The sequence below is a fragment of the Serratia sp. TSA_198.1 genome (genome assembly GCF_052686505.1).
The window spans coordinates 285340-400682 of the sequence record NZ_JBQZFP010000003.1 but is presented as its reverse complement, the minus strand read 5'-3'; the positions used below and the strand labels follow the sequence as shown (position 1 = coordinate 400682).

99 protein-coding genes, 1 tRNA gene and 1 pseudogene (1 of these 101 running past the window's edge) are annotated in these 115343 nt (G+C 56.6%); 51 read left to right on the top strand and 50 right to left on the bottom strand.

The window, feature by feature from the left end:
• The first annotated feature begins 503 nt into the window (after positions 1-503).
• The gene (locus ACUTSW_RS16455) at positions 504-917 is read left to right on the top strand and encodes an Exc2 family lipoprotein (RefSeq protein ID WP_073439998.1); all 414 of its coding nucleotides are present in this window, start codon (positions 504-506) and stop codon (positions 915-917) included.
• 109 nt (positions 918-1026) lie between these two features.
• Here the strand turns inward: ACUTSW_RS16455 and ACUTSW_RS16450 are convergent, their stop codons facing one another.
• The 8 genes from ACUTSW_RS16450 to treR all read right to left on the bottom strand — a co-directional run bounded on the left by ACUTSW_RS16450 (position 1027) and on the right by treR (position 7823).
• On the bottom strand, positions 1027-1299 hold the full coding sequence (locus ACUTSW_RS16450; protein WP_062869393.1) for a hypothetical protein: 273 nt from the start codon (positions 1297-1299) through the stop codon (positions 1027-1029).
• Positions 1296-1931: an S-type pyocin domain-containing protein gene (locus ACUTSW_RS16445; protein ID WP_445584897.1), complete on the bottom strand. Its 636-nt coding sequence runs from the start codon at positions 1929-1931 to the stop codon at positions 1296-1298. Before ACUTSW_RS16445 ends, ACUTSW_RS16450 begins: the two co-directional genes overlap by 4 nt.
• Before the next feature lie 145 nt (positions 1932-2076).
• Entirely contained in the window at positions 2077-2349 is a 273-nt protein-coding gene (locus tag ACUTSW_RS16440) for a hypothetical protein (protein ID WP_041416712.1), read from the bottom strand.
• 15 nt (positions 2350-2364) lie between these two features.
• Positions 2365-2847 carry an S-type pyocin domain-containing protein gene (locus tag ACUTSW_RS16435; protein ID WP_445584896.1) on the bottom strand — a complete coding sequence of 161 codons (483 nt, stop codon included), beginning with the start codon at positions 2845-2847 and terminating at the stop codon, positions 2365-2367.
• A gap of 182 nt (positions 2848-3029) precedes the next feature.
• Complete coding sequence (locus ACUTSW_RS16430) at positions 3030-3293, bottom strand: immunity protein (RefSeq protein WP_445584895.1); 264 nt, start codon at positions 3291-3293, stop codon at positions 3030-3032.
• Positions 3293-5338: an S-type pyocin domain-containing protein gene (locus ACUTSW_RS16425; protein ID WP_445584894.1), complete on the bottom strand. Its 2046-nt coding sequence runs from the start codon at positions 5336-5338 to the stop codon at positions 3293-3295. The genes ACUTSW_RS16430 and ACUTSW_RS16425 overlap by 1 nt, the downstream gene beginning before the upstream one ends.
• A gap of 103 nt (positions 5339-5441) precedes the next feature.
• Positions 5442-6575 (bottom strand): tail fiber domain-containing protein, encoded by a 1134-nt coding sequence (locus tag ACUTSW_RS16420; protein WP_445584893.1) that lies wholly within the window; start codon positions 6573-6575, stop codon positions 5442-5444.
• Between the two features lie 300 nt (positions 6576-6875).
• Positions 6876-7823, bottom strand: coding sequence for a trehalose operon repressor TreR (gene treR / locus ACUTSW_RS16415; protein WP_037432101.1), 948 nt, complete (start codon positions 7821-7823; stop codon positions 6876-6878).
• Between the two features lie 418 nt (positions 7824-8241).
• Here treR and mgtA point away from each other — a divergent pair, with 418 nt between their 5' ends.
• Both mgtA and ACUTSW_RS16405 read left to right on the top strand, forming a co-directional pair.
• Positions 8242-10950, top strand: coding sequence for a magnesium-translocating P-type ATPase (gene mgtA / locus ACUTSW_RS16410; protein ID WP_445584892.1), 2709 nt, complete (start codon positions 8242-8244; stop codon positions 10948-10950).
• 146 nt (positions 10951-11096) lie between these two features.
• A complete protein-coding gene (locus ACUTSW_RS16405) occupies positions 11097-13490 on the top strand; it encodes a beta-N-acetylhexosaminidase (protein WP_445584891.1) in 2394 nt (797 codons plus the stop codon).
• A gap of 37 nt (positions 13491-13527) precedes the next feature.
• On the opposite strand, the gene ACUTSW_RS16400 is transcribed toward ACUTSW_RS16405, so the two are convergent.
• From ACUTSW_RS16400 to argF, 9 genes are all read right to left on the bottom strand, one after another.
• Positions 13528-14256: a proteasome-type protease gene (locus tag ACUTSW_RS16400; RefSeq protein WP_004953000.1), complete on the bottom strand. Its 729-nt coding sequence runs from the start codon at positions 14254-14256 to the stop codon at positions 13528-13530.
• Between the two features lie 96 nt (positions 14257-14352).
• Positions 14353-15159 (bottom strand): transglutaminase family protein, encoded by an 807-nt coding sequence (locus ACUTSW_RS16395; protein ID WP_063202332.1) that lies wholly within the window; start codon positions 15157-15159, stop codon positions 14353-14355.
• The gene (locus tag ACUTSW_RS16390; RefSeq protein ID WP_006323351.1) at positions 15156-16085 is read right to left on the bottom strand and encodes an alpha-E domain-containing protein; all 930 of its coding nucleotides are present in this window, start codon (positions 16083-16085) and stop codon (positions 15156-15158) included. Before ACUTSW_RS16390 ends, ACUTSW_RS16395 begins: the two co-directional genes overlap by 4 nt.
• A complete protein-coding gene (locus tag ACUTSW_RS16385; protein ID WP_006323352.1) occupies positions 16079-17515 on the bottom strand; it encodes a circularly permuted type 2 ATP-grasp protein in 1437 nt (478 codons plus the stop codon). Before ACUTSW_RS16385 ends, ACUTSW_RS16390 begins: the two co-directional genes overlap by 7 nt.
• A 275-nt stretch (positions 17516-17790) precedes the next feature.
• Entirely contained in the window at positions 17791-18177 is a 387-nt protein-coding gene (ridA, locus tag ACUTSW_RS16380) for a 2-iminobutanoate/2-iminopropanoate deaminase (protein WP_006323354.1), read from the bottom strand.
• 222 nt (positions 18178-18399) lie between these two features.
• The gene (pyrI, locus tag ACUTSW_RS16375) at positions 18400-18864 is read right to left on the bottom strand and encodes an aspartate carbamoyltransferase regulatory subunit (protein WP_004953014.1); all 465 of its coding nucleotides are present in this window, start codon (positions 18862-18864) and stop codon (positions 18400-18402) included.
• 12 nt (positions 18865-18876) lie between these two features.
• Positions 18877-19812: an aspartate carbamoyltransferase gene (gene pyrB / locus ACUTSW_RS16370; protein ID WP_004953017.1), complete on the bottom strand. Its 936-nt coding sequence runs from the start codon at positions 19810-19812 to the stop codon at positions 18877-18879.
• A 288-nt stretch (positions 19813-20100) separates the two neighbouring features.
• A complete protein-coding gene (locus tag ACUTSW_RS16365) occupies positions 20101-21669 on the bottom strand; it encodes an ABC transporter substrate-binding protein (RefSeq protein ID WP_445584890.1) in 1569 nt (522 codons plus the stop codon).
• Positions 21670-21914: 245 nt separating this feature from the next.
• Positions 21915-22934, bottom strand: coding sequence for an ornithine carbamoyltransferase (gene argF / locus ACUTSW_RS16360; protein ID WP_062869406.1), 1020 nt, complete (start codon positions 22932-22934; stop codon positions 21915-21917).
• 163 nt (positions 22935-23097) lie between these two features.
• Between argF and rraB the strand changes: the two genes are divergently transcribed.
• On the top strand, positions 23098-23529 hold the full coding sequence (rraB, locus tag ACUTSW_RS16355) for a ribonuclease E inhibitor RraB (RefSeq protein ID WP_445584889.1): 432 nt from the start codon (positions 23098-23100) through the stop codon (positions 23527-23529).
• Positions 23530-23691: 162 nt separating this feature from the next.
• Positions 23692-24456, top strand: a complete 765-nt coding sequence (gene miaE, locus ACUTSW_RS16350) for a tRNA isopentenyl-2-thiomethyl-A-37 hydroxylase MiaE (protein ID WP_445584888.1) — start codon at positions 23692-23694, stop codon at positions 24454-24456.
• Positions 24457-24474: 18 nt separating this feature from the next.
• Here miaE and ACUTSW_RS16345 read toward each other — a convergent pair whose 3' ends face one another.
• A complete protein-coding gene (locus ACUTSW_RS16345) occupies positions 24475-26082 on the bottom strand; it encodes a GMC family oxidoreductase (protein WP_445584887.1) in 1608 nt (535 codons plus the stop codon).
• A gap of 402 nt (positions 26083-26484) precedes the next feature.
• Here ACUTSW_RS16345 and ACUTSW_RS16340 point away from each other — a divergent pair, with 402 nt between their 5' ends.
• Positions 26485-27495, top strand: a complete 1011-nt coding sequence (locus tag ACUTSW_RS16340; RefSeq protein WP_445584886.1) for an acyltransferase family protein — start codon at positions 26485-26487, stop codon at positions 27493-27495.
• Between the two features lie 66 nt (positions 27496-27561).
• On the opposite strand, the gene ACUTSW_RS16335 is transcribed toward ACUTSW_RS16340, so the two are convergent.
• The 4 genes from ACUTSW_RS16335 to pepA form a co-directional block, all read right to left on the bottom strand.
• Entirely contained in the window at positions 27562-28065 is a 504-nt protein-coding gene (locus ACUTSW_RS16335; RefSeq protein ID WP_445584885.1) for a GNAT family N-acetyltransferase, read from the bottom strand.
• Positions 28066-28268: 203 nt separating this feature from the next.
• A complete protein-coding gene (locus tag ACUTSW_RS16330; RefSeq protein ID WP_445584884.1) occupies positions 28269-31145 on the bottom strand; it encodes a valine--tRNA ligase in 2877 nt (958 codons plus the stop codon).
• A 13-nt stretch (positions 31146-31158) separates the two neighbouring features.
• Complete coding sequence (locus ACUTSW_RS16325) at positions 31159-31608, bottom strand: DNA polymerase III subunit chi (protein ID WP_012005017.1); 450 nt, start codon at positions 31606-31608, stop codon at positions 31159-31161.
• A gap of 85 nt (positions 31609-31693) precedes the next feature.
• On the bottom strand, positions 31694-33205 hold the full coding sequence (pepA, locus tag ACUTSW_RS16320) for a leucyl aminopeptidase (RefSeq protein WP_062869416.1): 1512 nt from the start codon (positions 33203-33205) through the stop codon (positions 31694-31696).
• A gap of 281 nt (positions 33206-33486) precedes the next feature.
• Here pepA and lptF point away from each other — a divergent pair, with 281 nt between their 5' ends.
• From lptF to ACUTSW_RS16305, 3 genes are all read left to right on the top strand, one after another.
• On the top strand, positions 33487-34581 hold the full coding sequence (gene lptF / locus ACUTSW_RS16315; protein ID WP_006323363.1) for an LPS export ABC transporter permease LptF: 1095 nt from the start codon (positions 33487-33489) through the stop codon (positions 34579-34581).
• Entirely contained in the window at positions 34581-35651 is a 1071-nt protein-coding gene (gene lptG / locus ACUTSW_RS16310) for an LPS export ABC transporter permease LptG (RefSeq protein WP_020438362.1), read from the top strand. The genes lptF and lptG overlap by 1 nt, the downstream gene beginning before the upstream one ends.
• Positions 35652-35867: 216 nt before the next feature.
• Complete coding sequence (locus tag ACUTSW_RS16305) at positions 35868-36584, top strand: LuxR family transcriptional regulator (protein WP_445584883.1); 717 nt, start codon at positions 35868-35870, stop codon at positions 36582-36584.
• Here the strand turns inward: ACUTSW_RS16305 and ACUTSW_RS16300 are convergent, their stop codons facing one another.
• Positions 36585-37229: an acyl-homoserine-lactone synthase gene (locus ACUTSW_RS16300; protein ID WP_445584882.1), complete on the bottom strand. Its 645-nt coding sequence runs from the start codon at positions 37227-37229 to the stop codon at positions 36585-36587.
• Positions 37230-38358: 1129 nt separating this feature from the next.
• Between ACUTSW_RS16300 and ACUTSW_RS16295 the strand changes: the two genes are divergently transcribed.
• The 4 genes and pseudogenes from ACUTSW_RS16295 (at position 38359) to ACUTSW_RS16280 (ending at position 40607) form a co-directional block, all read left to right on the top strand.
• A tRNA-Leu gene (locus ACUTSW_RS16295) sits at positions 38359-38443 on the top strand.
• Positions 38444-38677: 234 nt separating this feature from the next.
• Positions 38678-39313: a carbonic anhydrase gene (locus tag ACUTSW_RS16290; RefSeq protein ID WP_445584881.1), complete on the top strand. Its 636-nt coding sequence runs from the start codon at positions 38678-38680 to the stop codon at positions 39311-39313.
• A 97-nt stretch (positions 39314-39410) separates the two neighbouring features.
• Positions 39411-39566: pseudogene (locus tag ACUTSW_RS16285) on the top strand (integrase core domain-containing protein); the annotation flags it as partial.
• Between the two features lie 273 nt (positions 39567-39839).
• Positions 39840-40607, top strand: coding sequence for a hypothetical protein (locus ACUTSW_RS16280; RefSeq protein WP_445584880.1), 768 nt, complete (start codon positions 39840-39842; stop codon positions 40605-40607).
• A gap of 41 nt (positions 40608-40648) precedes the next feature.
• Here ACUTSW_RS16280 and ACUTSW_RS16275 read toward each other — a convergent pair whose 3' ends face one another.
• A complete protein-coding gene (locus ACUTSW_RS16275; RefSeq protein WP_445584879.1) occupies positions 40649-41350 on the bottom strand; it encodes a hypothetical protein in 702 nt (233 codons plus the stop codon).
• Positions 41351-41621: 271 nt separating this feature from the next.
• Here ACUTSW_RS16275 and ACUTSW_RS16270 point away from each other — a divergent pair, with 271 nt between their 5' ends.
• Positions 41622-41870: a helix-turn-helix domain-containing protein gene (locus ACUTSW_RS16270; RefSeq protein ID WP_445584878.1), complete on the top strand. Its 249-nt coding sequence runs from the start codon at positions 41622-41624 to the stop codon at positions 41868-41870.
• 2 nt (positions 41871-41872) lie between these two features.
• Positions 41873-43171 carry a type II toxin-antitoxin system HipA family toxin gene (locus ACUTSW_RS16265; protein WP_445584877.1) on the top strand — a complete coding sequence of 433 codons (1299 nt, stop codon included), beginning with the start codon at positions 41873-41875 and terminating at the stop codon, positions 43169-43171.
• Positions 43172-43291: 120 nt separating this feature from the next.
• Here ACUTSW_RS16265 and ACUTSW_RS16260 read toward each other — a convergent pair whose 3' ends face one another.
• Entirely contained in the window at positions 43292-44533 is a 1242-nt protein-coding gene (locus tag ACUTSW_RS16260) for a hypothetical protein (protein WP_445584876.1), read from the bottom strand.
• Between the two features lie 317 nt (positions 44534-44850).
• On the opposite strand from ACUTSW_RS16260, the gene ACUTSW_RS16255 reads away from it, so the two are divergent.
• From ACUTSW_RS16255 to ACUTSW_RS16235, 5 genes are all read left to right on the top strand, one after another.
• Complete coding sequence (locus ACUTSW_RS16255; protein WP_445584875.1) at positions 44851-47214, top strand: type I restriction-modification system subunit M; 2364 nt, start codon at positions 44851-44853, stop codon at positions 47212-47214.
• The gene (locus ACUTSW_RS16250; RefSeq protein WP_445584874.1) at positions 47214-48572 is read left to right on the top strand and encodes a restriction endonuclease subunit S; all 1359 of its coding nucleotides are present in this window, start codon (positions 47214-47216) and stop codon (positions 48570-48572) included. Before ACUTSW_RS16255 ends, ACUTSW_RS16250 begins: the two co-directional genes overlap by 1 nt.
• Positions 48569-51817: a type I restriction endonuclease subunit R gene (locus tag ACUTSW_RS16245; RefSeq protein WP_445584873.1), complete on the top strand. Its 3249-nt coding sequence runs from the start codon at positions 48569-48571 to the stop codon at positions 51815-51817. The genes ACUTSW_RS16250 and ACUTSW_RS16245 overlap by 4 nt, the downstream gene beginning before the upstream one ends.
• A gap of 115 nt (positions 51818-51932) precedes the next feature.
• Positions 51933-54008, top strand: a complete 2076-nt coding sequence (locus ACUTSW_RS16240; protein WP_445584954.1) for an McrB family protein — start codon at positions 51933-51935, stop codon at positions 54006-54008.
• Complete coding sequence (locus ACUTSW_RS16235; protein WP_445584872.1) at positions 54001-55287, top strand: McrC family protein; 1287 nt, start codon at positions 54001-54003, stop codon at positions 55285-55287. Before ACUTSW_RS16240 ends, ACUTSW_RS16235 begins: the two co-directional genes overlap by 8 nt.
• 59 nt (positions 55288-55346) lie before the next feature.
• On the opposite strand, the gene ACUTSW_RS16230 is transcribed toward ACUTSW_RS16235, so the two are convergent.
• The 4 genes from ACUTSW_RS16230 to ascF all read right to left on the bottom strand — a co-directional run bounded on the left by ACUTSW_RS16230 (position 55347) and on the right by ascF (position 60432).
• Positions 55347-56462 (bottom strand): HNH endonuclease, encoded by a 1116-nt coding sequence (locus ACUTSW_RS16230; RefSeq protein WP_445584871.1) that lies wholly within the window; start codon positions 56460-56462, stop codon positions 55347-55349.
• 257 nt (positions 56463-56719) lie between these two features.
• On the bottom strand, positions 56720-57046 hold the full coding sequence (locus ACUTSW_RS16225; protein ID WP_445584870.1) for a hypothetical protein: 327 nt from the start codon (positions 57044-57046) through the stop codon (positions 56720-56722).
• A 359-nt stretch (positions 57047-57405) separates the two neighbouring features.
• On the bottom strand, positions 57406-58836 hold the full coding sequence (locus ACUTSW_RS16220) for a 6-phospho-beta-glucosidase (protein WP_445584869.1): 1431 nt from the start codon (positions 58834-58836) through the stop codon (positions 57406-57408).
• A gap of 150 nt (positions 58837-58986) precedes the next feature.
• Positions 58987-60432 (bottom strand): PTS cellobiose/arbutin/salicin transporter subunit IIBC, encoded by a 1446-nt coding sequence (gene ascF, locus ACUTSW_RS16215; protein ID WP_445584868.1) that lies wholly within the window; start codon positions 60430-60432, stop codon positions 58987-58989.
• A 285-nt stretch (positions 60433-60717) separates the two neighbouring features.
• Between ascF and ACUTSW_RS16210 the strand changes: the two genes are divergently transcribed.
• Positions 60718-61752, top strand: coding sequence for a LacI family DNA-binding transcriptional regulator (locus tag ACUTSW_RS16210; RefSeq protein WP_445584867.1), 1035 nt, complete (start codon positions 60718-60720; stop codon positions 61750-61752).
• On the opposite strand, the gene ACUTSW_RS16205 is transcribed toward ACUTSW_RS16210, so the two are convergent.
• Positions 61749-62516 (bottom strand): AraC family transcriptional regulator, encoded by a 768-nt coding sequence (locus tag ACUTSW_RS16205; RefSeq protein WP_445584866.1) that lies wholly within the window; start codon positions 62514-62516, stop codon positions 61749-61751. The genes ACUTSW_RS16210 and ACUTSW_RS16205 overlap by 4 nt on opposite strands.
• Before the next feature lie 104 nt (positions 62517-62620).
• Here ACUTSW_RS16205 and ACUTSW_RS16200 point away from each other — a divergent pair, with 104 nt between their 5' ends.
• Positions 62621-63826 carry an MFS transporter gene (locus tag ACUTSW_RS16200; protein WP_445584865.1) on the top strand — a complete coding sequence of 402 codons (1206 nt, stop codon included), beginning with the start codon at positions 62621-62623 and terminating at the stop codon, positions 63824-63826.
• Here ACUTSW_RS16200 and yjiA read toward each other — a convergent pair.
• From yjiA to ACUTSW_RS16180, 4 genes are all read right to left on the bottom strand, one after another.
• Positions 63768-64730, bottom strand: a complete 963-nt coding sequence (yjiA, locus tag ACUTSW_RS16195; RefSeq protein WP_126527443.1) for a GTPase — start codon at positions 64728-64730, stop codon at positions 63768-63770. The two genes, ACUTSW_RS16200 and yjiA, sit on opposite strands and share 59 nt — an antisense overlap.
• A gap of 22 nt (positions 64731-64752) precedes the next feature.
• Positions 64753-64956 carry a YbdD/YjiX family protein gene (locus ACUTSW_RS16190; protein ID WP_004953088.1) on the bottom strand — a complete coding sequence of 68 codons (204 nt, stop codon included), beginning with the start codon at positions 64954-64956 and terminating at the stop codon, positions 64753-64755.
• A 190-nt stretch (positions 64957-65146) separates the two neighbouring features.
• On the bottom strand, positions 65147-67327 hold the full coding sequence (locus ACUTSW_RS16185) for a carbon starvation CstA family protein (protein WP_445584864.1): 2181 nt from the start codon (positions 67325-67327) through the stop codon (positions 65147-65149).
• 278 nt (positions 67328-67605) lie between these two features.
• Positions 67606-68805 (bottom strand): serine hydrolase domain-containing protein, encoded by a 1200-nt coding sequence (locus tag ACUTSW_RS16180; RefSeq protein WP_445584863.1) that lies wholly within the window; start codon positions 68803-68805, stop codon positions 67606-67608.
• A gap of 313 nt (positions 68806-69118) precedes the next feature.
• On the opposite strand from ACUTSW_RS16180, the gene sfnG reads away from it, so the two are divergent.
• Positions 69119-70210 (top strand): dimethylsulfone monooxygenase SfnG, encoded by a 1092-nt coding sequence (gene sfnG / locus ACUTSW_RS16175; RefSeq protein ID WP_004949798.1) that lies wholly within the window; start codon positions 69119-69121, stop codon positions 70208-70210.
• Position 70211: 1 nt separating this feature from the next.
• Here the strand turns inward: sfnG and ACUTSW_RS16170 are convergent, their stop codons facing one another.
• Genes ACUTSW_RS16170 through ACUTSW_RS16160 form a run of 3 tightly spaced genes read right to left on the bottom strand, consistent with a single transcriptional unit; the run spans position 70212 to position 72904 of the window.
• The gene (locus ACUTSW_RS16170) at positions 70212-70913 is read right to left on the bottom strand and encodes a trehalose-6-phosphate synthase (protein ID WP_445584862.1); all 702 of its coding nucleotides are present in this window, start codon (positions 70911-70913) and stop codon (positions 70212-70214) included.
• A 14-nt stretch (positions 70914-70927) separates the two neighbouring features.
• Positions 70928-71467 carry a GNAT family N-acetyltransferase gene (locus ACUTSW_RS16165; RefSeq protein WP_445584861.1) on the bottom strand — a complete coding sequence of 180 codons (540 nt, stop codon included), beginning with the start codon at positions 71465-71467 and terminating at the stop codon, positions 70928-70930.
• A gap of 57 nt (positions 71468-71524) precedes the next feature.
• Positions 71525-72904, bottom strand: coding sequence for a glutamine synthetase family protein (locus ACUTSW_RS16160; RefSeq protein WP_445584860.1), 1380 nt, complete (start codon positions 72902-72904; stop codon positions 71525-71527).
• 255 nt (positions 72905-73159) lie between these two features.
• Between ACUTSW_RS16160 and ACUTSW_RS16155 the strand changes: the two genes are divergently transcribed.
• On the top strand, positions 73160-73474 hold the full coding sequence (locus ACUTSW_RS16155; protein ID WP_445584859.1) for a hypothetical protein: 315 nt from the start codon (positions 73160-73162) through the stop codon (positions 73472-73474).
• 31 nt (positions 73475-73505) lie between these two features.
• Here ACUTSW_RS16155 and yncE read toward each other — a convergent pair whose 3' ends face one another.
• Both yncE and ACUTSW_RS16145 read right to left on the bottom strand, forming a co-directional pair.
• On the bottom strand, positions 73506-74582 hold the full coding sequence (gene yncE, locus ACUTSW_RS16150; RefSeq protein ID WP_445584858.1) for a 7-bladed beta-propeller protein YncE: 1077 nt from the start codon (positions 74580-74582) through the stop codon (positions 73506-73508).
• A gap of 203 nt (positions 74583-74785) precedes the next feature.
• Positions 74786-75688, bottom strand: a complete 903-nt coding sequence (locus ACUTSW_RS16145; protein WP_311994137.1) for a LysR family transcriptional regulator — start codon at positions 75686-75688, stop codon at positions 74786-74788.
• Positions 75689-75856: 168 nt separating this feature from the next.
• On the opposite strand from ACUTSW_RS16145, the gene ACUTSW_RS16140 reads away from it, so the two are divergent.
• The 7 genes from ACUTSW_RS16140 (at position 75857) to ACUTSW_RS16110 (ending at position 83085) form a co-directional block, all read left to right on the top strand.
• Positions 75857-76555 carry a CoA transferase subunit A gene (locus tag ACUTSW_RS16140; RefSeq protein ID WP_311994136.1) on the top strand — a complete coding sequence of 233 codons (699 nt, stop codon included), beginning with the start codon at positions 75857-75859 and terminating at the stop codon, positions 76553-76555.
• Positions 76556-76566: 11 nt separating this feature from the next.
• Positions 76567-77220, top strand: coding sequence for a CoA transferase subunit B (locus tag ACUTSW_RS16135; RefSeq protein WP_311994135.1), 654 nt, complete (start codon positions 76567-76569; stop codon positions 77218-77220).
• 14 nt (positions 77221-77234) lie between these two features.
• Complete coding sequence (locus ACUTSW_RS16130) at positions 77235-78425, top strand: acetyl-CoA C-acetyltransferase (protein WP_445584857.1); 1191 nt, start codon at positions 77235-77237, stop codon at positions 78423-78425.
• Between the two features lie 15 nt (positions 78426-78440).
• The gene (locus ACUTSW_RS16125) at positions 78441-79364 is read left to right on the top strand and encodes a 3-hydroxyacyl-CoA dehydrogenase family protein (protein WP_445584953.1); all 924 of its coding nucleotides are present in this window, start codon (positions 78441-78443) and stop codon (positions 79362-79364) included.
• Positions 79365-79408: 44 nt separating this feature from the next.
• Positions 79409-80803: a GntP family permease gene (locus ACUTSW_RS16120; protein WP_445584856.1), complete on the top strand. Its 1395-nt coding sequence runs from the start codon at positions 79409-79411 to the stop codon at positions 80801-80803.
• A 12-nt stretch (positions 80804-80815) separates the two neighbouring features.
• Positions 80816-81586, top strand: coding sequence for a 3-hydroxybutyrate dehydrogenase (locus tag ACUTSW_RS16115; protein WP_445584855.1), 771 nt, complete (start codon positions 80816-80818; stop codon positions 81584-81586).
• A gap of 362 nt (positions 81587-81948) precedes the next feature.
• Entirely contained in the window at positions 81949-83085 is a 1137-nt protein-coding gene (locus ACUTSW_RS16110; RefSeq protein ID WP_311994131.1) for a porin, read from the top strand.
• A 32-nt stretch (positions 83086-83117) separates the two neighbouring features.
• Here the strand turns inward: ACUTSW_RS16110 and ACUTSW_RS16105 are convergent, their stop codons facing one another.
• Positions 83118-83939 (bottom strand): AraC family transcriptional regulator, encoded by an 822-nt coding sequence (locus ACUTSW_RS16105; RefSeq protein ID WP_445584854.1) that lies wholly within the window; start codon positions 83937-83939, stop codon positions 83118-83120.
• A 117-nt stretch (positions 83940-84056) separates the two neighbouring features.
• Between ACUTSW_RS16105 and ACUTSW_RS16100 the strand changes: the two genes are divergently transcribed.
• The 8 genes from ACUTSW_RS16100 (at position 84057) to ACUTSW_RS16065 (ending at position 92139) form a co-directional block, all read left to right on the top strand.
• On the top strand, positions 84057-84437 hold the full coding sequence (locus tag ACUTSW_RS16100) for a hypothetical protein (RefSeq protein WP_311994129.1): 381 nt from the start codon (positions 84057-84059) through the stop codon (positions 84435-84437).
• 10 nt (positions 84438-84447) lie between these two features.
• Positions 84448-85326, top strand: coding sequence for a helix-turn-helix domain-containing protein (locus ACUTSW_RS16095; protein ID WP_445584853.1), 879 nt, complete (start codon positions 84448-84450; stop codon positions 85324-85326).
• A gap of 174 nt (positions 85327-85500) precedes the next feature.
• Positions 85501-86421: a L,D-transpeptidase family protein gene (locus tag ACUTSW_RS16090; protein ID WP_445584852.1), complete on the top strand. Its 921-nt coding sequence runs from the start codon at positions 85501-85503 to the stop codon at positions 86419-86421.
• Between the two features lie 358 nt (positions 86422-86779).
• The gene (locus tag ACUTSW_RS16085) at positions 86780-87187 is read left to right on the top strand and encodes an ExbD/TolR family protein (RefSeq protein WP_004949818.1); all 408 of its coding nucleotides are present in this window, start codon (positions 86780-86782) and stop codon (positions 87185-87187) included.
• A 1-nt stretch (position 87188) separates the two neighbouring features.
• Positions 87189-87941 (top strand): energy transducer TonB, encoded by a 753-nt coding sequence (locus ACUTSW_RS16080; protein WP_445584851.1) that lies wholly within the window; start codon positions 87189-87191, stop codon positions 87939-87941.
• Between the two features lie 41 nt (positions 87942-87982).
• The gene (locus ACUTSW_RS16075; RefSeq protein ID WP_006323436.1) at positions 87983-90226 is read left to right on the top strand and encodes a TonB-dependent receptor family protein; all 2244 of its coding nucleotides are present in this window, start codon (positions 87983-87985) and stop codon (positions 90224-90226) included.
• Between the two features lie 19 nt (positions 90227-90245).
• Complete coding sequence (locus ACUTSW_RS16070) at positions 90246-90896, top strand: MotA/TolQ/ExbB proton channel family protein (protein WP_004949824.1); 651 nt, start codon at positions 90246-90248, stop codon at positions 90894-90896.
• Positions 90889-92139: a phospholipase D-like domain-containing protein gene (locus ACUTSW_RS16065; RefSeq protein ID WP_445584850.1), complete on the top strand. Its 1251-nt coding sequence runs from the start codon at positions 90889-90891 to the stop codon at positions 92137-92139. The genes ACUTSW_RS16070 and ACUTSW_RS16065 overlap by 8 nt, the downstream gene beginning before the upstream one ends.
• A 40-nt stretch (positions 92140-92179) precedes the next feature.
• On the opposite strand, the gene ACUTSW_RS16060 is transcribed toward ACUTSW_RS16065, so the two are convergent.
• The 4 genes from ACUTSW_RS16060 to ACUTSW_RS16045 form a co-directional block, all read right to left on the bottom strand.
• A complete protein-coding gene (locus tag ACUTSW_RS16060) occupies positions 92180-93289 on the bottom strand; it encodes a DmpA family aminopeptidase (RefSeq protein WP_445584849.1) in 1110 nt (369 codons plus the stop codon).
• A gap of 2 nt (positions 93290-93291) precedes the next feature.
• Entirely contained in the window at positions 93292-94668 is a 1377-nt protein-coding gene (locus ACUTSW_RS16055; RefSeq protein ID WP_445584848.1) for an APC family permease, read from the bottom strand.
• Positions 94669-94831: 163 nt separating this feature from the next.
• On the bottom strand, positions 94832-96340 hold the full coding sequence (locus ACUTSW_RS16050; protein WP_445584847.1) for a CoA-acylating methylmalonate-semialdehyde dehydrogenase: 1509 nt from the start codon (positions 96338-96340) through the stop codon (positions 94832-94834).
• A gap of 12 nt (positions 96341-96352) precedes the next feature.
• Positions 96353-97693 carry an aspartate aminotransferase family protein gene (locus ACUTSW_RS16045; protein WP_445584846.1) on the bottom strand — a complete coding sequence of 447 codons (1341 nt, stop codon included), beginning with the start codon at positions 97691-97693 and terminating at the stop codon, positions 96353-96355.
• 259 nt (positions 97694-97952) lie between these two features.
• Here ACUTSW_RS16045 and ACUTSW_RS16040 point away from each other — a divergent pair, with 259 nt between their 5' ends.
• On the top strand, positions 97953-98882 hold the full coding sequence (locus ACUTSW_RS16040) for a LysR family transcriptional regulator (RefSeq protein ID WP_062869501.1): 930 nt from the start codon (positions 97953-97955) through the stop codon (positions 98880-98882).
• A gap of 258 nt (positions 98883-99140) precedes the next feature.
• Here ACUTSW_RS16040 and ACUTSW_RS16035 read toward each other — a convergent pair whose 3' ends face one another.
• Positions 99141-100268 (bottom strand): iron-containing alcohol dehydrogenase, encoded by a 1128-nt coding sequence (locus ACUTSW_RS16035; RefSeq protein ID WP_445584845.1) that lies wholly within the window; start codon positions 100266-100268, stop codon positions 99141-99143.
• A gap of 276 nt (positions 100269-100544) precedes the next feature.
• On the opposite strand from ACUTSW_RS16035, the gene ACUTSW_RS16030 reads away from it, so the two are divergent.
• From ACUTSW_RS16030 to ACUTSW_RS16020, 3 genes are all read left to right on the top strand, one after another.
• Complete coding sequence (locus ACUTSW_RS16030) at positions 100545-101303, top strand: response regulator transcription factor (protein WP_063202188.1); 759 nt, start codon at positions 100545-100547, stop codon at positions 101301-101303.
• 100 nt (positions 101304-101403) lie between these two features.
• The gene (locus ACUTSW_RS16025; RefSeq protein WP_445584844.1) at positions 101404-102705 is read left to right on the top strand and encodes an NAD(P)/FAD-dependent oxidoreductase; all 1302 of its coding nucleotides are present in this window, start codon (positions 101404-101406) and stop codon (positions 102703-102705) included.
• 21 nt (positions 102706-102726) lie between these two features.
• Positions 102727-103092, top strand: coding sequence for a cupin domain-containing protein (locus ACUTSW_RS16020; RefSeq protein WP_445584843.1), 366 nt, complete (start codon positions 102727-102729; stop codon positions 103090-103092).
• Positions 103093-103133: 41 nt separating this feature from the next.
• On the opposite strand, the gene ACUTSW_RS16015 is transcribed toward ACUTSW_RS16020, so the two are convergent.
• The 4 genes from ACUTSW_RS16015 to ACUTSW_RS16000 form a co-directional block, all read right to left on the bottom strand.
• On the bottom strand, positions 103134-103940 hold the full coding sequence (locus tag ACUTSW_RS16015) for an alpha/beta hydrolase (RefSeq protein WP_445584842.1): 807 nt from the start codon (positions 103938-103940) through the stop codon (positions 103134-103136).
• Positions 103941-104028: 88 nt separating this feature from the next.
• Positions 104029-105141 (bottom strand): class II histone deacetylase, encoded by a 1113-nt coding sequence (locus tag ACUTSW_RS16010; RefSeq protein WP_445584841.1) that lies wholly within the window; start codon positions 105139-105141, stop codon positions 104029-104031.
• Between the two features lie 14 nt (positions 105142-105155).
• The gene (locus ACUTSW_RS16005; RefSeq protein ID WP_445584840.1) at positions 105156-106085 is read right to left on the bottom strand and encodes an MFS transporter; all 930 of its coding nucleotides are present in this window, start codon (positions 106083-106085) and stop codon (positions 105156-105158) included.
• Positions 106086-106226: 141 nt separating this feature from the next.
• Complete coding sequence (locus ACUTSW_RS16000) at positions 106227-106874, bottom strand: response regulator transcription factor (protein ID WP_006323452.1); 648 nt, start codon at positions 106872-106874, stop codon at positions 106227-106229.
• Positions 106875-107437: 563 nt separating this feature from the next.
• Between ACUTSW_RS16000 and ACUTSW_RS15995 the strand changes: the two genes are divergently transcribed.
• The 5 genes from ACUTSW_RS15995 to ACUTSW_RS15975 are packed head-to-tail and all read left to right on the top strand — an operon-like array spanning position 107438 to position 111868.
• Entirely contained in the window at positions 107438-108931 is a 1494-nt protein-coding gene (locus ACUTSW_RS15995; RefSeq protein WP_062869510.1) for an APC family permease, read from the top strand.
• Positions 108906-109493: a DUF3156 family protein gene (locus tag ACUTSW_RS15990; protein WP_062869512.1), complete on the top strand. Its 588-nt coding sequence runs from the start codon at positions 108906-108908 to the stop codon at positions 109491-109493. The genes ACUTSW_RS15995 and ACUTSW_RS15990 overlap by 26 nt, the downstream gene beginning before the upstream one ends.
• Entirely contained in the window at positions 109486-110268 is a 783-nt protein-coding gene (locus ACUTSW_RS15985) for an SDR family NAD(P)-dependent oxidoreductase (protein ID WP_445584839.1), read from the top strand. The genes ACUTSW_RS15990 and ACUTSW_RS15985 overlap by 8 nt, the downstream gene beginning before the upstream one ends.
• Before the next feature lie 10 nt (positions 110269-110278).
• Positions 110279-111076: a MoaF C-terminal domain-containing protein gene (locus tag ACUTSW_RS15980; RefSeq protein WP_202291498.1), complete on the top strand. Its 798-nt coding sequence runs from the start codon at positions 110279-110281 to the stop codon at positions 111074-111076.
• A gap of 3 nt (positions 111077-111079) precedes the next feature.
• Entirely contained in the window at positions 111080-111868 is a 789-nt protein-coding gene (locus ACUTSW_RS15975; protein WP_445584838.1) for an SDR family oxidoreductase, read from the top strand.
• A 239-nt stretch (positions 111869-112107) separates the two neighbouring features.
• Here ACUTSW_RS15975 and hpaR read toward each other — a convergent pair whose 3' ends face one another.
• Positions 112108-112560: a homoprotocatechuate degradation operon regulator HpaR gene (gene hpaR / locus ACUTSW_RS15970; protein ID WP_062869519.1), complete on the bottom strand. Its 453-nt coding sequence runs from the start codon at positions 112558-112560 to the stop codon at positions 112108-112110.
• Between the two features lie 357 nt (positions 112561-112917).
• On the opposite strand from hpaR, the gene ACUTSW_RS15965 reads away from it, so the two are divergent.
• The 3 genes in view from ACUTSW_RS15965 to hpaE are tightly spaced (each overlapping or abutting the next) and all read left to right on the top strand, a layout consistent with a single transcriptional unit that may run on beyond the window.
• Positions 112918-113550, top strand: coding sequence for a fumarylacetoacetate hydrolase family protein (locus ACUTSW_RS15965; protein WP_062790955.1), 633 nt, complete (start codon positions 112918-112920; stop codon positions 113548-113550).
• Positions 113547-114311, top strand: coding sequence for a fumarylacetoacetate hydrolase family protein (locus ACUTSW_RS15960; protein ID WP_445584837.1), 765 nt, complete (start codon positions 113547-113549; stop codon positions 114309-114311). Before ACUTSW_RS15965 ends, ACUTSW_RS15960 begins: the two co-directional genes overlap by 4 nt.
• Positions 114308-115343, top strand: partial view of a 5-carboxymethyl-2-hydroxymuconate semialdehyde dehydrogenase gene (gene hpaE, locus ACUTSW_RS15955; RefSeq protein WP_062869523.1) — the 5' portion only. It continues 419 nt past the right edge of the window; the window shows 1036 of its 1455 coding nt (coding positions 1-1036); its start codon is at positions 114308-114310; its stop codon lies off the right edge, out of view. The genes ACUTSW_RS15960 and hpaE overlap by 4 nt, the downstream gene beginning before the upstream one ends.

The following is a 115343-nucleotide window of genomic DNA, read 5'->3' as shown; positions in this document are numbered from 1 at the left end:
TAAGGCGCAGAGGTGTTGGCTGAGTAATGATCAAAGCTTAGTCATTCCCCTTTTTTTATGGAATGGGAACGTTCCCGGTTTGGGGCGACGATCACAAAACGATAAAAAATGACCGCATTATGCATTCTGCCGGGGGGCAACAATCTCGGATCGAGAGGGGCGCCCGCAAAGCCGCAAAAACATCCTGCAGACTCCGGCCGGTTGTATTATCCTGAACCGGAATAACAAAGAGTTACCTCTCTTTTATTGGGCAAGAGGTCGGTTGCAGACTGCTGACAAAGCCTGTTATTAGGGAGAGCGTGCCGAAGGGGTCGTAGCGGCTTGCCGCCGGAGCGCCCCTCGGTGCGCTAGGCCCGGGTATCTCGGGTTCAAAGACAACTTTGTCATTAAACTCAGTTACCTTTCCCTTATCGGGCAAGAGGTCGGTTGAATACATCAATACTCACTGCTTTTTCAACGTGATGCCGGTAGCGGCATCGCAATACACTTTTCAAGGAAGAATAATGAATCTGATAGCCCGCCGTACCCTTATCTTGTGTTCCGCGCTGTTCCTGAGTGCTTGCGCCAGCCAGCAAACCAGCCCTGAACGTCACGCCCGGCATGCCATTCATCAACTGGCCCAGGCGCACTTTGATCCCAATACCCGTACGCAGATTTCGGACTCGATAAAATCGTCCATTCCGTTTTTTGACCAGTTCTACCAGATAGGGAAAACCGATCGGGCTAATGGCATGACGCGCCAGCAGGCACAGCAGAGGGAGGCCGAGTTCCGCAGCCCTGAATTCCTTAGTGACGTAGGGCAAAAAGGGATATTTATCAATCGCAAATATTCGACGGATAACCCGCAAAAACAACGGCAGATCCTGCTGGATTCTGCCGTTGCCACCTACTGGGATGGTTACGAAGGGCGGCCTTGAAGGGCATAGATAAATTGATAGCATAGTAAGAGGCTATTAATGAAAAGGCCCAACAAACGAGAATTTGTTGGGTGTTGTTTTAATTAAATTTACCGGAAGAGTCTGGAGGTTATTCGATACCGTATTTTTTCTCGGCTACAAATTTTGGCTCTTTCCAGTTGGGGCCTTTTTTAACAAGCATTTTATCCCCCCATACCACAATGCCATTCTGGCGTAACTGCTCGAATACTCGCATAAACTCACCATTTCCAATTACTGAGAAATTGTGACGACTAAAGAATCTGTCCATTTGGGGATAACCAAATCCACCTTCGCCTCTTACTAAAAAGGCAATGACATCAGAAATATTTTCTTCTTTCGCTAAGCGATCTAGATCAATCATTTTAACATCCTCAACTCTTGTTCTTCAGCAGCCTTTAAAGCTTCTTTCGTATATAGCAGAACTTCGTCATTACCTAATTGATAATCTTCTAAAGTTGCCGTATGAGTATTATTCCAGACCTCCCCAGAATTATAGGGAAGTTTGCCATCCTCAACATCTAGATTACGGTATCTTTCAAGCTCTCTAATCTCATGTGTATAAAAACGCCTGTCGGTATCAGTGGCCTGCAGTTCTCCTTTCAGGATATTTTCCAAGCGGTTAATCATCACTTTGTTGGCATCTGACTCTGTAAACCGTCCTGTATGCAGTTTTACCTTGTCTACACCTGCACGGTCAATTTTAGCGGTTTTCCAGTCCAGATTCTGGATAGGCCCGCCGGCTTTCTCCGTATGGAAGTCGCGCCCTCTGTACTTGCCTTTGGCATTGCTTTCCCCATAAGGCTTGCTGACCATCACATAGATAGCTTCAACACCGACTTCCGCTGCATCCGGCTGCCACAAGATAAAATCTTGCAGCTCCTGGACGACATCCGCAGGGAAGGTCGTGACCACGATACTATCAGCCTGCCTGACATTGGTGCCGGTATGTACCGGCGTCCTGGGTACCGGCGAACCGTTGCCGGGAGAGTTCACTCGGTATTACATAGATAGTTTCAACGTCAGTTTTCGGTATGACGATAAATCATATGCACGATACAGATGCCATCAACGAAAACACCCAACAAACGAGAATTTGTTGAGTGTTGTTTTAATTAAATTTACCGGAAGAGTCTGCAGGTTATTCGATACCGTATTTTTTCTCGGCTACAAATTTTGGCTCTTTCCAGTTGGGGCCTTTTTTATATCCAGAAACGATCGCACCTTGGCTGATAAGAACTTTGGTGTCTGAGATTAATTTTGTATTGTATGACTCATATTTTTTATCTGCCTTATGCAAATTAAAAAATCTATCTAACGATGGATGAGACATGCCTTGTTCTCTGCGTCCAATCAAGAACAAGATAACGTCTTTCATCTCCTCGTGTATTACCATTTCATCGAAATTTACCATGTCCAAGTACCTCGATTATTTATTCACTGAATCTAACGCATCTGGCGTATATAAAAGTGCGTCATCAGAGCTTAATTTATAGTCTTCCAAAGTGGCAGTATGGGTATTATTCCAGACTTCACCTTCATTTTCAGGAAGTTGACCGTCTTTTACGCCTAAATTCCTATACCGTTCCAATTCCCTTACTTCATGCGTATAAAAACGCTTGTCGGTATCGGTTGCAGCAAGCTCACCCTTCAGGATTTTCTCCAGACGATCAATCATCACTTGATTCTCTAGCGCCCCCTCAAACCGCCCAGCATGCAGTTTTACCTTGTCTACACCTGCACGGTCAATTTTAGCGGTTTTCCAGTCCAGATTCTGGATAGGCCCGCCGGCTTTCTCCGTATGGAAGTCGCGCCCGCTGTACTTGCCTTTGGCATTGCTTTCCCCATAAGGCTTGCTGACCATCACATAGATAGCTTCAACACCGATTTCCGTTGCATCCGGCTGCCACAATATGAAGTATTATAGTTATTTGAGTTCATCCGCTGGGAGGCTGGTTGTGGCTAACCCAACTATTTATTTTAAGGGAAATGCGATGAATGGATAGAGTAAGACGATAACGTTAATAAAAAAGCCCAACAAAATAGAGTTTGTTGGGCTTTGGTTGAAATTAGATTCCAATCAGTATTGGTAAACTATTTGATACCGTATTTTTTCTCGGTCACGAATTTGGGGGCTTTCCAGTTGGGGCCTTTTTCCGGTAATGGTTTTCCGGTTTTTTTCAATTTTCCTTCTTTAAACAATCGTTGGTGTGTTTTTAATAACTCACCATTTGCAATAACGTCAAATTTGTAACGAACATACATCCGATCAATACTAGGATATGGTGTTCGTGGGGCAAAATGCAAAAGAACATCTTCTACACTTTCATTTTTGTAAATACCTTCAAGATCTAACATTATTTACCCTCCTCTGATTTTCGATACGCCTCTTCGGCTTCAGGCGTATACAAAGGCTCATTTATCTCATTAACCTTATAGTCTTCCAGAGTTGCAGTATGAGTGTTATTCCAAACTTCATCATAATTTTCTGGTATATCCCCATCTTTAATCCCCAGATTCCGATAACGCTCAAGTTCTCTGACTTCATGCGTATAGAAGCGTTTATCGGTATCAGTGGCGACAAGCTCTCCTTTCAAAATTTTCTCCAGACGGTCAACCATCACCTTATTATCGGCTTGCTCTCCAAACCGTCCTGTATGCAGTTTTACCTTGTCTACACCTGCACGGTCAATTTTAGCGGTTTTCCAGTCCAGATTCTGGATAGGCCCGCCGGCTTTCTCCGTATGGAAGTCGCGCCCGCTGTACTTGCCTTTGGCATTGCTTTCCCCATAAGGCTTGCTGACCATCACATAGATAGGTTCTACACCCGACCCCGTGGCATCCGGTTGCCAGTAGATGAAGTCCTGCAGCTCTTTAATATCATCCGCCGGGAAGCTGGTGGTAACTATACTATCAGCCTGTTTTACTGTCGTGCCAGTATGCACTGGCGTGACGGGGGCAGGCGAACTGTTTCCGGTATGAGGAGGTGCTGTCGGCCCGACCGGAGCTGGGTTAACCAGGATGGTTCGCGACGGTGCACCTCCCACCGCAGGAAGCGTAATCCTATCCAACCCGGTTTTTTCATCACGTACCGCCTTTAGAATAGACACGCTCGCGGGTACGCCACCTATACCCGTTTTAACCAGTCTGACCTGTTGCTGACCATTCTCCATAACTAAAGAGCCACGGACCGGTAAGTCGACAGAGTGCATTTCCGGCGAAATGCTGACTTTGCCGGCAGCGATTAGATTGGCCTGAAAGCCAAACATGACAATGTCGCGTCCGTAAAGCTTGTCGCTGCCTTCCCCTGCTTTTGTGGGCCAGAAGCCCATAACTAAAGCGCTAACAGTTGCCCCTGCGGTGCTGACGGTTGCGGCTTCAGCTAACGCAATAGCTCCTCGCCACACAGCCCCGGCTATCGAGCCCGCCAACTCGCTGGTGGTGGTCAAAACACCTTCGGCGGCGGTTGATAGCTGTAACATCCCTGGGGCACGATTTAGCACCATCGCTCCCACAGCTGCAAGGGACGCTTGAGCCGATTTAACCATTTCTGGTGTGTAAACCGGAGTAGGTTTTACTCCAGCTTTGGTCATTAACTCCGCTGTTTTCGCTCTAGCCTCCGCCTCGGCTCTTGCCTTGGCTTCTGCGTTGGCTTTTGCCCTGGCCTCTGCTACCTTCTCATTTTCCGGACGATATCTTTCCAGTACCTCTCCGCGGTTTATCCTTTCAATATCCTTTTTAGTATTTTCAATATTGGCAATAGATATCGCAAGATTATTTTTATCTTCGGATATCAGTTGGTTCGTTTTCCCCTTATCTACCTCCCTTTTCTTTATATAATTCTTGGCATCATTTGCATCGCTTTCATTAACAGGCCACCATATTCTCCCATTATTTAGTATAATATCGTACTCGATGTATTTAACTGCGTTTTCCTCTGCGGATATTCTCGCATTTATTTCACCTTTAATCGCATTCTGTAATGCCAGTAGTAACTTAGCCCTTTCTTGTGCCGGAGAGTTCTTGCTGTTATTAAGTGCTATCTCAGCATCTATCCTCTTATTCTGAAAGCCACTCAGACTTTCATCAAGGGTCAGTTGCTTCTGATGAATTTCATCAACGGCTATGGTGAGCTCATATTGGTGTATTTTAGCCACGTTTCTGGCCATATCTAAAGCATTCACCGTCTGAGAGACCGAGTCTGGCCTGAATACCAGCGACATCCCTAATCCGTTATTGATGGTGTTTAAATTTCCACTGATTGTTCCACCTTCATAAGCCTCAACGCCCATGGCCGGCTCTGTCGCACCTGAATTGTCTCCTGGTATAAAACCTCGCTGCCAGCTACCGTATGCATTAAGGTAATAACCTGCAGCAGTTAGCTTTCCTACGTCAATAGCCATAAAAACTCCTTGTAGATAATTCTCTTTATTTATCCATACGCGGTAATGCTATTCGTTCAGTGCATTTCGCTCTGAGAAATTCGGTAGTGATCTGTTCACTGTTTTATTTGTTTGGCAGCATGGTTTTCTTCAATGCATGAAGTTGGGACTCCAGCTCAAGACGGGCATCACGTTCTTCCTTAAGCGCTTCGATAAGAAGGGCGACTACGCCGTTAATATTAATTCCACGGGCATCTTTCAGAACGCTGCCGTCATTCAGTTTTAATTCGGTTGTGGTCACTGTCTGGGGTAATACGTTCTCCACTTCCTGGGCTATTACGCCGGCCTCCGGAACGCCTTGTTTCAGGTAGGTATAGCCACTGATTTTCCCCAGCTTCTCCAGCGCGCCCTCAATTTTCACGATCTCCGTTTTCATGCGGGCATCGGAGCTGCTGAGCCAGGCGCCGTTGGTGTAGGCGTTGCCGCCATTGCGGAATTCGTACCAGCCTTGTGCGCCGCCGTTGGCGACGTTCAATACCAGTGAATGGTGAGAGCCGACAAATTCATGGTGATAGAAATTGGCATACAGGTCCCCACGACCTTGCAAATGCAACCCATTGGTAATACGTTCTTTATCATTTTCGACGCTACGGTTTCCCGCCGCCCAAATCCATCCATCGGGGTTGCGTTTGGTCAGTTGCCCAACTGAAAGCTCGCTGTTGGCTCTTACCTGAAGTTCGTTCCAGCGCCCCTGCCAATCCCGGTAGGAGAGCATGCCGTAATCTTCTTTACCGGGGACGACTCGTGACCCCATCATCATCGTGGTGGTGACGTTGCCGCTGGTAAAATCGGTATGCACAGGCGGTGCGCCGTACGTCTGCCCGTTGATAAGAGAAGCGGGGCCAGTGGTGACCGCGCCAATGCCTGCGTTATGCGATACCAGCGCGCCGCCCGAGACATCCACGCCGTTACGCAACGCCACGCGGCCGGTAGAGAGGTTGAAGGAGAAGGGGCGCAGCGTGTTCCACTGCCCGTTCTGCGCCTGGCCGTCAGGGGTAACCAGGGCGGAGAAGTTTAGCCCGTCACTGCGCAGGAGCACGCCGGTATTGCCCTTTGCCAGGCGAAAACCGATTTCGGAGCGGGAAACAATCTCACCGTCGCTGACAACGCGTTTGCGCAATGTGGACAGTGATTTCAGTTCAGTGATGTCTTCATTAATACCGTTAAGCACTTGAGCATTTTTCTTTTCTTCAGCCATGATGAATCTTCCTTTTTGACACTCTGTTATTTGATGGCTAACAGCATCCGGTATCCTTCCGCCCATTCTGGCTAATGGCTATCGGTGTTCACGTTCCGTGTGCTGCCAAACCGCTGGAACACACAATAAATCACTGTATGTTTAACCAGCATATTGTTGCTATGGGCGACAGAGGTCAATCAGGAAAGGCTATTCGTTGTTGTGTGGTGGCTGATACAAAATGGCGATGAGTTTATGCCCACCGAATGTGGGCAAGAACCGAGGATGCGGATAGGGGAATTATGCGGGTAAACCCCGCCGTCAGGCGAGTTTGCTGGGTACGATGATTTGGCGGATGCCCTGTTCGCCGCTGAGCTGGCCCAGCAGCTGTTGGGCGGCCTGCAACCCGGCGCTGCCGTAGCCCAGTTCTACCGAAAACGTCTCGGGGAACAGGAAGTTAAGCAGCGGCGTATTGCCGATGCCGCAGACCTGTAGCGGGGCGATGTGCTGCTGTTGCAGGTATTTGATGGCGCCGAGGGCGATGGTGTCGGAGGCGCACACCAGCGCGGTGGTCTGTGGGCCAATCACTTCGGAGGCCAGTTGAAAACCGCTCTGATAGCTCAGTTCGCCCAGGGCGACGCTGGGGGTGATCCGCTGCTGGCGGCAGGCGTCGAGATAGGCCTGATGGCGGCGCATGCCGGTAGTGGCATCGGCAAGTTGCACCCCAAGATAGCTGATATGCCGATGGCCCTGCTGTTGCAGGCGTTCCATCAGCAGCCGAACTGCGCCATCGTCGTCGTAGCAAACCGAGGAAAAACCTTCGTATTCGCGCGCCAGCACCACCATTTTCTCCTGCCAGGGGCTGAGCATGGCCGCCGTCAGGCCGGTGAAACCGAACAGGATCACCCCGTCGACATTGCGCTGTTGCAGCACGTGCAGATGCTCTTCCACCAGGCGGGTTTCAAACTGGCTTTCCATCACGATCGGGTCATAACCCTGCTGATACAGCAGCGGCAGCATGGTGCGCACCGCCTGGTTTTCCGACGGCGAATCGAGGCGGGAAACGATAATCCCCACCACTTTGTCGCTCTGCCCGCGCATGGCGCGCGCCGATTTGGACGGCGTAAACCCCTGCTGGCGGATCACCGCTTCTACCCGTTCACGGGTTTGCGGGCTCACGCTGCCTTCGTTGTTCAATACGCGCGATACGGTGGATTTCCCCACGCCGCTCAGGCGGGCGATGTCCTTGATGGTCAGCCGGTTTTGCATGGTTTACTTATCGTTTAGGTTAAAAGGCGTAATCTGGCGGCCTACGATGAATGCCCGTCAGCATAGCCTATTTTCCAGTACGGATCTTGGCGCAATGCGGGGATCTTCGTACTGCGCTGAACGGCCGCTCTTGTCGTTCGATCTTTTTATTTACCGGAGGTTATTACCCGTATGGATCCCGATCCGACCCCAATAGACACCCATTCGGCTCACCGGTAAAACCTCTCCGCTTTGCGCTGCTGTTTTACCGGTGAAATAAACGGTAACCGGTCGCGCGCGCTCTGTCGTTCGCTCCTGCTGCTTTTAAAAATACAAGAATCTGCCCCGGCAGAGGCTTTTTGGCGTGTCCGAAAGCTTCGCTCGGGCGAATTGTGCGTTTACCCGCCGCCGTGAGGCTGCGGGTGACGAGGTGCGAATAATGAAACTTAAAAATATCCCCCGTCAGCTGCTGGGCCTGCTCAGCCGCAATTTGCCGCGTCGCCTGATTCGGCGCGATCCCCTGCTGGAAGGCGTCAGCGGCGCAGCGCATGAACTGCCCGCAGGCCTGGCCCAGCAGCGGCTGGAATGCGCCGTCGCCGATGCGACCCAGCTTTACGAACGTTTCCACAGCCACCCGGAAGGCATTACCGCCCATGAGGCGGAGCAACTGCGTCAGCGCTTTGGCGCCAACGTGATTGAGAACCAGCAGGCGGAGTCCTGGTGGCGCCATTTGTGGCACTGTTATCGCAACCCGTTCAATCTGCTGTTGACGGTGCTGGGGCTTATCTCTTACGCCACCGAAGACCTGACCGGCGCGCTGGTGATCGGCCTGATGGTGCTGATCTCCACGCTGCTGCATTTCGTTCAGGAAGCGCGTTCCAACAAGGCGGCGGACGCGCTGAAAGCGATGGTCAGCAATACCGCCACGGTCATACGCAGCGACGCGTTGACCGGTAAAAGCGAACACCTTGAACTGCCGATTGCCCAGTTGGTGCCGGGAGATATCATCAAGCTGGCTGCGGGGGACATGATCCCGGCAGATCTGCGCGTGCTGTCGGCCAAGGATCTGTTTATCAGCCAGGCGGCGCTGACCGGCGAATCTCTGCCGGTGGAAAAGATCGCCGAACCGCACGGGGTGGCGGAGGATCCGCTGGAATGCCAGAACCTGTGCTTTATGGGCACCAACGTGGTGAGCGGCACCGCGCTGGCGATGGTGATCGGCACCGGCGGCGACACCTACTTCGGCCAGTTGGCGCAGCGCGTCACCAGCCAGGATGAACAACCGAACGCCTTCCAGAGCGGTATCAGCAAGGTCAGCTGGCTGCTGATCCGCTTTATGCTGGTGATGACGCCGATCGTGCTGCTGATCAACGGCTACACCAAGGGTGACTGGTGGGAAGCAGCGCTGTTCGCGCTGTCGGTGGCGGTGGGGCTGACGCCGGAAATGCTGCCGATGATCGTGACCACCACCCTGGCCAGAGGGGCGGTGAAACTGTCGCAACAGAAAGTGATCGTCAAACGCCTAGACGCGATCCAGAACTTTGGCGCCATGGACATTCTGTGCACCGACAAAACCGGTACCCTGACCCAGGATAAAATCGTACTGGAACGTCACACCGACGTGTTCGGTGCCAACAGCGACCGGGTGCTGCGTTACGCCTGGCTGAACAGCTTCTACCAGACCGGGCTGAAAAACCTGCTCGACGTGGCGGTGCTGAGCTGCGCGGAACAGAACCAGCAGCCGGATGCGCTACAGCATTACCGCAAGGTGGATGAGATCCCGTTTGATTTTGAACGCCGCCGCATGTCGGTGGTGGTCGCCAAAGACGCGGAATATCACGAGCTGATCTGCAAGGGTGCGCTGGAGGAAATGCTGGCGATTTGCAGCCACGTGCGTCAGGAAGATGACGTTCACCCGCTCAGCGATGCGCTGCTGGCGCGCATTCGGCGCATCACCGACGATCTTAACCAGCAGGGGCTGCGGGTGGTGGCGGTGGCCAACAAGATCCTGCCGGCGCAGGCGCATGAATACGGCGTGGCCGACGAATCCGATCTGATCCTCGAAGGCTATGTGGCCTTCCTCGATCCGCCAAAGGAGAGCACCGCACCGGCGCTGGCGGCACTGAAGAAAAACGGCGTGACGGTGAAGATCCTCACCGGCGATAACGAGCTGGTGGCGGCCAAGGTCTGTAAAGACGTCGGGCTGGCGGCAGATCACGTGCTGTGCGGCAGTGAAATCGAACACATGACGGACGAGCAACTGGCGCAGGCGGCCGCGCGCACCACGGTGTTCGCCAAACTGACGCCGATGCACAAGGAGCGCATCGTCAAGCTGTTGCGTCAGCAAGGGCACGTGGTCGGCTTTATGGGCGACGGCATCAACGACGCCCCGGCGCTACGGGCGGCGGATATCGGCATTTCCGTCGATTCGGCGGTGGATATCGCCAAGGAAGCGGCAGACATCATCCTGTTGGAAAAAAGCCTGATGGTGCTGGAGCAGGGGGTGATCGAGGGGCGCCGCACCTTTGCCAACATGCTGAAGTACATCAAGATGACCGCTAGCTCCAACTTCGGCAACGTGTTCAGCGTGCTGATTGCCAGCGCTTTCTTGCCGTTCCTGCCGATGCTGCCGTTGCATCTGCTGATCCAGAACCTGATGTATGACATTTCTCAGATCGCCATTCCGTTCGACAACGTCGACGACGATCAAATTACCCAACCACAGCGCTGGAACTCCAGCGATCTGGGGCGGTTTATGGTGTTCTTTGGGCCGATAAGCTCGATCTTTGACGTGCTGACCTTCTGCCTGATGTGGTGGGTATTCAAGGCCAATACGCCGGAAATGCAGACGCTGTTCCAGTCCGGCTGGTTCGTGGAAGGGCTGCTGTCGCAAACGCTGATTGTGCATATGATCCGCACGCGCAAAATTCCGTTTATCCAGAGCCGCCCTTCATGGCCGCTGTGCATCATGACGCTGGCGGTGATCGCCACCGGCATCGGCCTGACCTTCTCGCCGTTGGCAGGTTTCCTGCAATTGCAGGCGTTGCCGCTCGGTTACTTCCCGTGGCTGGTGCTGATCCTGGCCGGTTACATGGTGCTGACCCAGTGCGTGAAAGGCTGGTTCGTGCGCCGCTACGGCTGGCAGTAATCTCTCAAGCCCTCTCCGCAGTGCGGGAGAGGGCATTCGTGATCCACCCCGGCTTTTCATCTTTGCGGTTGGACATCTGAACTATGCTCAGTCTTTATTGACAGCTTCGCTGTTTTTATTGATTTTTTTCCTTTGAGGAATTTCTGATGCATAGACCGCTCCGTTATACGCTACTGGCTTCATCGTTATTGCTTTCCCTCGGCGCGTTGGCCCAACCGGCCGGCTCGCTGCCGCTGATGCCCTGGCCACAGCAGGTCGAACTGACGCAGCCGGCGGGCAGGCTGGTGCTGGATCACCGCCTCACGCTTAAGGTGCAGGGCGACGATCTGGCACAGGCGGAACTGCGCTGGCGGCAACGCATTGAACTGCAGACCGGTTGGACGTTGGCGCCGCAAACCGCAAAAGCCGAGGGTGCGGCGATTCAGGTGAATATCAAAGACAAAGTGGCCGCTCAGCCGCTGCCCGGCAGCGATGAAAGCTACAAGCTGGCGGTGACGCCGCAGGGCGCCACACTGACCGCCAATACCCGCTTCGGCGCGCTGCGCGGCATGGAAACCCTGTTGCAACTGATGCAGACCGACGGCCAAAACACCTTCTTGCCGCTGGTGACGATTGCCGATGTGCCGCGTTTCCCGTGGCGCGGCGTGCTGCTGGATTCGGCGCGCCATTTCTTGCCGCTGCCTGATATCCTGCGCCAGCTCGACGGCATGGCGGCGGCCAAACTCAATGTCTTCCATTGGCATCTGACCGATGACCAAGGCTGGCGCTTTGCCTCTGAGCGCTACCCCAAACTGCAACAGCTGGCCAGCGACGGCCAGTTCTATACCCGCGAACAGATGCAGCAGGTGGTGGCTTACGCCACGGTGCGCGGCATCCGGGTGGTGCCGGAAATCGATCTGCCGGGCCATGCCTCCAGCATCGCCGTGGCTTACCCGGAATTCATGGGCGCGCCGGGGCCGTACTCGATGGAGCGCGAGTGGGGCGTGCACAAGCCGACGCTCGATCCGACCCGCGACGAGGTTTATCGGTTCGTTGACGCGATCATCGGCGAATTGGCGGCGATTTTCCCCGATCCCTACCTGCATATCGGCGGTGACGAGGTCGACGCCAGCCAGTGGAAGGCATCGGCCTCGATTCAGGCGTTTATGCAAAAAAATCAGCTGGCGGATACTCATGCGCTGCAAGCCTACTTCAACCAGAAGCTGGAGAAAATCCTCGAACAGCACCAGCGGCGCATGGTCGGCTGGGATGAGATTTATCACCCGTCGCTGCCGCGTACCATTGTCATCCAGTCCTGGCAGGGGCCGGATTCGCATGGCGCCAGTGCGCAGGACGGTTACCAGGGCATTCTGTCCACCGGTTTCTACCTCGACCAACCGCAGAGCACCGCCTATCACTATCGCAACGAAGTTTTGCCCCAGCCGCTGGGGGTAGATACCGAGGTGCAGCCCGCTGAGCAGGCGCAAAGCTGGCAGTTCAGCATGCCGCGCCTGAAGGGCAGCGCAGTAGAAGGCAGTTTTACGTTGATCGAAGGCAAGCAGGGCTGGCGTGGTTTTATCGACTTCAACGGCAAATCCCGCCGCGCGTTGCACGATATCGTCTGGCGTTCGCCGCAGCAGGTGACCTTCCGCCTCGACAGCTGGATGGGCGAGACGCGCCCGGTATTCAGGCTGCAACAGGACCAACTGAGCGGCTATACGCTGATCGGCAACGTGCGCTACCCGACCAGCGGCAGCAGGCTGGCGGCGATCCCGGCGGGCAAAATGCCGGTGGTGCCGGAGGCGAAGCAACAGGCTAATATTCTCGGCGGCGAGGCGGCGCTGTGGGCTGAAAACGTCCGTGCGCCGATCCTCGATCTCAAGCTGTGGCCGCGGGCCTTCGCGGTGGCGGAGCGGCTGTGGTCGGCGCAGGATGTGACCGATGAAAACAACATGTACCAACGGTTGGCGGCGGTGGATGCCTGGTCAGTGGTGTCGGTGGGCTTGCAGCAGCATGCCGAAACCGCCCGCGAATTCACCCGGCTGGCGAACAGCGTGGAGATCTTGCCGCTGCAAATTCTTGCCGAGGCGGTGGAGCCGGGGCAGTACTACACTCGCCAGCATCTGAAATTCAAGGCCGGTAATTATCATCAGTTCGAGCCTTTGAACCGTTTTGCCGACGCGCTGCCGCCGGAAAGCAACGCGGTGCGCGAGATGGGGCGACAGGTTGAGGCGCTGCTGAAGGACAAAAACGATCGCGCAGCGGCGCAGGCGATCCGCGAGCGTTTGCAGCGTTGGCAATTGAACACCGCAGCGGTGAAAACGACAGTCGCCGGTAACCGGGTATTGCAGGATTTGGCACCGGTGGCGCAGGATGTCGGTGCGCTGTCCACGCTGGGGTTGATGCTGCTGGAGCGCTATCAGCAGGGTAAGCCGTTGAGTAAAACCGAAGCCGGGCAGATACAGCAGCAATTGGATGCCGCGGCACAGGTGCGTGACGAAGTGGTGATTGCGGCGGTCTATCCGCTGGAGGCGCTGCTGCGTGCCTGCGCGATCGAATAAGGGGGGATTTAGGGCTCGGCATGCTGAGCCCTAAAACTTACAACTGCAACGGCGGCAGCTGTTTGAAAATGCTGACCAGCCCTTCGCCCCAGCCTTTGCGAATGGCGCTGAAGTGCGGGTGATCTTCGGTAATGCGGTACTGCTGTTGGCTGCTGAAACTGTCGCGCGGGTAGATCATCACGTCGAGCGGCAGGCCGACCGACAGGTTGCTGCGCAACGTGGAGTCGAGAGAAATCAGCGCGCACTGCATCGCCTGCTCCAGCGGGGTATCGTAATTCAGCACCCGATCGATAATCGGTTTGCCGTATTTGCTTTCGCCAATCTGGAAATAGGGCGTATCCCGGGTGGCTTCGATAAAGTTGCCCTGCGGATAGATATGGAACAGCCGCATCTCTTCGCCGTCAATCTGGCCGCCGAGCAGCAGGCTGCAGCTGAAATCGGTGGTGCTGCCGCTCTGTTGGGCTTCGCTGTCGCGCAGGATCACTTCGCGCACCGTTTCGCCCACCAGCGTGGCGGCTTCATACAGGTTGGGCACGTTGAGCAGGTTGGGGCGATCGGCATCCTTGCTGCGGCGCAGCAGCAGGCTGATGATGCTCTGGGTGGTCGCCAGGTTGCCGGCGCTTTGCAGCACCAGCGTGCGCTCACCGTCCTGCTGGAACACGTGCAGCTTGCGGAAGGTGGAGATATGGTCCACCCCGGCATTGGTGCGGGAGTCGGAAGCAAACACCAGCCCGGATGACAAGCGCATGGCCACACAATAGGTCATACCAAAATCCTTCAAACGCGAATTAACACCGTGCTCGATGACGGCACGCCGGAAAAACCCAGCGTGCCGCAAACCGCTGCATTCGGCAAGGGGATGTTATTGCCCCTGAGCCTGGCTGGCCGGCATCATCTGCACTGCCGCCATGGTCTGCATATCCTCGCTGCCGCCGCCGAGCCTGATACCGCGCACCGGGCAGGCATCCAGATAATCGATCCCCACCGCCAGCTTAAGGTGCTGATTCGGCAGGCGGGTGTTGTTGGTAACGTCGAAACTGTGCCAGCGTTCGTCCACCCAGGCTTCCGCCCAGGCGTGGGTGGCGACGTGGGCGGAATCTTCGCTGTAAAGGTAGCCGCTGACGTAGCGCGCCGGAATATTCAGGCTGCGGCAGCAGGCCAGAAAGACGTGGGTATGATCCTGGCAGACGCCGTTGCCGGAAGCGAACGCCTGGGCGGCGCTGTCGGTCACCTCGGTGGCACCCGGCGTGTAAGGCATTTTCAGCAACAGATCGCCCATCAGTTTTTCCAGCCCGGCAAGCAGCGTTTCCGGTTGGTAATAACGCAGCGCGAAGGCCTGGATGGCGCTGTCGGGTTGGGTCAGCGGGCTGTGGCGCAGGAACACCAGCGGCGAGAGATGCCCCATCGTCGGGTCTTCTACACCGTCTTCAATCTCCACCACGCCGTGAGCCTGAATGGTGATCGCCTGATGCGGGTGATCCAGCGTCAGCACATGCAGCACATTGCCGAAGGCATCGGTGGTGCACACCGCATCTTCCGGCAGCGTTAACTGCCAGGAGATGATGCGCTGGTGCTGCGAATCCTGCGGCGTCAAACGCAGATACTGGGTGCTGCGCTTCACCTGCTGGGCGTAGGTGTAATGGGTATTGTGCTCAATATTCAGTTTCATTGCGCCTCCAGGTAAGTGTGATGGATGCTTTCCGCGATGCCGTTGATCTGCCCGAGGAATAAGCCCAGCCAGTCGCTCAGCCCCACCTTGTTCAGATCCTTCATGCTGCTGAAACGCAGTTCGGCGTGCAGCGTGTGCGCCAGCCGGCGCGGTTCATTGGCACTGTTGCCGCCAATCTGCTCCAACTGTTGCACCATATCGCCGACGCAAGCCAGCAGGGAGCGTGGGATTTCGTTACGCAGGATCATCAGTTCGGCAATGGTTTCCCGGCTGAGCTGCTGCTTGTAGATGCTGTGATAGGCTTCGCGTGCGCTGACCGCCCGCAGCAGCGTGTCCATACGGTAATACTCGCGCACCGGATCGTTGTCGTTATCCAGCAACTCGTTTTTGACGCCGAGTAGGCGTGCGGTGCTGTCTGCCCGCTCCAGCAGGGTGCCTAGGCGGATAAAGCACATCGCGTCGCTGCGCAGCAGGGTGCCGAACATCGCGCCACGAAACAGGTGCGAGCGCTCCTTGACCCAGTCGAAGAAGCCGTCGGCGCCCACCGACCCTATGCCCTGGCGGCGGATCAGCTTCATTTCGATCCAGGTGGCGTTAATGCATTCCCAGACCTCGGAAGACAGGCTGCCGCGCACCGCATGGGCGTTGTTCCAGCCCATTTGCAGGCAGCTGTAGATGCTGCTGTGGTTACGGCTGTCGAGCGCAAAAAAGCTCACCAGATTGGCCATCGTCAAATCGGGATAGGCGGCGGCGTACAGTTGCCCGGTGCCGGTCAGGTTGAGCGGCACCTGCAGATCATGATCTTCGCTGTCGCGGATCGGCATCATCGACAGTTTGTTGGTCACGTCGAGCACCCGGGCGATGCTTTCCGCCCGCTCCAGATAGCGGGCCATCCAATAGAGTTCACTGGCAGTTCGGCTCAGCATGCGTCATCCTCCAACACCCAGGTATCCTTGGTTCCCCCGCCCTGTGACGAGTTGACCACCAGTGAGCCTTGCGCCAGCGCTACGCGCGTCAGGCCGCCGGGCACCAGGCGAATTTCCGCACCGCTCAGGGCGAACGGCCGCAGATCGATATGACGCGGCGCCAGGCCATCGTTGACAAAGGTCGGGCAGGTCGACAGCGCCAGCGTGTTCTGCGCAATGTAGTTATGCGGTTTGGCCAGCAGCAGCGCGCGGAAGTGGGCGATTTCGTCTTTGGTCGCCGCCGGCCCAATCAGCATGCCGTAACCGCCGGCGCCGTGAACCTCCTTCACCACCATCTGCTCCAGGTTCGCCAGCACGTACGACAGCTCATTCTTGTGGCGGCACTGCCAGGTGGGCACGTTGTTGAGGATCGGCTCTTCCTGCAGATAGAAGCGCACCATGTCCGGCACGTACGGGTAGATCGACTTGTCGTCGGCCACGCCGGTACCGATGGCGTTCGCCAGCACCACGTTGCCGGCGCGGTAGACGGAAAGCAGCCCCGGCACGCCGAGCATCGAGTCCGGGCGGAACGCCAGCGGATCGAGGAAGGCGTCGTCCACCCGGCGGTAGATCACATCCACCTTGCACGGCCCGGCGGTGGTGCGCATAAACACCGCGCCGTCCTTGACGAACAGGTCGGCGCTTTCAACCAGCTCCACGCCCATCTGCTGAGCCAGGAAGCTGTGCTCGAAATAGGCGCTGTTGAAACGGCCCGGCGTCAGCACCACCACGGTAGGATCGTTAATCGGCGAGCTTTCGCGCAGGGTTTGCAGCAGGTGCGACGGGTAACGCTCTACCGGGGCGATGCGTTGCTGGGCGAACAGTTCCGGGTACAGGCGCATCATCATCTTGCGGTTTTCCAGCATGTAGGACACGCCGGACGGGGTGCGAAGATTGTCCTCCAGCACGTAATACTGGCCGTCGCCGCCGCGCACCATATCCACGCCGACGATGTGCGCGTAAATATTGCGGTGCAGATCGACCCCCTGCATGCAGGGCTGATACTGATCGTTAGCCAGCACCTGTTCGGCCGGAATAATCCCGGCTTTCAGAATATGCTGTTGATGGTAGATATCGTGCAGAAAGGCGTTGAGCGCCTGTACGCGCTGGCGAATGCCGCGATCGAGCATCGCCCATTCGCTGGCGGGGATGATGCGCGGCACGCTGTCGAACGGGATCAGCCGTTCGGCGCCGTCATCCTCACCGTAAACATTAAAGGTAATGCCCACCCGGTGAAACAGCAGTGCAGCCTCTTCTCTTTTACGCTGAATAGCCTTTTGGTCGGCCTGTTGCAGCCAATGCCAGTAAGCTTCGTAATGGCCCCGGTGTTTACCCTCAGCCAGAAGCATCTCATCAAAAAACGGTGAAGCGGACAGGTCGATATTTAGCATCGTCACCTCGTTGACATTGCAGGCTGTAACAAGATCGAGCATAAAATGTGCCAAAATGTGAAAGAGGCGAAAACCGGCGTAAAAAGCAGGAAAAAGGCAGGGGAAAGCGCGATTTGGGTGCAGGCGCGGCGGGCGTTGCCTTAAAATGGGGCGAAATTGTGGTGCGTTGGGTTAACTATGATCCCTGATAGCGCACCCTAACGGATCGTTGCTTCAGGCGGGACAAATAAAAACGGCCAGCCGATGGCTGACCGTTGGGCGCGGTAGTCGTGGAATTAACGACGAACGGCGATGGCTTCGATCTCGATTTTCACGTCTTTCGGCAGACGGGCCACTTCGACGCAGGAACGGGCCGGGAACGGCGCGTTGTGCTCGGTGAAGAAGCTTTCGTAAGCGGCGTTTACGGTGGCGAAATCGTTCAGATCTTTCACGAACACCGTGGTTTTCACGATGTCGGCGACTTTCAGGCCGGCGGCTTCAACGATCGCTTTAACGTTTTCCAGCGACTGGCGTGCCTGTGCGGAAACGTCGTCGGCTACTTCGCCGGTTTTCGGATCCACAGGGATCTGGCCGGAAGTGATGATCATGCTGCCCAGATCAACGCCCTGCACGTAAGGACCAATGGCTGCCGGGGCGAGTTCAGTGCTGATGTTACGTGACATTTTTTCTCCTGATATACCCTTCGTCTTTCAAACCGCAGCGTTGTTGGCTGCGTGCGCTCACCCCAGTCACTGACTTGAGTCAGCTCCTGGGGACTCTCGCACTTGCCGCCTAGCTGCGGCTCGAAATCCATTGGGTAGCAACGTGGGTAGATTATCTTCAGGGACTCATTATAGGGAGTGACGAGCGGATTAACAGCGTCGTTCCCGGCAAATGGGTATATTTCAATCCGCCTGCAGCACCACCTGATGGTCGAACTCTTTCTCGCAGTAGCGGCATTTCAGATGCACTTCGCCGTCGCGGGATTTCACGCCGAAACTGGACGCTACCGGCTCGCTGCGGCTGATGCAGTTGCCGTTCGGGCAGGTCAGCACGCCGTCGATATGGTCCGGCAGGCTGAGGGTCAGCTTGCGCACCACTTCGTAGTTGTCGATGCGGTTCACCGTGGCTTTCGGCGCGTACATCGCCAGCTGGTTGGCCTGCTGCTCGGTCAGGAAGGTGTTCTCGATTTTAATCAGGTCTTTGCGGCCCAGCTCGTTGGAGGGCAGGTTCAGGCCAATGGTGATGCGCTGGTCGGTGGCGGTCAATTTGAACAGCGTCAGCAGCTTAAAGCCCACCTGCGCCGGAATATGGTCAATCACCGTACCGCACTTGATCGCTTCAACCTGCAGTTTGTTATCGTGAGTCATGACGGTTCCCCCTTAAAGAGCCAAATCTGCGTTTAATACCAGCGCCAGCAGCGCCTGGCGGGCGAAGATGCCGTTGCCTGCCTGCTGGAAGTAGTAGGCGTACGGCGTGGTATCCACGTCGGTGGTGATCTCGTCGATGCGCGGCAGCGGGTGCAGCACTTTGAGATTGGCGCGCGCGCCGGCCAGATCCGCCGCGCGCAGCACGAACTGCGCCTTCACGTTGGCGTATTCCGAAGGATCCAGGCGCTCTTTCTGCACCCGAGTCATGTAGAGAATATCCAGCTCCGGCACCACTTCTTCAATGCTGCTGTGCAGGCTGTATTCGATGCCTTTTTCTTCGAGCATTTTCAGGATGTAAGCCGGCATTGCCAGCGCATCCGGGGCGATAAAGTAGAAGCGGTTGCCTTCGAACTTGGCCAGCGCCTGCGCCAGCGAGTGTACGGTGCGGCCGTATTTCAGGTCGCCGACCATGGCGATATTGATGTTGTTCAGGCGGCCCTGGGTTTCCTGGATGGTGAACAGGTCGAGCAGCGTTTGGGTCGGGTGCTGGTTGGCGCCGTCGCCGGCGTTGAGCACCGGGACACCGCCGGAAAATTCCGTCGCCAGCCGCGCGGCGCCTTCCTGCGGGTGACGCATCACGATGGCGTCTACGTAGGTGCCGATGACCGAGATGGTGTCGGCCAACGTTTCGCCTTTCTTGCCCAGCGACGTATTGCTGCCGTCGGCAAAACCGACCACCGAGGCACCGAGGCGATGCATAGAGGTTTCGAACGACAGGCGGGTGCGGGTCGAGGCTTCGAAGAAGCAGCTGGCGATCACCTTGTGCTTGAGCAACTCGGGCTGCGGGGTGGCTTTCAGGCTGGCGGCGGTGCGCAGCACCAGCTCCAGATCCTCGCGGCTGAGATCGTTAATAGAGATGATATGTTTGTGATACAGCGGGTTGGCCATTTTTCACTCTCCTCGACTCGTGCCCGTGGCGCGGGGCTTTTTAAGGCAAAAAAAAGCCCCTCAACGAGGGGCTTGAAACGATCGGTTTAGCAACAGGAGAAACAACGGCAGTTGGCCGCCGATTGGCGGTCGGTTTTGTCGGTTGCGGCTAACAAAACACATGGCGTTTTTCATGCTTTCTCCTGGCAAATTGTCGCGCATTATACTCGCGCTTTTCGCCACTGCAAGCGCTAAAACGCCGATTTTTGCCGCTTCGCAATCGATTGGCCGGCGATGGCCGCTTGCCGGTTATTTGCTGACGCGATCGTAGTAGACCATGTCGGCGTTCAGGCCCTGCTGGTAGCCTTTGACGTTATCGCGCAGCACCACTTCGGTTTTGGCCTGATCGATAAACACATACGGCGAACTGCGTTGCAACTCCTGTTGCATGGCAGTGTACAGTGCGGTGCGTTTGGCCGGATCGGCTTCGGCTACCGCCGCCAGCGTCTGCTTGCTCAACTGCGGGATCTGCCAACCGTTGAGGCCCGCGACCGTACTGGTTTTGCCGTCGTTATAGGCGAAGGCGCTGGCGTTGGAATGCGCATCAAAATAATCCGGGATCCACAGGCGGATCGCCGCCTGGTGCTGTTTGGCGCGTACCCGCGAATACACCTGGCTGCCGGCGGCCGGCAACAGATCCAGCTTCACGCCACCCTGGGCAAAACTGGCCTGCAACGCTTGGGCGATGGTGATAAACGGCGGCTTGTTCTCCACGTCCAGCGTCAGGGTGGCGTTGGTGATGCCGGCCTTGGCCAGGATCGCCTTGGCCTTGGTCGGATCGAAGCTGAACGGGTTGTCTTCCAGCGCGCCCGGCAGCCCGACCGGCAGGAAGCTCTGATGCACAAAATACTGGCCTTTCAGCAGATCCTTGGTGATGCCCTGATAATCGATCAGATAGCGCGCCGCCTCCCAGAAGGCCGGGTTTTTCAGCAGCGGATTGGCGGCGTTGCCGGTGTTGAACACTAAATAGTTCTGCTCGGCGGACGGGATTTCCAACACCTTCACGCCCGGTTGATTTTTTAACGCCACGGTTTGGTCCGGGCCAAGCTCACGTGCCACATCGGCGTCGCCCTGCTGGATCAGCAGGCGGCGGGTGGCCGGGTCCGGCACGCTTTTAATGATGATGCTGTGCAGCAGCGGCTTGTTGCCCGGCGAGGTCGGATTGGCGTCCAGCACAATCGCCTGATGCGGCTGGTAGACGCGCATTTTGAACGGCCCGCTGCCGGCGGAGTGCATTTTCAGCCAGGCATTGCCGTAGTCGCCGTCTTTGGCGTTCGGCTGCACCGCCTTGCTGTCGACGATCGAGGCGATCGGCGTGGAGAGAATATTCAGCACCACCGCCGGGCTGACGTCCGCCGTCCAGCTCAGTTGCAGGCTGTGCTCGTCGATTTTCTTCAGGTGGGCATCAATGTTGTCCGGCTGCCAGCCGAGCACGTTGAGGATAAACGCCGGCGATTTGTTCATTTTCACCGCGCGGCTGTAAGAGAAGATCACGTCGTCGGCGGTCAGCGGATTGCCGGAGGCGAACGCCGCCTGTGGGCGCAGTTTGACGGTCAGGGTTTTTGCCGCCGCATCGCCCTGCCAGCTTTCCGCCAGCACCGGCACCACTTTCGCCGGATCATCGCGATCCGCCTGCACCAGCCGCTGATACAGGCTGGGCACGGTCTGGATGCTGGACAGCTCGTTGGCTTCCGCCGGATCCAGGCTGACGATATCGTCCAGCGATTGCACCACCACCAGCGTGTTGGCCGGGGTGGCGGCGAGCGCAGAGGCGGACAGGGCGGCAAGCATTAACAGCGGCAGGACTTTGGCTTTCATCGATGTGTATCCCCTGAAGGCACTGCGCGGCAGTGCTGAGAAGTAGTTGTTATCGTTAGTTTTCACGGCAGTTTTGCCGTTAGTCTGCCACGGTAGAACCTTTGCCCAAGGCTGGCAAAGGTCAATCGGCTATTTGATATGACAAGAATATATTAGGCGCTCCGGCGGGGGTTGCCAGAGCGGGGAAGGGGTTGGGGCGCGAGCGCGCCCCATTGCCTGTGCGTGACGCGCCCCGGCAATATACGTTAAATCGTTTCGCTCAGGGTGGCGACCAGCACCGCCTTGATGGTGTGCAGGCGGTTTTCGGCCTGATCGAACACCACGCTGTGCGCGGATTCGAACACTTCATCGGTGACTTCCATGCCGCCTTGCAGCCCGTATTGTTCCGCCATCTGTTTGCCGAGGGTGGTTTGGTCGTCGTGAAACGCCGGCAGGCAATGCAGGAATTTGACGTTCGGGTTACCGGTCAGTTTCACCATCGCCATATTGACCTGATAGGGTTTCAGCAGCGCGATCCGCTCCTGCCAGGTTTCTTTCGGTTCGCCCATCGACACCCACACGTCGGTGTACAGGAAGTCCGCGTCTTTCACCCCTTCGGCAATGTCTTCGGTCAGGGTGATCTTGGCGCCGGTCTGTTGCGCCAGCGCCTGACACTCGGCTACCAGCTCCGGCTGCGGCCAACAGGCTTTCGGCGCCACCAGGCGCAGATCCATGCCCGCCAACGCAGCCGCTTCCAGCAAGGTGTTGCCCATGTTGTTGCGCGTGTCGCCGAGGTAAGCGAATTTCACCTCGCTCAAGGGTTTGCCCGGCAGCTGTTCCTGCACGGTGAGCAGGTCCGCCAGCAACTGGGTGGGGTGGAATTCGTTGGTCAGCCCGTTCCATACCGGCACGCCGGCATGGGTGGCCAAGGTTTCCACCAGATGCTGGCCGTAACCGCGGTATTGAATACCGTCATACATCCGGCCCAACACGCGGGCGGTGTCTTTCATCGATTCTTTATGGCCGATCTGGCTACCGCTTGGGCCGAGATAGGTGACCTGGGCGCCCTGATCGAAAGCGGCAACTTCGAAAGAGCAACGGGTGCGTGTCGAGTCTTTTTCGAAGATGAGCGCGATGTTCTTGCCCTGCAGACGCCGCGTTTCCTTACCCTGCTTTTTGGCCTGCTTCAATTCGGCCGAAAGCCGCAGCAGCGCCAGCAGCTCTGTCGGCGTGAAATCCATTAATCTCAGAAAGTGACGTTTGTAGAACGGGTTCATCGTACTCATTTCCGCATGTCCTGATCGTTTTAATTGAATTAAAATTCACTTTATATGTATGAATATTCAATTTCAACCCCGAAGCAGAAATCTTTCACGTTTATCGTGGCAGCTATGGCGGCGGTGTGTGAAAATAGAAGGAATACAGGCCATTTGACTTGAGGATATAGGCATGGCAAACCGCGAACAGCTGGAAGAACAACGTGAAGAGACCCGCCTGATCATCGAAGAACTGCTGGAAGACGGCAGCGATCCGGATGCGCTCTACACCATCGAACACCACCTCTCTGCTGAAAAGTTTGAAGTGCTGGAGCAGGCTGCTGTCGAAGCCTTCAAGCTGGGCTACGAAGTGACCGACGCCGAAGAGCTGGAAGTGGAAGACGGCACGCTGGTCATGTGCTGCGACGTGATCAGCGAAGTCGGCCTGAACGCCGAACTGATCGACACCCAGGTAGAGCAGTTGTTGGCGCTGGCGGAACGTTGCGGCGTTAATTACGACGGTTGGGGCACCTACTATGAAGATCCGAACGGTGAAGACGGTGAGGATGATGATGAAGAAGACGGTGAATTGATCGACGAAGATGACGACGGCAAACGCCACTGATTAATGCAATGGGCCGGCGCAAGCCGGCCTCTCCCGTCGTCTTTCAAGCCGCAGCGTTGTTGTCTGCACTCACTCACCCCAGTTACTTATTGAAGTAAGCGCCTGGAGTTGAGCGAGCTGGTTGCCTGGCTGCAACTTGAAAGCCATAGGGCTATTAAGCTGATGAAATACCAATCCCTGTTATCCCCGATTCTAAACTTCCTGCACTGCGAAACGCCCGATGGCTGGATCGACGCTGCGCGGCGTCCGGAAAACCTGCCGTTGTTGCTGACCGACCATATGGTGTGCGAGCTGAAGGCGGCGCAGACCGGCATGTGGCTGATTCGCCGCTACGTGGCGGACAAAGAGAGCGGCGATGCCTTGCTGGCGCTGCTCAGGCCCTACGAGGCTTTTCTGCATGAAGCGCAGGGCGAGCCGGAAGCGCTGTTCCGCCAGGGCCAGTTCACCAGGAAAATCTTGCCGAAAAACGGTTCGGCCTACGGGCAGGATCTGGCGGACAAGATGGTGCTGCTGATCAAAGAAGAACTGCACCATTTCTCGCAGGTGCTGGAGATCATGCAGGCGCGGCGCATTCCCTACAAGAAAATCACCGCCAGCCGCTATGCCAAAGGCATGATTCGCGAGGTTCGCACCCACGATCCGGCCACGCTGATCGACAAACTGATCTGCGGCGCCTATATCGAGGCGCGCTCCTGCGAACGTTTCGCCCGGTTGGCACCGCATCTGGACGACGAGTTAAACCGTTTCTACGTCTCGCTGCTGCGCTCCGAGGCACGGCATTATCAGGATTACCTGACGCTGGCCGAGCAGATTGCCGGCGGCGACATCAGCGAGCGGGTGGCTCACTTCGGCCGCATTGAAGCTGAGCTGATTCTGTCGCCGGACAGCGAGCTGCGTTTCCACAGCGGCGTGCCCACCGCCGCCTGATCGCCGGGCGCCCGGTTTTCACGTCGGCGCGCCCAGCAGCAAATCCACCGCTTTTTCCGCCAGCATGATGGTCGGTGCATTGGTGTTGCCGCTGGTCACCTGCGGCATCACCGAGCAATCGATCACCCGCAGCCGTTCAAACCCGTGTACCCGCAGTTGCAGGTCGGTCACCGAGTCCTGTGGCGATTGGCCCATGCGGCAGCTGCCTACCGGGTGATACACCGTTTTGCAGAAGTTACGCACGAACTCCTCCAGTTGCGCCTCATCGTTCAACCATGCCGGCTGCGGCATCAGCAGATCTTTGACGATCGGCTTGAGGGCGGCGGTTTGCAGGAAGCGCAGGCCGAATTTCACCGCGCGCACGCTGCCGGCCAGATCTTCCGGGTGGCCGAGATAATTGGCGTGCAATTTGACCGGATCGCGCGGATCGCGGCTGCGCAGCAGCACTTCGCCGCGCGCCTTCGGTTGCAGGTAGCCGACTTTCAGCGTGAAACCGTGAATATTCGGCAGCGGCTCGCCGGGCACGTCGTCCCAGTTGTCCAGCAGCGGCAGAAAGTGGATCTGCACGTCCGGCCGGCCGTCGCCCAGGCTGTCGGAGAAGGCGGCGCCTTCCAGCACGTTGGAAGTGAGCACGCCGCTGCGGAACGCCAGCCATTCGGTGCCGTGGCGCAGCGCCTGCAGGCCGCGATCGGCGCCGAACAGGCTGACCGGCTCGCGGGTGCTGACGTTGATCGACATATGCAGGTGATCGTGAAAGTTTTTGCCCACCGGCAAGTCCGCACGCGGCTCGATCCCCAGCTGTTGCAGGTGTTCGCGCGGCCCAATGCCGGACAACATCAGGATCTTCGGCGAGCCTACCGCACCGGCGCTGAGGATCACTTCTTTTGCGGCATGCGCGGTGACTTCGCCGCCGCCGTTCTGGCTATACACCACGCCGGTGGCCATGTTGCCGTCGAACACCACCCGATGCACCAGCGCGTTCAGTTTCACCACCAGCCGTTGCTCGTTACGCACCGCTTTCAGATAGGTGCGGGCGGTACTGGCGCGTTCGCCGTTGTGGGTGGTGGTCTGATAAAAGCCCACGCCGTGCTGGCTGTCGCCGTTGAAATCGTTGCGGTAAGGCAGGCCCAGCTCCTGGCCGGCGCGGATAAACGCCATGCTGAGCGGGTGGCGGTAGCGGTTCTCGCTGACCGGCAGCAGCCCTTCGCCGCCGTGATAAGCGTCGGACAGGCTCTCGTTGGCCTCGGCGCGTTTGAAGTAGGGCAGCACGTCCTGATAGCTCCAGCCGACGCAGCCGTAACGTTCGGCCCATTCGTCGTAATCCTGCCGCTGGCCGCGAATGTAGATCATGCCGTTGACCGAACTGCTGCCGCCCAGCACCTTGCCCTGGGCAATTTGCATGCGGCGGTTGTTGGCGTGCGGTTCCGGTTCGGTTTCATACGGCCAGCTTTTTTTGGCGATGATCTTCGCCACGCCGGCCGGCATCTTGATGAACAGGTTATTGTCGTCGCCGCCGGCTTCCAGCAGCAGCACCCGCGCCTGGGTGCGGCGGATTAACTGCGCGGCCAGTACGCAACCGGCGGAGCCTGCGCCGACAATGATGTAATCAAAAGCGTTTTCCGACATGACTGTTCCCCGTGCGAGTGCGGCATAAGCCTGTCAGGGCAGAGTATCGCAAGGTGGCAAGAGGTCAATTTGTAATCGTTAATTTGTTAATGAATATCACAAAAAAGATGGCAATTGATTTTTGATTTGTTGTTACTACTTTGATTTTATTGTTTTTATATAAATAAATTAAAATATGACCATATTAATGATTGTGCGCGCGTCGCTTCGGGCAGAGTTTTGGGGCCGTGGGACAGCAAAAAACGGTAACGAGAGCCGGAGAAACGCGTTAATAAAATCGCTGCGTCTTTGTTTTTTACCGGGAAATTAAATATGGGATTAATCTGATTAGAAAGAAAGTGTCAGGGAAGTGGGGCTGCTATATGATGATGACACTTGTTAGCGGATAATATATTAAGAAATATGGAAATTTCAATTAATAAGTCTAATTATTTAAAAGGGATTGCCATCATTCTGATGTTGGTCCACCACCTGTTCGCCTATCCAAGCCGAATTAGCCCTGATATTCCGGTATATTATATCGTTAGCGGGATAAATATTGAGATGTATCTTGGCCTGTTCGGCAAGATTTGCGTGTCGATGTTCCTGTTCTTGTCCGGTTACGGTTTTTCGCTTAAAAAAGACATTTCTTTTAAATATATCTGGGGCAAGCTGAAGAATTTATATATCAGCTACTGGATAGTGTTGTTTATCTTTGTGCCGATCGGCATTATTTTCTTTCCGGGTGAAAGATATTCCCTTTCGCCGTCGCTGTTTATCGAAAATCTGATTGGCCTCAAATCCACCTACAACAGCGAGTGGTGGTTCTTCAAACTTTATGTTCTGTATGTGCTCTCGCTGCCGCTGCTGTCGAAACTGAATACGACGACCTTGCTGGGGCTGCTGTTTGCGGCGGCGCTGTGCGGCAGGGGATTGCAGTATTTCCCTTGGGCGCCGCAGATGCTCATCGAGTATTGCACCTGGCTGCTGCCTTTTGGTTTTGGCATGGTGTTTGGCCGTACCCAGCGGGCCCCGGTGGACTCGTGGTTGGCGAAGCTGATTGATACGTTGGGCCGCACCCATCCGTTGATCTTGCTGGTGGTGACTGTGGCGGTGTTTATCGTCGCCCATAATCCGGGGCTGCTGCTGGTGACGCCGCTGTTTATCATCGCGATGATGAAAACCGCCGACGGGCTGGGCAGCAGGGTGAACAAGGCGGTGGTTGAGCTGGGCAAACATTCGATGTACATGTGGCTGACCCACAGCTTCTACTGCTATTACTTCACTCAGAAACTGATTTTTGCGCCGCGTTATACGCCGCTGGTGCTGCTGCTGTTGATCCTGGTGTCGTATCTCACCAGCCTGGTGCTGAGCCGGATTGAGGTTGCTATCAAAAGCGGGGGGATGAGGGGAAAAGTACGGGCCTCTGAGTAGCGCCAGCGCATGCGGCGCTTGCCATGACAGGGGACGAACATCTTCGCCCCCTGCCCAGAAGCCAGATTAAAGCGTTTTCAGCATGGTCACTTCGCAGTCGACGTGGCCGGTGGTGCCCATGGCGCAGTCGATGTGTTCGAAGCCCAGATGCTCATACAGCCCGATGGCCTGCGTCAGGCTGGCGGTGGTTTCTAAATAACAACAGCGGAAGCCCTGTTGACGGGCAAACTCCAGCGCCTGCAACGCCAGGCGCTTCGCCAGGCCCTTGCCGCGCAAAACCGGCAGAAAATACATTTTCTGTAATTCGCAAATATCGTCATCACCGCCCTTCAGCGGAGCAACGCCGCCGCCGCCGGCAATCTGACCGTCGACTTCTATCACCCAATAAGCGCTGCGCGGCAGGCTGTAGAGCTGATACAAGACGTCCAGATTGGGGTCGGAAACGGTATAGCCTTTATCCGCCGTCAAACCGTGCTCGGCGGAGACTTCGCGAATGACGTTAGCAATAGCGGCATTGTCGTCAGCCGTTATTGGGCGCACCAGAAGACGCACTGGGGTTGCTGTTGTCATGTTTACACTCGCCATAGAAGGGGTCATTACAACCCCGGAATTTCATTTTTATCGCAGCACAAAAGGCGCCGGGTTTATTCCCTGGCGGCGTCCATGCGGCATTAATACCTTGTAATAACATCTTAACCGGGCCGGATGCAACGGCGATAAAAAAACAGCGGGGATCTCCCCGCTGTTTTCAGCTGTTGCAGCGAACCGACAGATTACAGCGCGGCGATGCTCGCCTGCTGCTCTTGCAGTTTCACTTTGCCTTCTTTGCAAGCCGCCAGACGCTCACGCTCTTTGGCGACCACCGCTTCCGGTGCGCGCGCCACAAAGCCTTCGTTCGACAGCTTGCCTTCGATCGAGGCGATTTCCGCATCCAGCTTGCCCATCTCTTTCGACAGACGCGCGATTTCAGCGTCTTTATCGATAAAGCCGGCCATAGGGATCAGCAGCTCGGCACCGTCCACCAGTTTGGTGACCGATAACGGGCCTTTGTCGCCCGCTGGCAGCAGGGCGATAGACTCCAGGCGCGCCAGACGCTCGATAAAGCTCTGGTTCTCCTGCACGCGGCGCTGGGCGTCGGCGTTGCAGTTACGCAGCAGCACGTCCAGCTGTTTGCTTGGGGCGATGTTCATCTCGGCGCGGATGTTGCGCACCGCGGTGATCGCCTGTTTGATCCACTCCAGGTCGTTCAGTGCCTGCGTGTCTTCCAGCGCGGCGTCGTACTCTGGGAACGGCTGCAGCATGATGGTGTCTGCGGTTTCGCCGGTCAGGGTTTTCACGCGCTGCCAGATGGTTTCGGTAATGAACGGGATCACCGGGTGCGCCAGGCGCAGCAGGGCTTCCAGCACGGTGATCAGCGTGTGGCGGGTGCCGCGCTGTTCCGCTTCGCTGCCGTTGCTCACCACCGGCTTGGTCAGCTCCAGATACCAGTCGCAGAACTGATTCCAGGTGAATTCATACAAAATGTTGGCGGCCAGATCGAAGCGATAGGTGTCCAGCGCTTCGCGGTAAGCTTTCACCGTACGGTTGAATTCGGCCAGGATCCAGCGGTCCGCCAGCGACAGCACTTTCTCGCCGCCGTTGAAGCCGCAGTCTTGATCTTCCGCGTTCATCAGCACAAAGCGGCTGGCGTTCCACAGCTTGTTACAGAAGTTGCGGTAGCCTTCCAGGCGCTTCATGTCCCAGTTGATGTCGCGGCCGGTAGAGGCCAGCGCCGCCAGGGTGAAGCGCAGGGCGTCGGTGCCGTGCGGTTCGATACCGTTCGGGAACTGCTTCTCGGTGCGCTTGCGGATTTTTTCCGCCAGCTGCGGCTGCATCATGTTGCCGGTGCGTTTTTCCAGCAGATCTTCCAGCGAGATGCCGTCGACCATGTCCAGCGGATCGATCACGTTGCCTTTCGACTTGGACATCTTCTGCCCTTCGTCGTCGCGGATCAGGCCAGTCATGTAGACCGTCTTGAACGGAACTTGCGGCTTGCCGTTTTCGTCCTTCATGAAGTGCATGGTCAGCATGATCATGCGCGCAATCCAGAAGAATATGATGTCGAAGCCGCTGACCATCACGCTGGTTGGGTGGAAGGTTTTCAGCGCGTCGGTCTGCTCTGGCCAGCCCAGGGTAGAGAAGGTCCACAGGCCGGAAGAGAACCAGGTGTCCAGCACGTCTTCGTCCTGGTTCAGCACCACGTCGGCGCCCAGGTTGTTTTCGCTGCGCACTTCTTCTTCGCTGCGGCCAACGTAGACTTTGCCGTTCACGTCGTACCAGGCCGGAATGCGGTGGCCCCACCACAGCTGACGGGAGATGCACCAGTCCTGAATGTCGCGCATCCAGCTGAAGTACATGTTTTCGTACTGCTTCGGCACGAACTGAATTTCGCCTTGCTCAACGGCTTCCACCGCCACTTTCGCCAGCGGCGCAGTGCGCACGTACCATTGGTCGGTCAGCATCGGTTCGATCACCACGCCGCCGCGGTCGCCGTAAGGCACCGTCAGGTCGTGCGGTTTGATCTCTTCCAGTAAACCAAGCTCTTCAAAGGCGGCAACCACCGCTTTACGCGCCGCGAAACGCTCCAGGCCACGGAACTGGGCCGGAATTTCGTTGCAGTAGTCGGTGCAGATTTCGCCGAGCGTGTTGAACACTTCCGCTTCCTGGCGGATATCGCCGTCGAAAGTCAGGATGTTGATCATTGGCAGGCCGTGACGTTTACCGACTTCGTAGTCGTTAAAGTCGTGCGCCGGGGTGATTTTCACGCAGCCGGTGCCTTTTTCCATATCGGCGTGTTCGTCGCCGACGATGCGGATGCGGCGGCCAACCAGCGGCAGAATGATTTCTTTGCCGATAAGGTCTTTGTAGCGCGGATCTTCCGGGTTCACCGCCACGCCGGTATCACCGAGCACGGTTTCCGGACGGGTGGTGGCGACCACCAGATAGTCTTTGCCTTCGGCGGTTTTGGCGCCGTCGGCCAGCGGGTAGCGCAGGTGCCACATCGAGCCTTTGGACTCGCGGTTTTCCACTTCCAAATCGGAGATGGCGGTGCGCAGTTTCGGATCCCAGTTCACCAGGCGCTTGCCGCGGTAGATCAGATCTTCTTTGTGCAGGCGGACAAACACTTCGCGTACCGCATTGGACAGGCCTTCGTCCATGGTGAAGCGCTCGCGCTCCCAGTCGACGGAGTTGCCCAGACGGCGCATCTGGCGGGTGATGGTGCCGCCGGATTCCGCTTTCCACTGCCAGATTTTGTCGATGAACGCGTCGCGGCCATAGTCATGGCGGGTTTTGTTTTCTTCTGCGGCGATCTTGCGCTCAACCACCATCTGGGTAGCGATACCGGCATGGTCGGTACCGGCCTGCCACAGGGTGTTTTTCCCCTGCATGCGCTGGTAGCGGATCATGGTGTCCATGATGGTCTGCTGGAAGGCATGGCCCATGTGCAGGCTGCCGGTGACGTTCGGCGGCGGGATCATGATGCAGAAGCTTTCCTGGCTGGTATCGCCGTTTGGCTTGAAGTAACCCTGGTTTTCCCAGTGATCGTACAGCTTCTGTTCGATCTCTTTCGGGTCGTATGCGGTATCGAGATGACTGTTTGTCTTTTCCATTTTATATCGTTGTTCAGTGAGTTGGCGGCGTTGCCGTGGTCAAATGGAAGCCGACGCTGCGATAGGCTTTATATCGGTCGCGCGCCAACTGTTTCAGGGTGTCTTCGTAAGGGACGAAGTCTACCACTTCATGGAAAGCAGTAGCAAAATCTGCAAACTGCGGCAGCAGGGCGATCAGCAGATCCCGTGGGGAGTTGCCGCGTTTGCCGGGCCAGCACAGCTCTACCGGCGCGCCGTAGTGCGGGCCTTCGCCGGCCAGGTTGTGCGGCACGAACTGGTGCGGATCGCGCTGCCACAGCGCTTCGTCCAGCCGCTGGGCCTGTTCCTGGCTCTCGCAGGCGATCAACACCCGCTTGCCGGAACGCCAACGTTCGGCGGCAACGGCGCAGGCCACGGCCTCATGCGCGCTGAGCGCGCCTGCCGGTTCTGCGTGTTCAATAAGATAGAACGTTGCCTGCTTGATCATCTGATTCACCGCTGCCTATAAAAAAATGTAGGGGCACAGCATGCTGTGCCCCTCGGGATTATACCTGAATTACCGCTCAGATTTAATCGTCGCCGTTCAGTCCTGCACGGTTGAGCAAGAACTGCGACAGCAGCGCAACAGGTCGCCCGGTTGCCCCTTTGGCCTTGCCGGAACGCCAGGCGGTGCCGGCGATGTCCAGGTGTGCCCAGCTGTACTTGCGGGTGAAGCGCGACAGGAAGCAGGCGGCGGTGATGGCACCCCCCGGACGGCCGCCAATGTTCGCCATATCGGCAAAATTGGAGTCCAGCTGCTCGTAGTATTCGTCGGCCATCGGCAAACGCCACGCGCGGTCGCCGGCCTGTTCGGACGCGCCGATCAGTTCGTGCGCCAGCGGGTTGTGGTTCGACATCAGGCCGGTGATGTGGTGGCCCAGCGCGATCACGCAGGCGCCGGTCAGGGTGGCGACGTCAATCACCAGCTCCGGATCGAAACGCTCGACGTAGGTCAGGGTGTCGCACAGCACCAGGCGGCCTTCGGCGTCGGTGTTGAGCACCTCGACGGTCTGGCCGGACATGGTGGTCAGCACGTCGCCCGGACGATAAGCGCTGCCGCCCGGCATGTTTTCACAGCCTGCCAGCACGCCGATCACGTTCAGCGGCAGGTTCAGCTCCGCCACTACGCGCATCACGCCGTACACGGTGGCTGCGCCGCACATGTCGTACTTCATCTCGTCCATGCCTTCGGCAGGTTTGATCGAGATGCCGCCGGAATCGAAGGTCAGCCCTTTGCCCACCAGCACGATCGGCTTAGCGTCCGGGTTCGGGTTGCCCTTATATTCCATCACCGACATCAATGATTCGTTCTGCGAACCATGGCCGACCGCCAGATAGGCGTTCATCCCCAGCTCTTTCATCTGCTGCTCGCCGATGACGCGGGTAACGATGTTGGTGCTGAAGGCGTCCGCCAGTTGGCGAGCCTGGGAGGCCAGGTAACCGGCGTTACAGATGTTCGGCGGCATGTTGCCGAGATCTTTCGCCGCTTTAATGCCGGAAGCCACCGCCAGACCGTGCTGGATAGCGCGTTCGCCGCTGGTCAGCTCGCGGCGGGTCGGCACGTTGAACACCATTTTGCGCAGCGGACGGCGCGGCTCCACTTTATTGCTTTTCAGCTGATCGAAGGTGTAGAGCGTTTCTTTGGCGGTTTCTACCGCCTGGCGCACCTTCCAGTAAGTGTTGCGGCCTTTCACGTGCAGCTCTGTCAGGAAGCAGACCGCTTCCATGGAGCCGGTATCGTTAAGGGTATTGATGGTTTTCTGAATCACCTGTTTGTACTGGCGTTCATCGAGCTCGCGCTCTTTGCCACAGCCGATTAACAGGATGCGTTCGGAGAGAATGTTAGGTACATGGTGCAGCAGTAATGTCTGCCCGACTTTACCTTCCAGTTCGCCACGGCGCAGCAATGCGCTGATATAACCATCACTGATTTTGTCGAGTTGTTCTGCGATAGGGGACAGGCGGCGCGGCTCGAAAACGCCGACTACAATACAGGCACTGCGCTGTTTTTCCGGGCTACCGCTCTTTACACTGAACTCCATGCACTCTCCTGAATCTTAAAGACAAAGGCGGAAGCTACGGCTAGAATGACCCAACTCCGTAATGAACTCCCGCCATTGAGTTAACTAACTATGTTAACCTGAACGGCGTAAATTGCTCTGTTTTGGCGACTATAGGCAAGTTCCTATAGGACACCCAAATGCTAGATGTTGTAATACTATTTTAGCTATGACGGTTGCCATATGATGAGAATAAATGGCGGATTAGCGATGAAACTATCGATTTTCCTGCAAAAAGACAAGTTTTCACAGGCGTAATAAGCGTGATCATCATAAGATATCTGGTACGGGAAACGCTAAAGAGCCAAATCGCGATCCTTTTCATCCTGCTTCTGATCTTCTTTTGTCAGAACCTGGTCAAGGTGTTAGGCGATGCGGTGGACGGCAATGTCCCGACAAATTTAGTCCTTTCACTGCTTGCATTGGGTGTGCCGAAGATGGCGCAGCTAATCCTGCCATTAAGCCTGTTTCTCGGCTTGTTGATGACGCTTGGGCGGTTGTACACCGACAGCGAAATCACCGTTATGCACGCCTGCGGATTGGGTAAACGCACCCTGATCATCGCCGCGATGGTGCTGGCGCTAATCACCTCCGCCGTGGCGGCGGTAAACGTGTTCTGGGCCGGCCCGGTGGCCTCCCGTTATCAGGACGTGGTGATCAGCGAGGCGAAAGCCAACCCGAGCATCGCCGGCCTGGCGGAAGGGCAGTTCAAACCCTCGCAAGACGGCAACGCCGTGCTGTTTATCGGCAACGTCAAGGGCAGCACCTTCAACGACGTGTTCCTGGCGCAACTGCGGCCGAACGGCAACCAGCGCCCTTCCGTGGTGGTGGCCGAGCGCGGCAAGATCAACCAAATGAAAGACGGCTCGCAGGTGGTGACGCTCGACAAGGGCACCCGCTTTGAGGGCACCGCCTTGCTGCGTGACTTCCGCATTACCGATTTCAACGATTATAAAGCCGTGGTGGGCCACCGTGCGGTCGCTATTGACGGCAACCAGGCCGAGCAGATGTCGATGCAGGCGCTGTGGCAGTCGGACGATCCGGACGCGCGCGCCGAGTTCCACTGGCGCCTGACGCTGGTGCTGTCCGTGGCCATTATGGCGCTGCTGGTGGTGCCGCTCAGCGTGGTGAACCCGCGCCAGGGCCGCGTACTGAGCATGCTGCCGGCCATCCTGCTGTATTTGATTTTCTTCCTGCTGCAGACCTCGCTGCGTTCCAACGGCGGCAAAGGCAAGCTGGATCCGATGATCTGGCTGTGGGTGGTCAACGCGGCGTACTTCGCGATCGCGCTGGCGCTAAACCTGTGGGATACCGTGCCGATGCGCAAGCTGCGCGCACGCCTGAGAGGAGCGGCCTGATGTTTGGCGTTTTAGACCGTTATATCGGTAAGACGATTTTCAACACCATCATCATGACGCTGTTCATGCTGGTGTCGCTTTCCGGCATCATCAAGTTCGTCGATCAGCTGCGCAAAGTGGGCCAGGGCGACTACTCAGCGCTGAGCGCGGGGATGTTTACCCTGCTGAGCGTGCCGAAGGACATCGAGACGTTCTTCCCGATGGCGGCCCTGCTGGGCGCACTGCTCGGCCTGGGGCAACTGGCGACGCGCAGTGAACTGGTGGTGATGCAGGCTTCCGGTTTTACCCGCATGCAGATCGCCGGCTCGGTGATGAAAACCGCTATCCCGCTGGTGCTGTTGACCATGGCGATTGGCGAGTGGGTGGCGCCGCAGGGCGACCAGATGGCGCGCAACTACCGTGCGCAGCAGATGTACGGCGGCTCGCTGCTTTCCACCAAAAACGGCCTGTGGGCGAAGGACGGCAACGACTTCATCTACATTGAGCGCGTGGCGGGCGAGAAAGAGCTTTCCGGCGTGAACATCTACCATTTCAACGACCAGCGCAGGCTGGAGACGGTGCGCTATGCCGCCACCGCCAGCTTTGAAGACGGCGTGTGGAAGCTTTCGCAGGTGGATACTTCCGACCTGACCAACGAAAAACAGGTCACCGGCACCCAAACCTTGACCGGCGAATGGAAAACCAACCTGACCCCGGACAAACTGGGCGTGGTGGCGCTGGACCCAACCTCACTCTCCATCAGCGGGCTGCACAACTACGTGAAGTACCTGAAGCAGAGCGGCCAGGAAGCCAACCGCTACCAACTGAACATGTGGAGCAAGGTGTTCTCGCCGCTCTCTGTGGCAGTGATGATGCTGATGGCGCTGTCGTTCATCTTCGGGCCGCTGCGCAGCGTGCCGATGGGCGTGCGCGTGGTGACCGGCATCAGCTTCGGATTCCTGTTCTACGTACTGGACCAGATCTTCGGCCCGCTGAGCCTGGTGTACAACATGCCGCCGGTGCTGGGCGCGCTGCTACCGAGCATGCTATTCCTGCTGATCAGCGTGTATATGCTGCTAAAACGCAAGTAGCGGCATTACGGGCAGTTTAAGAAGGCGTAGCCATTGGGTTGCGCCTTTTTTGTTTCTGGGGCCTGGCGGGGGCGGAGCGTGGTTACGGTGGGGTAGACGTTGGTGCGCTGTTAGGCCACTCGTCAGCGGATAGCCGAGTCGGAGGTTCCGGCTGCGTACCTCTTTCTGGTATATTCTGCTGAGCGGTATTTTTTAGCTATCGGGAGCCGGCAGTTAATGGAATATGAAGACAATATCAGCAGCATTATCAGCAAGCGTCTGGAAGCGGTATTGGCTGATTTCGGCGAGCTTATCTGGGCATATGTTGTCTTATCCAAAAAAGATATGTCGTGCATCTTTGGCGTAACAAACTACCCGGGGGAATGGGTAAAGCAATATAAAGAAAAAGGATTGCAGTATACCGACCCGGTGGTGATTACCGCGCTGAATCGTCTGACGCCTTTCGCCTGGGATGAAAATTTGATGGCCGGCGCAGGGTTTCGCTTCCCTGAACTTTTCGATAAGGCGCGTGAGTTTGGCGTGGCTAATGGCTATACCTTCGTGTTGCATGACTTTAACAACAATCTTGTCACCCTGTCCTTTACGCTCAACTGCGAGCGCAAGGCGGAAATAATGCAGGCGCTTATCGAGAATAAAGGCGAGATTACGATATTGCTGGCGTCAGTGCATGAGACGTATCTTACGCTGGCTTCACTGTCAGAAAAAAACGCCGCCGACTCGGAAAAAAACTCCCGCTTTACCGAAAGAGAAAACGAGATCCTCTATTGGGCCAGCGTGGGTAAAACCTACCAGGAAACGGGAATGATCCTGGGGATAAAGACCTGCACCATCAAGTTTCATATGTCCAACATTGTCAAAAAGCTGGGGGTGGCGAATGCCCGGCATGCAATACGTCTGGGTATGGAACTTCAGCTGATTAAACCGGTTTGTTGATTAGATTGCCGGCTCTGACGTCAGCGGCCAGGCGTTCAGAATGCTTTCGTCCGGCATACTGAGCTTACTGAATATTCTGGCTTTCAACGCCTCCAGACTTTTGTCGTCCACATGACCCAGCAACAGATGAACGGGCTCGTTCTTTTCAGAAATACCGGTCTCCAGCAGCGAGACATTCCAGCCTGAACTCTTGATGATATGCAGCATCGGATGACTGGCGACGGCAAGAATGCCGTCATAGCGGTGCTGCCGCGCATAGTTAATCAGCGAGAGGAACAAAGCCAGGGTAACGGGGAATCGACGCCCCAACAGCGAATGGGTTCTTTCTTTATCCACGAAAAAGCGGGTGGACTCGATGAAGTTCCCTTCTGGAATGTAGGCGTTGTTAAAAAATGAGGAGAATGCGCTGTTCAACATATTGTCGTGTTTCATATCAATCATCCTAGTGCCGCAAATGATTACGCCATTCTTAACGCCAAAAATGTAATTGGTCTTTTCATTATCAAACTGATCCAGCTCCTTGCCGTCTGAACAGTTTACGGCCCACTGCAACCGGTCTTTAAACGTGTTCTTTCTTAGCATATAAAGGTCTTCTGAATTTTCATTACTCATTGAGGAGTAGTTAACGCTATAGATATTAAACATAATGTTACCCTTGTATTAAAATAGAGTTATCCGGTAACATCAGTGAAGTTTCATTAATCGCATGCCAGGCGCAATAATGATAATTCTTTTCAATGGATTTGGTTAACCTTATTATTCCCCTTGCTGGGTTTCAGCATACATGAACGGGCCCGCTGGTCTTACAGCCGAGGGGACAAAGTCGCAGGCACTGACTTTAGAGGTTGTGTGGGATACCTAAGAAGATATTTACTGTGCCAGGGATGCAGAATGATAATAATCCTGTTTGCGGTCGAGAAGATGAATGTTAATAAATAGAAAGGCGGGCGAAACGTGAAAAATATTTCATAACCGGATTGCTATAGTGAGAAATTATTATTTTACAGAGTGCTGCTTGCTGCTTGCTGCTTGCTGGTTGACGGCTGGACAATCTTCATTAGCGTTTTTTTTAAATAGTTCTATTGCCCGATAGTCTTAGTGTGAAATAATAAGCCACATGAACAAATAAAGGTATAGTGCCGTACTATACCTTAGTCTAACTAGCCTCTAACGCTATAAGACCATATAATCCTCCCATTAAATTTTGATGAAAAATAATAAAAAAACCTGACCTATATTGAATCAGGTTGCTAAATAAACTAACACCAGGGAAATTTTACTTAGAGCTATCAACTCAGCAGAGGAAGGTGTTCTCTGCTGGTTTTTGGCATGGGTGATATTGCTATAGCGTGCTACTGCATAGTGGGTCATACACCAGCCATCTTGCTGTGCAAAATGCCCCCCAACTCAACCACCCTCCCGTAGTTGTACGGTCCCGATACCACTTTCTGGCCCCAAAACAGGGTGCATATTAATTTCTATTGATTGGTTGCTTATCCATTTTGCGCAGAGTTGATGCCGCTTCGGCATGACTGCGGTCTGAATGAGCCGTTTTTATCACTCCTATGGTAGGCGGCGCGGCCATTTGACATGTAGAAGCGGCGGACGTGCGGGCGATAAAGCTCGCGCATTCTTTGCAGAAAAGCATGGTAGGGAGGGGAAAACAGCGACTATGACGATTTTTTCAGCACTTAACTCATTGAACAACGGATAAGTGTTGCACGCGGATCGCTGAAAGGTATAATGCACCCGTTTTCCGCATACTACTTGCAGTGCCGAAGTGGCGAAATCGGTAGACGCAGTTGATTCAAAATCAACCGTAGAGATACGTGCCGGTTCGAGTCCGGCCTTCGGCACCATTAGTACAGCGCGAACAAGAAGCCACCGAAAGGTGGTTTTTTTGTGCCTGCGATTCTGCCCCGCGAGTTTTCCTCATTTTACCCAGATTTCTCTTCATCAACGGAATGCTGCACCTCGTAACTTGGTTGGCTTGCCCCAGGCGCTTGAAACGCGCTTTTTTACCTACGAGGTGCTGGACTAACGGGAAGTGATGCTTATCATGTTATCGATACTACCGATCCAGAGAGCGTGTTATGCAACATATCATTGAAGGTTTCCTCAGCTTCCAGAAAGAGATTTTTCCTCAGCGTCAGGAGCTCTTCCGCAGCCTTGCCTCCAGCCAGAACCCTAAAGCGCTTTTTATTTCGTGTTCTGACAGCCGCCTGGTGCCGGAGCTTGTGACTCAGCAAGAGCCGGGGCAGCTTTTCGTTATCCGTAACGCAGGCAACATCGTTCCTTCCTTTGGCCCGGAGCCGGGAGGGGTGTCGGCGACCATCGAATACGCGGTTGTGGCGCTAGGCGTCACGGATATCGTGATTTGCGGCCACTCGAACTGCGGCGCCATGAAGGCTATAGCTTCTTGCCAGTGTCTTGACCCGATGCCTGCGGTTGCCCACTGGCTGCACTATGCGGACGCGGCAAAAGCGGTGGTAGAGAAGAAAACGTGGGATAACGAAATCGACAAAGTTAACGCTATGGTTGAAGAGAACGTTATCGCCCAGCTAAATAATATTAAGACTCACCCGTCCGTTGCCGTTGGTCTGCGCAACAACGGCTTGCGCTTGCACGGCTGGGTGTACGACATCGAAAGTGGTGAGATCCGCACGCTGGATAAAAATACGAAGAATTTCGTTTCGCTGGCGGATAACCCTGACGTTTGCTTCGAATAACGTGATGCCTGGTCTTGGCGATGAAATTGAATCCACGTTCCGGCGTGGATTTTTTTATGGTAGATCTCATTAGTTGAATGTCATTAATCATGTTCTTTATCTGTTCAGAACGCTGAATGAAGCACGGGAGATAGCCGATCTCAGGTTGAATGAATACAACAGTGAGCGACCTCATGAGTCCCTGAATAACCTGACGCCGGAAGAGTACCGGCTGATGGCTGAAAAACCGAAAATATCAAAAAGTGCGTGCAACGAAACCGGGCGTGCTTACAATCGCACCATTCGTAAAGTGCGAACAAGAAGCCACCGAAAGGTGGTTTTTTTGTGCTTGTAATCTGGTTGTCCCTCTTTTCTGTTTTAACCCCTACTTACGTTATTACCTTGTTTTATAAAAGATAAATTTCATCCGTTGTTGTGCTGTTAACCCAACAACAAGCTGCTGGCCGCCTATGCGAATTGCTGTGTTTATATACAGTGATGGCATAGGAGAGGCCTATCGCCAATCAGGAAGAAGGCAGGGAAAAGCATGAAAATTCTTAAGTACGTTTTATGCGAGCGCAATGAAGATTCGATCACCGTAAGAGGAGATCGAGGTGGTGGTGGCAATTTCGGCGATACCACTCATGGTGGTGCAGATAATGGCCGCGATAGTAACTCGGGCACCATCAACCGCAATGATAAAACCAATGATACCGAGTTTGCTTCTATCTATGCTGATTTGGAAACTTATGAAGCCAAGATCCCTTACATGTATGTCGATACCAATGGGCATGTGACGGTTGGAATTGGCACAATGTTGCCATCCGTCGCTGATGCACAACGTTTGGCTTTTAATAAGCCCAATGGGGTACGTGCGACTGCTGCGGAAATCAAAGCTGAGTTCGAGCGTGTCCAAAGGGCATTTGCCAAGAATAAAGCGGCAACCGCCTATCACTCTCCAACATCTTTGACGTTAACGGAAGACACCATTAAAGAGCTTGTACGTACGCATGTGGATGCCGATCGTATTTCGTTGCACAACCGCTATAGTGACTTCTACGATTTTAGCCTGGGGATCCAGGTTGCCCTGCACGATATGGTCTATCAGTTAGGGAGTGCCGGTTTGGGTAAATACACCACTTTTAATAAAGCGGTGAACGACAAAAATTGGACTAAGGCGGCCGATGAGTCGAATCGCAAGGATGCCAATAAAGCGCGCAATGATGCGACTAAAAAAGCATTCACGGATGCCCAGGCAGTAAAAGATGCCGCCGAATGGCAACGTGATCGAGCTGCCCGCCGGTCCGAACGCTGATGTAACTTACTGACGATACCGCCCCTCCCAGGGCGGTATTTTTATGGGAAGACAATAGCTTCAGTTTCTACGCTGTAGCGCCCGTCTTTCTCCGGTTTTAGCAGGAAATAGCGCGTACTGCGATAGGTCGCATTCTGTATGCTGAAGTTCTGCTGAACGACATAAACGTTTTTCCCGTTAGTGCTGGCCCGGCCCACGCCCAAGAAATCAACCGCATAATTGCCGTCACTGTTATCGGCCAGATTAAAGGCTCCGTTTTTTTCATCCACAAAATGAATGGAGCCATCGACAGCCTTCAATGATTTTCCTGCACTGACCTGTTTAGCTCTGAGCTCGACAGCTTCGTTGCTGATCGCCTGATACATCAAAGCGGGCAAACGTTCCGGCAAGCTTGCTGGCGTACCGATAACCAACCCTTTTGGGCCGGCAGTGAATGAGCCGACGCGCAGGCTGTGGTTGATCAGGCAGGCCCCCAGATACTGATTGAGCGTATTAAAATCCATCGCATTTTCGGTTTGCTCAACCGGAGCCCCGAACTGTTGGTATTTTTGGTAAAAGTCTGCACAGGAAGTGGCCTTGAGCTGTGCGTTTCCCGGCCCTTTGAAATAAAACTGATCTGAAAAGCCGCTGTCGCTGGCGAAAATGGACTGATCAATCTCGGCAGTGGAGATCAAGCCAGCTTCAGCGCCTGAAAACCACGATATAAAGGGGACAACTAGCCATAACCTTTTCATGTGAGCCATTCCGTGTGCTTCCTTTTCAAAAAGATAGGTTAATGAGGGGAAAGACGCTGAGTGTGCGAACCTGGATTATAGCGCGGATATTGGCGTGGAAAGCAGCAGATGCAAGAAATTGGTGCGGGACGATTTTTTCTTTCGGAATTCGGTATATTCAATATATTAAGTCTGGTTATCCGCGATAGAGGATATAGCCGATTTTATCCCCCATAGCGGATAATATTTGCTTTATCCGCTATAGGGGATAATACTCATTTCATCCGCTTGGGAGGATAAAATGAAAATCACCTCGTCAAAGATGTTGGCGCATGCGCTACGCAACGAGCGTAAAAAGCGTAACCAAAGCCAAAGTAAAACTGCTGATAGCATTGGGCTAAAGCAGGCCACGGTTTCCGCGTTTGAAAACAACCCGGACGGCACGCGGCTGGAGACGTTATTCAAACTGCTTGCTGCGCTGGATTTAGAGCTACAAGTGACTCCGCGCGGCAAGCCAGTCGATCCCAAAACCTGGGATCAGGAGTGGTGAGCATGGAAAAGCTACGTGTGGCCCTGAATGGTACCCTTGTTGGGACGCTGGAAAAGCATGCGGGCGGCGCGATGTCGTTTGTTTACCACGAAGAGTGGCTGGCACAAGCCGGTGCGCGCGCCATATCGTTATCCCTGCCGCTACAACCAGAACCGTTTCGCGGTGACGTGGTGTATAACTTTTTCGACAACCTGCTGCCGGACAGCGAGTTTATTCGCAGCCGCCTACAGGCACGTTTTAGAACGGCAACCAAACAGCCTTTTGATCTGCTTTCCAGCATTGGCAGCGACTGCGTGGGTGCGATCCAGCTTTACCCTGAACATGTCGATGTGGCCCCGGTAAAGCAAGTGAACGCCGTGCCTGTGAGTGACGAAGAAATAGAGCAACTTCTGCTGGGATACCGCGAGGCGCCGTTGGGCATGGAGGCGGGTACTGATGATTTCCGGATCTCTCTGGCGGGTGCGCAGGAAAAGACCGCGCTGCTTTGGTTCGGCAATCAGTGGTATCGGCCACAGGGGAGTACGCCAACCAGCCACATTATAAAACTGCCCATTGGGCATATTGCACATAACAATCTGGATCTCAGTGAAAGCTGTGAGAACGAGTGGTTATGTTTACGCATTGCAGAACAGTTTGGCCTGCCGGTAGCGCAGGCTGAGTTGGCGCATTTTGGCGAGCAGAAGGTCCTGATCGTCGAACGTTTTGACCGGCGTTGGGCACGGGATAACAGCTGGCTGATTCGTTTGCCGCAGGAGGATTTCTGCCAGGCGTTAGGCATCGCCCCTGCGCTGAAATATGAGGCTGATGGTGGGCCCGGTATTGCGGCTGCGATGCAACTGTTAATGGGTTCTCAACAGCCATTACTCGATCGAGACACTTTCTTTAAAAGCCAAATTGTATTCTGGATGCTGGCAGCCATTGATGGGCATGCCAAAAACTTTAGCCTGTTCATTGAGCAGGAAACGGCCTATCGAATGACTCCGCTTTATGATGTGCTCTCGGGTTACCCATTTATGCATGCCCGTGGCATCGCGCCGCAGAAAGCAAAAATGGCCATGGCCGTGCTGGGGCAGAGTCGCCATTACCGTTGGAGCCAGATCTTGCCCAGGCACTTTACCTCTACCGCGAGAACTGTGGGGTATTCCGAAGAGAAAACGCTGCAGGTGATGGCTGAGCTAAAAGCGCAAACAGAGCAGGCAATCGCTAATGTGGAAGCAATGCTGCCGGACGAGTTTCCCCGTTCTGTGAGTGATGCAATCTTTTCTGGGGTTCGGCGGCAGGCCGAGAGGTTACCGGGGTAGGATGATAGATTGTTGCTTACTGTCAGTCAGATGATTAAAAGGGAAATTGGCACCCCATGATTAGCCAACCCATAAGGTCAGCTCTCCTAAAGCATTATGGAGAGCTGGGGGAAATAGAATTTATTTTAAAGAGTGGATAATATTTAGTATAGAATTATCATTTGTGATTTTTATTTTATCGTAATAGATTGGTTCTGGAATTGGGGAGTCCCAGATCTGGATTTCTTTTTTATTAAATGGAATACAATCCATAGCAATGTTTTTTAAGTGGTTTGTTTTTTCTTCATACTCTTTGGTGTTATCAATTGTTAACTTTAAACTTTCCTGTCTGGCATGGGTGATTGCAGTTGGGCAAATTAATTGTGTGTTACCTAAAGTGAAAATGCTGACGCCAGTGATAAAGAATCTATTGGGTATCTCTTGAAAGTATCTAGTATTCCACAGTCGGCCATTAAACATAGCATGAGGATGAACATCTTCGTTAATATAAAATTGGTGAGTACGCCCGTCGCTGATGCCTGATAGGTTCATCGTCATATTTATAATCATATTTGGTATAGGGCGAAATATCATAGATAGAATAACTAAAATAGTAGGGATAAATATTAATATCATAATAATGGCATGAAATACCCCACCATTTTTCTTCTCATTGATGTAAATTGTACCCGGAAAAATACTCAGTGTGGAGAATGTTAGTGCTACAGCAGTAAGTAAACTTATCTGGGCAAAATCGTTACTGCCTTCTGTGAACTCTAACTGGCTTAAGAAAAAAGAAATTGGGAGTATTTGTACAATTGCAGGGGTTAGAAGTAGTAATGGTAAGAATATTTTTGTTGAAGTTTTTTCTAGCGGTTCTTTGGCTCCATTGTTATTGTGAGGGCTATATTTTTTTGGATTTAAAATGTTCCTTTTAGTAATGCAAAAGCTAAACAGTACGGATATTATCAGAAAGACTGTAAAAGTTAAGTATCCATTCAAATCAAAATAATAATAAGAGAAGAAGCATGCGGACAAGAAAAGATATAATCCGATGCTGTTAAATAGAACAGTAATGGAAAAATCATTAGCCATTTCATTATGTCTTATCAAATCCTTTTCATAGCTGGAGAATATAAGTATCATCATAAATGACGAGGAAAATATTAATATACTAAATCCTAATAGTGATAGTATAGCGAATCCAAATATTACAGTTATAGCGGAACTAGCGTTAGTTGCATCATAGAATATATCTAATCTGCCTAAGTTATATAGATATAACCATATTACTGCGAGAGTTAATCCTGTAATAAAAGCCGACGATGAAACTACGGACAGGATAAGTTTCTTGCTTGGGATTTTAAAGGGGATATTGTTCACTATATGAATTCCTTATCTGAGTGCGTCCGATAAATGTGCAGTTACTGTTATGCAACAAATTAAGTCCAATATCAAATGTTCTATGTTACTTACGTCTGTTTATTATTTATTTTCTAATTACATGCGTAATAACCAAATGGAATTATGTCGTATTTGATATGAGGTTATGCCTAGATGTGTGCATTGGAGCGAGTTTGCCTACCTCTTTAGCCTGTGCCGGTTGACAGGTAAAACCACTACGCACTGATGTCACAGCAAGCTGTATTGATTCATGTATAATCTAGCCATCTTTTTGCGCCCCCATTCAGGTTGTTGATATGGCTAACACAAACTTCTCTCAAACAGCTGCTTTTATTTGGTCGGTAGCCGACTTGCTTCGCGGTGATTTTAAACAGTCCCAGTACGGGCGTGTGATTTTGCCTTTTACGCTGCTGCGCCGTCTGGAGTGCGTGTTAGCGCCGAGTAAAGATGCCGTTGTGGCACAAGCGGAAAAGTTGAAGGCCAGCCCGTTGCCGGAAGAAGGGCGAGAGAAGTTTCTGTTACGCGCCACTAAAGGCCTGTCGTTCTTTAATACCTCGCCGATGGATCTCGGCAAGATGGGGCAGAACGATATCAAAGCCAACTTGGAGAACTATGTTCAGTGTTTCTCAAAGGATGCGCGTGAAATCTTCGAGCATTTTAAATTCAGCGAGTTTGTTGGCCTGTTAGATGACGCCAACCTGCTGTTCAAAATCGTTAAGAAATTCGCCACCACCGACCTGAGCCCAAAGGCCATTTCTAACCATGAAATGGGTCTGGTGTTTGAAGAGCTGATCCGTCGTTTTGCGGAGAGCTCAAATGAGACGGCAGGGGAGCACTTTACCCCACGTGATATCGTGCGCTTAACCACTTCGCTGGTGTTTATGGAAGATAATGATGCATTGTCGAAAGACGGCATTATTCGCACCATTTACGACCCGACGGCGGGCACCGGTGGTTTCCTCTCGTCTGGGATGGAATATGTGCACGAACTCAATCCAAAAGCGGTGATGCGTGCCTTTGGCCAAGAGCTAAACCCAGAGTCTTACGCCATCTGTAAAGCCGACATGTTGATCAAAGGGCAAGACGTCAGCCGCATCAAGCTGGGGAATACGCTGTCCAACGACCAGCTCCCGCAGGACCAGTTCGACTACATGCTATCTAACCCACCCTTTGGCGTGGACTGGAAAAAGATTGAAGGTGAGATTAACGACGAATATCAGCAGAAAGGCTTTAACGGGCGCTTTGGCCCCGGTCTACCGCGTGTCTCTGATGGATCGCTACTGTTTCTGATGCACCTGATCAGCAAAATGCGTGATAGCCGTAACGCCGATGGCACCGTGAGCAGCGGTGGACGAATCGGTATTATCCTCAACGGCTCTCCGTTGTTTACCGGCGGAGCAGGCAGCGGTGAGAGTGAAATTCGCCGTTATATTCTGGAAGCTGATTTGCTGGAAGGTATTGTGGCGCTGCCAACGGACATGTTCTACAACACCGGCATTGCGACCTATGTGTGGATCCTGTCGAATAAGAAAGCAACCGAGCGTAAAGGCAAAGTCCAACTGATTGATGGCACCAACCTGTGCGGCAAAATGCGTAAGTCATTAGGTTCTAAACGTAACCTGATGGGCGAGGACGATATCACGCTTATCACCCGCACCTTTGGTGACTTTGAGGTGGTGGATGCGACTGCTCTGGAAGATTTAGGTCTGGAAAAAGCACCGGAGCAGAAATCTAACCGTGGCCGCCAATCGGCAACGGCTAAAACCGAAGCGCCGAAAACCTTCGCCAGCAAAATCTTTAACAGCACCGATTTTGGTTATCGTCGCCTGACCATCGAACGCCCACTGCGTTTGTCTGCACAGGTTACTGATGAGGCCATTGCCACACTGCGCTTTGCTCCGAAGCCGTTTAATGCACCCATGGAACGTCTGTATGAAGAGTTCTCTGCACAGTGGCAAAACGATAACTACGGTGATTTTAGCGAGCTAGAAGTTGAAGCCCGCGCCATTATCAAAGCTGAATTTGCTGAGCTGAAAGAGAAGCAAATTAAAGACCTGCTGGACAGCAAATTGTGGTTGGCACAGCGTGCATTAATGGAAAAAGCGCAGCAGATCCAGACGGCGCTGGGGGCTAAAGCGGGTGGCAAAGCGTTAGTGGGTGATGACTTCAATGAGTTCCAACTTACGCTGAAAGGCGCAATCAAAACCGCTGGCGTTAAGCTGGATACCAAAGAGAACAAACAGTTTATCGACGCTATCACCACCAAAAATCCGGCTGCCGAGCCGGTGGTGAAAAAGGTGCTGAAAGAAGCCGCCCAGCCGCTGTACGGTGCGTTTGAATATAAAGGCAAAGTGGTGGAGTTTGAGCAGGACGGCGATCTGCGCGATAACGAAAACGTGCCATTAAATCCGGCTGTTTCCACCAGTGATTTGATCGAGAATTACTTTAAAACCGAAGTGCTGCCACACGTAGCCGATGCCTGGATTAATGCTGATAAGCGCGATGCCAAAGATGGGGAAGTGGGGATTGTTGGCTATGAAATTCCGTTTAACCGTCATTTCTATGTTTATCAGCCGCCGCGTCCATTAGAAGAGATCGATGCCGATCTGGATGCCGTCAGCGCCGAGATTATGAAGTTGCTGCAGGAGGTACATTCCTGATGGCTAAGTATAAGGCGTACCCGGAGTATAAAAATTCTGGGGTAGAGTGGTTGGGTGAGATGCCGTGTCATTGGAACTTGCAAAAAGCAAAATATATTTTCCGCAAAGTACAGCGTGCAACAACTGAGCAGGACGGTATTGTAACAGCTTTTCGTGATGGGCAAGTGACCTTACGATCAAATCGGCGAGTAGATGGTTTTACTAATGCGCTTAAAGAAATAGGCTATCAGGGAGTAAAGGCCGGGGATCTTTTGGTTCATGCAATGGATGGTTTTGCTGGTGCTATTGGTATTAGTGATTCAGATGGTAAGTGTTCTCCTGTCTGTTCTGTATGCATCCCATGGGATGAAAAAGGAACACATATGCGCTATTACGGTTATTTAGTCCGTCAGCTCGCAGTGACTGATTTTATTTTATCGTTAGCGAAAGGAATTCGTGAGCGGTCAACTGAATTTAGGTTCAACGAATTTTCGGGATTGCTTCTTTCTTTACCTCCTCTCACTGAGCAAGCTCAGATAGCTAAATTCCTCGATCATGAAACCGCAAAAATCGATAACCTGATCGAGAAGCAGCAGCAACTGATTGAACTGTTAAAAGAAAAACGTCAGGCAGTGATTAGCCATGCGGTTACTAAAGGGCTAAATCCTGATGCGCCTATGAAAGATTCTGGTGTTGAGTGGTTGGGGGAAGTACCGGAGCATTGGGGATTAAAACAAATACGACATTTATGTTCATTTGTTGGAGGGGGCACTCCTTCTAAAAGCAACCCAGCTTTTTGGATTGGTAGCATACCTTGGGTTTCCCCCAAGGATATGAAGATTGATTATATATTTGATGCTGAAGATCATATTAGTGAAAGTGCAGTTAAGCAATCTTCAACAAAATTAATCCCAGTAAGTTCTGTATTAATTGTTGTTCGTGGAATGATCTTGTCTCATTCGTTTCCAGTAGCAATAAATACTGAGATTGTAACTATCAATCAGGATATGAAGGCACTAATTCCTAATGTTCAAATATCGTTTGAATATTTATATTTGGTTTTGAAAGGTTTTAGAAAAAATGTATTAGATTTAACTGATAACTCTGCACATGGGACTAAGTGCCTAAAAACTGAATCTTTTGAGCGAATGCAAATACCTATACCACCTTTGCAAGAGCAATTAAAAATAGTTTTTGATATTAAAGCACTATTGTCAAAAATAGATAGCTTAGTAAGCAGGCAGAATGAGGCGCTTACTCTTCTCCAAGAACGACGCACCGCCCTTATCTCCGCCGCCGTCACCGGCAAAATTGACGTCCGTAACTGGGATGCACCAGAAGCCGAAAAAGCTGAGGCATCACAGGAGGCTACCGCATGAGTATGGACACCACCAAAGAGGCAATCTTCCAAAATGAGATGATTGCTCAAATGGTTGCCAAGGGATGGATTGTCGGCAAACCCGACGGCTACGATCGCGAACGTGCTTTGTATGCGCAAGATGCGATTACCTTTGTGCAAAACACCCAGCCGCTGGAGTGGGAGAAATTTGCCAAGATTTACCCGACCGATACCGAGCGCCATTTCCTCGATGCGTTGGTGGCCCAACTAAAAAAAGCGGATAACAACGCCACCGATATGCTTTCGCGCACTTACGGCACGCTGGGCGTATTGCGCCACGGAATCAAAAGCCATAATGCGCGTTTTTCGCTGTGCCAGTTTAAGCCCGAACATAATCTCAACCCGGAAACGCTGGCGCGGTATCAGCAGAACATCTGCCGCATTGTGCCGGAACTGGTTTATAGCCCCTATGCCACCAAAGCGGCATTTGATGAAGCAGGGGCAAAAGCCAAGAAATGGCGTATCGACTTAGTGCTGTTTGTTAATGGCTTACCGATAGCAACGCTGGAGCTGAAATCTGAGTTCAAGCAGGCGGTGCACAATGCGATTAAACAATATAAGAAAACGCGTTTGCCGAAAGATCCGGTTACCAACAAGCCGGAGCCGCTGCTCACTTTCAAACGTGGTGCGCTGGTGCACTTTGCCGTTAGCCAGTATGAAGTGTTTATGGCCACTAAATTGATGGGCGATGACACCTTCTTCCTGCCGTTTAACAAAGGTACCCAAGCTGGCGGTGCGGGGAACGATATCCCTGAAGACCCAAATCGCTATGCCACCGACTACCTGTGGAATGAAGTTCTGCTGCCAGACAACCTGCTGAAAATTCTCGCCAGTTTTGTACATCTGCAAATCGAAGAAAAAGAAGAGTGGAACGGGCTGAAAGGTAAGAAAGAGAGCCTGATTTTCCCGCGTTATCACCAGTGGGACGTGGTGAATAAACTGATTAGTGCGGCCACGGAGGAAGGGACGGGGCATAAATACCTTATCCAACACAGCGCCGGTTCCGGGAAATCTAACTCTATTGCCTGGACGGCACATCAGCTTTCCACGCTGTACGACGAGAAAGGCGAGAAGCAGTTCCATTCGGTGATTGTGGTCACGGACCGTACGGTACTGGACGATCAACTTCAAGACACCATTTACCAGTTTGAACACGCGGACGGCGTGGTCGGGCGCATCAATAATAAAGAAGGCGATGGCTCGAAGTCGGAGAAACTCGCCAGCGCGCTGGAAAACTCACAGCCGATTATTATCGTTACCATCCAGACCTTCCCGTTCGTGCTGAAAGCTATCGAAAACAGCGTCAGCCTCAAGCAGCGTAAATATGCGGTGATCGCCGATGAGGCTCACTCATCGCAAAGCGGTTCCACGGCACGTCAGTTAAAAGAAGTGCTGATGACGGAAGAGGCGGATGATGATGTCGAGTTGTCGTCGGAAGATATTCTTGATGCCACTGTCGCCGCGCGCAAAGGCAGCAGCAATCTTAACTACTATGCGTTTACCGCCACGCCAAAAGCCAAAACTCTAGAGTTGTTTGGCCGTCGTCCTAACCCGCTTGAACCAGCATCGAAAACCAACAAGCCAGAAGCCTTCCATATTTACTCCATGCGCCAGGCAATTGAAGAAGGCTTCATTCTGGACGTGCTGAAGAATTACACCAACTACAAAGTGGCATACAAGCTGCTGCAAAAGTTGGACGATCCCGATCGAGAAGTCGACAGCAAAAAAGCCAAAATCAAACTGAACCAGTGGGTGACGCTGCACGACCATAACGTTGCCCAAAAAGTAAAAGTGATCGTTGAACATTTCCGCAAGCATGTGATGCATTTGCTGGGGGGACAGGCCAAAGCGATGGTGGTGACCAGTTCACGTAAAGCGGCGGTGCGCTATAAGCTGGCGTTTGATAAATACATTGCCGAGAATAAATACGCGAAGATCAATGCGATGGTGGCATTCTCTGGCGAAGTAGAGTTTGTTGAAAATGACCACAATAGCCTTGCGCTGCTGAATCAAAAGTTTACTGAAATGAATATGAACCCAGGGCTGAAAGGCCGGGACATGCGTAAAGCTTTTGATAGCGAAGACTATCAGGTGATGCTGGTGGCAAATAAATTCCAGACCGGTTTTGACCAGCCAAAGCTATGTGCCATGTATGTGGACAAAGCGCTTGGCGGTGTGGAGTGCGTACAAACGTTGTCACGCCTGAACCGCACCTATCCGGGCAAAGCGCAGTCGGGCACTTTTGTGCTGGATTTTTATAACGAGCCTGATGAAATTCTCGCTGCTTTCCAGCCGTACTACCAAACTGCGGAACTGACCGATGTTAGCGACCCTCAGCTGGTTTTCGAATTATTCGAGAAGCTGCGTACCAGCGGCATATTCCTGTGGAACGAAGTGGAACAGTTCTGCGAGGCCTTCTTTACCAAAAACAAATCCAATGCGGCGATCAGTAATATCTGCAAGCCGGCTGTTGAACGCTGGAAAAAACGTTATACCTCCGCTATCGATGCTTACGTACTGGCAAAAGAGATCTTTGAACGCACGAAGAAAACTAACGATATCGTGTTGATCACCAATGCTGAAAACAGCTTCAAAGACTGCAAACAAGAAAAAGACAAGCTGGATATCTTCAAAAAAGATCTCGGCAGTTTTGTCCGTTTCTACGAGTTTATGTCGCAAATCGTTGAGTACGATGACAAGGATCTGGAAAAACTGAGTCTGTTTTCCCGTCACTTGCGTCCGTTGTTGCATGAACAACGCATAGAAGAAGATGAGATTGATTTAAGCAATGTGGATATGAGCCATTACCGTCTCTCGAAAATCCACGAACAGCATCTTAAGCTTCAGGAAGATGCCGAAGAATATAAACTCGAGCCGGGTAATGACATCGGCACAGCCAAGCCGAAAGATAAGAAAGAAGAGTTTTTGTCGAACATTCTGGCGCGCCTTAACGACCTGTTTATCACTGATAATCTCAGCGATAAAGATATGATCAACTATGCGTTTACCGTGCGCGACAAGCTATCGGAAAACCAAGCGGTGATGACGCAGATTGCCAACAATACCCGTGAGCAAGCCATGCTGGGGGATTTTCCAAAAGCCATTGATGATGCGGTCATGGACAGCAATGAAGCTCAGCACGAAATGATGGTGCAGTATCTGTCCAACCCAGAGCTCGCCAAGGGGTTTGCCCGCGTGGTGTTTGATATGCTGAAAGGCGCTTGAGATTGATTAGGTAGTGGCTAGCAGCCTTGATGTTAACGTCTTGGCTGCCGTAGTTTTGTAGTAACAGTACCGGTTTTCTTTCAAATAATAATGTCACCGTACAGGAACTATCGTGATGGATATCGTTGCCGATGTTGAAGCAGGTAAGCTGACTCTCAGTGAATTGATTAACTCTCTGGCCGAATACAAAGATTATTCTCATTCAGAGTGGAATAGCCGTTACCGTGAATTTACGGCATTGCTTCAACAAACCCAGACATTCTCAGAGCCGGAGACGGATGATCTGGTTAAACGACTTTGGTATGAGCGTGATAACGGTATTGCCAGTATCCGTCAGGGTGTTCCATCGTTGGCCGAGTTCCAGCAAAGTCTCCCACTGCTCAGAGAACTGACCGAGCGTATTCATCGTCAACCCGACGAACAAACTTACCAATATGTAGAAGTCGCCTTGAAGCAAGCCAAGGAGACTGGGCAGCTCAAGCGGATGTATTGGAGTTTGAGGAATCGTGTCTTTGCGGCTTTTACTCCAGAAACTTGCACCAGCGCGGTAGACGAGAATGCGTTTACCAAAGCCGCGATGTTTATAAATGAGCAATTTTCGCTTGGCCTGACGCTTGCTGGCGATTGGCTGCAGAAAAACCATGAATTGAAGGGCGCGATTAACGGGCAGCTGCCAGACGCGGATCCCTACTATGTGAACATGGCGATCTGGCATCTCTATGAACTGCTGCGTGAGCGTGACAGCGAACAAAAACAAGAGAAAATGGTTAGCAGCGCAGTCACGGTGAGTAATGAAGTGGTGAGCGTGAAGATACCGCAGCATTCACCCGTCAATATGATCTACTTTGGCCCCCCGGGAACCGGGAAGACCTTCATCTTGCAGCAAAAAATGAAGGAGTACACCACGCAGGCTGCTCCCGCCGATTATGATGCCTGGCTAGATTCCCGCCTTGAATCGCTTAACTGGATGCAGGTGATAACGCTGGTCTTGTTGGATCTGAATAAACGCGCCAAAGTTCGCCAACTGACTGAGCACCCGTGGTTCCAACGTAAAGCCTTATTGAATGGTCGCAGCAGTCATTTATCGCAAACGGCTTGGGCCACACTGCAATCTTTTACCGTGCCGGAATCTACCACGGTTGAATATAAAAACCGCCGTGAGCCTACGATTTTCAATAAAACGGCCGAGAGTGAGTGGTTCTTGGTTAAGTCGCAGCTAGAGCAAGTGGAAGATCTTGTTTCACTTTATGCTGAGTTAAAGCAGGGTCCGCAAACAGCAGAGGCCATTCAGCGGTTTGCCTTGGTTACCTTCCATCAGTCTTATGGTTACGAAGAGTTTATCGAAGGGATGCGGGCTCGGGCCGATGAGGGCGGCAATATCTCTTATCCCATTGAGCCCGGCATTTTTATGCGTTTATGCCAACGTGCTAATGCCGACCCAGCGCACCGCTATGCCATTTTTATTGATGAGATTAACCGTGGCAATATCTCCAAGATCTTCGGTGAGCTAATTTCGCTGATTGAAATCGACAAGCGCGCCGGTATGAGCAATGCGATGAGCCTGCAACTGTCCTATAGCGGCCAGACATTCAGTGTGCCTGGCAACGTCGATATTATTGGAGCAATGAATACCGCAGACCGCTCATTGGCGCTGATGGACACTGCATTACGCCGTCGCTTCGATTTTGTCGAGATGATGCCAGATCTCTCATTGCTCAGTGGAGCCAAAGTAAAAGGCATTGAGCTTGAATCGTTATTAGAGAAACTTAATAGCCGAATCGAGGCGCTTTACGATCGCGAGCATACGTTAGGGCATGCGTTCTTTATGCCGGTAAAAAAAGCCTGCGATGCGAAGGATGAAGAGAAGGCGTTTAAACAGCTGAAAGCGGCATTCCAGAAAAAGATCATTCCGTTATTGCAGGAATATTTCTTCGACGATTGGAACAAAATACGGTTGGTGTTGGCGGATAATCAGAAGCAAGACGACAACCTACAGTTTGTCATTGAGAAAACCGATGATCTCGACATGCTGTTTGGTTCCGACCATGGTTTACGGCGTCATGATCAGCAATCAACAGCCTACGAACTTAAGGCTTTTGAGCAAGAAGTCTGGAATATGCCTCACGCTTACCGTGCAATTTATCAACCCGAAGAGGCTGTCCCTGCTACAAAGGCTGCGCAAAATGGGTGAGGTGATCTCTGTTTTTGAGTATGACCTGTTAGGTGTTGAAAAAGAAACGCCGGCTGGTGCTGTTCCTCTTCCTCGTGAGGTATTCCATTATTTAGAATCGCTTAGCCTGACCAGCGAGAAGGGGAGCCAACTGCTAAAACTCACCTCACGCTCTGGGTGCCGGTTGCTTCAAGTACAAAATTACGCCGGGATACTTTATACCCCCTTTGGCCTGCAGCTTGAAGTTCTGCCCAAGATAGGCAAAAACCTGACGCGTGGGCATGCGCGATCAACATTGCTGACTATGCTGAGCCATTTGTCTGGTTTTCGGCATATCCAAACCCAGCAGGCTTCCGTTCATGCGCAACGAATGCCTTTGCTGGAGATTTTTATCAACCAGTTTTTGCACAGCGTTAGCCAACTGCTTAAGCAAGGTCTGCGCTCCGACTATGTGAATGAACAGGGTAATTTACCCTTCATGAAGGGCAAACTGATGCTGTCCGCTCAGTTGCGGCGTAACATTGTGGATCGTCATAAATTTTGTGTCGATTACGATGACTATTTGCCCGACTGTGCCGCCAATAGGCTCTTACACTCAGCACTTCATAAACTAGGCAGCCTTAGTCTGTCATCAGAGAATCAGCGCTGGCTGCAGGAACTGCGCTTTGCTTTTGATGGGATTCCGTTTAGCCGAGATATTGATGGGGATATATCGAGTCTGCGCCTGGATCGGGGAATGGCCCATTACCATGAGCCGCTTGCATGGGCGCAATTGATTTTGCACGGAATGAGCCCGAGTGCTTTGCAAGGGGATGCTAAAGCCTTGTCGCTGTTGTTCCCTATGGAGGCGGTGTTTGAGTCCTTTGTCGCTCAGACTCTTGCTGATGAGCTGCCACACGGCTTCAAATTGAAGCAGCAGGCTGCGAGCTATTCGTTGGTTAAACATGCTGAGAGGGATTGCTTTAAGCTGCGCCCAGATCTGTTGATTCAGTCACGCCATCCGGTAAAAACCAAGATGGTGCTGGATACCAAATGGAAGTTGATTAATAACAACTCGCAGGAAAAATCTCTCTATGGAGTCGCACAATCCGATTTCTATCAAATGTTTGCATACGGTCAAAAGTATCTTGGTGGCGCCGGTGACATGTATTTGATCTACCCGGCGCACGATGACTTCAATCATCCAATACCGCAGCATTTTGCTTTCTCAGAGAAATTACGGCTGTGGGTTGTACCTTATCGAATCACAGCAAAGCGTGGGCAGAGGATGATGTGGGGAAAAGATGATCCTTTTGTCTAAGGTCATCTCTTCAACATCACCCTCGAAACACTTCTACTCGCAGGGTTTTTAAACAATAGCTATATAAAATCAGCCTCTTTCAATTCCAACTTAGCCATAAGCTTTTTGTTAACGTCCATCCCATCAGCCCCGCTGTGTATCCGACGATGGCATGTAGGGCAGATGGCACCAACCCATTGCGGGTGGTCGGGGCCTTCATCGGCTAGGCGTTTTGTGTGATGAGGTTCCAAGTAGGGTTCGCCATTCTTTTTCTTGAACGGCGCGGGTTTATCGCAGGACTCACAGATGCCATTGGCGCGTTGCAGCACGTATTTTTTCACGTCTTCGCTGCGCTTGAACCAAGATCTTTTATTATCACTCTCTTGTCGCTGGCCCGTCATCATTGATGATGTTATCGCCTTCGCACGCAACTGCTCGATCGTTTCTTTCTTTTGGTCGATTTCTGGCGAGGTGATGTCATTGTCAATTTCTTGAGTGGAAGATACCGGGAATAAGTTAAAAATTATCCCTTGTCTCATGTTTTTTTCGGTATCTATACATTGAGTGTAATTCCAACTGTCGCACTCAAACAAGCCAACAAGTTTTACACCCGCTTTTTTCTTGTATTCAAATAAAAGAATGTCCCGACCATTCTCTTTATGATCTCGGATGTGTTTATTACCGTTAGTGAACTCCATATTACCGTTTTGGCCCTCTCCCGTGTAGGAGAAGTGGTCATCGGTAGACCATCCGTCTTTGTATCCATGAGTTTCACCCGCTTCGCCAGTGAAAATGAAAATAACGGGGAATTCTTTTGGTGTTGATATCCCGCCTTGCTCTTGTCCACCGTAGAGGTCGTGGATCGCCTTGCGTTTGTAAATCTCGTCTTTTACTAAGTGCTCAAGAGGATGAGGTATTTCTACTACCTCGAAGCCAAGTTTTTTAAACTCTTGGATGACCGTTTCTAGATTAACGTTAAATTTTATTTTATCTGAAGGTTCCCCAAGTTGGAGAATATAAGCTGCCGTGGCAATCCCATTAATATCGTAAAGGGATTTATTATGACGGATCTTGTATTTTCTTGTTTTTTCAACTTTGTAATTTTTCAGGAAAATACCATAACCTTGATTGTTATATTCCTTGATTGCGTCTAAAACAGCATTCTTTGAAGACAACATCGCTATCTTAATAGTCAAAACATCCCCCTCTCATTGCAGAACAGGTTCTGGGCAATGCGTGGGCTTACTGCCAGTAGGCGGTGGCCATACGTCGTCATCCAGCAGTTAGCTCATCGATTTATCGAATGCGTTAACTATGCCAGGCCAGGGGGAAAATGCCTACCTTAGTGAATGTATTTATCGTGATATGTAATCGAAATCTATGGGATTTTCTGGAGGGGATAAGAACGGCACTAAACTAATACCGTCCTTATTATTATCATTTCTGTCTATCTTTAACCTGCCAGCTCCTGGCACTCCATCTCCCGCAGTGCGCGGCCATAAAGGTTGCACAGGGCGGGCACCAAGTGAGCCGTAGCATTGAGGTAGTGATTCAGCTGTTCCCAGCCGGCGTCATCGGTTTGCGGATGCTTTTGCAGGAGGTTGCCGCATAACATCAGGCCATGACATAACCCTTCGGCCTGTTCGGCGGAGAGTGCGGCTAAGTCTAAGAGCTGTGATGAGTCTAAGGTGCTGAGATCAAGCTGGTTGAACAGTTGGCGATAGAGGGGGAGGGTGCTTGGCGTTGTTTCAGATGTGTTCGTTGGGGATGTGTTTTCCATATCGGTCATTTCCATTGGGGGAGAAATACCGCTACCAGAAGAGACGCTAAACTCGGGGTGGTAGCTCGAGCGGCGTTAGCGTAACCGGCCCCAACGGATCCCGGCCTTCCCGGAGGAAGCACCACCCGAGCCACCATTGTTTGGGTGCGCATCGGCATGCCCGAATTTATACCATATTCGAGCAGGGTTGGGGGATTCGGAACGCTAACTCCGGCTGCGGATTGTGCCGCAGCCAGGAGACTATAGCGCTGGCAGAAAGGCGAAAAAATAGCCTGTATGGAATTACAGGGGCTTACTGCAAAGTCTGGAATCCAGCTCGCAACTATCGCCCTTAGCGGCTCTTACTGCCGCCAACCCCATCACCCCAAATCCGCTCCATTACTCGCAATCACCTTCTTGTACCACCAGAAGGATTTCTTGCGTGTGCGGGCGAGGGTGCCGTTGCCGTGGTCGTCGCGGTCGACGTAAACAAAGCCGTAGCGCTTGCTCATTTCCCCGGTCGAGGCCGCCACCAGGTCTATGCAGCCCCAGGTGGTGTAGCCGATCACCGGCACGCCGTCGGCGATGGCATCGGCCATGGCGCGGATGTGCTCCCGCAGGTAGCTGATGCGGTAATCGTCCTCTATCTCGCCTGCGGCATTGAACTCATCGTGTGCGCCCAGGCCGTTTTCCACCAGGAACAGCGGTTTTTGGTAACGGTCGTACATCATGTTCATGGTGATGCGTAAACCCAGCGGGTCGATGCCCCAGCCCCAGTCGCTGCGCGGCACGTGCGGGTTCGGCAGCGATTTCACCACGTTGGCGGCGCTGCTGTTGTTGTCGTTCATATCGGCAGAGGCGCAGCGCGAGGCGTAATAGCTGAAAGAGACAAAATCGACCGTGTTCTTCAGGATCTCGGCGTCGCCTTCCTCCATCGCGATGCGCACGCCTTTCTCGCGGAACACCCTGGCAGAGTAAGAGGGGTAAGCGCCACGGGCCTGCACGTCGATAAAGAACAGGTTCTCGCGGTCTTTCTCCAGCGCGGCCCACACGTCTTCCGGCTTGCTGGACCAGGGGTAGAAATTGCCGCCCGCCAGCATGCAGCCCACCTGGTTGGCGGGGTTCACCTCATGCGCAATGCGCGTCGCCAGCGCACTGGCCACCAGTTCATGGTGCGCGGCCTGGTATTTCACCTGCTCGGGGTTTTCGTCGGCCTCGAACACCAGCCCGGCGCCGGAGAACGGGCTGTGCAGCAGAATGTTGATCTCATTGAAGGTGAGCCAGTACTTCACCAGCCCGTCGAAGGCTTCGAAGCAGGTGCGGGCATAGCGGGTGAAAAACGCCACCATCTTGCGGTTGCGCCAAGAGCCGTATTCGGTCACCAGGTGCATCGGCACGTCGAAATGGCACAGGGTGACCAGCGGCTCGATGCCGTATTTGCGGCACTCCTCAAACAGCGCGCGGTAGAAGGCAATGCCCTGCGGGTTGGGCGTCAGCTCGTTGCCGTTCGGGTAAAGCCGGCTCCAGGCGATGGAGGTGCGGAATACGCTAAAGCCCATCTCCGCCATCAGCGCGATGTCGTCGCGGTAGCGATGGTAAAAATCGATCGCGTCGTGGCTCGGGTAAAACTCGTCTTCGCGCAGGGTAAAGCGCTTCTCCAGGCCCAGCTTCACCGGCATGCGGTTGGCGCCATGCGGGATCATGTCGACCGTGGTCAGCCCTTTCCCGCCCTCCAGATAACCCCCTTCAGACTGGTTGGCGGCCAAGGCGCCGCCCCATAAAAACCCTTGCGGGAATGTTAAGTCAGACATGAAATCCTCAATAATTACCCGTCATACTTGAAGCTGCCTCTGTGTTGGCTGCGCCCGCACACCCCAGTCACTTAGCTGACTAAGCTCCTGGGGATGTACGGCCTTGCCGCCTGGATGCAACTCCAATTATCTAGGGTAAAAAATAGTGTGTTAATGGGTCGCGTTAGCGGTATTCGCCGCAGGCGCAGTGGCCGCCGTTGGGGGCGCTTCGCTTTCCGGAATGTCTTCGAAGCCCAAAATCAGCGTGAGCACGAAAGACAGCACCACGGAAAGCACCATCACGCCGCCCACCCAGACAATGCTCATCGGGTTCGACGGGTCAAAAAACTGCACGCTGGTGAACAGGCCGGGCGAGGCCATCGAATGGCTGGCCAGCCCGCCGATACCGGCGACGGCACCGCAGACAAAGCCGCTGATCAGGCTGGCGATTAACGGCCGTTTAAGCCGCACCGCCACGCCATACAGCGCCGGTTCGGAAATCCCCGCCACTATGGCGGAGGCGGCAGCGGCCAGCGCGGTCTGGCGCAGTTCGCGGTTTTTGGTTTTGAACGCCACCGCCAGCGAAGAGCCGCCGAGCGACAGGTTGGCGCCGATCTCCGAAGGCATCACCATGCCTTCTTTGCCGGTTTCGGCGATGGTCTGAATAATGGTCGGGGTGAACACGCGGTGCATGCCGGTCATCACCAGTAGCGGCCAGATGGCGCCCATAATGGCGACGGAAAGCCAGCCCAAATAGCCGTGCACGGTGTACACCAGCGCCGAGATACCGCTGCCGATCCAGATGCCGAGCGGGCCGATCAACACAATCGCGATCGGCGCGGCAATCAGCACAATCAGCATCGGCTTGAGGAAGTTCTTGGTCACCGCCGGGGTGATGCGGTCAACCCAACGCTCGATATACGACAGGATCCAGGTCATCACCAGCGCCGGGATCACCGTATAGGTGTATTTCACCGCCGTCACCGGGATGTAGGCGAACTCCACGGCCTGGCCCTGCGCCGCTTTGGCCATCAGATCGATAAAGTTGGGGTGCAGCAGCACGCCGGCAATGGCGATCGCCAGCGACATGTTGGTTTTGAACTTCAGTGCCGCAGAGGCCGCGACCATCACCGGCAGGAAGAAGAACGCGCCGTCGCCGATCACGTTCAGGATGATCAGGGTCGAGGAGCCTTTTTCGAACACGCCGGCCATATCCAGCATCATCGCCAGCAGCTTCACCATCGAGCCGCCGATAATGGCGGGGATCAACGGCGACATGGTGCCCACCAGCGCATCGAGAATGCCGGCGCCAATGCCTTTCAGGGTGATTTTGCGTTTTGCGGGCGCGGCAGCGGGGGCGCTACCCGGCAGGCCGAGCGCCAGCACCGCCTGGTAGGCTTTCGATACCTCGTTGCCGATGATCACCTGGCACTGTTCGCCGCTGTGCACCACGCCCAGCACGCCATTAATCGCTTTGAGCGCGGGGGTGTCGATCAGCGCCTTGTCTTTAACAACGAATCTCAGGCGGGTCATGCAGTGCGTCACGGCGTCGATGTTGCCGGGGCCGCCCACCGCATTCACGATGGCCTGCGAGATCTCTGTGTAGTTCTTCGGCATGAAATATCGTCTCTTAAGATATGAATTCGGATTGCCCAAAGGCGAATTTTTACTGCCTGGGCGATCCGCCGTTCCATCTCAATGAAACGCCCATAAGAAACCGGTTTCACAAAATCATGAAGGTGTATTTTGCCGTTGGCAAGAACTATGATTTTTTGGTTTTTCGTTTCGTGAAGCTGGTCACTTTTAGATCAGGAGCGCTCGCACCGGCGGGCGTGAAAACATTTCAAACGGGGGGCGTCTTGGGTAGACTGCGCTCATCCAATGGATTTTGACGGCGCACAGATGGCAACAATACTTGAGGTGGCTAAAAAGGCCGGCGTTTCTAAGGCGACGGTGTCCCGCGTGTTGTCCGGCAGCGGCTATGTCAGCCCGGAGAAGCGCGCGCTGGTGGATAAAGCCATCGCCGAGACGGGTTATCGGCCCAACCTGCTGGCACGCAATCTGGCGACGAAAACCACTCAGACCATCGGGCTGGTGGTCACCAACACGCTGTACAGCGGTAACTACTTCAGCGAACTGATGTCTCAGTCCGCCCGCATCATGGAAGAAAATGGCCGTCAGCTGATCCTGGCGGACGGCAAGCACACCGCAGAAGAAGAAAAGGCCGCCATTCAATTCCTGCTGGATCTGCGCTGCGACGGGGTGATCATCTACCCGCGTTTTCTCTCCATCGCGCAAATGGACGAGATCATCTCCCAACACAAACAGCCGATCCTGGTCATCAACCGCCGCTTAAGGCTGAACGACAGCTACTGCATCTTCAGCGATCAGCACGCCACCAGTGCCGCAGCGGTGGCACACCTCATCCAACTGGGGCATCGCGATATTGCGTTCATCACCGGCTCGCTGGATTCGCCCACCGGGCTGGAGCGGCTCTCCGGCTACAAATCCGCGCTGGCGGAACAGGGCCTTGCGGTCAACAACGCGTTGATTGTCGAAGGCAAGTGGAATGCGCAAAGCGGCATGGCGGCGGTCGATGCGCTGCTGGCCGGCGGCCACGCGTTCAGCGCCATCGTCGCCAGCAACGACGAAATGGCCATTGGTGCCATGAAGCGGCTGGCGGAATGCCAAATCCCGGTGCCGTCCGCCGTGTCGGTGATAGGGTTCGACGATATCCCGCTGGCGCCTTACACCATTCCCTCGCTCTCCAGCATGAAAATGCCGGTGACCGAGATGATTAAGGAAACCATCAACCGCCTGGTATCGATGCTGGACGGCGGCGAGCTGAGCAAACGCCCGGCCTTCCCGGCGAGCCTGATCCTGCGCGATTCGGTGGCGGCGGGGCCGTATTTGTCGGCAGAGAAGGCGGGCCATTAACGGCGGATCAGCATATAGGCGCGCGGCGAGCTGCCGGTCATATTTTTAAAGAAGGTTGAGAAGGCGCTGTCGCTGGAGAATTCAAGCTTACCGGCGATATCCGACAGGCCGTATCCCTCCGCCAGCAGCTCGATGGCTTTGATCAAACGCCATTGCTGGCGCCACTGCTGGTAGCTCAATCCGGTCTCCTTGCGAAAGATGCGGCTGATGGTTTTCTCCGAAGCCCCACTGTAGCGCGCCAGCTCATTGAGCGGCGGCACCTCCTCCATGCCGGCTAGTTGCCGTAAGCGGCGGTCCTTGGGCAGCGGCAATAAGGTCGGTTCGCGCTGCGCATGCCGTATTTCGTCCAGGCATACGGCAAGAATATTGGCGCTGGGGCCGCTTTCCCACTGGGTGGCAAAGTCGGCGAGGGCGATCCGCTCCAGCACTTCCCGCAGCAAAGTAGAGGCCGACAGCACTTCCAGATGGGGCGAAAGGCCGGGGTAGCGCTGGTTGTCGAGATAAACCGAGCGATAGCCCGCCACGCCGGTAACCTGAACGCGGTGCACCACCTTGGGTGGGATCCAGGCAATGCGTGCCGGCGGCAGGAGGCAAATGCTTTCATTGAGTGTGATGCGCATACAGCCCCGCTGGCTGAACAGCAACTGCCCCATGTGGTGCCAGTGCGGCCCGGAATCATGCTGCGCCAGCTCGGCCGCAATGCCTAACACGCTATTGTTGATAGCATCGGGATCAAATTCGTCCTGTGCGCAGAGCCATGCCATAAATGTGTCCGATTTTATAAGTTTTTTGTCTTTTATATTGTAATTGGCAGGGTAGGGAAGGTGCTACTTTGTGGCCTACTTTCTTTTTGGAGACGGGATGTACCATGCAACGCAGACTGACCCTTACCCTGGCGACACTGATGATGATGTTTCCCCAGATTGTGGAAACAATCTATAGCCCGGCGCTCACGCACATTGCCGACGGTTTTCACGTCAGCGCGGAGGCCGCGGCGCAAACCCTGTCCTGTTACTTTTTCGCTTTTGCATTCGGGGTGGTCGTTTGGGGCCGTTTGTGTGACGTGATCGGCCGACGCCCCACCATTTTGGCCGGTCTGGCGCTGTATCTGCTGGCGTCGATCATCGCCATCTTCAGCACCGGCTTTACCCTGTTGTTGGTGGCAAGGGGGCTGGCGGCGTTTGGCGCGGCGGTGGGCTCGGTAGGCACCCAGACCGCCATTCGCGACCGGTTCGACGGCTATGAGCTGGCGCGCGTGTTTTCCGTGATGGGGATTGCGATGGCGGTCAGCCCCGCGGTGGGGGTACTGAGCGGTGCCCTGTTGACCCATTACTGGGGTTATCAGGGGGTGTTCGCCGGGCTGGCGGCGTTGGCCGCCTTGCTGCTGGCCTATGCCGCATGGCAGTTGCCGGAAACGCGCCCGGCGCAGGTGGTGAAAAGTTCTTTCTTCGGCACGTTTGGCCGCATGGCGAAAGACGGCGATATCTGGCGCAGCGCATGGCTGGTGGCCCTGTTCAACGTCTGCATGTTCAGCTATTACCAGCTGGCACCGTTTCGGTTTGAAGCGCTGGGCATTCCGCCGCAGTGGTTTGGCTATACCGGGTTGGTGCTGGCCGCCGGCGTCGGGATTGGCGCGGCAATCAACAAGTTTCTCATCGCCAAACAGTGGTTGTTTACGCCGCTGCTGATGCTGGCCTGCGTATTGGCGCTGATCGGCGGCGGCCTGGTGTTCCTGTTGGAGGATAAGCTGTGGTTCGTGCTGCCGATGATGCTGGTGGTGATGGCCTACGGCATCGCGATCCCCAATATTCTGGCGCGGGCACTGCGGAATTATAAGGATTGCATGGGCACAGCGGGCGCAATTCTTGGCCTGATGTATTACCTGATACTGGCGGCGGGGCTGGTGCTGGCCGGGATGGCGCAGCGGCCGGGCATCGTGCTGATGGCGAGCAGCGCCTGCGCGCTGCTGCTGGCGTGGACCGTCGTGCGCGGCGACAACCGTGCCGCATGCACTCTCAACCCAACGCCGCAAACCGTCCCCGGATCTCCTCCTCCGGCAAATCCACACCGATAAACACCAGCGTACTGCGCCGTTCTTCCTCGGGCAGCCACTCGCGGTCCCAGTCGGCGTTATACAGCCGTTGCACGCCCTGGAACAGCAGCCGGCGCGGTTCGTCCTTGATCGACAAAATGCCCTTGTAGCGCAGCAGACTGTCGGCGTATTCCAGCAGCAGGCCTTCCATCACTTCTGAAATCTGCATCAGTTCCAGCGGCTGGTCGTGGTACACCACGATCGACCGGATGTTGTTCTGCGGCTGCGGAATGCGGCGGAACAGCGGGGCGGGCGGCGTCAGGTTCAGCCTGTCGTTGAGCGTAAAGCCTTCGATACCGAACAGCAGGCTCAGGTCGATATCGCCGTGCGTCACGGTGTAAACCGGCGCGCGGGCGTTCATCAGCTGCAGGCGTTGGGTCAGCGCCTCGCAGTCCGGCGCTACGTCGGTTTTGGTCAGCAGAATGCGGTCGGCGTACCCCACCTGCGCCTGCGCGATGCTGAACTGGTTCAGTTGTTGGTCGGCGTGCGCGGCGTCCACCAGCGTGATGATGCCGTCCAGCAGGAAGCGTTCGCAAATGAGCTCGTGCGAGAAGAAGGTCTGGGTGATCGGGCCGGGGTCGGCCATGCCGGTGCATTCGATGATCAGCCGGTCGAACTCCAACTGGCCGCTGTCTACGCCGTCCAGCAGATCCAGCAGCGCGTCTGCCAGTTCGTTGGCTTTGCTGCAACAGATGCAGCCGTTGCTCAGGGTGGTGATGCGGCTGGCGCGGTCGCCGATCAGCGCGTTGTCGATCGGCACTTCGCCGAATTCGTTTTCGATAACCGCAATCTTGTAGCCGTGGTCGGCGTTCAGAATATGGCGCAGCAGGGTGGTTTTGCCTGCGCCCAAAAAGCCGGTCAAAATGGTGACGGCGATGGGTTTCATGTCGGGTCCTTATTGACTCAAATCAGCAGCAGCGCATGCCGCCTTTGCCGTCGCCGCCGTAGCGGGCCTGCTGGCGTTCGCGGAAAAACTCTTTATAGGTCATCACCGGCTTGTCCGGGTGGTTGTCTTTCATGTGCTGGACGTAGGTATCGTAATCGGGCACGCCCACTAACATGCGCGCCGCCTGCCCGAGATATTTCCCCGCCTGGCCGAGATTTCCGAACATGGCCTTCTCCCAAAAAATTACCCTGCGTACCCGTCGTCTTTCGAGCCGCAGCGGTGTTGGCTGCACTCACGAACCCCAGTCACTTACTTGTGTAAGCTCCTGGGGAGCGCTCATTTGCCGCCTTGCTGCGGCTCGAAATCCATTGGGTACTACTTAGCTTTCATTATGCAGGGTATCCGTTAAATCACCATCAGTGCTGCGGCGAAACTTTGACGTCCCCCTCAGTTACGCCGTGGGATGGCGCTTCTTCGGGCACCGGCACGTACGGCGTTTCCTGGTCGCTGCGGTTCGGGTTTTTATACGCCGCCATCGCGGTTTTCACCCCGTAGAAGATGATGCTGTACACCACCAGCAGGAACAGAATGCTCAGCCCGGCGTTGGTGTAGTTGTTCACCACGATATGCTGCATGTTCGCCACCTGTTGGGCGCTCAGCTCGGCGCCGCCCTCGGCGATTTTGCGTTTGTACTCGCCGGCCTGGAAGAAGAAGCCTTCCAACTGCGGGTTGTCGCTAAACAGCTTCAGGCCCAGCGCATAGGTGGTGCAAATCAGCAGCCACACCGCCGGCAGCACGGTGACCCAAATGTATTGGGTGCGCTTCATCTTGATCAGCACCACAGTGCCCAACACCAGCGCCACGGCCGCCAGCATCTGGTTGGAGATGCCGAACAGCGGCCACAGGCTCTTCACGCCGCCGAGCGGATCGACCACCCCTTGGTACAGCAGGTAGCCCCACAGCCCCACGCAACCGGCGGTGCCGACGATACCGGCCACCAGCGAGTCGGTTTTTTTCAGGAAGGGCGCAAAGTTGCCCAGCAAATCCTGCAGCATAAAGCGGCCGGAACGGGTGCCGGCGTCCAGCGCGGTCAGGATAAACAGCGCTTCGAACAGAATGCCGAAGTGATACCAGAAGCCCATATTGGCGCCAGGAATGATCTGGTGGAACACGTGGGCGATGCCCACCGCCAGCGTTGGCGCGCCACCGGCGCGGTTCAGCACCGAAGGCTCGCCGATGTCCTTGGCGGTTTGCAGGATCTGTTCCGGGCTGATGACGAAGCCCCAGGAACTGACGGTCGCCGCCGCGTGGGCGGTCACGTCTTTGAGCGACGCCATGATCATCGGCGCGTCTTCGGTGCCCAAACGGTGCAGGTCCGGCATGGTGATGCCCAATGCCGCCGGTGGGGTGTTCATGGCGAAGTACAGGCCCGGTTCGATGATCGAAGCCGCCACCAGCGCCATGATGGCGACGAAGGATTCCATCAGCATCGCGCCGTAACCGATAAAGCGCGCGTCTTTTTCATTGGCCAGCAGCTTCGGCGTGGTGCCGGAAGCGATCAACGCATGGAAACCGGAAACCGCGCCGCAGGCGATGGTGATGAACAGGAACGGGAACACCGAGCCTTTCCACACCGGGCCGGTGCCGTCGACAAACTGCGTCACCGCCGGCATTTTCAGCTCGGGGTTGAGGATCACGATGCCAATTGCCAGCCCGACAATCACGCCAATCTTCAGGAAGGTGGCCAGATAATCGCGCGGCGCCAGGATCAGCCACACCGGCAGCAGGGCGGAGACGAACGCATAGCCAATCAGCGTGAAGGTGATGGTGGTGTCTTTAAAGGTCAGCGCCGGGCCCCAGTACGGGTCCTGGGCGATCACGCCGCCGAACCAGATGGACGCCACCAGCAGCACAATGCCAATCACCGACACTTCACCCACCCGGCCGGGGCGCAGGAAGCGCATGTAAATGCCCATAAACAGCGCGATCGGCACGGTGGCGCAGACGGTGAACACGCCCCACGGGCTTTCCGCCAGGGCTTTCACCACGATCAGGGCCAGCACCGCCAGAATGATGATCATGATCAGGAAGCAGCCGAACAGCGCGATGGTGCCCGGCACCGGGCCCATTTCCTTTTTGATGATCTCGCCGAGTGAAGCGCCATTGCGGCGCGAGGAGATGAACAGCACCATAAAGTCCTGCACCGCCCCCGCCAGCACCACGCCGCCCAGCAGCCACAGCGTGCCGGGCAGGTAACCGACCTGTGCCGCCAGCACCGGGCCGACCAGCGGGCCTGCGCCGGCAATGGCGGCGAAGTGGTGGCCGAACAGCACGTTCTTGTTGGTCGGCACGTAGTTCAGGCCGTCGTTGTTGACCACCGCCGGGGTGGCGCGGAAGGCGTCCAGCTTCATCACCTTGGTGGCGATATACAGGCTGTAATACCGGTACGCCACCAGATACACCGCCACCGACGCGACGATGATCCACAGCGCACTGATGTGTTCGCCACGGCGCAGCGCAACCACGCCCAGGCAGGAAGCACCGAGTATCCCCAGTAGCATCCACGGAATGTGTTTTAAAATCCCCTCTCGGTTCATGAGGTGTCCTTAATATTCTAATCTGCAAAAAAATGAGTGAGTTAATCCGCTTATAAGATGTTTCAGGCGCGTGGCCGGGGTGCGAATAACGGTGGAGCCGTAGGTTTGGCAACAGCTCATCATTGCGGGTTAGGGAAAGGGAAGACATGTGAATTTCAGTCAGCGGTTCCCTGCGCTGGGCGAACGGTCGGAAATGCGGGGTGAGCGGTTGGGGCCGTGTTCGGGGTGAACGGCATCGGGCGCAGCCGATGCCGTATGCAGCAGCTTAATGGGTTGAGTCAAACGGGCGGCGTTTCCTCGCCGCTCATTATCGCCATCACTTTTTTGGCGAGCCAGGTGGCAAGAGTGGTGCCATTCACCGTCAACCCCTCAACGTTCACCATTACGCTAACCCCGGCAGGAGAAGCGATTTGGCCGGGGGCGTCGCTGGCTATCAGCAACAGATAGCTGTTGGCGCCCGCCAGGTCGCCATCCTTATAGAGCATTGCCGGTGACAGAGCGGATGCCGGGGTCATGAACCATCCCATGCACAGCTGTGACGTACCGGCGGTGACACCGGTTGTGGGCGTATGGAGTTTTTGCAGCAGGATTTCGCTATCCGGCAGGTTCTTATTCAGGCCCAGATTAAATCTCAGCCATTCCAGCATATCCCGTGGTGAGGTCATCACGCCGCCACCGCCGTAATACGCGTCGAAGTTGGCGGAACTGGGCGATGCGAGCTCGTAGGTGCCGTCATTGCCATTGTCACCCGCGCTATAGGTATAGCACCGAGGGAGCATTTTCGGTGCAGCGGGCGGTTTAGGCTCGGTAGAGGGCGTGCCCTTGATGTACGGCGGGCTGTACTGCGAATCGTTCATCCCCAATGGGTGGAAAATCCAGCCGTCGATGAGCTGCGCAAATTTGGCATGGCCGATTTTTTCGGCCAGCAACCAGCCCAGCAAAGAGAAAGCCAGATTCGAGTAGGTATAGCGCTCCGTGGTTCCTTCGGGTTCAAAGGGATTGCCGCGCAGGAACCCGAACATCTCGTCAACCTCATAAGGAACCGGAAAGGGCGTCGGCAGGGTGCCGGAGTCCGGCACATTATCGGCCGGAAAACCCGAGGTGTAATTCACCAGGCTGCGCAGGGGAATATCAAGATAATTGCTGCCGAGGGTGGAAGGACGCACGATATCCGCGACGGTGGTGTCGTCATCAATCATGTCTTTTTGCAGGGCCATGGCGTAGGCGGTGGCGGTAAAGGTCTTGCTGCAGGACGCTATTTTAAACAGCACGTCATCGGTGAATGCGATGGAATGGTTATCCCAATCGCGCAGATTGCCGTACCGGTAAATCCCGCCTGCGCCGGGGAGATCGCCGCCGTCCCAGCAGATGGCAATCCCCACCCCATCGGGGAAAGGCTCGGTCTGGTCGGCGCTGGCTTGTTGGAGCAATTGATCCAGTTGGTCGGTAGTCGGCGGGCGATAGCTATGGTCTGGCATGGCGCTGTCCTCTATCAACACGCCGGAAGGGGCGTTCAATCAAGATAGCTTATATTTCGTACAGTGGCGGAGAGCGTCGCTCGCTGCTGCATGGGCAACACTCACCCGACAGCCGCTGCTGCCAATGCAACAGACTCCGTTTTACTTATCTCGCTAACCTTTTATTTTTCAATTAGATCGAATGATCAGGCGGTTGGCACGCATCCTGCTAATCGGTTTATAACCAAATTGCGTGATTCAATATCGATAAATCAATAATGGTTATATAAACGCCGCATAACGGCACCGACATTCAGAAAAAGGGAGAGGAAGCATGTCCAAATCGAACGAGCAGCAGCCCATCCAGTTTGCCTACTGGGTGCCGAACGTGTCCGGTGGGCTGGTGATCAGTAACATCCCGCAGCGTACCGGTTGGGATATCGGCTACAACCGCAAGCTGGCGCAAATCGCCGAGCGCGCCGGTTTTGACTACGCGCTGACCCAGATCCGCTTCACCGCCGGTTACGGGGCGGATAATCAGCATGAATCGGTAGCGTTCTCGCAGGCGCTGCTGGATTCCACCTCAAGGCTCAAGGTGATCGCCGCGCTGCTGCCGGGGCCGTGGAACCCCACTCTGGCGGCCAAGCAGATCGCCACCATCAGCCACCTGTCCGATGCGCGCATTGCGGTCAATATCGTCAGCGGCTGGTTCCGCGGCGAGTTCAAGGCCATCGGCGAGCCCTGGCTGGATCACGAGGAGCGCTACCTGCGTTCGGAAGAGTTTATCCGCTGCCTGCGCGGCATCTGGACCGAACCCAGCTTCACCTTCGCCGGCGATTTTTATCGCTATCGCGACTACTCGCTCAAACCCAAACCGCTGGATCCGCTGCCGGAGATTTTCCAGGGCGGCAGCTCGCGGGCGGCGCGCGACATGGCGGCACGGGTGTCGGACTGGTATTTCACCAACGGCAACAGCGTCGAGGGCATCAAGCAGCAGGTGGACGATCTCCAGACCAAGGCGACGGCCAACCACCACCGCGTGAAGGTCGGGGTGAACGGTTTTGTCATTGCGCGCGACACCGAGCAAGCAGCGCAGGCGGTGTTGCAGGAGATCATCGACAACGCCAATCCGGCGGCGGTGAAAGGCTTCGAGCATGAAGTGAAGAACGCCGGGGCGGCCTCGCCGGAAGGCGAAGGCAACTGGGCCAAATCCAGCTTCGAGGATCTGGTGCAGTACAACGACGGCTTTAAAACCAACCTGATCGGCACCCCGCAGCAGATCGCCGAGCGCATCATCGCGCTGAAAGACGCCGGGGTGAACCTGATGCTGCTGGCGTTCCTGCATTTCCAGGAAGAGGTGGAGTTCTTCGGCAGAGAAGTGATCCCGCTGGTGCGTGAACTGGAACGCCAGCGGGCGGCAGCCTGAATCAGTAAATCTTTCTGGCGTTGATCCCGGCCGGGAAGAGGCCGGTGGCGAAGATGTGCCCGTTAACCTGCAACTGGTCGTCGGGCAGCATCTCCAGCGGGTACTCGTTGGCCAGATAGCTGAGGAAGTTATTGCGGTCATCGAGCGTCTGAAAGCCGATCAGATCATAGAAAAACAGCGACTCGATTAACCCGCGGTGCTCGGGGATCTGCCTGAGCAGCGCCGCCGACGGGAACGGCAGGTGAAAGAAGAACGCGCACGGGTTCAGCAACCCTTGTTCCTTCAGCGCCTGGCCGCAGGGCAGCAACTGGTAATCATCGATGCAGATGATGTCGCTTGGGCAAACATACTCGCAGGCGATGTCGGCGAAATGCAGGTTGAGCTGCCGGTAAGCCCGGTAATTCTCCGGCGTGAAATGCGCTTTCTCCGGCTGGTTGTGGAACACCGGCCACAGCCCATCGTGATAATAGCCCTGATAGTGGCGGCAAAACTCATCGACAGACAGCGGGAAGGTCACCTGTTCATAGCCGGCATTGTGCCGATAGCAGACCGGGCGTTCGCCAAAGTTCTGCACGTCGCCGTTCCAGCCCAGCCACAATCCCCGATCCGCCTCATTCGCGACGTCGGGCGAAAGGGCCTGCGTGGCGCAGGCCAGATCCTTGCTGTCACACTGCTTATTCGAGATCAAAACCAAACGGGACATGGTGTTTTCCTTACTCAGTGCACAGACTGGGGGATATTGAGTGCGCCGCAGGGTTGATCAATCGCGGGCTGCGTGATGGTCCACACCCTGTCTGGCTGGTTGACCGGTTCATAGCCCACCTTGGCGTACAGCCACGGCGCCTGGCTGGCGTAGAGCATGATGCGGTGCAGCCCGCTCATGAGCGGATGTTCCAGGCAACTGTGCATCAGCCATTGCCCCAGCCCGTTGCCGCGGTATTCGGCTGTGATAAACACGTCGCTCAACCAGGCGAAGGTGGCGTGGTCCGTCACCACCCGGGCAAAACCGATCTGGCGTTTTTTTCGGTACAGGCCGAAGCACAGGCTGTGGCGAATGGCGCTCTCCAGCGTGGCGCGGTCGATCCCCTGCGCCCAGTGCGAATGACGGAGAAAGTGATGAATAAAATCGATGTCCAATAGCCGGCGATCGGTGCTGATCGTCAATGCGCCTTTATGCCAGGTGAATAGCGGCCCATCATTTACTGCGTTCGGCTGATTATTATTGTCGGCGATTACCGACCGAGGTTGATGCTTCATCGTCGTCCTCTGTGCATTGCCAATAAATAAAGTCGTCACCGTGACGAAACCACGGCGTTACAGCATCCAGCTTATTTCCGCTTCGGTGACCTGTTCTTCGAAACGGCGCAATTCGGCGGTTTTGCAGGTGTGCCACAATGCGGTAAACGCCGGGCCGAGCGTTTCGCGCAGCGGCAGGCTTTGCCGGAACAGCGTGAGCGCTTCTTGCTGGCTAAGCGGCAGCGCCGCCGCGTCGTCGTTTTCATACCCGTTGCCGCAGGCCGCCGGGGGCAGCGGCAGTGGGTGCTCCAGCCCGTACAGCATGCCGCTCAGCATCGCCGCCACCGCCAGATAAGGGTTGGCGTCGGCACCGGCCAGCCGGTATTCGATCCGCTGGTTGGCGCTGTCGGCGCAGGGCAGACGCAGCGCCACCGTGCGGTTGTTGTGGCCCCAGGAGGCGCGCAGCGGCACGTGCATGCCTGGGCGGAAACGGCGGAACGCATTGATGTTCGGCGCGAATATCGCCATCGAGGCCGGCATCAGCGCCAGCATCCCGGCGATCGCCTGCGTCATGGTGGCGCTCAGTTCACCCGGCGTGCCGGCCAACAGGTTGTGGCCCTGTTCATCCTGCAAACTGATATGAAAATGCAGACCGCTGCCGGCGGCTTGCGCGCAGGGCTTGGCCATAAAGCAGGCGTGCTGGTGGTGTTTTTCCGCCATCTGGCGCGTCAGCCGTTTCAGGGCCAGCACCTGGTCACAGGCTTCCAGCACCCGTGCGCTGTGGTGCAGGTTCAACTCATATTGGCCGGAGGCCGCCTCGGCCACGATCCCCGTCAGCGGCAGCGCCTGCAGCCGGGCCTGATGCTCAATCTCATTGAGCAGCGCGTGGTGGCGCTCCGGCGCATCGACAGAAAAACTCTGCGTTGGGCTGTGGCTGCTCCCGGCGGGCAGTTGCTGTGGATCGTGCAGATAAAATTCCAGCTCGGCCGCCACCACCGGGTAATAGCCTTTGGCATGCAACCGCCCGAGCAGCTGTTGCAGCACCACACGCGGTTCCAGCTCGCAGGCGTCGCCATCGGCATTTTTCATCGTCAGCAGCAGTTGAGCATGGCGTTGCGGATCGCGGGCGCAGGGCCGCAGCGTGCCGGGCACCGGCAGGCACAAGCGATCCGGTTCGCCCGCCTGCTGGCCCAGTCCGCTTTCTTCGATCACCCGCCCGCCGAGATCCATAGCGTAAATCGATAAGGGGAAATAGCAGCCCTTATCCAGCGAGAACAGTTCGGCAACCGGCAGCCGCTTGCCGCGAAACTGGCCATTCAGATCGTTGAGGTAAATATCGACGTGTTCGGTATCCGGATAGCGCTGTAAATACTGTTCGACTTCTTTGCGAAATGAGCGCGACCGCGAAGCGGGAATATCCGCCAGCAGAGGGTTAAAACCAATAATATTAGAATACATGGCGGCCCCCGAGCTTAATGAAAAACGCGGGTTCAGTCATAAACAAGGCAGGGTATAAACACATGAGGCATCCGTCTCGTGAGGCCATAATGGCGATGTAATGATGTTATCCGTGGCCCTGAAAACTGTCTGTAAAAACGCCGTAACTTTATTTCCGCGCAGAATAAAAAAGCTGTAAATAATGCGCGTTGCTCTGATGGTTGAATAATAAAAGGCTGCATATACTGCGGAGAACAAAACAAGTTGGAGAGAGCCATGCTCAGAATCATTATCGTATTTGCCGCCGTCATCACCGCCTTCAACGCGGCAGCCTCGTCCGAAGCGGCCTGGGCCAAGGGCGATAAAGCGCTGCAGGCGGCCTGCCTGAAGGCCAGCGGATTGAAAGCGGCCAAAGCCGCCGGGGCGATCATTCATTATGATGACGACGTCGGCTACTCGGCGCTGTTGATCAGCGGGCGCTACCCGCAACCGTTTATGAAGAACAAGCCGGGCAAAGAACTGTGCCTCTACCGGCGGGCGACCCAAAAGGCGGTGGTTCAGGAAGCCGATGGGGTTCTGGGTAAGCCGTAGAGGCGGGGGCGCCGAGCGCCCCCGGTCTTGATTATTTCAATGCTATGCGAATCACGTCATCCGGTGCCGTGGCTTCTTTTTCACGGCTGGAAGCCTGTTTGACGCTGACGTACAGCGTCTGGCCATCCGGTGACAGCGCCAGGCTGTTCGGGTGGGTCGGCGTCTTGAGGGTGTTCAGCAGCTTGTAACTTTTGGCGTCAATTACGCTCACTTCGCCCGCCTTGCGGTGGGTCACGTAAACTTCATTGCGCGCCGGGTTGAACAGCACCGCCAGCGATTCCGGCACCTCGATTTTGCTCAGGACAGTGCCGTCGCGGGTATCGACAACCAACACCTGCGCCTGTTTGGAGTCGGTGATAAAGGCGCGGTGGGTGGCCGGATCCAGGCTGAGGTTCAAGAAGAAGTGCTCTTTGGATTCATCCAGCTTTTTGCGGGTGAGCACCTTGTTGGTTTTGGTGTCGATAGTCACCAGCTCGCCGTCGGCGTTGGTCACATACAGGCGGCCGGCTGCGGCGTCCAGCGCCAGGCCGGTGCCGTATTTGCCGGTATCGGTGATGGTGGTGCGCAGGGTGAGATCTTTACCGTCCACCACCCAGACCACGCTGGATTCGCCCAGCCCGGTAATGTACAGCGTGTCGGTCGCGGCGTCGGCCACCAGTTCACGCGGTGCCAGCGGTTTTACCGTCTCGGTGCGTTGGCGGGCATCCAGCACCAGGCGGCCTTTCACTTCGCCGGTCTTGGCGTCGATGGCGGTCACCGAGTTGTTTACCGTATTGCCGAAGAACAGCGTATCGGTCTGTCCGTTAATCGCGGCGCCGAAGGGTTTGATGTCGTTGTGAATCACCTGGGTGATGTCCAGCGTCTTGGGATCCAGCCGATAAACCACGCCGCCCTTATCCAGCTTACGGCTTTGCGAGGTCGCCAGGTACAGCGCGTTTTCGCCCTGGCTGTAGACCATCTCATAAGCGCCTTTACCGACCGGTTTACGCAGCATCTCAGGTTCGCCCTGGGCCAGCAGCGGGGTGGAAAACAGCATTGACGTGAGCAGCAGCAGTGGGAAGGTGGCGCGTGCGCCAAAGCGGCGGCTGGTGGTGGTTGCAGAATTCATAACCTCTCCATGGAGTTAACAAAGCATATCGCCCACAGGGCGGTTGCCCTGGAGCCAGGAAAGCTCAACATTGAATAAAAGGGAAAATCCGGCCGGTCGCGTCGTTGCGCGCCGATCCTTGTATTTGCGAATAGTAATCATTATTCATGGCGAAGGGGAGCTATTTCGGCAGGGGTGGGGGGGAAATCACAGTGTGGAGGAGGTTAACGCCGTGCGGCCGCGGCCATGCGCGTTTCGATCACCCCGGCAAGCGCCTGGGCTGCGGAAGACAGGCGGTGCTGGGTGAGCCGGATAAGCCCGACCCGCCGTTCGATAATCGGGCCGACCAGCGGCACGCACACCGCGCCCAGTTCGCCCATCTGTTGTTCGCACAGTGCCGGTACCGCGCTGGCACCGAGCCCATTGGCCACCATGCGGCCGACCGTCACCAACTGATGGCTTTCAAATGCCACTTCCAGGTTTCTCCCGCTTCTTGCCAACTCCTGCTCCAGCAGCAAACGCACCGCCGAAGGGCGCTGCAGGGTAATAAAGTCCAGCGTCAGCAGCTCCTTCCAGCTCACCTGCGGCCTGCCCGCCAGCGGTGAATCTTTCGGCACTACCGCCACAAAGCGATCGTTGCACAGTGGAGTGAAGTGCAGGGTATCGCTCGGTTCCGGCTCAAAGGCGATACCCATTTCCACCCGGCCTTCACGGATCATCTCGAACACCTGCTCGTTAATCACGTCGTGCACCGCCACGTTGATCCCGGCGTAGCGATCGCGAAACGCCTTGAGGATCGGCGGAAGCGGGTTGGCGGCGAACGACGGCATGGCGGCGATCGACACCTTGCCCAGTTGCAGGGTAAAACGCTGGTGCATTGCTTCTTCCACGTTGTCCCAGTCTGCCAGCAGTTGGCGCGCCATTGGGAAGAAGCTTTCGCCCTCTGGCGTCAGCGTCACGCGGCGGGTGGTGCGCAACAGCAACTGGCCGCCCAGCACCTCTTCCAGCCCGCGAATAGTGAGGCTCAGCGCCGGCTGCGAAATATTCAGCCGTTCGCTCGCCTGGGCGAAGTTAAGAGTGTGAGCTACCGCTAAAAACGCGCGTAACTGTTTGATGCTCATTTTCATTTTTGTTTTGGTTAACTCTTTGTAAATTTAAGGTTAACGGATGATTAATAAAAATTCTAAATGAATGGGGCATAAAAACAAAATTAACAAATCATTTTTGTGACCTGAAGATGCCCTGACGCAAGCAAGGGCATACCGCCCTGCGCCACAGGATTCAGGGGCAACGATATGGCAGGGCTAGACAAACGCGTCGGCAGCTATCAGGAAGCACTGGCCGGCCTGACGGACAATATGACGGTGCTGGCGGGCGGTTTCGGCCTGTGCGGCATCCCGGAAAACCTGATCAATGAGATCCGCCGCCGCGGGGTGCGTGGCCTGACGGTGGTCTCCAACAACTGCGGCGTCGACGGTTTCGGTCTCGGCCTGCTGCTGGAGACCCGTCAGGTCCGCAAGGTGGTGGGCTCCTACGTTGGCGAGAACGCACTGTTCGAACAGCAGGCGCTCAGCGGCGAGCTGGAGGTGGAACTGACGCCGCAGGGCACGCTGGCGGAAAAAATCCGCGCCGGCGGCGCCGGCATTCCGGCGTTCTTCACCGCCACCGGCTACGGCACCCCGGTAGCGGAGGGCAAAGAGGTGCGCGAGTTCAACGGCCGCCCCTACATCATGGAAACCGCCATCACCGGCGATTTCGCCATCATCAAGGGCTGGAAGGCCGATCACTTCGGCAACGTTGTCTACCGTCATACCGCTCAGAATTTTAATCCGCTGATGGCCACCGCCGGGCGTATCACGGTGGTGGAGGTGGAAGAGATCGTCGCGCCTGGCGAGCTGGATCCGGCGGCGATCCACACCCCCGGCATCTACGTCGACCGGCTGATCCAGGGCACTTTCGAAAAGCGCATCGAGCAGCGCACCCTGCGGGCATAAGGAGAACAGGCATGCTTACCCGTGAACAAATGGCGCAGCGCGTGGCGCAGGAACTGAAAGACGGCTACTACGTCAATCTGGGCATCGGCATCCCGACGCTGGTGGCCAACTACGTGCCGCCGGGCATGGACGTGATGCTGCAGTCGGAAAACGGCCTGCTGGGGATGGGCGAGTTCCCGACCGAGCAACAGCTGGACGCCGACATGATCAACGCCGGCAAACAGACCGTGACCGCGCGCATCGGCGCGTCGATCTTCGACTCGGCGCAGTCGTTCGCCATGATCCGCGGCGGCCACGTCGATCTTACCGTGCTGGGCGCGTTCGAAGTGGACGTCGCGGGCAACATCGCTTCGTGGATGATCCCCGGCAAGATGGTCAAGGGCATGGGCGGCGCGATGGATCTGGTGGCGGGAGCGGAAAACATCATCGTGGTGATGACCCACGCCTCGAAGGGCGGCGAATCCAAGCTGTTGCCGCGCTGCACGCTGCCGCTGACCGGCGCCAACTGCATCCGCAAGGTGTTGACCGATTTGGCCTATCTGGAAATTGAAGACGGCGCCTTCGTGCTGCGCGAGCGCGCGCCCGGCGTCAGCGTGGAAGAGATCGTCGCCAAAACCGCCGGTCGGCTGATTGTGCCGCCGACGGTGCCTGAAATGCGTTTCTGAAGCTGGAGGTGAATGTGCAACAACGTGAAGTGGTTATTGTGGCCGCCACCCGCACCCCGGTGGGCAGTTTTCACGGCGCGCTGGCGTCGCTGACGGCGGTGGATCTCGGCACCCTGGTGGTGAAAGCGCTGCTGGAACGCAGCGGCGTGCGGCCGCAGCAGGTGGACGAGGTGATCCTCGGGCAGGTGCTGACCGCCGGTTGCGGCCAGAACCCGGCGCGCCAAACCGCGTTGAACGCCGGGCTGCCTCACAGCGTACCGGCGCTGACCGTCAACAAGGTCTGCGGCTCCGGCCTGAAGGCCATCCAGCTGGCGGTGCAGGCCATCCGCTGCGGCGACGCAGAGGCCGTCATCGCCGGTGGTCAGGAGAGCATGAGCCAGGCACCTTACCTGATGAACGGTGCGCGCGCCGGTCTGCGCCTCGGCCACGCTCAGCTGGTCGACAGCGTGATCCACGACGGCCTGTGGGATGCCTTCAACGATTATCACATGGGTATCACCGCCGAGAATCTGGCGGAGAAATACGCCATCGGTCGCGCCGAGCAGGACAGGTTTGCGCTGGCGTCGCAGCAGAAGGCCCAGGCGGCGCAGCAGGCCGGGCACTTTGCGCAGGAGATCACCCCGGTGTCGGTGCCGAAGCCGAAAGGCGAACCGCAGCGCGTCGAGCACGATGAGCAGCCGCGCGGCGATACCCGTCTGGAAGGGCTGGCTCGGCTGCGCCCGGCGTTTCGCAAAGAGGGCACGGTGACTGCCGGTAATGCGTCATCGCTGAACGACGGTGCGGCGGCGGTACTGCTGATGAGCGCCGAAAAAGCCGCCGATCTGCGGTTGCCGGTGCTGGCGCGCATCGCCGGTTATGCCGCCTCGGGCGTCGAGCCGGCGTTCATGGGCATCGGCCCGGTGCCCGCCGCGCGCCGCTGCCTGGAGAAAGCCGGCTGGCGGCTGGACGAGGTCGACCTGATCGAAGCCAACGAAGCCTTCGCCGCGCAGGCGCTGGCGGTGGGTAAGGCGCTGGGCTGGGATGCCGGGCGGGTCAACGTCAACGGCGGGGCGATAGCGCTGGGTCACCCGATCGGCGCTTCCGGCTGCCGCATTTTGGTCACGCTGCTGCACGAGATGCAGCGCCGTGAAGTGAACAAGGGGCTGGCGATGCTGTGCATTGGCGGCGGGCAGGGCGTGGCGCTGGCGGTTGAGCGCGTTGGATAACCCGAGGAGAGCATGATGCGTTCACCTGACTATGTGGTGCTGGGTGCCGGGTTGATGGGGGTAGGTATCGCCACCCACTTTGCCCGCCACGGCCACGCGGTGCTGCTGTACGATCCGGACCCGCGACGGCTGGCGGAGGTGCCGGCAGTGGCGGGCAGCATTTTGGCGGAACTGAGCGATGTGGGGCTGTTTGCCGCCGCCGATAGCCCAACCGCGCTGGCTCGGCTGAGTGTGACTGACCAACTTGACGACGTGGCGCGCGCCCGGTTGCTGATCGAGGCGATCCCCGAGCGGCTCGAGCTGAAGCACGCGCTGTACGAGCAACTGGAGGGGGTGATCGCCGACGACGCGGTGATCGCCAGCAACACCAGCGGGTTGCCGCCGGACGAGCTGGCGGTGCGCATGATTCATCCGCAGCGGCTGCTGATCGCCCATTTCTGGAACCCGCCGCACCTGATCCCGCTGGTGGAGATCGTGCCCGGCAGCGCCACCGAACCGCGTCATCTGGCGGCGGTGCAGGCGCTGTTGAGCGGCATGGCGCTGGAGGCGGTGGTGCTGGACCGCGCCGCGCCGGGCTTTGTCGGCAACCGGCTGCAGTTTGCGGTGCTGCGTGAGGCGCTGCATATCGTACACAGCGGCATCGCCAGCGCCGAGGTAGTGGATCAGGTGATGCGCGCCTCGCTGGGGCGGCGCTATGCGATGGTCGGCCCGCTGGAGGCCGCCGACATGACCGGGCTGGAGACGGTGGCGGACATCGCCCGTCATTTGTTGCCGGAGCTGGCGACCAACGAAAGCATGATGACGCTGGTGGCAGATCGTCTGCGCCAGGGCAATACCGGGCTGCGTAGCGGCCAGGGGTTTTATCTCTGGGATAAGGCCCGCAGGGAGCGAATTCAACAACGGCGGGCGCACCAGCTGCGCTTCGCGCTGAAGCCTTAACTTCTCACTTCTGTACCTGACAATAACAACGATATTGAGGAGCGATGATGAGCGTTTTGATTGCCCTGGCGGCACTGGGATTACTGATGCTGGCCGCCTACCGCGGCTACAGCGTGATTTTGTTTGCCCCGATCGCCGCGCTGGGTGCGGTGCTGTTGACCGATCCCGGCGCGGTGGCCCCGACTTTCACCGGGCTGTTTATGGAAAAAATGGTCGGCTTCGTCAAACTCTACTTCCCGGTGTTCCTGCTGGGGGCGGTGTTCGGCAAGCTGATTGAGCTGTCCGGCTTTTCCCGTTCGATAGTGGCGGCAGCGATCAACATCCTCGGCCGTCGCCACGCCATCCCGGTGATTGTGCTGGTGTGCGCGCTACTGACCTACGGTGGCGTTTCGCTGTTTGTGGTGGCCTTTGCGGTCTACCCCTTCGCGGCCGAGCTGTTCCGCCAGAGCGGCATTCCCAAACGGTTGATCCCGGCGACGGTGGCGCTCGGCGCGTTCTCGTTCACCATGGACGCCCTGCCCGGCACGCCGCAGATCCAGAACATCATCCCGACCAGTTTCTTCGGCACCAATGCCTGGGCCGCACCCTGGCTGGGGCTGATCGGTTCGTTGTTCATCATCGCGGTTGGGCTGCTGTATCTTGAGCGTCAGCGGCGCAACGCGCAGTTGAAGGGGGAAGGCTACGGCACCGAGCTGCTCAACGAGCCGGAAACCCCGGACAACATCAACCTGCCCAATCCGCTGATCGCCATTATGCCGCTGATCCTGGTCGGGCTGCTCAACCTCGGTTTTACCCACTGGATCCAGCAGTGGTACGGCACCAGCCATGAGCTGATGCTGCCGGGGCTGGCTAAACCCATCACAACCGAGGTCGGCAAGATCACCGCCATCTGGGCGGTGGAAGCGGCGCTGGTGTCGGGTATTGCGTTGGTGGTGATTTTCGGCTTCCGCAATATTCGCGGGCGACTGGCGGAGGGCAGTAAAACGGCGGTCAGCGGGGCGATTTTAGCGGCGATGAATACCGCCTCGGAATACGGCTTCGGTGCGGTCATTGCGGCGCTGCCGGGTTTTCTGGTGTTGTCGAAGGCGCTGGCGGCCATCCCCAACCCGCTGATGAATGAGGCGATCAGCGTCACCCTGCTGGCCGGTATCACCGGTTCGGCCTCCGGCGGCATGAGCATTGCGCTGGCGGCGATGTCCGACAGCTTTATCGCCGCTGCCCATGCGGCGCAGATCCCGCTGGAGGTGCTGCACCGGGTGGCCTCGATGGCCAGCGGCGGCATGGATACCTTGCCGCACAACGGCGCGGTGATCACCCTGTTGGCGATCACCGGTCTCAGCCACCGCCAGGCCTATGGCGGCATTTTCGCCATCACCCTGATCAAGAGCGCCGCAGTGCTGTTCGTGATCGGCGTGTTCTACCTGACCGGCATTGTTTAAAGGAGCGATACCATGAGTTTACAAGGCAAAACCGCGCTGGTGACCGGCTCGACCAGCGGCATCGGCCTCGGGCTGGCGGCCAGTCTGGCCGCCGCCGGCGCGCGCGTGATCCTCAACGGCTTCGGCGACGTGGAGCAGGCGCGCGAACAGATCGCCCGGCTGGGGACGGCGCCCGGCTATCACGGCGCCGATCTCAGCGATCCTGAGCAGATCGCCGACATGATGCGCTACGCCGGGCGCGAGTTCGGCGGGGTGGACATTTTGGTGAACAACGCCGGCATTCAGCATGTGGCGCCGGTGGATCAATTCCCGGTCGACAAGTGGAATGCCATTATCGCCATCAATCTGTCATCGGTATTTCACACCAGCCGGCTGGCGTTGCCCGGCATGCGCCAGCGCAACTGGGGGCGCATTATCAACGTGGCCTCGGTGCACGGGCTGGTGGCCTCGAAGGACAAATCGGCCTATGTGGCGGCCAAGCACGGCGTGGTGGGGCTGACCAAAACCCTTGCGCTGGAAACCGCGCGCACGCCGATCACCTGTAACGCCATCTGCCCCGGCTGGGTGTTGACGCCGTTGGTGCAGCGGCAAATCGACCAGCGCATCGCCGCCGGGGTCGATCCGCAGCAGGCGCGCGACGATCTGTTGGCGGAGAAGCAGCCTTCGCTTGAGTTCGTTACCCCGCAACAGCTCGGCGAGCTGGCCCTGTTCCTGTGCAGCGAAGCGGCGGTGCAGGTGCGTGGCGCTGCCTGGAATATGGACGGCGGCTGGCTGGCGCAGTAATTTCCCTCCGGAGCGCGCCGCTGCGCTCCGTTTTTTCCGCCATAAATAATACCCACGAGTGATGGTTTTTTGGGGGTGATAATATTTATTTGTTATTAACTATGAAAGTTTCCGGGTAAAAGCTTGGGTGTTTTTCCGATTAAATCGCGTGGGGCAGTTTACTAATTGCGCGATATATTACATCCACTTTCTCTTGGTTACAGTTGAATACTTTTGTGGCGAAAATTAATCCTGCTTAAGATAAAGATAGGTTATGACATGAATTTTTAACTCTTGCGCCATTTGCGCACATCGGGTAATTGTTTATACGTGGCTTAAGACCACCGTATTAATAAAAATAACTTTTTCGGGCAGGGGTAATAATGAGAAATATAACAACGCCAATATTCATTGGCGGCGTCGTGCTGTCGGCGTTATCCGGCAGCGCGCAGGCTGAAATCACCATTTTAGATAAAAACCCGCAGAGCAATGTGTTGCTGGCGCCGCTCAGTTTAAAAGTGGGCGGCAGCATTCGCCCCGAGTGGATCTTCAATAACGGCCCGGAACCGGGTTATTACAAAAATGGCCATGACGGCGGCACCCGTTTCCGCTTCAGCGGCGACTATGCGCTGACGCAGGACACCTCGATCATCGGTTACTACGAGTGGGGCGTCGATCTGGCGCACGCGCTGAGCTGGGACGGCCACTACAACGAAGACGGCCAGCGCGATCGCCAGCGCCAGCTGTACGCCGGCTTTAAGGACGACCGCTACGGCACGTTAACCTACGGCCATCAGTACGGTATTTATTACTCCGTGGTCGGCATTAAAAGCGACGTCTGGGATAACGACGGTCATGCGGGCGGCACCGGCATCGGTATTTCCGGCGACTATGACGGCGGTAATAAACCGAAGAACAGCATTAAATACACCAATGATTTTGGGCCGGTCACTCTGTACGCCAACTATTTATTACCGGAAGACGATCTGCACACCGCGGATAATCTCAGCTATCGCCGCAAGGGCGGCGGCGGGTTGGGCTTCGACTATAAGGTAACGAAAGAATTCACCTTCAGCGCCGCCTACAGCTACACCGACGCGAAGATGAAAGACAACCTGTATAACGAGAAAGACTATCACCAGCAGCTGTCCGGCACTGCGCTGACCTGGCAGCCGAATAACTGGTATATCGTCGGCACCGCCAGCTATTACAAGGACTATGTGCCGAGCACCCGCGAACGCACGCTGTCGCATTATTTCGCCGGCAGCGGTTACGGGGTGGAAGGCTTCGTCGGCTACACCTTCAATATCGATAAGCCGTACCTGAAATCGATCCAGCCTTACGTAGCGGCGGACTCGTTGCAGCTGAATGGCGACGAAGAATACCACGCCAATCACGTTTACTTTGGCGCGGGCACCACCATCGGCTACGGGCTGTCGGTGTACGTCGAACGCACGCTGGCCCACACCAGCGACAAAGAGCCGGATTCCACCTGGGTCACGGTGTTCTACGATTTCTGATGCAACGTTCAAGCCGGCGAAAGCCGGCTTTTTTACATGGTGATAATGCCGCCGGCCGTCTGACCCGAGGCGTTTCTCTCCGCCAGATAGCGCGCCGGCGGTTTGCCCACTGCTTTCCTGAACATGGTGACGAAGCCGCTGGCGCTCTCGTAACCCAGATCCAGCGCAATCCGTTGCACGCTTTCCCCCTGAGTTAACCGCTGCAGCGCCAGCATCACGTGCAGCTGGCGCCGCCAGTGGCCGAAGCTCATGCCCATCTGCTGTTGCAGCGTGCGGCTGAGAGAGCGTTCGCTCATGCCGATACGCTGCGCCCACTGGCTGAGGGTGGATTTATCCGCCGGGTTTTGCAGCATGCGCTCCATCAGCTGGCGGATGCGCGCATCGTCGGACACCGGCAGGTGCAGGTTTTCTATCGGCGCGGTCGCCAGCTGATCCAATAACACCGTCGTCAGCCGTCCTTCCGGCCCCTGCTCGTCGTAAAAGGGATCGAAGGTGCTGGCCTGCAGCAGCAGTTCGCGCAGCAGCGGTGATACCGACAGCGTACAGCAGTTCTGCGGCAGGTGAGCGGCAGCCAGGGGATCGACAAACAGGCAGTAGGCTTCGGTCGAACCGGCGCCCTGGGCATTGTGCAACACGTTGCCGGGCATCCACAGGGCGCACTGCGGCGGCACCAGCCACAGCCCGTTGGCCACTTCGCAACGGATCATGCCGCGCACGGTGTAAATCAGCTGCGCCTTGTGGTGACGATGAGGAGCGACTTCCCAGTCTTCATCAATCGTCGAGCTTTGTACGGCGAAAATGGTGCGCGGCACCTGGTCGATGTCAAAGCGCGGCCGGACGATCTGGACTGTCATGAGAATTATTCTCAATTTGGCGTGATTGAAAAATATTATGTCTTGATTACGCAATGCGGTCTAGCGTCGCCGCCGATAAAGTAAGCGCCTGTGCCAAGCGCTTTTTCAAGGATGCCGATGATGTCTCTAGATCCCGTTAACTTTCCGCTGGTGTGGATGCGCCAAAACGGGCGCGATACGCAGGCCGAACTGGCCGAGTTCAGCGCGCTGCTGGCGCGTGCCGAGCCCTTTGTCATTTTGTCCGATCGCCGGGTGGGGGACGCCGGCGATCAACCCGATCGCGACCAACGCACCCAGGTGGCGCTGTGGAAGCGCGACAACCGTGAAGCGCTGCAGCTGTGGGTGAAGGGCATGATCATGCTGGAGCCGGACGAGGCGCAATGCGCGATGGCCGAAGAATTCGCCGAGTACGCCGCCAAATTTTGGGGCTATCCGGTGCTGGTGGCCGCCGACGAGGCGCGGGCGCGCCTGCTGGCGTTGGCTTTACTGAGTCAATAAGGGGGAATCCATGTATCAGCAACAGGTGATAACGCAGCTGCTGGACTGGATTGAGCAAAATCTTGACCAGCCGCTGACGCTGGACGATATCGCCGCCAAATCCGGCTATTCCAAATGGCATTTGCAGCGGCTGTTCAAGCAGTTAACCGGCCACGTTCTGGGGACCTACGCCCGGCGCAGAAGGTTGAGCGCCGCCGCGCGCGAGTTGCGGCTCACCCACATCAGCGTGGCCTGCATTGCCGATAAGTACCAGTTTGATTCCCAGCAGACCTTCACCCGCTGCTTCAAGAAGCAGTTCGGTTTGCCGCCGGCCGGTTATCGCCGCAGCCCGGATTGGGCCAGCCACGGCATGCAACCGCCGCTGCGTTTGAGCGAAGGGCCGTTGCCGCAGGCGGACATCGTTACCCTGCCTGCCATGCAACTGGTGGGGCGCTCCCAGCGGGGCAACTGCACTCTGGGGCAACTGCCGCATTCTAAACACGAGCTGCGTCAACACGCCTGGCGCCAGATGGTGCGCACGCAAGCCGAGCCGCCAGCGGTGGTGTACGGTCTCACCAGCCTGGAGGCGGATAGCCGCCAACGCGGCGGCAAGCGCATTGTCTATACCGTGGCGCTGGCGGATGAACAGGCGGAAGGCGAGAGGGTGCTCATCGAGCAAGGCGACTACGCCAGTTTTGTTTATCAGGGCAGGGTGGAGGAATTACAAAACTTTATCGCCCGCCTGTACGATACCGCGATCCCGATGATGAAAGCGGTGCGGCGGCCGGGGCAGGATATCGAGCGCTTTTACCCGGCGGCGGGCGGCGTTTGCAACGGAGCAAGCACGGCAATCCGTTGTGAATACCTGATCCCCATACGCCGAATGACGCCGCCAGACGTCACGCTTTAGCGGCGTTTTTCACAGTAAGTCATCTTCATACCGCAGCAGGTTACAAAAAAGTGCGTCATGACACAGGGAATGTTTCGCACTTAGGTCAATGTGCACATATAATGCGCATCCGGTCATTTATGGCCGAAAATAACCTATATCAATAATCTGCCAGTGGCCACGACCAACACGAAGATGAAAATGAACATTCGCGCGTTATTAACCCTGTGTACGGCGCTGGTTGCATTCAGCCAGTCTGCCTTCGCCGTCGTATACCCTTTGCCTGCCAAAGACAGCCGTCTGGTCGGTGAAAACATCCAAATCACCGTACCCGAAGACAGCAAGCTGCCGCTGGAGAGCTTTGCCGCTCAATACCAGATGGGCCTGAGCAATATGCTGGAAGCCAACCCGGGCGTGGATCCGTTCCTGCCGAAAGCGGGCAGCACCCTGACCATCCCACAGCAGTTGATCCTGCCGGACGCACCGCGTGAAGGCATCATCATCAACAGCGCCGAGATGCGTCTGTACTACTACCCGAAAGGCACCAACACCGTGATCGTGCTGCCAATCGGTATCGGCCAGTTGGGTAAAGACACCCCGCTGAACTGGATTACCTCGGTACAGCGCAAAAAAGACGGCCCAACCTGGACGCCAACCGCCAAGATGCGTGAAGAATACGCGGCAGACGGCGAGATCCTGCCGGCGGTATTCCCGGCCGGCCCGGACAACCCGATGGGCCTGTATGCGCTGTACGTTGGCCGCCTGTATGCGATCCACGGCACCAACGCCAACTTCGGTATCGGCCTGCGCGTGAGCCACGGCTGTGTGCGTCTGCGTGCTGACGACATCAAATACCTGTTCGACAACGTGCCAGTCGGCACCCGCGTGCAGTTTATCAACGAGCCGGTGAAAGCCACCGTCGAGCCGGACGGTTCCCGTTACGTGGAAGTGCATAACCCACTTTCCGCTAACGAAGAAGAGCTGAAGTCCAAAGATCCGGTGCCGTTAACCCTTTCTGCGCCAGTGGGCAAAGTGGTGATGGATCCTGCCGTTAACCAGAGCGAAGTGGACGCGGCGATCAAAGCCCGTTCCGGTATGCCGGTTAAAGTGAACTGATTGATTCAGTGATGTGAAAAAGACGCCTTAGGGCGTCTTTTTTTTGGCTGTAAATCGCTATTTTGCGTACTGCGCCGCCGTTGTTTTCTTCTCGTCAAAACAGGGCCTGACGGCTTTGCTATGGCCTGTTAGGTTAATCACATTCACCCGCCGCTATTTTTCCTGCCTTGCAGACGCACTTGCGATCACCAAATAAAAAATATCAATTAATTAATTGGTTATATAACCCGTCTGGCCAGTTACTGCCTGAAACAATCCTCGCAAAATACTCTCTCTGTGATAATAAGATCACAAAAGCGTAACGAAAGGTAAACAAAGGCCTCCTATATTGGCTGCTTTGCTTTTGGGAGGGAGTGCCATGCGTAACTGGAACGAACCGAAAAAGAACAAGGCGCACATCGAGTTGATCCCCATGATCGACGTGATGATGTTTTTGCTGGTGTTTTTTGTGCTGATTAGCCTGAACGTGATCCCGGCGCTGGGGCTGAAAACCCAGTTGCCGTCTGCCGGCAGCGCTCAGCAACTGAAGCCGCAGAAGAAAGCGATCATCACGCTGGGGGCTGAAGAACAATTGCAGCTGGACGGCCAACCGGTGGCGCTTAACGCACTGGTCAGCACGCTCAAACAGCAGCAGCAGGAAAACCAGACCACCACCATTATCGTCAACAGCGACAAGGGCGTTGCGGTGGAGCGACTGGTGGCGGTGATGGATAACCTGCGCCAGGGCGGATTCTATTCCGTCTCCATCGCTACACGGAAGCTGTGACATGTATCTGCTCTATCGTTCACGTCACCTTTTCAGCTGGCTGCCGGCGCTGATCGTGGCGGGCTGTTTGCTGTTCGCCAGCCAGCAGGCTGCGCTGAAAATCCAGCCACGCTATGACGACACTACCATGGAACTGGCGCTGGTCGAGCCGGAGCCTGAACCTCAGCCTCAGCCTCAGCCGGAACCGCCGGTGGAAACCCCACCGCAACCCGAACCCCCGCCACCGGAGCCGCAACCCGTTCCTGAACCCGTGGTGCCGGCCCCGGAGCCGATTATCGAGGCCAAGCCGGTTCCCAAACCGCAGCCCAAACCCAAGCCCAAACCGGTGAAAGAGAAAGCCAAACCGGTAGAAAAGGCCAAACCGGTATCCGCACAGCCTGCGCCGAAAGCGCTGGTCAGCAAGCCCGCGCCAACGCCGGCCGCACCTGCCACGCCGAAGGTCAACGCCCAGGCGATCGAAAACGGTTATTTGCAGGCACTGCGCCACGAACTGGAACAGCGCAAGCGCTACCCGAGCGGACGACAGGCTTCGCTCGAACGGCCGCAGGGCAACGTCGAGGTCTGGCTGGAGGTCGATCGCAGCGGCCGCGTGCTCTCTTCCGGCATCGCCAACAAGGCTGCCAGCATGCTGCTGAACCGCGCGGCGATGAGCAGTTTACAAAGCATCAGCCAGGTGAAGGCGTTCCCGAGCGACGCTTTTGCCGGGCAAACAACAAAACGATTTTCAGCCACGTTCAATTATCAGGCGCCGTAGCGACCTGGCATAACAGTTTGATTTTTTAGGGGATGGAAACAATGAAGTCTTTCAATCGATCTGGGATTTATCTGGCGGTGATGTCGGCGATGCTGCCGGGCGCGGCGCTGGCGGCGGACACCACCGACGTCGGTACCATCAGCGTGAAGGGGCAGTCGCTGGGCGGCGGCATGATGGTGCAGGACGACAGCGCCAAGGCGCGCTCCACCGTCACCAAAGAGGCGATGGACAAAATGCCCGCAGCGGCCAACGCCATCGACAAGCTGAAATACACGCCAGGCCTGAACGTCAACAGCAACGACGCCAGTGGCCTGAGCGGCGTCGATTACACCATGCGCGGCATGAACTCGGATCAGATCGGCCTGTCGATGGACGGTATCCCGATCAACGACTCCGGCAACTATGCCGTCTATCCGAACCTGCTGGGCGATTCGGAGAACCTGGAGGAAGTGTTCGTCACCCAGGGATCATCCGAGGCGGACGGCCCGCACATCGGCTCCAGCGGCGGCAATATCGGCATGGTGACGCGCCGCCCGGCAAAAGATTTCGGCGGCTTCGTCAAGCAGACGCTGGGCAGCAACAACCTGAGCAAAACCTTTGCCCGTTTGGAAACCGGCGAGTACAACGGTTTCAGCAACTGGTTATCCTACTCGCACACCGAGGCGAAAAAGTGGCGCGGGGAAGGGCGCGAATATTCCAACAAGTTCGAAATGAACTCGCTGTACGAAGACGGCAACGGCAACAGCAGTAATCTGATCATGAAGTACAACCGCCAGCAGAACGTCAACTACAACACCCTGAGCAAGGCGCAGTTCGAAAACGACGGGCGCGATACCGACTACGCCACCACGCCGGAATACAACAGCAAGGGCCAGTTGAACAAGTACTACAAACTCAACCGCAACCCGTTCGATACCTTCACGCTGTCATTCACCCAGAAGCTGCAACTGCGCGACAATCTGTCGCTGACCCTGCAGCCGTATTACTACTGGGGCAACGGCGGCAGCTTTACCGGCCAGACGGCGTCGGTGCTGTCCAATACGTCGGACAAGGCCGGCCAGTACGATCTGAGCAATCTGAAGTCCAACACCTATTACCGCCCTTCCTGGACCCAGACCTGGCGCCCCGGCATTACCACCAAGCTGAAGTGGGACATCAACGATCAGCACAGCCTGGATATCGGCTACTGGTATGAACGTGCGCGTCAGTTGCAGACCCAGCCGTTTATCGGCATCAAGGACGACGGCAACCCGGCGCAGATTTCGGGCAAACCGGGCGGTTCCGATCAGGTGCAGGACGCCAACGGCAAGACCGTGCAGGGGCGTAACCAATACACCATTACCCCGGCGCAGAAAGTGTGGCTGCAGGACACCTGGTACGCCACGCCGGACTGGACCTTCGTCGGCGGGCTGGCCTATCAGTACGTGGAACGTAAAGGGGACAACCGCGGCAGCCTGTACAACGTGCCGGAGAAGCGCGATGCCACTTACCACGAATTCCTGCCTAACTTCAGCGCCAGCTACAAGCTGAACCAGGAAAATCAGGTGTTCTATAACCTGACGCGCAACATGCGCACCCCACCGAACTACGTGCTGTACAACGTCGGCGACTCGATCAGCACCAAGCCGGAGCTGAGCTGGAACCACGAGCTGGGCTGGCGTTTCCAGCAGGAAGACATGCTGATGAGCGCCACGTTGTTCTATATGCGCTACAGCGATCGTCAAGTCTCCACCACCAACTCGTCCGGCGATTACGAGATGATGAACATCGGCAACGTGGAGAACAAAGGGCTGGAGCTGGAGTGGAGCGGCCAACTGCCGCACAACTTTAACTACTACACCTCATACACCTATACCCAGTCGAAGCAGAAGAACGACATCGTCAGCAACGGCGGGTTGCCGCTGCCGACGTCCGGCAAAGAGGTGCCGAACGTGCCGAAAAACCTGCTGAACATGACGCTGGGCTACGACGACGGCCTGTATTACGGCAGCGTCAGCGGCAAATACGTCAGTTCGTTCTACGGCGATCTGACCAACGACGAGAAGATCGGCGGCCGCACGGTGTTCGATTTGGCGGCGGGGGTGCATTTGCCGGTGGACAAGAAAATCATCAAAAGCGCAGCGCTGCGCTTTGGCGTCAGCAACCTGTTTGACAAGGAATACCTGACCTCGGTGCGTACCACCACCTTTAACGCCGCGCCTTATGGCGGCGTGAAAGCCAGTACGCCGTATTACAACGTCGGGGAAGAGCGCACCTTTAGCGTGTCGCTGGAAGCCACCTTTTAACTAATCTGAGGGGTATGTTATGAATGCCAATTTATTGCACGACATTATTTTCTACGTAATGTACGCCGCGCTGGCGATTGCGCTGGTGATCATTATCGAACGCGCGCTGTATTTCGCTTACACCCAGCGCCAGGCCCGTCGGTTGGAGCAGGCGCTGACGCCGGACGTGCATCGCGCCGCCGATCTGCCGGACGAACTGACCCAGCGCAACAGCCTGCCGCTGGCGGTGATCGCGCCGGTACTGGAGCAGAAGCACCGCGCCGGTGACCGCGAAGCGATAGGCGATTTGGTCGACGCGCAGTACCTGTTGAGCAAACCGCTGATGGCGCGTGGCCTGTGGCTGTTGGAAACCATCGTCACCGCCGCACCGCTGCTGGGGCTGCTGGGCACGGTAATGGGGATTATCGAAACCTTTAAGGCGCTGGCCGCTTCCGGGGTGTCGGAGCCGAGTCTGGTGTCCGCCGGCATGGGCACCGCGCTGTACGCCACCGGGCTGGGGATCGCCATTGCGCTGCTGTGCCTGGTGGGCAACAACTACCTGCAAAGCCGCATGGAGCGCATCAACGAACTGCTGAAGGTGCTGTTGATCCGCGCCGGTGCGCCGGCCAGCCGCCCGGAAAACGGCAGCCGCGAGCAATGGGTTGACAGTGAGGCACCGCGCTATGCCTAATGGCCGTCAACCACGGCGGCCATTAGGCCGCCTTTACACTGCGTTATGGGGTGGCTGTCTGTTGATGTTGAGCCAGAGTGCGGCGGCGCGTTTTGCTATTCCCGGCTACGAGCTGGTGTATACCGCGCCGGTGGAAACCGTGTTGCAGGCGGATGACCTGCGCAACACCGCCGAGGTGTGGCAGCAGATGTTCGATGCGGCGAAAACCCGCATCGATCTGGGTCAGTTCTATGTGGCGAACCAACAGGGTTCGCTGCTGGACGGCGTGCTGCAACACCTGAAAGCGGCGGGCGAGCGCGGGGTGAAAATCCGTTTTCTGATGGAAGATAAGGGGATTCGTCTCTCCACCCCGGAGACGCTGGAACAGCTGAAGGCGATCCCCAACCTGGAGCTGCGGATTATTCCTTACCAGCGGTTGAGCGGCGGCATCCTGCATGCCAAATACCTGCTGGTGGACGGCGAGCAGGCGTTTGTCGGCAGCCAGAACTTCGACTGGCGGGCGCTGGAACATATTCATGAAACCGGGCTGCGCATCAGCGATGCCGGGGTCGTCGGGCAGATCCAGGCGATCTTCGAGCAGGACTGGCGGGCGCAGGCGTTGCTGACGGCGGATAAACCGGTGCCGCAGTTGGCGTATCAGCCCACGGCGGCAACGCCGCAGGGCAACTATCTGGTCGCCAGCCCGCGCGCCTATAACCCGGCCGGCGTGATTGACTCGCAGGTTGAGTTGCCGCGTCTGCTGGCGAGCGCCAAACAGCGGGTGAGGGTGCAGGTGATGGACTATGCGCCGTTGTCCTACGGCCCTGAACGTAGCCGGCCTTATTACGCGGTCATCGACAATGCCCTGCGCAGCGCCGCCGCGCGTGGCGTGCAGATCGAGCTGATGGTGGCCAACTGGAACACCAAAAAGCCCGATATCGCCTGGCTGAAAAGCCTGGCGTTGGTGCCGAACGTGCAGATAAAGGTGGTGACCATTCCGCCGGCAAGCCAGGGGTTTATCCCGTTCGCGCGGGTGATCCACAGCAAGCTGATGACTATCGACGGCGAAACCGCCTGGGTAGGCACCAGCAACTGGACCGGCGGCTATCTGGACAATTCGCGCAACCTGGAACTGGTGCTGCACAGCCCGGCGATGAGCCAGCGGCTGGACACACTTTACAGCCAGCTGTGGGACAGCGTTTACGCCGAACCGCTGAAACTGGATTACGACTATCCGGCGCCCAAACCGGGCGGCGAATCCTGATTTATCGTGGGCGCGGGCAATTCGCGCCCACGATACCCTTTCACCGCCGCCAGCCGGCTTTCTCCAGTGCGATAAGCAATTGCTCCGCGCTTAGCCCTTCCGCCCGATGGCCATTGCCGGAAACGGTATTGGCTGCCAGCAGGGCGTTGATTATCGCCTCTTCCACCGCTTCGGCCGCCGCCGCAAACAGATCGGAAATGTAATCGTTATTCACCATGCGCAACGGGGTAGTGAACGCGCCCTTGTTGGCATAGTCGGCGGGGGGTAGGCCGTCGTTGCCGGTAGCGAAGGCGAGGAAGATATCGCCGCTCGAGTCCTCGGTGCCGCCGCCGGTACGGGCGATGCCGATACTGGCGCGTTGGGCCAGGCGGGTACACTGATGCGGTAACAACGGCGCGTCGGTAGCCAGCGTGACGACGATCGACCCCATGCCCGGGTGCGGCAGTTGCGGGGTGAACGGCGAGGCGATATGGCCCAGATGGCGGCCTACCGGGTAGCCGCCGACCAGCAGCGACTGGCGTTTACCGTGGTTGGCCTGCACGATGGCGCCAACCGTCCAGCCGCCGCGTTCGGCGGGCAGGCGGCGCGAAGCGGTGCCGATACCGCCTTTGAACTCATGGCAGATCATGCCGCTGCCGCCACCTACCGCTCCTTCCTGCGGCAACCCGTCATGCGCTGCCTGCAAGGCCTGCCGAACGTGATCGGGTTTGACGTGAAAACCGTTGATGTCGTTCAGTAGGCCGTCGAAGGTTTCCATTACCACCGGCATGCTCCAGTACACTGCGTCGTCGCCCGGCGGCAAGGCTTCGCGCTCCAGCGCGATCAGGCTGTCGCGCACGACGCCGACGCTGTGGGTGTTAGTGAAGGCGATCGGGCTGGTGAGCAGGCCGGCTTCGCGGATCCACTCCAGACCGGTGGCGTCGCCGTTGCCGTTAAGCACGTGAACGCCGGCAAAGCAGGGCGACTGCCGCGCCTGGCCGGGACGGGGTTCTATCACCGTGACGCCGGTACGGACGCTGCGGCCATCGGCCAGATCGGCGTGGATGCCGGCGTGGCCGACGCGCACGCCGGGCACGTCGGTGATGGCGTTCAGCGGACCGGGTGTGCCGTGGCCGATGTTAATACCCAACTCCTGAGCGCGTTGCGACATGGCTATTCTCCTTCAATCGAGGGTTCAACAAGGGGGGCGGCCTGCCGGTTGCGCATGTAGCTCAGCGTCAGGCCAAAACAGAGGATGCCGGCAATGATAATAAAGTCTTTCAGGCTGCTGGCGATTAAAATTGTCCACAGTACGTACAGGCAGCCGAGCAGGGCGATCGCCACCGGCAACGGCCACAGCGGCATCAGGTACGGGTGGTGGAAGCGCGTCCGGCGGCGGCTGATCAGCGCGGCTACCGCCATGATGATGTAGACCAGCAGCAGCAGGATCACGGTAAAGGAGGTCAGATCGCCAAGGTTGGAGCAAAAGGCCAGCAACGCCGAGGGGATGCCGAACAACAGGGTGGCGACCCACGGCGTACCGAAGCGAGGATGGATTTTTTTCAGCGCCCGATTCACCTGCGGCAGCCAAAAACCGTCACGCCCGCTGGAGAACATCATGCGGCTGAACTGTGCCACGATGGCGATAATGGCGTTGAACACCGACAGGTAAATGGCGCCGCTGACCACCCGCGCCAGCGTCGGCCCGCCCAGTTGGCTGACCACATAGCCGACCGGATCGGCCTGTTTGGCCATGTCGGCTAACGAGGGTGCGCCAATGAGCAAAGCGGTGAAGGGCAACAGTTCGACCAGCACCACGATCGCCAGCGTCAGCATGATGGCGGTTGCCATAGGTTTGCCCTGTTCACGCATATCCTCCGCCATATACACCGCCGCCCCGTAGCCGTTGTAGGAAAACAGCGCGACGCCGACCATGGCGACGATCAAGGGCATGGAGACCGGCGCCAGCACGCCTTGCGGGTCCAGCATGACCGGCGCGGTGAAGATCTCCGTGCTCTGGTGCGGGTGACTGAACCCCAGCCAGGCGATTAAACCCAGCACCGCGATCTCGACCACCAGGAAGGTGCCGGTCAGCAGGGCGTTGGCTTTGATATTGAAAATAGCGCAGCCGCCGCCGATCAAGATGGTGATCATGCCGGCGGTGGAGGCGTCAAATTGGGTACCCAAGGCGGTGTTCAGATAGGGCACTGCGCCGGTGGCCAGAACTGCCGGCACAAACAGCGCGGCGCTGAGGATAAACAAATAGGTTTGCAGCCCGCACAGGGTGCCGAACAGCCGTTTGATAATACTGTATTCGCCGCCGGCGCTGGGGTGGGCGGCACCTAGCTCGGCATAACACAGGGCGATGGTCGCGGCGATAAAGGCGGCGATCAGGAATGAGATAAAAGCGCCGCTGCCGGCGCTGGCGATTGCCAGGGGGGCAATGACGAAGATCGAGCTGGCCGGCGTGACGCCGGAGGCGGTAATCATCACCACGTCCAGGACGCTGAGATTGCCTTTGAATTTATGTTCTGGTGTGGGCTCTTTCATTCAATACCCCATTAACAACGCGTAAGTGAGTGATGTTGCGGACGGCGATCGTGCGATAGAACATTGCGATGGCATGTCGTTGTCCGGGCCTGATTAAATGGAGCGCGTGGAAAAAGAGGGCGAATGTCTTCGCCCCTATAACATCATTATTTTTATGATGGAATTACCCCTGCCCGGACGGGAAGCTGAAGGTGGCATGTTGGGCGTCACTGGACGAAGGCCAGCGCTGAGTGATGGTTTTGCGCTTGGTGTAAAACCGGACGGCATCCGGGCCGTAGGCGTGCAGATCGCCAAACAGCGATCGCTTCCAACCCCCAAACGAGTGGTAGGCCACCGGCACCGGCAGCGCAACGTTGATTCCTACCATGCCGACCTGAATATGGCTGGAGAAATAACGCGCCGCCTCGCCGTCGCGGGTGAAGAGGCAGGTGCCGTTGCCGTATTCGTGGGCGTCAATCATTGCCATCGCCTCCTGCAGCGTGCCGACGCGCACCACGCCCAGCACCGGGCCAAAGATCTCCTCCTGGTAAATCCGCATGCCGGGACGCACGTTATCGAACAGCGTAGGGCCGAGGAAATAGCCCTGGCTGATTTGTCCGTCGTCATCCCGCACCGCCAATGCGCGGCCATCGACCACCAGGGTTGCACCTTCTTCAACGCCTTGTTCGATATAGCCTTTCACCTTCTGATAATGCTGTTGAGTGACCAATGGCCCCATGTCGTTGCGGTTGTCGCTGCCGATGCCGACACGCATGGCGGACATTGATTGCCGCAGCCCGGCAATCAATGCGTCGGCGGTGTCATCCCCCACGGCGACCACCAGCGGGATAGCCATGCAGCGCTGGCCGCAGGAGCCGAATGCCGCCCCCATCAAGGCGTTGACGCTGCCTGCGATGTCGGCGTCCGGCAGCACCACCGCGTGGTTTTTCGCGCCGCCCAGTGCCTGCACCCGTTTATTTTGGCCGCAACCGGTGTGGTAGATGTGCTCTGCCACCGGTGTCGAACCGACAAAGCTCACCGCCTTGACGCGAGCATCGTGCAGCAGGGTGTCCACCGCTTCGCGATCGCCGTTGACGACGTTCAGCACCCCAGGCGGCAGGCCGGCTTCTGAAGCCAGCTGGGCGATATACAGCGTGGAGGAGGGCACGCGTTCGGACGGTTTCAGCACAAAGGTATTGCCGCACACGACCGCCATCGGCCACATCCACAGCGGCACCATTGCCGGGAAGTTGAACGGCGTGATGCCCGCCACCACCCCCAGCGGCTGGAACTCGCTCCAGCTGTCGATACCCGGCCCGGCGTCCTTGCTGTGCTCGCCTTTCAGCAATTCCGGCGCATAGCTGGCGTATTCGATATTCTCGATGCCGCGCTGCAATTCGCCCATGGCATCGCTGAGTACCTTGCCGTGTTCGGCGGTAATCAGCCGGCAGATATGCTCTGCGTGCTGTTCCAGCAGCGCTGTCAGACGAATCATGATCCTGGCGCGTTTCAGCGGCGGGGTGTCTCGCCAGGCTGGGTAGGCCCGTTCTGCGGCGTCGATGGCGCTTTCCACCGTGGCGGAGTCCGCCAGCAGCACCTGCCGGTGCGACAGCCCGGTAGCCGGATCGAACACCGATTGGCTGCGGGTGCCGCCGGCGGCGTGCTGGCCGTTGATCCAATGTGAAATGGGCATGGCATTCGCTCCTTATTCGGTGGCGTTGAGGGCGTCGCCCAGGGCGTTGATCAGCGAGTCGATCTGCGCTTCGCTGCTGATAAACGGCGGTGCCAGTTGGAGGGTGTCGCCGCCATAGCGGACGTAAAACCCGTTTTCCCAGCAGTGCATCGCCGCTTCATACGGCCTGCGCGCCGCTTCCCCTGGCCGCGCCGCCAGTGTGATGCCTGCCGCCAGGCCAACATTGCGGATATCGGTGACGTGCTTGCAGCCTTGCAAGCCATGTACCGCCTGTTCGAAATAGGGGGCCAATGCCTGTACCCGTTCGATCATCTGTTCGCGCTCAATGATATCCAGCGTCGCCAGCCCCACGGCACAGCTGACCGGGTGGGCGGAATAGGTATAACCGTGCGGGAATTCGAGCAGGTACTCTGGCTCGTCGGTGTGCATGAAGGCATCGTAAATCGCCGGTTGAACCACCACCGCGCCCATCGGCTGCGCGCCGTTGGTCACCTGTTTGGCGATGTTCATGATGTCCGGCGTGACGCCGAACGCCTCGGCGGCGGTCAACGCGCCACAGCGGCCGAAGGCGGTGATCACTTCGTCAAAAATAAGCAGGATATTGTTTTGGCTGCAAATCTCACGGATACGTTGCAGATAGCCGATTGGCGGCACTATCACCCCGGCGGAACCGGAGAAGGGCTCGATAATCACGGCCGCGATGGTCGACGCATCGCGCAGCGCGATAATTCTGTTCAGCTCTTCCGCCAGTTCGGCACCCTGCGCGGGCATGCCGCGCGAAAAGGCGTTACCCGCCAGCAGGGTATGCGGCAGGTGGTCCGCTTCCGCCCCTGCGCCAAAAGCCCTGCGGTTACCGGCGATGCCGCCCACCGAAATACCGCCAAAGTTAACGCCGTGGTAGCCCTTTTCACGGCCGATAAAACAGGTTTTTCCTGCCTGGCCTTTGGCCCGCCAGTAGGCGCGCGCCATTTTTAACGAGGTGTCCGCCGCTTCTGAGCCGGAGCCGGTAAAAAATACATAATCCAGCCCGGCCGGCGTCATGGCCTTAATTTTATTCGCCAGTTCGAAAGACAATGAGTGGCCGAATTGAAACGCCGGGGAATAATCCAACCGAGAAAGTTGACGGTGGGCCGCATCGGCAATTTCCTGGCGGCCGTGCCCTAATCCGCAGCACCATAGGCCGGATAAACCGTCAAAGATTTTACGCCCATCCTGGCTGGTATAATAAGCGCCTTCAGCGTGACTTATCATTCGCGGGTTGGCTTTAAAATTACGGTTGCCGGTAAATGGCATCCAATGTGCTTCTAACCATTCACGATCGGGTTTATTTTCGCGGTGATTTAAATCAGCCATTTTTCCCTCCGGGTAGGAGAATAGGGACGGTTAATTAAATATCCCCGTCATCTTTTAAGTTACAGCGTTGTTATCTGCACGCGCTCACCCCATTACTTACTTGAGTAAGCGCCTGGGGATGAGCGAGTTGGCCGCCTGGCCGCAACTTAAAAGCTATAGGGTATAAATAAACGTGTTAATGAATTGTTGAGTGAAATTGACTATGTTCCGCTTCTTCACTAATGTGAATAATCATATGTCGAAACTTACTTAAGGTTTTATGCAAGTAAAAAAACGCGCGCTTTTAGGGCAGTTGTCGGATATGGATCTGCGGTTGCTGCGGGTGTTTAAAGCGGTGGTCGACTGCGGAGGAATGAGCGCCGCCGAGCTGGAGCTGAATATCAGCCTGTCGACCATCAGCAAACATATCAAGGATCTGGAGCAAAGGCTGGGGCTGACGCTGTGCCAGCGCGGGCGGGAAGGCTTCGCCGTCACCGACGAAGGGTTGTTGATTTACCAGGAAACCATCAATCTGCTGGCGGCCACCGAGGCTTTTCGCCGTGGGGTGGATGACGTGCATCGACGCATGGGCGGCCAGCTGCACGTGGCAATATTTGATCATACGGTCAGTAATCCGCAGGCGCACATCGGCCGGGCAATTGCGTTATTCAGCGAGCGTGCGCCGGACGTGTCTTTGCAAATGTACGTGGAGCCGATAAATACCATTGAGCGCGGCGTTATTGACGGGCAGTTTCAGATTGGCGTTATTCCCATGCACCGCAATGCGGAAAGTTTATCTTATAGTTCTTTATTCAATGAGAGGATGTTCTTATATTGCGGTGCGCAGCATGAGTTATTTTCCGCTCATCACGACATGCTGAATTGGGATCTGTTGCACAATTATGCCTTTGCAGGATTGGGCTACCATTCGCCGAATATGGCGTTAAGTTTGCAGCAGCATTTGCAGCGCAAGGCGACGGGTTTTGCTCAGGAGTCGATAGCGACCTTAATCCTCTCCGGCAAGTATGTCGGCTTTCTTCCCGACCACTATGCGGCGTTTTTCGTCGCGCAGAATATGATGCGGGCGATAAAACCGGAGCTGTTCCGCTACCACTGCGAATATTCCTGCGTGGTACGGCGTTCTCCCAGCCCGCAACGGGTGGTGAAGGTATTCCACGACTGCCTGCTGGCGGCGCATGAGGGGGAATAAACGCTTATTCCTGGCCTTCGGCGCCTTGCCAAAAATCGCCTGTCAATTGCTCAAAACCGCCGTTACCTGCTGCGTAAAGACGGTTTATTCGAACAGGCTTTCGGCGCTGCCGGCCTTTAAAATCCGTTTACTGCTTTTTCTTCTTACCGAAGATCTTTAGCAGCACGCCAACCAGAATGCCAATGGCGATGCCGGTGAAAATCCAGCTGATGATACCCATTTCCGATCTCCCGCTATTGCTTTGATCTCATTATATTATCATTCGACACGGAATGCGCCTTCGATCATCAGTTGCCGTTGCGCGGCGGTATAGTCGAGCAATGAGTTCTTGCTGTTGGATTTTTCCAGCGTCACCGCCAGTTCGTCGCCGGAAATCGGCAGGTCATCCTGCCAGAACGGCGCGATGGCGTTGCGGGTAATAAACTCGATCAGATAGCGTTCCGGGCTGTCTTGCTGTTCGGGGAACAGGCGTGCGGCCAGATCGCTCATCAGCGCGCGCTGTTGCGGCTGCTCGCTTTGCGCCAGCAGTTCGAGGAACGGCAACAGCAGGCGGCCGCAGACCTGGCCGTGGTGGTAATCGTGCAGCGCGCCAATCTCGCCGGCAATGCCGTGGATCACCCCCAGCCCGGCGGCGCTCAGCGTCAGCCCCCCCAGGTACGACGCCTGCATGATGGCTTCACGGGCGCGATCGCTACGGTTGAGCGCTGGCCAGGCATCCAGGAAATGGCGGATGCCGGTCAGCGACATCTCGCGCGTCATGGCGCTGGCGGTTTTGGACAGATAGGCTTCGAACAGGTGGGTAAACGCGTCGATGGCGCAGTAAGCCAGCACCTTGTCCGGTGCGCCCTGCAGCAGTTGCGGATCCAGGATGGCGGTATGCGGCACGAAGTTGTTATGGCGCAGCGAGGCTTTCACCTTGCTGATCCGGGTATCGGTGATCACCGCGTTTTGGGTCACTTCACTGCCGGTGCCGGCAGTGGTCGGGATGGCGATCAGCGGCAGGGTGGCACCGCTGATTTTTGTATCACCGATCTTTTCCATATAGCGCAGCGTCGGCAGCGGATGTTCCACTAAAGCGGCAAACGCCTTGGCGGCATCCAGCACGCTGCCGCCGCCAATGGCCAGCACACGCAATGCCTTGCCGCGCCAGCGTGCGACCCAGGCGTCGATCTCCTGCGGCGAGGCTTCGTGGCTGACGATCTCGGTGCCGATCAGCAGCGGCGTCAGGGCCTCTGCCAACGAGGAATATACCGCGCCATTGAGGAATGAACGGCAACTGAACAGCAATGTCGGCTGGGGATCGGCGGCCAGTAATGGGATCAGTTGGCTAATACTGCCGTGGCCGAACCAGGTATGCCGGTTGGCGATCGTCAGGCTGGTGGTCATGTTCTCTCCTTGGCGCGGTAAAACCACAGCATAAGCCAGCCTCGTCGGAGGAACCACTGCTTTTCACTGCCGCAAACCCATTCATTAACATATTAACCAGGGCCGTGGGTAACGGGGTGCCATAATCTGGCGAAGCTGTGATTTGTTTAACATGCAAGCAAGCGAAACCTTGCATTTGGCGCTGTTGAATGCTTTTTATAACAAGCGGGCCATGGCGCTGCCGGTTTTATCCGAAACAAGGTAATTGTTAATTTATTAATGATGGCGAGGGCGGATATGAGTATTCAGGTCGAACGGTTATCGGCGGTGATTGACGCGGTTGCGACACCCAGGTTTTATCCCAGCCTGCTGGCCTGGATGGAAGCTTTCTTCGCCTTCGACAACGCCATTGTTTATGCCTTCGAACGAGGCCGTGCGCCGCGTTGCCTGCTCAAAACCGAGCAAGAAAACAGCGATGCGGTCAACCAAATCTACCAGCGGGGCGCTTACCTGCAGGATCCCTTTTACCAGGTGCTGAACGGCGGCGGCAGCGGCGAGGTGTTTTCGCTGCGTCAGTTGGCGCCATGCGGTTTCTATCACACTGACTATTACCGTAATTTCTACCGTAAAACCGGCTGGCACGACGAGGCCGGCGTGCTGCTGCCACTGACGCCGGAACGCGGATTGGGGGTGTTTTTCGGTTCGGCGCGCCAGACGGTGGGAGTGCGCTATCCGCAACTGGCAGAGTTGAGGGGCGCGTTGACGCTGCTCAAAAGCATCGCGCGCCTGCATGGCGAAGTGGTCGCCGCGCCGGTATCGCCGGATACGGCGGAGGACAAAACCCGACAGGTGCGCTATCTGTTGACCCCGCGCGAACGCGAAATTGTCGATCTGATCCTGAGCGGCTGCGGCTCGCAGCAGATTGCCGACCGGCTGTTCATCAGCCTGGGGACGGTGAAAAACCACCGCAAGAACATCTACGGCAAGCTGGATATCGGTTCGCAGGCCGAACTGTTCAACCTGCTGTTGGCCGGGCCGAACCGCCGCAGCGCATAATGTTAATTTTTTGTAGCAAATGTCCCTAAGGGGACATGGCGGCTTGGCCGGCCGCTCCCGATAATCCGCTGTAGGGCATAGGATCTTCGGGAGTGCGGCAGTGAACAATAATATCGAATCGTTAACTTACTACGCGGCAACCAAAAAGTACGATCTGCGCTTCCCGACGCTGGAAGAAGATCTGGACGTTGACGTGGTGATCATCGGCGGCGGCTTCTCCGGCATCAATACCGCGCTGGAGCTGGCGGAGCAGGGCATCACCAACATCGCCATTCTGGAGGGGCGCCATCTGGGTTACGGCGGCACCGGGCGCAACGGCGGGCAGGTGATGGCCGGCATCGGTCACGATCTGGAAAAAATCAAACGTCACGTCGGCCCATCCGGGCTGGAAACCATCTTCAAAATCAGCAACCTCGGCGCCGGCATTATCCGTGAGCGCATCAAGAAATACGCTATCGACGCCGATTTCTGCTTTGGTTACGGCTACCTTGGCAGCAATGCGCGCCAGGAGAAAACCCTGCGCAGCTGGCTGAAAGAGTTCAAGGCGGTATCGCCAAATGAAGAGATCGAACTTTATACCGGCGCGGAAGTGAAGCAGGTGGTGGGATCCGACGCCTACACCTGCGCATTGAAGCACATGGGCGGCGGGCACGTGCATTCGCTCAACCTGCTGTTGGGCGAGGCCAAGGCACTGAGCGGCTACGGCGTGAAAATCTTCGAAAACAGCAGCGTGCTTAACGTCGAGTACGGTTCGCGCATTAAGGTCCGCACCGCCATGGGCTCGGTGCGCGCCAACAAGATGCTGTGGGCGTGCAACGGCTTTCTCAACGGCATGGAGCCGTTTATCCACAGTAAAACCATCAACACCTACGCTTTCCAGTTGGCGACAGAACCGCTGCCCGAGGCGCTGATCCGGCGCATCAGCCCGATCCGCGGCGCTTACAGCGATATTCGCCCGGTGATCGATTACTACCGTGTCACCAATGAAAACCGCCTGCTGTTCGGCAGCGCTACCCGCTTGATCGAATACATCCCGGCGGATCTCAAAGCCTGGAACCGCAACCTGATGCTGAAAGTGTTCCCGTACCTGCATGACGTGAAGATCGATCTGGCCTGGGGCGGGCCGCTGTGCTGCAGCGCCAACCTGTTCCCGCAGATCGGTACCTTGCCGCAGCACGACAACGTGTTCTACGTACAGGGCTATTCCGGCTTTGGCGTAACGCCAAGCCATATCGTCTGCAAGGTGCTGGCGGAGGGCATGAGCGAAGGATCCGATCGTTACGATCTGATGAGTTCGATCCCGCACGTCAACATCTTCGGCAAAGATCGGCTGCGCCGGGTGATGACCACCGCCGGCAAGGCCTGGCACCAGACATCCGGCTACTGGAAAGGCCGCCGTTAATTCTTATCAGAGGAGAAAGACATGAAACCATTACTGCTTAAGCAGCCGCTGCCTGAACTGCTGGAGATTGGCAGCGTCAGCAATCTGGGCGCCAGAGTGATCGCAGGTTCACCCAACGTCGGGGTAGTGACTCTTTTCGGTGAGCCGACCGATAACCTGAACTGCGGCGTTTTCAGCTGTACGCGCGGCACCTTTGTGATGGAGTATCCGTTTGCCGAACACGCCACCGTGTGGGAAGGCACCGTGACGCTGACCGATGAGAACACCGGGAAGTCCGTGCAGTATCAGGCCGGGGATTCGTGGTTTGTCGAGAAGGGCACGCCGGTGCGCTGGGAAATCACCTCCGATCGTTTTGTAAAACACTATCTCGCCATCGTCGAAGGTTGATCTCACCGTTATCCCCTCTCCGCCGGGAGAGGGGAAATCCGCTATCCCAGCACCCGCTCGATAAAGTCGGTGACCCGCTTCAATATCTGATCTTTGTTGGTTTCGTTAAAACTCTCATGCCGCCCGCCGGGATTGATCACGGCGTCGAAATCGCTGCCCTTCAGCCGATCGATGGCGGTCTGCGATTCGGCCATCAGCACCAGCCGATCGTCATCGCCGTGTATCCACAGCGTAGGCAGCGCGCCGAAACCCGGACCTGCGTTGATTTTTGCCAGGATCTGCTGCATGGCGCGCAGCGTCGGTCGTTTGAATGGCCCGTGCCACACCAAAGGATCGGCCTGATAGGCTTCGCCAACGGCCGGATCGCGCGACAAAGTGCCGGTATCCAGCGGTTCGTTCGGGATAGCGGGCAGATCAAGCAAGTCGGAGATCAGGGTTCTTTCGCCGATCAGCGGGCCGGATAGCACCAGTGCGCGGATGCCTTCGCGATAACGCTGGGTATAACGGGTGGCGATCATGCCGCCCATCGAATGGCCGATGACCACCAGCGGCACGCCTGGGTGTAGCTGCTGAAAATGCTCTACTACGCGGTGAACATCGTCGACTACGGCGTCGTAATCCTCAATCAATACGCGCTCGCCCTGCGACAACCCGTGGCCGAGATGGTCGGGGCCAAACACGCGTGCGCCCTGTGCCGCCAGCGTACGCGCCACGTACTGATAACGGCCGAGATGCTCGCCGTAACCGTGTACCAGCAGCGCCAAAAAGCGCGGCCGATCGCGGCTCCAGTCATGCACGGCAATATCGCCATGGCCACCTTTGATAAAGCTGATCTTCTGTTCAGACATCGTATTTTCTCATCGGAAGGGTCATATTCAGCGTAGCGGCAAAGCGGAGAATGGGTAGGGGCACTGCGTGCGGTGCCCCAGAGGGAAACTACAGCTTGAACTGCTGCGCCAACCGATCGATGGCGTCGCGTTGAAACAGGTTGAAGGCGTCACGCGGTTGCTGTTGCCGGATAAAATCCAGCAGCGGATCCTGCACTTCGGTGCGAATGCCGCTGAGCTGTTCCATCACCGCCAGGCCGCAGAACGGCACGTAGGATTCGGCGTAGCCGCCCTCATGAACCATCACCAGTTTGCCGCCGCACAGGCGATCGGCGGCGTCTTGCACCAGCGCGGTCATGCTGCGAAAGCTGTCGCTGTGCAACTGCATGCGCGCCAGGGGATCGATGGCGTTGGCGTCGTAACCGCAGGCAATAATAATCAGTTCAGGCTGAAACTGTTCCAGCGCCGGGATCACTATCTGTCGCATGGCATACAGATAGCCGTCGTCACCGGCGCCCGCCAGCAGCGGAACATTGATGTTAAAGCCTTCCCCCGCGCCTGCGCCGCGGTCCTGCTCGCCGGAATAGCCCGCCGGGAAGCAGCCGTCCTGATGCAGCGACAGCGTCAGCACATCATCACGCTGCCAGTAGATATGCTGGGTGCCGTTGCCGTGATGCACGTCCCAGTCGAGCACCGCCACCTTGCCCAGGCCGTATTGGGCCTTGGCGCGCTCGATGGCAATCGGGATATTGGCCAGAAAGCAGAAACCCATCGACTGGTCGGGCAGGCAGTGGTGACCCGGCGGGCGCGACAACGCATAGGCGTTGTCCAGCTCACCTTGCAGCACCGCCTCGACCGCCGCGCAGGCCAGCCCGGCGGACAGTTTCGCTATTTCATAACTGCCCGGGCCCAGCGGGGCTTCTTCCCCCAGCATGCCGCCGCCGTTGTCGCTTAACTGTTTGAAACGTTGCAAATAGTCGGCCGGGTGAATGCGCAGCAGGTCTTCGTCAGTGGCCAGTTCGGCGCTCAGCAGCCTGAGCCGGTGCGACAGGCCGGAGACGTCCATCAGGTTTTTCATCCGCCGTTTGGTTTCCGGCGATTCCGCATGGCCCGCCCCCGAAGGGGGTTGAACCCAGCCGCCGACCGGCAGCGTAGTGGCATGCAGGCCGGTGCTGTGCCAGAAACAGCGTTCATCAAAGAAGAAACCGGTTTTTCTTTTCACCTTTTTACTCCTGGTCAATGGCGCGGCGTGCGCGGTGAAGCTAACAAAATCAATAACAGCGACAGCAGCGTGCAACCCAGCGCGCCGATCAACAGGCCGTAACCCAGCCAAATCAGTCCGTTGCCACGGCGGCGTGCGCTGATAAACGCGGCACCGCCGGCACCGACGATGCCAAACAGGGTGGCGGCAGCCAGCACCTGGCCGCTGTTGACCGGCGAAAGGCCGGCGGCGGCGGCGATACTGCCGATAAAGGTCCAGACCGCGCTCAGGCTGATATAAAAGCTCAGTACCGCCAGCACGGCGAAAGCTTTGCGGAACAAGGGAGAGGCGGCGGAGCGCAGCGCTGCGTGCGTAGGGTGAAACCCGGCTGGGAAGGCGCGGATCAGTGGCAGGCAGCACAGCATGATGGCCGCCAGAATCAGATACACCGCCATCAGGCCGAAATGAGCGAACAGCGGGGGCAGCACCAGTAGCCCGACCGCACCCAGCACCAGTTGGCCCAACACCCAGAAGGCGTAGACCCGGCTGGGGTTGGCGGTGCCGCCCGCGCAGGTGATGCACAGGATCATCAAGGTGCCGCCCGCCATCGAAGCGATAAAACGCAGCCCCAGCAGCAGGGTGAAATCACTGATGAGCGCCGAGGCCAGATTGCCGGCGATAAACACCGCCGCCGCCAACGCAGCGACCCGGCGCCAGTTAACGCGGCTTATCCACCACCAGGCGGGCAAGGTAGCCAGGCTCATGGCACCCAATTCGGTCGAAAACAAGTGGCCGATTTGCGCCGGGGTGAGCTGCCACTGGCCGGCTAACTGCGCCGCTATCGCCGGGGCGGTCATCAGGATGCCTGGCGCAATGGCGGCAAAAATAATAATGGCGGTCAGCAGCCGTGGCGGGCAGGGGATAGCCGCCCCGGTTGAGGGTACAGAAACTGAATCACTGGACATAATAATTATCCCCGCAGGTTAAACCTGAGTCAGATATAGCCGCGATGCCGTATTTTGGGCAGGCGGAAACCGCGCCATGGATGGCGAATAATTAACGAGTTTATTTTTACCTGTTATAAGCCATCGTTATGGCTGTATTCATTAGCCCAGGGCAATAAAGCTGCTGGCCACCAATTCGGTGCGGTTTGCTACCTCGGTTTTGGCAAAGATATTGCGCATATGGGTTTTCACCGTCGAAAGTGAAATGCCCAGCTTCAGGGCTATGCGTTTATTGCTGGCCCCTTCGCGCACCATATTGACGATCTCCTGCTCCTTGGCGGTCAGCAACTGGGCCTCGCCGCCGGGCAGCAGATCGCGCGTCGCCAGTTCTATCAGCGGCAGTACTGCCCGCAGACGGCCACGCTCCACCTCGGTAAAGGGCGTATCGCGGATCAAAGACACCCCGGCGATAATGCGTTTACGCTGACGGATAAAAATCTCCGTCATATCGCGCATGTCATTCGGCAGCATAAAGTCATGATAATAATGGCGGTTATTGGCGATCGCCGCCGGGCTCATGCCGACCATGCTGATATCCTGCTGATGGAAATTGGCGGGTTTGAGCGGATCAATCTGCTGAAAATGGGTCAAATACTGCTGATGCGTCTTATCGGAAATGCCGTGCAGAATATAGTGGTCTGGCCGCAGATCTTGATTGACCAGGTAAAACACCCCGGCGGACACCGGGATCAAATGCGCAATGGTGGTCAGACAGCTGTTGATAAAGGCATCGGATGATGTGCTGTGCATGATTCATTTCCCTCCTTTACCTACCCTGCGATCTGGAGAATGCGTCGTTCAATATATGAACGATCCCAGCATAGTTGTAGCAATTCGGTAACACAATAAGAACATATTAACAACGTGAGCCTGATTGCAATAAAATACATAAATAACAAGGCAACGACCCCTCGTTGCCTGAGGGATGGGTGGCCTTGCGTCAATATTTAGTTAATATATTAACGAATGGCATGCCTCCTTCCCGCTGAATTTAAAGTGATTTCCCCTGCCAGCGGGGTGGCGCTGTGTGTATCGCCGGGTGGCGACCCCTTTTCGCTCGCTGTCGGCGGCTCGTTCCTAAGAACGATGGACAGACGCGCTGTTCCCCGCATTCTCTCGAAAATCCCCTCCGCGAGATTCAAACCATAACGGTTGGCCGGGCTAAAAAGATAAGAGGAAAAAGCTATGGTTCGGCCTCGTCCTTAAGGACGATAGCCAGTATTTTCCTTTCCTCTCTATAGTGAGATCACCGCTAACTGCGGCGTAAACCTGCACAAACAACACCAGGGCACAAACGATAAGAGGAACTACCCATGAACCTGTCGTCGCGGCTTCATGCCCACCTTGAACGGGGCAAGGTCGGATTCCCCACTACGCTGGCCAGCTCGGTCGGGGTGATTATGGCCAGTCCGGTGATCCTCACCGTCACCAGCGGTTTCGGTATTGGCGGCGATACCTTCGCGCTGGCGATGCTGATCGCCTTCATCATGATGCAAGCCCAGCTCACCACCTTCTCGGAGGCGGCGGCGATGCTGCCGACCTCCGGCTCGGTGTATGACTATATCGCCTGCGGCATGGGCCGCTTTTTTGCCATTACCGGCGCGCTGTCGGCCTATCTGATCGTGCATATCTTTGCCGGCACCGCCGAAACCATTCTTTCCGGCATCATGGCGCTGGTGAATTTCGAACACCTCAACACCCTGATGGAAACCCACAACACCTCCTGGATGATTGGCGTCGGGTTGGTGATCCTGTTCGGTCTGCTCAATGCGTTTGGCATCGAGGCGTTCGGCAAGGCGGAGATCGTGCTGACTTTCGCCATGTGGAGCACGCTGGTGATTTTCGGTATCGCCGGGCTGCTGTCGCCGCATGCGGTGCCGCTGGAAGGCTGGTTCGGCAGCACGCTGAGCCTGAGCGATCCCTTTGCGGTGTTCAGCCTGATCGGCATGGCGATGTTTATGTTTGTCGGCTGCGAACTGGTGACGCCGATGGCGCCGGAGATCAAAGGCTCCGCCCGCGTGATCCCGCGCGCCATGTCGCTGGGGCTGTGCGGCGTGGCGGTCTGCATGGCGCTTTACGGCGCCGCGCTCAGCCATCAGGTGGAGAACGTGGTGGTGGATGCCGCCAACGGCGTTCACTTGCTGGACACGCCGATGGCGATCCCGGCCTTTGCCGGGCAGGTGATGGGCGAGTTCGGCAAATATTGGCTCGGTATCGGGCTGCTGTTGGCCGGGGCCGCCACCATTAATACGCTGATGGCGGCGGTGCCGCGCATTCTGTACGGTATGGCGCTGGACGGCGCGCTGCCGCGCATCTTCGCTTATCTGCACCCGCGCTTTAAAACCCCGGTGGTGGGCATTCTGGTGGCGGTGCTGATCCCCTGCGTACACGCCTTCGTCATTCAGGGCAATCTCGAGCGCATTCTCCCGCTGGTGCTGGCGGCGGTGTGCGCCTGGGGTGTGGCCTACTTGCTGGTGACCTGCTCGGTGGTGATCCTGCGCATCCGCCGGCCGGATCTGCCGCGTGCCTACAAATCGCCGTGGTTCCCGCTGCCGCAAATCGTCTCCAGCATCGGCATTGTGCTGGCGATTATCTACATCACTCCGCCGGGCATGAACCCGCGTGACGTCTATATCCCCTTCAGCATCATGATCGGCCTGACCGCTGCCTATGCGCTGTTCTGGACGCTGTGCGTGCAGAAGGTCAACCCGTTCAAACCGGTGCCGGTCGAACAGGTGCTGGAAACCGCCTTCGCCAAAACGGAAAACGAGGAGGCGCAGTTTGATCGGCTTACTTCCCTCACTTAATCGCGTGTGGCGGCGGCAGCCGGCGGGTTATCAGCCGGGGGTGACGCTCACTCGGCTGGCGCAAAATCTTCAGCCCTATGCCTGCGAACGCCTGGCGCCGTGCCAACTGCGCTTGACGCTGCCGCAGGGGCCGGTGATTGAGGTCAGCGAACGGGTTAGCGCGCTGTTTATGGCGCATATCGTCAGCCACCGCTTCCGCGTGCAGGGGGCAAGCACATTGGCCGAGCCGCTGACGCTACGTATCACCGCCGGAGGTTGGCTGCGGCGGCGGGGTGTGGTTTATCGCGCCACCCGCGACAATGCCACGGCGCAGCGGGTGATCGGCGCCTTGCAGCGTTATCCGCAGATTGGCCAGACGCTGACGCAGCTCGATTTCCGCAGCATCCAACTGAGGGTGGCCGACGGCCGCTGGTGGCTGGATATCGAACATTTTGCCGCGTCTGAAGTGGTCAGCCGGTTGCCTGCCGGCCGTCGCTACCTGCGGCTGGAGCCGGAACAGCGGCGGTTGTTGCTGAGCAGCCTGCTGATGATCGGCCAACTGATGGAGAAACTGGATGAATAGAGTGGTGGTGATTACCGGCGGCGGCACCGGCGTGGGGGCTGCCTGTGCCCGGCGGCTGGTCGCTCAGGGCGACAGGGTGTTTATCATCGGCCGCCGCCGCGAACCGCTGACGCTGCTGGCAGAGGAAATCGGTGCCGTGGCGCTGGTGGGCGACGCGTCGAGCGGCGAAAGCTGGAACACCACCTTGCTGCCGGCCATTTTGCGGCAGGGCGGGCGCATCGATTGCCTGATCGGCTGCGCCGGCGGCATGGGGGTTGGGCGCATTACCGACACGAGTGACGCGCAGTGGCAAGGCGCGTTGGACAGCAATCTCAACAGCGCTTTCGCCAGCGCGCGCGCCTGCCTGCCGGAACTGGTGAAAACCGGCGGCAACCTGCTGTTTGTAGCCTCTATCGCTTCGCTGGCCGCCGGACCGGAGGTGTGCGGCTACGTCACCGCCAAGCATGCGCTGATTGGGCTGATGCGTTCCATCGCCCGCGATTATGGCCCGCTCGGGGTGCGCGCCAATGCGGTATGCCCCGGTTGGGTGACTACGCCGATGGCGGACGAGGAGATGCAGCCGCTGATGGACGCCCATCAGATCTCGCTGGCGCAGGCTTACCGGATGGTGTGCCGCGACGTGCCGCTGCGTCGCCCGGCCAGCGCGGAAGAGATCGCCGGCATCTGCCGTTTTCTCTGCTCGGCCGAGGCGTCAATCATTACCGGTGCGGCGCTGGTAGCCGATGGCGGCTCCACCATCGTCGACGTGCCGACGTTGGCTTTTACTTCCCTTTAAGGAGAATCAGATGAGTACAGAGGCGGTATTTATTCAGGTTGGCGCACTGGCGGAAGGCTTTGCGCCGCACAGCAACACGCTGGAACGGCAGCTCGGGCTGAGCGGCAGCACGCTGACATTGCATTTTGCCGAGGGCGAAACGCTGAAGTGCCATTTTACCGATGATCAAACGCTGAACTGGGGCGCGCGCGCGGGTATCGCTTATCGCGCCACCAGCATCCGCTCCGGCATTTTGTTTATCGATTTTCTCGATCCCTCGCAAGACAACGCCAGCATGACGCTGGTGTGCGATCGCAATCAGGGCAATTTCACCCTGGTGTACGGCCAATTGCCGGATGAACGGCAAACCCGGCTGGATGCGTTTAGCCGCGTTGAACAAGGGTTGCCGCTCACGGCGGTCAACGCCGAATTCCGCTTCGGCACGCTGGATAATGCGGCCGCCGCGTTGCCGCATTTCACCGACGAATTGATCGGTATGCGCAATATGTACACTTACAGCCCGACCGAACGTTACGAGCACATTTACCTGAACGACAATTTTTACGCCTGGCAGTGTCTGGACGGCGTAGAGAAAGGGCTGGCGGACGTCGATCGTTGCCATTACGTGAAAGTTGCCGAGCAGCTTTACCTGTTCGTGTGGCGCGAGAAGATCGTGCCGACGCTGGGCGTGGTGATGATCGATCTGCAGGCGATGCGGACCGACGGCAAGATCCTCGGCTATCAGGGCAGCGACTTCAGTGCGCTGAGCAATTTTGCGGTGGGCGCTCATGCGCAGGTGTTGAATACCACTCGCCATCCCAGGGGGTAGCCGATGAACGCAACCTATGCGGCCGATGCCTTCAGCGGCCAGGTGGTGTTGGTGACCGGCGGCGCTCAGGGGATCGGGCTGGCGATTGTCAGCGCCTTTGCCCGCCTGGGTGCGACGGTGGTGATGGCCGATCTGCAACTGCGCAAGGCGCAGGACGCGGCGGAGACCTTGCAGCGGCAAGGCTGGCGGGTGCAGGCCGTGGCCTGCGATGTGGCCGACGCGGCGCAGATTGCCGAACGGGTCGCGGCAGTGGGGGAGCAGTATCGGCGGCTGGACGTGGTTATCCACAATGCGGCCTACTTCCCGCTGACGCCGTTTGCCGACATTGACGCCCCGCTGTTGCAACGCACGCTGAGCGTTAATCTGATGGCGCCGTTCTTTCTGGCGCAGGCGGCGCTGCCGTGGATGCGCCGCCAGGGCGGCTGCCTGCTGGTGACCTCGTCGGTGACCGGGCCGCGGGTGGCTTATCCGGGGCTGGCACACTACGCCGCTTCAAAGGCAGGCGTGAACGGGTTTATTCGCGCGGCGGCGCTGGAGCTGGCACCGGTGGGCATTCGGGTTAACGGCGTGGAGCCGGGGATGATCCGCACGCCGGCGATGGCCAATTTGGGCGGCGCGGCAGTCAATCAGGCGATTGCCGCCGCCGTCCCGCTTGGGCGGCTGGGGGAGCCGGAAGACATCGCTGCGGCGATGGTGTTTCTCGCCTCACCGGCGGCGGCCTATATCACCGGCCAGACGCTGGTGGTGGACGGCGGCGCACTGCTGCCGGAAGCGAATTCTCTTCTTACTTGACGCTGCGCGTGGTTGGCTGCAGGCGTAACTAGCTGCGCCGAATAGTGCTACAGGTGGGGGTCATGCAGAACGCCGACGCGCCGTGAACCCGTCCCTGGGGGCTCGTATCGCGCATCCCTGCGCTCAACGGTCGGTTAACCTGTCATGACGCCCACCAACCTCAAGCTTAGGGTGTAGCGGTATTAAACACAGCTATTTAGCTGCAACGCCCGTTCATTTGAGGATGCCGATTCATTGAATCATTTCTTGGTGGGATGGGCCGTCACGTTGGCCGGCAGTTTGTCGCCCAGGGTGATCAGCTCGTCCAGCAACGTCATCAGTTGATCCATCTTCTGCTGCGAAAACGCGGCTTCAATCTCGCGGTAACCCTGTTCCACCTGATGGCGTGCCACGTCGTACAACTCCTGGCCCGGCTGGGTCAGCGAAACGTACAGCTTGCGCTGATCGTTAACCGGCTTCAGGCGGAAAATCAGCTTATCGCGCTCCATGCGCGACAAAATGCCGGTCAGGCTGGGGCGCAGGATGCAGGTCTCCGCCGCCAGTTCGTGGAATTCAATCGAACGGCTGTTGGCCAGCACGCGGATGATGCGCCACTGCTGTTCCGTCAGATTGTGGCTTTTCAGGATCGGGCGGAAAAACCCCATGGCGGTTTCACGCGCCTGCAACAGGGCAATGGTTAAGGATTCATGCATAGATTTGGCCTTTAGTGTCAAGGTGTTCGGTATGTCGGCTCTGATTCTGGGGCTTCAGCATGCTGAGCCCACGAGCGCAATAGAGTACGCCCCTGCCAGGCCTGATTTATTAATAACTTAATAATAGCCAGATTTACCCCAACGTATAAAGCGAAAAAGCGGCTGGCGGGTAAAAATACGCCAAAAAATGATTAATACTTTGAATAATAACGCAAATGTTCCGCGGTTGTGAATATTTTGTTATCAGGATCACAAATCAATCCAACCGCGTTGCGTAAATCGTAAACAGCGTATAAAACTAATCGTTAATATATTAATGAATGCCGGTTGTCATGTTCTGTCACGAGAGGAGTTTGCATGAAAGGCACCGTATTTTCCGTCGCGTTGAACCACCGCAGCCAGATTGACGCCTGGGATCAGGCGTTCCATCAGCCGCCCTATAACACCCCGCCCAAGACCCCGGTGTGGTTTATCAAACCGCGCAATACTCACCTCGCCAACGGCGGGGCGATCCCGTTCCCGGCCGGTGAGAAGGTGCAAAGCGGCGCTACGCTGGCGGTGGTGATCGGTGATACCGCCCGCAAGGTACCGGCCGAGCGGGTGGCGGACTATCTGGCGGGCTATGCGCTGGCCAACGACGTCAGCCTGCCGGAAAGCAGCTTCTACCGGCCGGCGATCAAGGCGAAGTGTCGTGACGGTTTTTGCCCGCTGGGGGATATCGGCCAGCTGGCGGCGACCGATAGGCTGGAGATCGTCACCGAAATCAACGGCGTGGAGCAGGATCGCTGGTCGACCGCCGATCTGGTGCGCTCGGTGCCGGAACTGATCGCCGCCATCAGCGATTTCATTACCCTGCAACCGGGCGACGCGGTGCTGATTGGCACCCCGCACCAGCGGGTGGAGATCAAACCTGGGGATGAAGTGACGGTGCGTGCCGCCGGTCTGCCCACTCTGACCAACCGCGTGACGCAGGCAGGAGACTTATCATGAGACACGCCCGTATTCGCCATCATGGCCAGATTGTTAACGCCCGCGTGGATGAGCAACTGCGCGTTACCCTGCCGGACGGCAACATCCTGGATGAGCAAAACGTCGAGTGGCTGCCGCCGGCGCAGGGCACGGTGTTCGCCCTGGGGTTGAACTACGCCGATCACGCCAGCGAGCTGGAATTCAAGGCGCCGGAAGAACCGCTGGTGTTCCTGAAAGCGCCGAACACCCTGACCGGCCACCGCCAGGTGTCGGTACGCCCGGCTGGCGTGGCGTATATGCACTACGAAGCCGAACTGGTGGTAGTGATCGGTAAAACCGCCCGCAACGTCAGCCGCGAACGGGCAATGGAGTACGTGGCGGGTTACACGCTGTGCAACGACTACGCCATCCGCGACTATCTGGAAAATTACTACCGCCCGAACCTGCGGGTGAAAAGCCGCGACACCCTGACGCCGATCGGGCCGTACATCGTCGATCGCGATGACATTGCCGATCCGCACCGCCTGGCGCTCAGCACCTACGTCAACGGCGAGCTGCGCCAGCGTGGCAGCACCGCCGACATGATTTTCGATATCCCGTTCCTGATCGCCTACCTGAGCGAATTTATGACGCTGCAACCGGGCGACATGATCGCCACCGGCACGCCGAAAGGGCTGGCCGACGTGCAGCCGGGCGACGAGGTGGTGGTGGAAATCGAGGGCATCGGCCGTCTGGTTAACCACATCATCAGTGAAAAAGATTACGAGGAGAGCCTGCGATGAAAACCATCAACCATTGGATCAACGGCAAGAACGTCGCCAGCAAAGAGTATTTCACCACCAGCAACCCGGCCAACGGCGAGGTGCTGGCGGAGGTGGCATCCGGCGGGCAACTGGAGATCGACCAGGCGGTGGCCGCCGCCAAGGCCGCGTTCCCGAAATGGGCCAATACGCCGATGAAAGAGCGTGCGCGTCTGATGCGCCGTCTGGGTGAGCTGATTGACGAGAATGTGCCGCAGATCGCCGAGATGGAAACCGCCGATACCGGCCTGCCGATCCACCAGACCAAAAACGTGCTGATCCCGCGTGCCTCGCACAACTTCGAGTTCTTCGCCGAAATCTGCCAGCAGATGAACGGCCGCACCTACCCGGTGGACGACAAAATGCTCAACTACACGCTGATCCAGCCGGTCGGGGTGTGCGCGCTGGTGTCGCCGTGGAACGTGCCCTTCATGACCGCCACCTGGAAAACCGCCCCCTGCCTGGCGCTGGGCAATACTGCGGTGTTGAAAATGTCCGAGTTGTCGCCGTTGACCGCCGATCGCCTGGGCGAACTGGCGCTGGAAGCCGGCATCCCGGCCGGGGTGCTCAACGTGGTGCAGGGCTACGGCGCTACTGCCGGCGACGCGCTGGTGCGCCATAAAGACGTACGCGCCGTGTCGTTCACCGGCGGTACCGCCACCGGTCGCCGTATTATCGAGAGCGCCGGGTTGAAGAAATTCTCCATGGAGCTGGGCGGCAAATCGCCGGTGCTGATTTTTGAGGATGCGGACATCGAACGCGCACTGGACGCCGCGCTGTTCACCATCTTTTCGATCAACGGCGAACGCTGCACCGCCGGTTCGCGCATTTTCATTCAGGAAAGCATTTACCCGGAATTCGTCAAACGTTTCGCCGAACGCGCCAACCGCCTGCGCGTGGGCGATCCGCAGGATCCCAACACCCAGGTGGGGGCGCTGATCAGCCCGCAGCACTGGGAAAAAGTCTCCGGCTATATCCGCCTGGGAGTGGAGGAGGGGGCAACCTTGTTGGCCG

Coding starts and splice junctions, on each gene's coding strand:
- ACUTSW_RS16455 (WP_073439998.1), top strand. CDS start 504: ATGAATCTGATAGCCCGCCGTACCCTTATCTTGTGTTCCGCGCTGTTC.
- ACUTSW_RS16450 (WP_062869393.1), bottom strand. CDS start 1,299: ATGATTGATCTAGATCGCTTAGCGAAAGAAGAAAATATTTCTGATGTC.
- ACUTSW_RS16440 (WP_041416712.1), bottom strand. CDS start 2,349: ATGGTAAATTTCGATGAAATGGTAATACACGAGGAGATGAAAGACGTT.
- ACUTSW_RS16430 (WP_445584895.1), bottom strand. CDS start 3,293: ATGTTAGATCTTGAAGGTATTTACAAAAATGAAAGTGTAGAAGATGTT.
- ACUTSW_RS16425 (WP_445584894.1), bottom strand. CDS start 5,338: ATGGCTATTGACGTAGGAAAGCTAACTGCTGCAGGTTATTACCTTAAT.
- ACUTSW_RS16420 (WP_445584893.1), bottom strand. CDS start 6,575: ATGGCTGAAGAAAAGAAAAATGCTCAAGTGCTTAACGGTATTAATGAA.
- treR (WP_037432101.1), bottom strand. CDS start 7,823: ATGCAAAACCGGCTGACCATCAAGGACATCGCCCGCCTGAGCGGCGTG.
- mgtA (WP_445584892.1), top strand. CDS start 8,242: ATGAAACTTAAAAATATCCCCCGTCAGCTGCTGGGCCTGCTCAGCCGC.
- ACUTSW_RS16405 (WP_445584891.1), top strand. CDS start 11,097: ATGCATAGACCGCTCCGTTATACGCTACTGGCTTCATCGTTATTGCTT.
- ACUTSW_RS16400 (WP_004953000.1), bottom strand. CDS start 14,256: ATGACCTATTGTGTGGCCATGCGCTTGTCATCCGGGCTGGTGTTTGCT.
- ACUTSW_RS16395 (WP_063202332.1), bottom strand. CDS start 15,159: ATGAAACTGAATATTGAGCACAATACCCATTACACCTACGCCCAGCAG.
- ACUTSW_RS16390 (WP_006323351.1), bottom strand. CDS start 16,085: ATGCTGAGCCGAACTGCCAGTGAACTCTATTGGATGGCCCGCTATCTG.
- ACUTSW_RS16385 (WP_006323352.1), bottom strand. CDS start 17,515: ATGCTAAATATCGACCTGTCCGCTTCACCGTTTTTTGATGAGATGCTT.
- ridA (WP_006323354.1), bottom strand. CDS start 18,177: ATGTCACGTAACATCAGCACTGAACTCGCCCCGGCAGCCATTGGTCCT.
- pyrI (WP_004953014.1), bottom strand. CDS start 18,864: ATGACTCACGATAACAAACTGCAGGTTGAAGCGATCAAGTGCGGTACG.
- pyrB (WP_004953017.1), bottom strand. CDS start 19,812: ATGGCCAACCCGCTGTATCACAAACATATCATCTCTATTAACGATCTC.
- ACUTSW_RS16365 (WP_445584890.1), bottom strand. CDS start 21,669: ATGAAAGCCAAAGTCCTGCCGCTGTTAATGCTTGCCGCCCTGTCCGCC.
- argF (WP_062869406.1), bottom strand. CDS start 22,934: ATGAGTACGATGAACCCGTTCTACAAACGTCACTTTCTGAGATTAATG.
- rraB (WP_445584889.1), top strand. CDS start 23,098: ATGGCAAACCGCGAACAGCTGGAAGAACAACGTGAAGAGACCCGCCTG.
- miaE (WP_445584888.1), top strand. CDS start 23,692: ATGAAATACCAATCCCTGTTATCCCCGATTCTAAACTTCCTGCACTGC.
- ACUTSW_RS16345 (WP_445584887.1), bottom strand. CDS start 26,082: ATGTCGGAAAACGCTTTTGATTACATCATTGTCGGCGCAGGCTCCGCC.
- ACUTSW_RS16340 (WP_445584886.1), top strand. CDS start 26,485: ATGGAAATTTCAATTAATAAGTCTAATTATTTAAAAGGGATTGCCATC.
- ACUTSW_RS16335 (WP_445584885.1), bottom strand. CDS start 28,065: ATGACAACAGCAACCCCAGTGCGTCTTCTGGTGCGCCCAATAACGGCT.
- ACUTSW_RS16330 (WP_445584884.1), bottom strand. CDS start 31,145: ATGGAAAAGACAAACAGTCATCTCGATACCGCATACGACCCGAAAGAG.
- pepA (WP_062869416.1), bottom strand. CDS start 33,205: ATGGAGTTCAGTGTAAAGAGCGGTAGCCCGGAAAAACAGCGCAGTGCC.
- lptG (WP_020438362.1), top strand. CDS start 34,581: ATGTTTGGCGTTTTAGACCGTTATATCGGTAAGACGATTTTCAACACC.
- ACUTSW_RS16305 (WP_445584883.1), top strand. CDS start 35,868: ATGGAATATGAAGACAATATCAGCAGCATTATCAGCAAGCGTCTGGAA.
- ACUTSW_RS16300 (WP_445584882.1), bottom strand. CDS start 37,229: ATGTTTAATATCTATAGCGTTAACTACTCCTCAATGAGTAATGAAAAT.
- ACUTSW_RS16290 (WP_445584881.1), top strand. CDS start 38,678: ATGCAACATATCATTGAAGGTTTCCTCAGCTTCCAGAAAGAGATTTTT.
- ACUTSW_RS16280 (WP_445584880.1), top strand. CDS start 39,840: ATGAAAATTCTTAAGTACGTTTTATGCGAGCGCAATGAAGATTCGATC.
- ACUTSW_RS16275 (WP_445584879.1), bottom strand. CDS start 41,350: ATGGCTCACATGAAAAGGTTATGGCTAGTTGTCCCCTTTATATCGTGG.
- ACUTSW_RS16270 (WP_445584878.1), top strand. CDS start 41,622: ATGAAAATCACCTCGTCAAAGATGTTGGCGCATGCGCTACGCAACGAG.
- ACUTSW_RS16265 (WP_445584877.1), top strand. CDS start 41,873: ATGGAAAAGCTACGTGTGGCCCTGAATGGTACCCTTGTTGGGACGCTG.
- ACUTSW_RS16255 (WP_445584875.1), top strand. CDS start 44,851: ATGGCTAACACAAACTTCTCTCAAACAGCTGCTTTTATTTGGTCGGTA.
- ACUTSW_RS16250 (WP_445584874.1), top strand. CDS start 47,214: ATGGCTAAGTATAAGGCGTACCCGGAGTATAAAAATTCTGGGGTAGAG.
- ACUTSW_RS16245 (WP_445584873.1), top strand. CDS start 48,569: ATGAGTATGGACACCACCAAAGAGGCAATCTTCCAAAATGAGATGATT.
- ACUTSW_RS16240 (WP_445584954.1), top strand. CDS start 51,933: ATGGATATCGTTGCCGATGTTGAAGCAGGTAAGCTGACTCTCAGTGAA.
- ACUTSW_RS16235 (WP_445584872.1), top strand. CDS start 54,001: ATGGGTGAGGTGATCTCTGTTTTTGAGTATGACCTGTTAGGTGTTGAA.
- ACUTSW_RS16225 (WP_445584870.1), bottom strand. CDS start 57,046: ATGGAAAACACATCCCCAACGAACACATCTGAAACAACGCCAAGCACC.
- ACUTSW_RS16220 (WP_445584869.1), bottom strand. CDS start 58,836: ATGTCTGACTTAACATTCCCGCAAGGGTTTTTATGGGGCGGCGCCTTG.
- ascF (WP_445584868.1), bottom strand. CDS start 60,432: ATGCCGAAGAACTACACAGAGATCTCGCAGGCCATCGTGAATGCGGTG.
- ACUTSW_RS16210 (WP_445584867.1), top strand. CDS start 60,718: ATGGCAACAATACTTGAGGTGGCTAAAAAGGCCGGCGTTTCTAAGGCG.
- ACUTSW_RS16205 (WP_445584866.1), bottom strand. CDS start 62,516: ATGGCATGGCTCTGCGCACAGGACGAATTTGATCCCGATGCTATCAAC.
- ACUTSW_RS16200 (WP_445584865.1), top strand. CDS start 62,621: ATGCAACGCAGACTGACCCTTACCCTGGCGACACTGATGATGATGTTT.
- yjiA (WP_126527443.1), bottom strand. CDS start 64,730: ATGAAACCCATCGCCGTCACCATTTTGACCGGCTTTTTGGGCGCAGGC.
- ACUTSW_RS16190 (WP_004953088.1), bottom strand. CDS start 64,956: ATGTTCGGAAATCTCGGCCAGGCGGGGAAATATCTCGGGCAGGCGGCG.
- ACUTSW_RS16185 (WP_445584864.1), bottom strand. CDS start 67,327: ATGAACCGAGAGGGGATTTTAAAACACATTCCGTGGATGCTACTGGGG.
- ACUTSW_RS16180 (WP_445584863.1), bottom strand. CDS start 68,805: ATGCCAGACCATAGCTATCGCCCGCCGACTACCGACCAACTGGATCAA.
- sfnG (WP_004949798.1), top strand. CDS start 69,119: ATGTCCAAATCGAACGAGCAGCAGCCCATCCAGTTTGCCTACTGGGTG.
- ACUTSW_RS16170 (WP_445584862.1), bottom strand. CDS start 70,913: ATGTCCCGTTTGGTTTTGATCTCGAATAAGCAGTGTGACAGCAAGGAT.
- ACUTSW_RS16165 (WP_445584861.1), bottom strand. CDS start 71,467: ATGAAGCATCAACCTCGGTCGGTAATCGCCGACAATAATAATCAGCCG.
- ACUTSW_RS16160 (WP_445584860.1), bottom strand. CDS start 72,904: ATGTATTCTAATATTATTGGTTTTAACCCTCTGCTGGCGGATATTCCC.
- ACUTSW_RS16155 (WP_445584859.1), top strand. CDS start 73,160: ATGCTCAGAATCATTATCGTATTTGCCGCCGTCATCACCGCCTTCAAC.
- yncE (WP_445584858.1), bottom strand. CDS start 74,582: ATGAATTCTGCAACCACCACCAGCCGCCGCTTTGGCGCACGCGCCACC.
- ACUTSW_RS16145 (WP_311994137.1), bottom strand. CDS start 75,688: ATGAAAATGAGCATCAAACAGTTACGCGCGTTTTTAGCGGTAGCTCAC.
- ACUTSW_RS16140 (WP_311994136.1), top strand. CDS start 75,857: ATGGCAGGGCTAGACAAACGCGTCGGCAGCTATCAGGAAGCACTGGCC.
- ACUTSW_RS16135 (WP_311994135.1), top strand. CDS start 76,567: ATGCTTACCCGTGAACAAATGGCGCAGCGCGTGGCGCAGGAACTGAAA.
- ACUTSW_RS16125 (WP_445584953.1), top strand. CDS start 78,441: ATGCGTTCACCTGACTATGTGGTGCTGGGTGCCGGGTTGATGGGGGTA.
- ACUTSW_RS16120 (WP_445584856.1), top strand. CDS start 79,409: ATGATGAGCGTTTTGATTGCCCTGGCGGCACTGGGATTACTGATGCTG.
- ACUTSW_RS16115 (WP_445584855.1), top strand. CDS start 80,816: ATGAGTTTACAAGGCAAAACCGCGCTGGTGACCGGCTCGACCAGCGGC.
- ACUTSW_RS16110 (WP_311994131.1), top strand. CDS start 81,949: ATGAGAAATATAACAACGCCAATATTCATTGGCGGCGTCGTGCTGTCG.
- ACUTSW_RS16105 (WP_445584854.1), bottom strand. CDS start 83,939: ATGACAGTCCAGATCGTCCGGCCGCGCTTTGACATCGACCAGGTGCCG.
- ACUTSW_RS16100 (WP_311994129.1), top strand. CDS start 84,057: ATGATGTCTCTAGATCCCGTTAACTTTCCGCTGGTGTGGATGCGCCAA.
- ACUTSW_RS16095 (WP_445584853.1), top strand. CDS start 84,448: ATGTATCAGCAACAGGTGATAACGCAGCTGCTGGACTGGATTGAGCAA.
- ACUTSW_RS16090 (WP_445584852.1), top strand. CDS start 85,501: ATGAAAATGAACATTCGCGCGTTATTAACCCTGTGTACGGCGCTGGTT.
- ACUTSW_RS16085 (WP_004949818.1), top strand. CDS start 86,780: ATGCGTAACTGGAACGAACCGAAAAAGAACAAGGCGCACATCGAGTTG.
- ACUTSW_RS16080 (WP_445584851.1), top strand. CDS start 87,189: ATGTATCTGCTCTATCGTTCACGTCACCTTTTCAGCTGGCTGCCGGCG.
- ACUTSW_RS16075 (WP_006323436.1), top strand. CDS start 87,983: ATGAAGTCTTTCAATCGATCTGGGATTTATCTGGCGGTGATGTCGGCG.
- ACUTSW_RS16070 (WP_004949824.1), top strand. CDS start 90,246: ATGAATGCCAATTTATTGCACGACATTATTTTCTACGTAATGTACGCC.
- ACUTSW_RS16065 (WP_445584850.1), top strand. CDS start 90,889: ATGCCTAATGGCCGTCAACCACGGCGGCCATTAGGCCGCCTTTACACT.
- ACUTSW_RS16060 (WP_445584849.1), bottom strand. CDS start 93,289: ATGTCGCAACGCGCTCAGGAGTTGGGTATTAACATCGGCCACGGCACA.
- ACUTSW_RS16055 (WP_445584848.1), bottom strand. CDS start 94,668: ATGAAAGAGCCCACACCAGAACATAAATTCAAAGGCAATCTCAGCGTC.
- ACUTSW_RS16050 (WP_445584847.1), bottom strand. CDS start 96,340: ATGCCCATTTCACATTGGATCAACGGCCAGCACGCCGCCGGCGGCACC.
- ACUTSW_RS16045 (WP_445584846.1), bottom strand. CDS start 97,693: ATGGCTGATTTAAATCACCGCGAAAATAAACCCGATCGTGAATGGTTA.
- ACUTSW_RS16040 (WP_062869501.1), top strand. CDS start 97,953: ATGCAAGTAAAAAAACGCGCGCTTTTAGGGCAGTTGTCGGATATGGAT.
- ACUTSW_RS16035 (WP_445584845.1), bottom strand. CDS start 100,268: ATGACCACCAGCCTGACGATCGCCAACCGGCATACCTGGTTCGGCCAC.
- ACUTSW_RS16030 (WP_063202188.1), top strand. CDS start 100,545: ATGAGTATTCAGGTCGAACGGTTATCGGCGGTGATTGACGCGGTTGCG.
- ACUTSW_RS16020 (WP_445584843.1), top strand. CDS start 102,727: ATGAAACCATTACTGCTTAAGCAGCCGCTGCCTGAACTGCTGGAGATT.
- ACUTSW_RS16015 (WP_445584842.1), bottom strand. CDS start 103,940: ATGTCTGAACAGAAGATCAGCTTTATCAAAGGTGGCCATGGCGATATT.
- ACUTSW_RS16005 (WP_445584840.1), bottom strand. CDS start 106,085: ATGTCCAGTGATTCAGTTTCTGTACCCTCAACCGGGGCGGCTATCCCC.
- ACUTSW_RS16000 (WP_006323452.1), bottom strand. CDS start 106,874: ATGCACAGCACATCATCCGATGCCTTTATCAACAGCTGTCTGACCACC.
- ACUTSW_RS15995 (WP_062869510.1), top strand. CDS start 107,438: ATGAACCTGTCGTCGCGGCTTCATGCCCACCTTGAACGGGGCAAGGTC.
- ACUTSW_RS15985 (WP_445584839.1), top strand. CDS start 109,486: ATGAATAGAGTGGTGGTGATTACCGGCGGCGGCACCGGCGTGGGGGCT.
- ACUTSW_RS15980 (WP_202291498.1), top strand. CDS start 110,279: ATGAGTACAGAGGCGGTATTTATTCAGGTTGGCGCACTGGCGGAAGGC.
- ACUTSW_RS15975 (WP_445584838.1), top strand. CDS start 111,080: ATGAACGCAACCTATGCGGCCGATGCCTTCAGCGGCCAGGTGGTGTTG.
- hpaR (WP_062869519.1), bottom strand. CDS start 112,560: ATGCATGAATCCTTAACCATTGCCCTGTTGCAGGCGCGTGAAACCGCC.
- ACUTSW_RS15965 (WP_062790955.1), top strand. CDS start 112,918: ATGAAAGGCACCGTATTTTCCGTCGCGTTGAACCACCGCAGCCAGATT.
- ACUTSW_RS15960 (WP_445584837.1), top strand. CDS start 113,547: ATGAGACACGCCCGTATTCGCCATCATGGCCAGATTGTTAACGCCCGC.